General features: G+C 72.6%; 102 protein-coding genes, 1 tRNA gene and 1 pseudogene (2 of these 104 only partly in view). 69 read left to right on the top strand and 35 right to left on the bottom strand.

From position 1 onward, the window contains the following. The 7 genes from ACZ7HT_RS09085 to ACZ7HT_RS09115 all read left to right on the top strand — a co-directional run. Positions 1 to 752 carry the 3' portion of an SRPBCC family protein gene (locus ACZ7HT_RS09085; protein WP_471161873.1) on the top strand. The gene continues 67 nt to the left of window position 1, outside the view, so the window shows 752 of its 819 coding nt (coding positions 68-819); the start codon falls outside the window, past its left edge; its stop codon occupies positions 750 to 752. 139 nt (positions 753 to 891) lie between these two features. Next, positions 892 to 1,677 (top strand): aldose epimerase family protein, encoded by a 786-nt coding sequence (locus ACZ7HT_RS09090; protein WP_471162188.1) that lies wholly within the window; start codon positions 892 to 894, stop codon positions 1,675 to 1,677. 9 nt (positions 1,678 to 1,686) lie between these two features. After that, a complete protein-coding gene (gene pyrE, locus ACZ7HT_RS09095) occupies positions 1,687 to 2,226 on the top strand; it encodes an orotate phosphoribosyltransferase (RefSeq protein WP_366041562.1) in 540 nt (179 codons plus the stop codon). Between the two features lie 242 nt (positions 2,227 to 2,468). Then, a complete protein-coding gene (fbaA, locus tag ACZ7HT_RS09100) occupies positions 2,469 to 3,491 on the top strand; it encodes a class II fructose-bisphosphate aldolase (protein ID WP_471161877.1) in 1,023 nt (340 codons plus the stop codon). Positions 3,492 to 3,591: 100 nt separating this feature from the next. Further along, a complete protein-coding gene (locus tag ACZ7HT_RS09105) occupies positions 3,592 to 4,758 on the top strand; it encodes a MalY/PatB family protein (protein ID WP_471161879.1) in 1,167 nt (388 codons plus the stop codon). 103 nt (positions 4,759 to 4,861) lie between these two features. Continuing rightward, a complete protein-coding gene (locus tag ACZ7HT_RS09110) occupies positions 4,862 to 6,826 on the top strand; it encodes an Ig-like domain repeat protein (RefSeq protein WP_471161882.1) in 1,965 nt (654 codons plus the stop codon). Positions 6,827 to 6,907: 81 nt separating this feature from the next. Next, positions 6,908 to 8,371, top strand: a complete 1,464-nt coding sequence (locus tag ACZ7HT_RS09115; RefSeq protein WP_471161885.1) for an MFS transporter — start codon at positions 6,908 to 6,910, stop codon at positions 8,369 to 8,371. 90 nt (positions 8,372 to 8,461) lie between these two features. Here the strand turns inward: ACZ7HT_RS09115 and ACZ7HT_RS09120 are convergent, their stop codons facing one another. After that, positions 8,462 to 8,881 (bottom strand): DUF3151 domain-containing protein, encoded by a 420-nt coding sequence (locus tag ACZ7HT_RS09120; RefSeq protein ID WP_471161887.1) that lies wholly within the window; start codon positions 8,879 to 8,881, stop codon positions 8,462 to 8,464. A gap of 170 nt (positions 8,882 to 9,051) precedes the next feature. Between ACZ7HT_RS09120 and ACZ7HT_RS09125 the strand changes: the two genes are divergently transcribed. From ACZ7HT_RS09125 to ACZ7HT_RS09160, 8 genes are all read left to right on the top strand, one after another. Continuing rightward, positions 9,052 to 9,840, top strand: a complete 789-nt coding sequence (locus ACZ7HT_RS09125) for a DUF3152 domain-containing protein (protein WP_471161890.1) — start codon at positions 9,052 to 9,054, stop codon at positions 9,838 to 9,840. A 119-nt stretch (positions 9,841 to 9,959) separates the two neighbouring features. Next, positions 9,960 to 10,811, top strand: a complete 852-nt coding sequence (locus ACZ7HT_RS09130; protein ID WP_471161893.1) for a tryptophan 2,3-dioxygenase family protein — start codon at positions 9,960 to 9,962, stop codon at positions 10,809 to 10,811. Continuing rightward, entirely contained in the window at positions 10,804 to 12,012 is a 1,209-nt protein-coding gene (gene kynU / locus ACZ7HT_RS09135) for a kynureninase (RefSeq protein ID WP_471161896.1), read from the top strand. The genes ACZ7HT_RS09130 and kynU overlap by 8 nt, the downstream gene beginning before the upstream one ends. A 105-nt stretch (positions 12,013 to 12,117) precedes the next feature. Next, positions 12,118 to 12,987 carry an alpha/beta hydrolase gene (locus ACZ7HT_RS09140; RefSeq protein WP_471161899.1) on the top strand — a complete coding sequence of 290 codons (870 nt, stop codon included), beginning with the start codon at positions 12,118 to 12,120 and terminating at the stop codon, positions 12,985 to 12,987. A gap of 95 nt (positions 12,988 to 13,082) precedes the next feature. Then, on the top strand, positions 13,083 to 15,293 hold the full coding sequence (locus ACZ7HT_RS09145) for an FG-GAP repeat domain-containing protein (protein WP_471161902.1): 2,211 nt from the start codon (positions 13,083 to 13,085) through the stop codon (positions 15,291 to 15,293). A gap of 105 nt (positions 15,294 to 15,398) precedes the next feature. Further along, the gene (locus tag ACZ7HT_RS09150) at positions 15,399 to 16,724 is read left to right on the top strand and encodes a sensor histidine kinase (protein ID WP_471161905.1); all 1,326 of its coding nucleotides are present in this window, start codon (positions 15,399 to 15,401) and stop codon (positions 16,722 to 16,724) included. Beyond that, positions 16,721 to 17,380, top strand: coding sequence for a response regulator transcription factor (locus ACZ7HT_RS09155; protein WP_352027152.1), 660 nt, complete (start codon positions 16,721 to 16,723; stop codon positions 17,378 to 17,380). The genes ACZ7HT_RS09150 and ACZ7HT_RS09155 overlap by 4 nt, the downstream gene beginning before the upstream one ends. A 129-nt stretch (positions 17,381 to 17,509) precedes the next feature. Continuing rightward, positions 17,510 to 18,706 carry a cytochrome P450 gene (locus tag ACZ7HT_RS09160; protein WP_471161909.1) on the top strand — a complete coding sequence of 399 codons (1,197 nt, stop codon included), beginning with the start codon at positions 17,510 to 17,512 and terminating at the stop codon, positions 18,704 to 18,706. Positions 18,707 to 18,708: 2 nt separating this feature from the next. On the opposite strand, the gene ACZ7HT_RS09165 is transcribed toward ACZ7HT_RS09160, so the two are convergent. Next, complete coding sequence (locus tag ACZ7HT_RS09165; RefSeq protein WP_471161912.1) at positions 18,709 to 19,605, bottom strand: alpha/beta fold hydrolase; 897 nt, start codon at positions 19,603 to 19,605, stop codon at positions 18,709 to 18,711. Positions 19,606 to 19,775: 170 nt separating this feature from the next. Between ACZ7HT_RS09165 and ACZ7HT_RS09170 the strand changes: the two genes are divergently transcribed. Continuing rightward, positions 19,776 to 20,183, top strand: a complete 408-nt coding sequence (locus ACZ7HT_RS09170) for a MarR family winged helix-turn-helix transcriptional regulator (protein ID WP_471162191.1) — start codon at positions 19,776 to 19,778, stop codon at positions 20,181 to 20,183. Positions 20,184 to 20,253: 70 nt separating this feature from the next. Here ACZ7HT_RS09170 and ACZ7HT_RS09175 read toward each other — a convergent pair whose 3' ends face one another. Beyond that, on the bottom strand, positions 20,254 to 21,819 hold the full coding sequence (locus ACZ7HT_RS09175; protein ID WP_471161915.1) for an ABC transporter permease: 1,566 nt from the start codon (positions 21,817 to 21,819) through the stop codon (positions 20,254 to 20,256). Further along, entirely contained in the window at positions 21,816 to 22,718 is a 903-nt protein-coding gene (locus ACZ7HT_RS09180) for an ABC transporter ATP-binding protein (RefSeq protein ID WP_471161918.1), read from the bottom strand. Before ACZ7HT_RS09180 ends, ACZ7HT_RS09175 begins: the two co-directional genes overlap by 4 nt. 75 nt (positions 22,719 to 22,793) lie before the next feature. On the opposite strand from ACZ7HT_RS09180, the gene ACZ7HT_RS09185 reads away from it, so the two are divergent. After that, positions 22,794 to 23,282 (top strand): GbsR/MarR family transcriptional regulator, encoded by a 489-nt coding sequence (locus tag ACZ7HT_RS09185; protein ID WP_471161921.1) that lies wholly within the window; start codon positions 22,794 to 22,796, stop codon positions 23,280 to 23,282. Here the strand turns inward: ACZ7HT_RS09185 and ACZ7HT_RS09190 are convergent. Then, the gene (locus ACZ7HT_RS09190; RefSeq protein ID WP_471161924.1) at positions 23,279 to 24,955 is read right to left on the bottom strand and encodes a hypothetical protein; all 1,677 of its coding nucleotides are present in this window, start codon (positions 24,953 to 24,955) and stop codon (positions 23,279 to 23,281) included. The genes ACZ7HT_RS09185 and ACZ7HT_RS09190 overlap by 4 nt on opposite strands. Before the next feature lie 85 nt (positions 24,956 to 25,040). Then, positions 25,041 to 25,832 carry a diacylglycerol kinase family protein gene (locus ACZ7HT_RS09195; protein WP_471161927.1) on the bottom strand — a complete coding sequence of 264 codons (792 nt, stop codon included), beginning with the start codon at positions 25,830 to 25,832 and terminating at the stop codon, positions 25,041 to 25,043. 143 nt (positions 25,833 to 25,975) lie between these two features. Here ACZ7HT_RS09195 and ACZ7HT_RS09200 point away from each other — a divergent pair, with 143 nt between their 5' ends. Continuing rightward, positions 25,976 to 27,259: an adenylosuccinate synthase gene (locus tag ACZ7HT_RS09200; RefSeq protein WP_471161930.1), complete on the top strand. Its 1,284-nt coding sequence runs from the start codon at positions 25,976 to 25,978 to the stop codon at positions 27,257 to 27,259. Positions 27,260 to 27,336: 77 nt separating this feature from the next. On the opposite strand, the gene ACZ7HT_RS09205 is transcribed toward ACZ7HT_RS09200, so the two are convergent. Further along, a complete protein-coding gene (locus ACZ7HT_RS09205) occupies positions 27,337 to 28,170 on the bottom strand; it encodes an oxidoreductase (RefSeq protein WP_471161933.1) in 834 nt (277 codons plus the stop codon). Positions 28,171 to 28,267: 97 nt separating this feature from the next. Between ACZ7HT_RS09205 and ACZ7HT_RS09210 the strand changes: the two genes are divergently transcribed. Beyond that, on the top strand, positions 28,268 to 29,173 hold the full coding sequence (locus ACZ7HT_RS09210) for a LysR family transcriptional regulator (RefSeq protein WP_471161936.1): 906 nt from the start codon (positions 28,268 to 28,270) through the stop codon (positions 29,171 to 29,173). 74 nt (positions 29,174 to 29,247) lie between these two features. Then, on the top strand, positions 29,248 to 29,913 hold the full coding sequence (locus ACZ7HT_RS09215) for a DUF6232 family protein (RefSeq protein WP_471161939.1): 666 nt from the start codon (positions 29,248 to 29,250) through the stop codon (positions 29,911 to 29,913). Between the two features lie 13 nt (positions 29,914 to 29,926). Here ACZ7HT_RS09215 and ACZ7HT_RS09220 read toward each other — a convergent pair whose 3' ends face one another. Both ACZ7HT_RS09220 and ACZ7HT_RS09225 read right to left on the bottom strand, forming a co-directional pair. After that, complete coding sequence (locus ACZ7HT_RS09220; protein WP_471161942.1) at positions 29,927 to 31,816, bottom strand: serine/threonine-protein kinase; 1,890 nt, start codon at positions 31,814 to 31,816, stop codon at positions 29,927 to 29,929. A gap of 27 nt (positions 31,817 to 31,843) precedes the next feature. Further along, positions 31,844 to 33,370, bottom strand: coding sequence for a substrate-binding domain-containing protein (locus tag ACZ7HT_RS09225; RefSeq protein ID WP_471161944.1), 1,527 nt, complete (start codon positions 33,368 to 33,370; stop codon positions 31,844 to 31,846). 172 nt (positions 33,371 to 33,542) lie between these two features. Between ACZ7HT_RS09225 and ACZ7HT_RS09230 the strand changes: the two genes are divergently transcribed. Then, the gene (locus tag ACZ7HT_RS09230) at positions 33,543 to 34,493 is read left to right on the top strand and encodes an NADP-dependent oxidoreductase (RefSeq protein ID WP_471161946.1); all 951 of its coding nucleotides are present in this window, start codon (positions 33,543 to 33,545) and stop codon (positions 34,491 to 34,493) included. A gap of 104 nt (positions 34,494 to 34,597) precedes the next feature. Then, a complete protein-coding gene (locus tag ACZ7HT_RS09235) occupies positions 34,598 to 35,221 on the top strand; it encodes an FMN-dependent NADH-azoreductase (RefSeq protein ID WP_471161949.1) in 624 nt (207 codons plus the stop codon). Here the strand turns inward: ACZ7HT_RS09235 and ACZ7HT_RS09240 are convergent. Together ACZ7HT_RS09240 and ACZ7HT_RS09245 are read right to left on the bottom strand one after the other, a co-directional pair. Continuing rightward, on the bottom strand, positions 35,206 to 35,397 hold the full coding sequence (locus ACZ7HT_RS09240; protein ID WP_471161951.1) for a DUF397 domain-containing protein: 192 nt from the start codon (positions 35,395 to 35,397) through the stop codon (positions 35,206 to 35,208). The two genes, ACZ7HT_RS09235 and ACZ7HT_RS09240, sit on opposite strands and share 16 nt — an antisense overlap. Then, positions 35,394 to 36,230: a helix-turn-helix domain-containing protein gene (locus ACZ7HT_RS09245; protein ID WP_471161954.1), complete on the bottom strand. Its 837-nt coding sequence runs from the start codon at positions 36,228 to 36,230 to the stop codon at positions 35,394 to 35,396. Before ACZ7HT_RS09245 ends, ACZ7HT_RS09240 begins: the two co-directional genes overlap by 4 nt. A gap of 157 nt (positions 36,231 to 36,387) precedes the next feature. On the opposite strand from ACZ7HT_RS09245, the gene ACZ7HT_RS09250 reads away from it, so the two are divergent. The 5 genes from ACZ7HT_RS09250 (at position 36,388) to ACZ7HT_RS09270 (ending at position 40,121) form a co-directional block, all read left to right on the top strand. Then, positions 36,388 to 36,798 (top strand): hypothetical protein, encoded by a 411-nt coding sequence (locus ACZ7HT_RS09250; RefSeq protein ID WP_471161956.1) that lies wholly within the window; start codon positions 36,388 to 36,390, stop codon positions 36,796 to 36,798. Positions 36,799 to 36,802: 4 nt separating this feature from the next. Further along, a complete protein-coding gene (locus tag ACZ7HT_RS09255; protein WP_471161959.1) occupies positions 36,803 to 37,087 on the top strand; it encodes a hypothetical protein in 285 nt (94 codons plus the stop codon). Positions 37,088 to 37,232: 145 nt separating this feature from the next. Continuing rightward, entirely contained in the window at positions 37,233 to 38,597 is a 1,365-nt protein-coding gene (locus tag ACZ7HT_RS09260) for an aminotransferase class III-fold pyridoxal phosphate-dependent enzyme (protein ID WP_471161962.1), read from the top strand. A gap of 68 nt (positions 38,598 to 38,665) precedes the next feature. Further along, positions 38,666 to 39,361 (top strand): GntR family transcriptional regulator, encoded by a 696-nt coding sequence (locus ACZ7HT_RS09265; RefSeq protein ID WP_471161966.1) that lies wholly within the window; start codon positions 38,666 to 38,668, stop codon positions 39,359 to 39,361. Between the two features lie 112 nt (positions 39,362 to 39,473). After that, complete coding sequence (locus ACZ7HT_RS09270; protein WP_471161969.1) at positions 39,474 to 40,121, top strand: hypothetical protein; 648 nt, start codon at positions 39,474 to 39,476, stop codon at positions 40,119 to 40,121. Between the two features lie 27 nt (positions 40,122 to 40,148). Here the strand turns inward: ACZ7HT_RS09270 and ACZ7HT_RS09275 are convergent, their stop codons facing one another. Continuing rightward, positions 40,149 to 40,853 carry an SLATT domain-containing protein gene (locus tag ACZ7HT_RS09275; RefSeq protein WP_471162194.1) on the bottom strand — a complete coding sequence of 235 codons (705 nt, stop codon included), beginning with the start codon at positions 40,851 to 40,853 and terminating at the stop codon, positions 40,149 to 40,151. A gap of 260 nt (positions 40,854 to 41,113) precedes the next feature. On the opposite strand from ACZ7HT_RS09275, the gene ACZ7HT_RS09280 reads away from it, so the two are divergent. The 3 genes from ACZ7HT_RS09280 to ACZ7HT_RS09290 all read left to right on the top strand — a co-directional run bounded on the left by ACZ7HT_RS09280 (position 41,114) and on the right by ACZ7HT_RS09290 (position 42,851). Next, a complete protein-coding gene (locus ACZ7HT_RS09280; protein ID WP_352027127.1) occupies positions 41,114 to 41,449 on the top strand; it encodes a YbaB/EbfC family nucleoid-associated protein in 336 nt (111 codons plus the stop codon). 92 nt (positions 41,450 to 41,541) lie between these two features. Then, positions 41,542 to 42,141, top strand: a complete 600-nt coding sequence (recR, locus tag ACZ7HT_RS09285) for a recombination mediator RecR (RefSeq protein ID WP_033202382.1) — start codon at positions 41,542 to 41,544, stop codon at positions 42,139 to 42,141. 47 nt (positions 42,142 to 42,188) lie between these two features. Next, positions 42,189 to 42,851, top strand: coding sequence for a DUF5063 domain-containing protein (locus ACZ7HT_RS09290; RefSeq protein ID WP_471161974.1), 663 nt, complete (start codon positions 42,189 to 42,191; stop codon positions 42,849 to 42,851). Here ACZ7HT_RS09290 and ACZ7HT_RS09295 read toward each other — a convergent pair. Beyond that, a complete protein-coding gene (locus ACZ7HT_RS09295) occupies positions 42,841 to 43,251 on the bottom strand; it encodes a hypothetical protein (protein WP_471161977.1) in 411 nt (136 codons plus the stop codon). The genes ACZ7HT_RS09290 and ACZ7HT_RS09295 overlap by 11 nt on opposite strands. 233 nt (positions 43,252 to 43,484) lie before the next feature. Between ACZ7HT_RS09295 and ACZ7HT_RS09300 the strand changes: the two genes are divergently transcribed. From ACZ7HT_RS09300 to ACZ7HT_RS09315, 4 genes are all read left to right on the top strand, one after another. Next, a complete protein-coding gene (locus ACZ7HT_RS09300; protein WP_471161979.1) occupies positions 43,485 to 44,756 on the top strand; it encodes an aspartate kinase in 1,272 nt (423 codons plus the stop codon). 24 nt (positions 44,757 to 44,780) lie between these two features. Beyond that, on the top strand, positions 44,781 to 45,821 hold the full coding sequence (locus ACZ7HT_RS09305) for an aspartate-semialdehyde dehydrogenase (protein WP_471161982.1): 1,041 nt from the start codon (positions 44,781 to 44,783) through the stop codon (positions 45,819 to 45,821). Positions 45,822 to 46,077: 256 nt separating this feature from the next. Then, positions 46,078 to 46,806: a SigE family RNA polymerase sigma factor gene (locus ACZ7HT_RS09310; protein WP_471161984.1), complete on the top strand. Its 729-nt coding sequence runs from the start codon at positions 46,078 to 46,080 to the stop codon at positions 46,804 to 46,806. After that, positions 46,803 to 48,074: a hypothetical protein gene (locus tag ACZ7HT_RS09315; protein WP_471161987.1), complete on the top strand. Its 1,272-nt coding sequence runs from the start codon at positions 46,803 to 46,805 to the stop codon at positions 48,072 to 48,074. Before ACZ7HT_RS09310 ends, ACZ7HT_RS09315 begins: the two co-directional genes overlap by 4 nt. A gap of 134 nt (positions 48,075 to 48,208) precedes the next feature. On the opposite strand, the gene ACZ7HT_RS09320 is transcribed toward ACZ7HT_RS09315, so the two are convergent. Further along, positions 48,209 to 48,949 carry an SURF1 family protein gene (locus tag ACZ7HT_RS09320; RefSeq protein ID WP_471161990.1) on the bottom strand — a complete coding sequence of 247 codons (741 nt, stop codon included), beginning with the start codon at positions 48,947 to 48,949 and terminating at the stop codon, positions 48,209 to 48,211. 129 nt (positions 48,950 to 49,078) lie between these two features. After that, positions 49,079 to 50,899, bottom strand: coding sequence for a S9 family peptidase (locus tag ACZ7HT_RS09325; RefSeq protein ID WP_471161993.1), 1,821 nt, complete (start codon positions 50,897 to 50,899; stop codon positions 49,079 to 49,081). 62 nt (positions 50,900 to 50,961) lie between these two features. On the opposite strand from ACZ7HT_RS09325, the gene ACZ7HT_RS09330 reads away from it, so the two are divergent. After that, positions 50,962 to 51,792 (top strand): class I SAM-dependent methyltransferase, encoded by an 831-nt coding sequence (locus ACZ7HT_RS09330; RefSeq protein ID WP_471161996.1) that lies wholly within the window; start codon positions 50,962 to 50,964, stop codon positions 51,790 to 51,792. Between the two features lie 9 nt (positions 51,793 to 51,801). On the opposite strand, the gene ACZ7HT_RS09335 is transcribed toward ACZ7HT_RS09330, so the two are convergent. Together ACZ7HT_RS09335 and ACZ7HT_RS09340 are read right to left on the bottom strand one after the other, a co-directional pair. After that, positions 51,802 to 52,101: a DUF6191 domain-containing protein gene (locus ACZ7HT_RS09335; protein ID WP_471161999.1), complete on the bottom strand. Its 300-nt coding sequence runs from the start codon at positions 52,099 to 52,101 to the stop codon at positions 51,802 to 51,804. Positions 52,102 to 52,121: 20 nt separating this feature from the next. Next, positions 52,122 to 53,156 carry an Lrp/AsnC family transcriptional regulator gene (locus ACZ7HT_RS09340; protein ID WP_471162002.1) on the bottom strand — a complete coding sequence of 345 codons (1,035 nt, stop codon included), beginning with the start codon at positions 53,154 to 53,156 and terminating at the stop codon, positions 52,122 to 52,124. A gap of 165 nt (positions 53,157 to 53,321) precedes the next feature. Here ACZ7HT_RS09340 and ACZ7HT_RS09345 point away from each other — a divergent pair, with 165 nt between their 5' ends. Next, entirely contained in the window at positions 53,322 to 54,713 is a 1,392-nt protein-coding gene (locus ACZ7HT_RS09345; protein WP_471162005.1) for a tetratricopeptide repeat protein, read from the top strand. Between the two features lie 19 nt (positions 54,714 to 54,732). Here the strand turns inward: ACZ7HT_RS09345 and ACZ7HT_RS09350 are convergent, their stop codons facing one another. Further along, a complete protein-coding gene (locus ACZ7HT_RS09350; protein WP_471162008.1) occupies positions 54,733 to 56,595 on the bottom strand; it encodes an alkyl/aryl-sulfatase in 1,863 nt (620 codons plus the stop codon). Between the two features lie 169 nt (positions 56,596 to 56,764). Between ACZ7HT_RS09350 and ACZ7HT_RS09355 the strand changes: the two genes are divergently transcribed. Beyond that, a complete protein-coding gene (locus tag ACZ7HT_RS09355; protein ID WP_471162010.1) occupies positions 56,765 to 57,046 on the top strand; it encodes a hypothetical protein in 282 nt (93 codons plus the stop codon). 33 nt (positions 57,047 to 57,079) lie between these two features. On the opposite strand, the gene ACZ7HT_RS09360 is transcribed toward ACZ7HT_RS09355, so the two are convergent. Next, positions 57,080 to 58,204 carry a serine/threonine-protein kinase gene (locus ACZ7HT_RS09360; protein WP_471162013.1) on the bottom strand — a complete coding sequence of 375 codons (1,125 nt, stop codon included), beginning with the start codon at positions 58,202 to 58,204 and terminating at the stop codon, positions 57,080 to 57,082. 201 nt (positions 58,205 to 58,405) lie between these two features. On the opposite strand from ACZ7HT_RS09360, the gene ACZ7HT_RS09365 reads away from it, so the two are divergent. Continuing rightward, the gene (locus tag ACZ7HT_RS09365; RefSeq protein ID WP_471162016.1) at positions 58,406 to 59,284 is read left to right on the top strand and encodes a glycosyltransferase family 2 protein; all 879 of its coding nucleotides are present in this window, start codon (positions 58,406 to 58,408) and stop codon (positions 59,282 to 59,284) included. A gap of 127 nt (positions 59,285 to 59,411) precedes the next feature. Here the strand turns inward: ACZ7HT_RS09365 and ACZ7HT_RS09370 are convergent. From ACZ7HT_RS09370 to ACZ7HT_RS09380, 3 genes are all read right to left on the bottom strand, one after another. Further along, positions 59,412 to 59,485, bottom strand: a tRNA-Pro gene (locus ACZ7HT_RS09370). Between the two features lie 38 nt (positions 59,486 to 59,523). Next, positions 59,524 to 60,261 carry a Pr6Pr family membrane protein gene (locus ACZ7HT_RS09375; RefSeq protein WP_471162019.1) on the bottom strand — a complete coding sequence of 246 codons (738 nt, stop codon included), beginning with the start codon at positions 60,259 to 60,261 and terminating at the stop codon, positions 59,524 to 59,526. A 17-nt stretch (positions 60,262 to 60,278) separates the two neighbouring features. Further along, positions 60,279 to 61,217 (bottom strand): metallophosphoesterase, encoded by a 939-nt coding sequence (locus ACZ7HT_RS09380; protein WP_471162021.1) that lies wholly within the window; start codon positions 61,215 to 61,217, stop codon positions 60,279 to 60,281. 74 nt (positions 61,218 to 61,291) lie between these two features. Here ACZ7HT_RS09380 and ACZ7HT_RS09385 point away from each other — a divergent pair, with 74 nt between their 5' ends. Beyond that, entirely contained in the window at positions 61,292 to 61,756 is a 465-nt protein-coding gene (locus tag ACZ7HT_RS09385; protein WP_471162024.1) for a GatB/YqeY domain-containing protein, read from the top strand. 143 nt (positions 61,757 to 61,899) lie between these two features. On the opposite strand, the gene ACZ7HT_RS09390 is transcribed toward ACZ7HT_RS09385, so the two are convergent. Next, complete coding sequence (locus ACZ7HT_RS09390) at positions 61,900 to 64,128, bottom strand: transglycosylase domain-containing protein (protein WP_471162027.1); 2,229 nt, start codon at positions 64,126 to 64,128, stop codon at positions 61,900 to 61,902. 416 nt (positions 64,129 to 64,544) lie between these two features. On the opposite strand from ACZ7HT_RS09390, the gene ACZ7HT_RS09395 reads away from it, so the two are divergent. Next, positions 64,545 to 64,889 (top strand): WhiB family transcriptional regulator, encoded by a 345-nt coding sequence (locus ACZ7HT_RS09395; protein ID WP_015034550.1) that lies wholly within the window; start codon positions 64,545 to 64,547, stop codon positions 64,887 to 64,889. Positions 64,890 to 65,027: 138 nt separating this feature from the next. Here the strand turns inward: ACZ7HT_RS09395 and bagB are convergent, their stop codons facing one another. Beyond that, the gene (bagB, locus tag ACZ7HT_RS09400; protein WP_471162197.1) at positions 65,028 to 66,347 is read right to left on the bottom strand and encodes an ATPase BagB; all 1,320 of its coding nucleotides are present in this window, start codon (positions 66,345 to 66,347) and stop codon (positions 65,028 to 65,030) included. 209 nt (positions 66,348 to 66,556) lie between these two features. After that, positions 66,557 to 67,519: an ATPase BagA gene (gene bagA / locus ACZ7HT_RS09405; protein ID WP_471162030.1), complete on the bottom strand. Its 963-nt coding sequence runs from the start codon at positions 67,517 to 67,519 to the stop codon at positions 66,557 to 66,559. A 133-nt stretch (positions 67,520 to 67,652) separates the two neighbouring features. Here bagA and ACZ7HT_RS09410 point away from each other — a divergent pair, with 133 nt between their 5' ends. From ACZ7HT_RS09410 to ACZ7HT_RS09430, 5 genes are all read left to right on the top strand, one after another. Continuing rightward, on the top strand, positions 67,653 to 67,811 hold the full coding sequence (locus ACZ7HT_RS09410; protein WP_116160244.1) for a DUF4177 domain-containing protein: 159 nt from the start codon (positions 67,653 to 67,655) through the stop codon (positions 67,809 to 67,811). Further along, positions 67,808 to 68,278, top strand: a complete 471-nt coding sequence (locus tag ACZ7HT_RS09415; RefSeq protein WP_471162033.1) for a RidA family protein — start codon at positions 67,808 to 67,810, stop codon at positions 68,276 to 68,278. The genes ACZ7HT_RS09410 and ACZ7HT_RS09415 overlap by 4 nt, the downstream gene beginning before the upstream one ends. A gap of 88 nt (positions 68,279 to 68,366) precedes the next feature. Further along, positions 68,367 to 69,263 carry an NUDIX hydrolase gene (locus tag ACZ7HT_RS09420; RefSeq protein ID WP_471162035.1) on the top strand — a complete coding sequence of 299 codons (897 nt, stop codon included), beginning with the start codon at positions 68,367 to 68,369 and terminating at the stop codon, positions 69,261 to 69,263. Further along, positions 69,260 to 70,093 carry an MBL fold metallo-hydrolase gene (locus tag ACZ7HT_RS09425; protein WP_471162038.1) on the top strand — a complete coding sequence of 278 codons (834 nt, stop codon included), beginning with the start codon at positions 69,260 to 69,262 and terminating at the stop codon, positions 70,091 to 70,093. Before ACZ7HT_RS09420 ends, ACZ7HT_RS09425 begins: the two co-directional genes overlap by 4 nt. A gap of 123 nt (positions 70,094 to 70,216) precedes the next feature. Beyond that, positions 70,217 to 71,101, top strand: a complete 885-nt coding sequence (locus ACZ7HT_RS09430) for a prohibitin family protein (RefSeq protein WP_471162041.1) — start codon at positions 70,217 to 70,219, stop codon at positions 71,099 to 71,101. Between the two features lie 72 nt (positions 71,102 to 71,173). On the opposite strand, the gene ACZ7HT_RS09435 is transcribed toward ACZ7HT_RS09430, so the two are convergent. Continuing rightward, on the bottom strand, positions 71,174 to 71,848 hold the full coding sequence (locus ACZ7HT_RS09435; protein WP_015034542.1) for a Crp/Fnr family transcriptional regulator: 675 nt from the start codon (positions 71,846 to 71,848) through the stop codon (positions 71,174 to 71,176). A gap of 185 nt (positions 71,849 to 72,033) precedes the next feature. On the opposite strand from ACZ7HT_RS09435, the gene nth reads away from it, so the two are divergent. From nth to ACZ7HT_RS09450, 3 genes are all read left to right on the top strand, one after another. Beyond that, the gene (nth, locus tag ACZ7HT_RS09440; protein ID WP_471162044.1) at positions 72,034 to 73,116 is read left to right on the top strand and encodes an endonuclease III; all 1,083 of its coding nucleotides are present in this window, start codon (positions 72,034 to 72,036) and stop codon (positions 73,114 to 73,116) included. 113 nt (positions 73,117 to 73,229) lie between these two features. Further along, positions 73,230 to 73,934 carry an NUDIX hydrolase gene (locus ACZ7HT_RS09445; RefSeq protein WP_471162047.1) on the top strand — a complete coding sequence of 235 codons (705 nt, stop codon included), beginning with the start codon at positions 73,230 to 73,232 and terminating at the stop codon, positions 73,932 to 73,934. 79 nt (positions 73,935 to 74,013) lie between these two features. After that, entirely contained in the window at positions 74,014 to 75,213 is a 1,200-nt protein-coding gene (locus tag ACZ7HT_RS09450) for a MarP family serine protease (RefSeq protein WP_471162050.1), read from the top strand. Between the two features lie 19 nt (positions 75,214 to 75,232). On the opposite strand, the gene ACZ7HT_RS09455 is transcribed toward ACZ7HT_RS09450, so the two are convergent. The 6 genes from ACZ7HT_RS09455 to ACZ7HT_RS09480 form a co-directional block, all read right to left on the bottom strand. Further along, positions 75,233 to 75,424 carry a hypothetical protein gene (locus ACZ7HT_RS09455; RefSeq protein ID WP_471162053.1) on the bottom strand — a complete coding sequence of 64 codons (192 nt, stop codon included), beginning with the start codon at positions 75,422 to 75,424 and terminating at the stop codon, positions 75,233 to 75,235. Between the two features lie 192 nt (positions 75,425 to 75,616). Further along, the gene (locus tag ACZ7HT_RS09460; RefSeq protein WP_471162055.1) at positions 75,617 to 76,552 is read right to left on the bottom strand and encodes an alpha/beta fold hydrolase; all 936 of its coding nucleotides are present in this window, start codon (positions 76,550 to 76,552) and stop codon (positions 75,617 to 75,619) included. Further along, positions 76,549 to 77,034 carry a phage holin family protein gene (locus ACZ7HT_RS09465; protein WP_471162058.1) on the bottom strand — a complete coding sequence of 162 codons (486 nt, stop codon included), beginning with the start codon at positions 77,032 to 77,034 and terminating at the stop codon, positions 76,549 to 76,551. Before ACZ7HT_RS09465 ends, ACZ7HT_RS09460 begins: the two co-directional genes overlap by 4 nt. A 38-nt stretch (positions 77,035 to 77,072) precedes the next feature. Next, a complete protein-coding gene (gene nhaA, locus ACZ7HT_RS09470) occupies positions 77,073 to 78,464 on the bottom strand; it encodes a Na+/H+ antiporter NhaA (RefSeq protein WP_471162061.1) in 1,392 nt (463 codons plus the stop codon). A 242-nt stretch (positions 78,465 to 78,706) separates the two neighbouring features. Then, the gene (gene acs / locus ACZ7HT_RS09475) at positions 78,707 to 80,743 is read right to left on the bottom strand and encodes an acetate--CoA ligase (RefSeq protein ID WP_471162064.1); all 2,037 of its coding nucleotides are present in this window, start codon (positions 80,741 to 80,743) and stop codon (positions 78,707 to 78,709) included. Between the two features lie 136 nt (positions 80,744 to 80,879). Beyond that, positions 80,880 to 83,408 carry a SulP family inorganic anion transporter gene (locus tag ACZ7HT_RS09480; RefSeq protein WP_471162067.1) on the bottom strand — a complete coding sequence of 843 codons (2,529 nt, stop codon included), beginning with the start codon at positions 83,406 to 83,408 and terminating at the stop codon, positions 80,880 to 80,882. 285 nt (positions 83,409 to 83,693) lie between these two features. Between ACZ7HT_RS09480 and ACZ7HT_RS09485 the strand changes: the two genes are divergently transcribed. After that, positions 83,694 to 85,019 carry a polysaccharide deacetylase family protein gene (locus ACZ7HT_RS09485; RefSeq protein ID WP_471162070.1) on the top strand — a complete coding sequence of 442 codons (1,326 nt, stop codon included), beginning with the start codon at positions 83,694 to 83,696 and terminating at the stop codon, positions 85,017 to 85,019. Between the two features lie 20 nt (positions 85,020 to 85,039). On the opposite strand, the gene ACZ7HT_RS09490 is transcribed toward ACZ7HT_RS09485, so the two are convergent. Then, the gene (locus ACZ7HT_RS09490; protein ID WP_471162073.1) at positions 85,040 to 86,026 is read right to left on the bottom strand and encodes an ATP-binding protein; all 987 of its coding nucleotides are present in this window, start codon (positions 86,024 to 86,026) and stop codon (positions 85,040 to 85,042) included. A gap of 102 nt (positions 86,027 to 86,128) precedes the next feature. Between ACZ7HT_RS09490 and ACZ7HT_RS09495 the strand changes: the two genes are divergently transcribed. Further along, positions 86,129 to 86,971: a Fic family protein gene (locus tag ACZ7HT_RS09495; RefSeq protein WP_471162076.1), complete on the top strand. Its 843-nt coding sequence runs from the start codon at positions 86,129 to 86,131 to the stop codon at positions 86,969 to 86,971. Positions 86,972 to 87,467: 496 nt separating this feature from the next. On the opposite strand, the gene ACZ7HT_RS09500 is transcribed toward ACZ7HT_RS09495, so the two are convergent. After that, positions 87,468 to 88,334, bottom strand: a complete 867-nt coding sequence (locus ACZ7HT_RS09500) for an HAD family hydrolase (RefSeq protein WP_471162078.1) — start codon at positions 88,332 to 88,334, stop codon at positions 87,468 to 87,470. A 693-nt stretch (positions 88,335 to 89,027) separates the two neighbouring features. On the opposite strand from ACZ7HT_RS09500, the gene ssd reads away from it, so the two are divergent. The 7 genes and pseudogenes from ssd to ACZ7HT_RS09535 all read left to right on the top strand — a co-directional run. Next, the gene (ssd, locus tag ACZ7HT_RS09505; protein WP_471162200.1) at positions 89,028 to 90,056 is read left to right on the top strand and encodes a septum site-determining protein Ssd; all 1,029 of its coding nucleotides are present in this window, start codon (positions 89,028 to 89,030) and stop codon (positions 90,054 to 90,056) included. Further along, a complete protein-coding gene (locus tag ACZ7HT_RS09510; protein ID WP_471162081.1) occupies positions 90,053 to 91,249 on the top strand; it encodes a TadA family conjugal transfer-associated ATPase in 1,197 nt (398 codons plus the stop codon). The genes ssd and ACZ7HT_RS09510 overlap by 4 nt, the downstream gene beginning before the upstream one ends. Further along, the gene (locus ACZ7HT_RS09515; RefSeq protein ID WP_471162084.1) at positions 91,246 to 92,124 is read left to right on the top strand and encodes a type II secretion system F family protein; all 879 of its coding nucleotides are present in this window, start codon (positions 91,246 to 91,248) and stop codon (positions 92,122 to 92,124) included. Before ACZ7HT_RS09510 ends, ACZ7HT_RS09515 begins: the two co-directional genes overlap by 4 nt. After that, on the top strand, positions 92,124 to 92,900 hold the full coding sequence (locus tag ACZ7HT_RS09520) for a type II secretion system F family protein (RefSeq protein WP_471162087.1): 777 nt from the start codon (positions 92,124 to 92,126) through the stop codon (positions 92,898 to 92,900). Before ACZ7HT_RS09515 ends, ACZ7HT_RS09520 begins: the two co-directional genes overlap by 1 nt. Positions 92,901 to 92,977: 77 nt before the next feature. Continuing rightward, positions 92,978 to 93,295 carry a DUF4244 domain-containing protein gene (locus ACZ7HT_RS09525; protein ID WP_471162090.1) on the top strand — a complete coding sequence of 106 codons (318 nt, stop codon included), beginning with the start codon at positions 92,978 to 92,980 and terminating at the stop codon, positions 93,293 to 93,295. Then, a complete protein-coding gene (locus ACZ7HT_RS09530; RefSeq protein WP_471162093.1) occupies positions 93,282 to 93,638 on the top strand; it encodes a TadE family type IV pilus minor pilin in 357 nt (118 codons plus the stop codon). Before ACZ7HT_RS09525 ends, ACZ7HT_RS09530 begins: the two co-directional genes overlap by 14 nt. Beyond that, a pseudogene (locus ACZ7HT_RS09535) lies at positions 93,635 to 94,048 on the top strand (Rv3654c family TadE-like protein); the annotation flags it as partial. The gene ACZ7HT_RS09530 and the pseudogene ACZ7HT_RS09535, both read left to right, overlap by 4 nt. A gap of 79 nt (positions 94,049 to 94,127) precedes the next feature. On the opposite strand, the gene ACZ7HT_RS09540 reads toward ACZ7HT_RS09535, so the two are convergent. After that, positions 94,128 to 96,698, bottom strand: a complete 2,571-nt coding sequence (locus ACZ7HT_RS09540; RefSeq protein WP_471162095.1) for a DEAD/DEAH box helicase — start codon at positions 96,696 to 96,698, stop codon at positions 94,128 to 94,130. Positions 96,699 to 96,778: 80 nt separating this feature from the next. Between ACZ7HT_RS09540 and ACZ7HT_RS09545 the strand changes: the two genes are divergently transcribed. The 12 genes from ACZ7HT_RS09545 to tmk all read left to right on the top strand — a co-directional run. Further along, positions 96,779 to 97,132 (top strand): STAS domain-containing protein, encoded by a 354-nt coding sequence (locus ACZ7HT_RS09545; RefSeq protein WP_056569340.1) that lies wholly within the window; start codon positions 96,779 to 96,781, stop codon positions 97,130 to 97,132. Between the two features lie 15 nt (positions 97,133 to 97,147). After that, complete coding sequence (locus tag ACZ7HT_RS09550; protein ID WP_471162097.1) at positions 97,148 to 97,606, top strand: ATP-binding protein; 459 nt, start codon at positions 97,148 to 97,150, stop codon at positions 97,604 to 97,606. 277 nt (positions 97,607 to 97,883) lie between these two features. After that, positions 97,884 to 100,202: a sodium-translocating pyrophosphatase gene (locus tag ACZ7HT_RS09555; protein WP_471162100.1), complete on the top strand. Its 2,319-nt coding sequence runs from the start codon at positions 97,884 to 97,886 to the stop codon at positions 100,200 to 100,202. A gap of 161 nt (positions 100,203 to 100,363) precedes the next feature. After that, positions 100,364 to 101,041 carry a small secreted protein gene (locus ACZ7HT_RS09560; protein WP_471162102.1) on the top strand — a complete coding sequence of 226 codons (678 nt, stop codon included), beginning with the start codon at positions 100,364 to 100,366 and terminating at the stop codon, positions 101,039 to 101,041. A gap of 261 nt (positions 101,042 to 101,302) precedes the next feature. After that, positions 101,303 to 102,883 (top strand): DUF7059 domain-containing protein, encoded by a 1,581-nt coding sequence (locus tag ACZ7HT_RS09565; protein ID WP_471162105.1) that lies wholly within the window; start codon positions 101,303 to 101,305, stop codon positions 102,881 to 102,883. Continuing rightward, entirely contained in the window at positions 102,880 to 103,884 is a 1,005-nt protein-coding gene (locus tag ACZ7HT_RS09570) for an ArsR/SmtB family transcription factor (protein ID WP_471162108.1), read from the top strand. The genes ACZ7HT_RS09565 and ACZ7HT_RS09570 overlap by 4 nt, the downstream gene beginning before the upstream one ends. A 119-nt stretch (positions 103,885 to 104,003) precedes the next feature. After that, positions 104,004 to 104,996 (top strand): ABC transporter ATP-binding protein, encoded by a 993-nt coding sequence (locus tag ACZ7HT_RS09575; protein ID WP_471162110.1) that lies wholly within the window; start codon positions 104,004 to 104,006, stop codon positions 104,994 to 104,996. Further along, entirely contained in the window at positions 104,993 to 105,766 is a 774-nt protein-coding gene (locus tag ACZ7HT_RS09580) for an ABC transporter permease (RefSeq protein WP_471162113.1), read from the top strand. The genes ACZ7HT_RS09575 and ACZ7HT_RS09580 overlap by 4 nt, the downstream gene beginning before the upstream one ends. A gap of 14 nt (positions 105,767 to 105,780) precedes the next feature. Further along, positions 105,781 to 106,599, top strand: coding sequence for an ABC transporter permease (locus tag ACZ7HT_RS09585; RefSeq protein ID WP_471162116.1), 819 nt, complete (start codon positions 105,781 to 105,783; stop codon positions 106,597 to 106,599). Positions 106,600 to 106,823: 224 nt separating this feature from the next. After that, positions 106,824 to 107,021: a hypothetical protein gene (locus tag ACZ7HT_RS09590; RefSeq protein WP_359510634.1), complete on the top strand. Its 198-nt coding sequence runs from the start codon at positions 106,824 to 106,826 to the stop codon at positions 107,019 to 107,021. A gap of 282 nt (positions 107,022 to 107,303) precedes the next feature. After that, positions 107,304 to 110,141 carry a type I DNA topoisomerase gene (gene topA / locus ACZ7HT_RS09595; RefSeq protein ID WP_471162119.1) on the top strand — a complete coding sequence of 946 codons (2,838 nt, stop codon included), beginning with the start codon at positions 107,304 to 107,306 and terminating at the stop codon, positions 110,139 to 110,141. 102 nt (positions 110,142 to 110,243) lie between these two features. After that, positions 110,244 to 113,501, top strand: partial view of a dTMP kinase gene (tmk, locus tag ACZ7HT_RS09600; protein WP_471162122.1) — the 5' portion only. The gene runs 81 nt beyond the window's last position; the window shows 3,258 of its 3,339 coding nt (coding positions 1-3,258); the start codon lies at positions 110,244 to 110,246; the stop codon falls past the right edge of the window.

The following is a 113,501-nucleotide window of genomic DNA, read 5'->3' on the forward strand; positions in this document are numbered from 1 at the left end:
GCGTGGCGCGCTGCGTGCCCGGCCTCCAGCGCGACGCCGACGCCGAGGCGGGGCCCCTCACGGGCCGCCTGAAAGTACGGGTCGGCGGCAACACCATCACCTACCGGGGCGCCCTCAGGGTCGTCGAACGGGACGGCGCCATCACCTACGAGGGGCAGGGCGCCGAGGCCCGGGGCAAGGGCTCCGCCGAACTGTCCCTGACCGTCGTCCTCACCCCGGTGGCCGAGGGGACCAGCCTGAGCTTCACCGGCGCCCTCACGGCCGTCGGCCGGCTCGCCGACGCGACGGACGAGGCGCGCTCCACGGCCGGCGCCAAGCTCCTCGACAAGTTCGTGGAGGCCCTGGCCGCGCTGGCGGAGGAGCCCGACGCGGTGTCGGACGAGGTCCCCGAGGAGGCCACCGACGACGACGGGGTCGACGACGGGGTGGAGGAGCCGTCCGCCCGGAGCGCCGTCTTCGACGCGCCCCTGCCGCCCTCCTCCCTCGACCCGCTCCTCGACGAGGACTTCGCCGACACCCCCATCGAGTTCCCCGCCCCGCAGCCCGCCGCCGAGGCCGCCCACGCCCGCCGGACCATGATCGGGCGGAGCGCCGAGGAGGTCGACCACGCCCCGCCGCGCGGCCGGTACGCCCCCGTCCCCGCACCCGAGACGTCCAGCGCCGGCGCCACCCTGCGCTGGATCGCACCCGCCGCGGCCCTCGCGCTCGCCTCGGCCGTCGTCGTCGGCAGGGCCCTGCGCCGCCGCCGCTGAAACGAACTCATCGGGGCCAGGGCCCGTCCGGCGGACCAGGGGCGGCACCGGCCATGGTCCGCCGGAGAGGAGCCAAGGGGGTGTCACGCCGCGAGCCCGGCCTGATCGGCAAGAGATCGCCTAGGGTCAGGACGTGAGCATGCAGACGCGACTGACGGCGGGCGACGCCGAGTTGACCATCAACCCCGACCACGGCGGCCGGATCGAGAGCCTGCGCATCGGCGGCACCGAGCTGCTGCGCCAGGGCGAGCGCTTCGGAAGCTTCCCGATGGTGCCCTGGTGCGGCCGGACCGAGAACGGCCGCTTCCGCAACGGCGTCACCACGCACCAGCTGCCGGTCAACGCCGCCCCGCACGCCATCCACGGCACCGTCCGCGACCGCGCCTGGAAGACCGCCCTCGTCGAGGGGACCACGGCCGTCCTCACCTGCGAGCTCGGCGACCCCTGGCCGTACCGGGGCAGGGTCACCCAGGTCTTCGAGCTGGCCGAGGACTCCCTCACCCTCCGCTTCGGCGTCGAGGCCTACGAGGACTCCTTCCCGGCGCAGGCCGGCTGGCACCCCTGGTTCCTGCGCAACCTGGGCCGGGGCGGTCAGGACGTACGGATCGACTTCACGCCCGCCTGGCAGGAGGAGCGCGGCGAGAACCACCTCCCCACCGGCCGTCGCACCGACCCCCTCCCGGGTCCCTGGGACGACTGCTTCGGCATGCCCGACGGCGTCGACGTCACCCTCACCTGGCCGGAGGAGCTGGAGGTGAAGGTCGCGAGCCGCGCGGCCTGGGTCGTGATCTACGACGAGCAGGAGGAGGCCGTCTGCGTCGAGCCGCAGTCCGGCCCGCCGAACGGCCTCAACACCCATCCGCGCCTGGTCACCCCGATCGACCCCCTGGAGGTCGAGAGCGTCTGGACCTGGCGGCGGCTTTAAGCTCAGGGCATGACTGACGTACGCGCTGAGCTGCTCCAGCAGATCAAGGACAAGGCCGTGGTGCACGGCAAGGTGACCCTCTCCTCGGGTCTGGAAGCCGACTACTACATCGACCTGCGTCGCATCACGCTGGACGGCGAGGCCGCGCCGATGGTCGGTCAGGTCATGCTCGACCTCACGGCCGACCTGGACTTCGACTGCGTCGGCGGCCTCACGCTCGGCGCCGACCCGGTCGCGACCTCGATGCTGCACGCCTCCGCCGCGCGCGGACAGCGTCTCGACGCCTTCGTGGTGCGCAAGGCGCAGAAGGCGCACGGCATGCAGCGCCGTATCGAGGGCACGGACGTGAAGGGCCGTCGCTGCCTCGTGGTCGAGGACACCTCGACCACCGGCGGCTCGCCGCTGACCGCGGTCGAGGCCGTCCGCGAGGCGGGCGGCGAGGTCGTCGCCGTGGCGACGATCGTGGACCGGGGTGCCGCAGGCGCCATTGCCGAGGCGGGTCTGCCGTACCTCACCGGCTACCAGCTGGCCGACCTCGACCTGGCGTGACCGCCGGAGGCCCGGCGTAACCGCCGCGAAGTCGTGACTTAGGTCGTGGACCCCGCCCAGAGCGGTCCTGACCTGGTGTTTTGCCGAAGGGCGGAGTGTTTCACGTGAAACACTCCGCCCTTCGGCATGTCACGCCCGTGGGAGCCCGCACAAGAGTCTGGAAAGATGGGCCGCGACGATGACGTCGCCCCTAGGTCAGGGACAGCAACGCACACACCCCGCACATCACAAGGAGCGGACGAATGCCCATCGCAACCCCCGAGGTCTACAACGAGATGCTCGACCGGGCGAAGGCAGGCAAGTTCGCCTACCCGGCCATCAACGTGACCTCGTCCCAGACCCTGCACGCTGCGCTGCGCGGCTTCGCGGAGGCCGAGAGCGACGGCATCATCCAGATCTCGACCGGCGGTGCCGAGTTCCTGGGCGGTCAGTACAACAAGGACATGGTCACGGGCGCCGTTGCCCTGGCCGAGTTCGCGCACATCGTCGCCGCGAAGTACGACATCACGGTCGCCCTCCACACCGACCACTGCCCGAAGGACAAGCTGGACGGCTACGTCCGTCCGCTGCTCGACATCTCCGCCGAGCGCGTCGCCCGTGGCGAGAACCCGCTGTTCCAGTCGCACATGTGGGACGGCTCCGCCGAGACCCTCGCCGACAACCTGGCCATCGGCCAGGAGCTGCTCGCGAAGGCCGCCGCCGCCAAGATCATCCTTGAGGTCGAGATCACCCCGACCGGCGGCGAGGAGGACGGCGTCAGCCACGAGATCAACGACGAGCTGTACACCACCGTCGACGACGCCATCCGCACCGCCGAGGCCCTCGGCCTGGGCGAGAAGGGCCGCTACCTGCTCGCCGCGTCCTTCGGCAACGTGCACGGCGTCTACAAGCCGGGCAACGTCGTGCTCCGCCCCGAGCTCCTCAAGGACCTCCAGGCGGGCGTCGCCGCGAAGTACGGCAAGGCCGACCCGTTCGACTTCGTCTTCCACGGCGGCTCGGGCTCGACGGCCGAGGAGATCGCCACCGCGCTGGAGAACGGCGTCGTGAAGATGAACCTCGACACCGACACCCAGTACGCCTTCACCCGCCCGGTCGTGGACCACATGTTCCGCAACTACGACGGTGTCCTGAAGGTCGACGGCGAGGTCGGCAAGAAGTCCACCTACGACCCGCGCACCTGGGGCAAGCTGGCCGAGGCCGGCATGGCCGTCCGCGTGACCGAGGCGTGCGCCGCGCTGCGCTCGACCGGCACGAAGCTGAAGTAAGCGCCGCCGAACCAGGCGACGTAGCCGAGCAGGTGTTGTACGAGCGGCCCGGTACCCCCACCCTGGCGTGGGGGTACCGGGCCCTCGTCATAGCGGGAGGGTGACCGTGACGTACGACTTCGACCGGGAGATAGACCGGCGCGGGACCTGGTCGGTCCAGTGGGACGGCATCGCGGACCGCTTCGGCGTCTCCGACCTGCTCCCCTTCACCATCTCCGACATGGACTTCGCCTCCCCGCCGGAGGTCCTCGCGGCCCTGCGCGAGCGCGTCGACCACGGGGTCTTCGGCTACACGGACTGGCGGCTCGGGGAGTTCCGGGAGGCGATCCGCCACTGGTACGCGAGCCGGTACGGCGCCGAGATCGACCCCGCGACGCTGGTGTACGCGCCTTCCGTGCTCTCTCAGCTCTCGCAGCTCCTCCAGATGTGGACCGGCCCCGGCGACGGCGTGGTCGTCCACACCCCCACGTACGACGGCTTCCGCAAGGCCGTCACCGGGCTCGGGCGCGAGCTGCGCGGCGTACCGCTCGGAGACCTCGAAGCCCTCGAACGGGAGCTGGCCCGGCCGGACAGCCGGATGCTGCTGCTCTGCTCCCCGCACAATCCGACCGGCCGGGTGTGGACGGAGGAGGAGCTCACCGTCTTCGACGAGCTGGCCGAGCGGCACGGCGCGGCCGTCGTCAGCGACGAGATCCACGCTGACCTGACCACCGACGGCCACCGGCACATCCCCTGGACCCGGATCGCCGAGCCGGGGCGGGGCCGCCGCTGGGCCCTGGTCACCTCCGGCGCGAAGGCCTTCAACTTCCCGGCCCTCTCCGGCTCGTACGGCATCGTCGGCGACCCCGACGAGCGCGAGGCCTTCGTACGGCGCATGGAGACGGGCGAGGGCCTCGCCTCGCCCGCGGTGCTCTCGCTGACCGCCCACATCGCCGCGTACCGGCACGGCGCGGACTGGTTGGACGAGCTGCGCGGCTATGTGGCGGGCACGATGGACCTGCTCCGCGAGCGGCTGAAGCAACTGCCGGGCGTGGTCTGGGAACCCCCGCAGGCTGGCTACCTGGCCTGGATCGACCTGCGGCCGCTCGGCATCGAGGAGGCCCGGCTCCAGGAGGAGCTGGTGGCGGTGGAGAAGGTCGCGATCATGCCGGGCGGGGTGTACGGAACGCCCGGCTTCGTCCGGTTGAACGTCGGCTGCCCCCGGAGCAAGGCCGAGCGGGGCGTGGACGCGCTGGTCAGGACGGCGGAGCGGCTGCGCCGCGGCTGAGGGGATACCGGGAGGCGAGCTGTCGGTGGCGTGATCTAGTCTGCGCTGACCGAGCCCCGATTCCGCGGGCCGGAGACCATGTTTTCTGGGGGGTCTCTTCATCGTGCGCAAGCGCGCTCTCTCTGCCGCGACCTCGTTCGCGGTCCTGCTCGGTTCGGCGGCGCTCGTCACCACCTCGGTGACCCCGGCCGCGGCCGACGCGATCGTCCCGCTGAACATCGGAACCATCGGCGCCGACATGGTCGTCGACGGCGCCCACCAGCGGCTCTTCTTCGGCGACACGTACAACAACCGGGTCGTCGTCACCGACTTCAGCGGCCGCCAGATCACCACGATCGGCAACCTGCCGTACGTCCGCGACCTGGAGCTGTCCGCCGACTCGTCCACGCTCTACGCGGCCGTGCAGAACGCGGACAAGATCGTCGCCATCGACGCGGCCCAGCAGACCGTCACCGCCGAGTACCCGACCGGCGAGGGCACCAAGCCCTCGACCCTCGCGGTCGCCGGCGACCGGATCTGGTTCGGCTACGGCGAGAACTGGGACTCGGAACTGGGGTCCCTGGACCTGACCACGGAGACGCCGACCGTCTCCCTGGCCCTGACCACGGGCGCCGACTGGTCGAACCCGCCCACCCTCCGCACCGACCCGGCCGCTCCGGACACGCTCGTCGCCGCCGACGGCACCATCAGCAACGGCCCGATCGTCGTGTACGACACGGCGACGGGCACGCCCGTCGTCCGCACGTCCACGCAGCGCCAGGGGTTCGTGAAGGACCTGGAGATCGCCCCCGACGGCAAGAGCGTCGTCGCGGCGGACCGGGACAAGACGCTCACCCGACTCAGCCTCACGGACCTGTCCGAGCAGGAGAGCTTCCCGGTGTCCTCCAGCGCGGAGCAGGTGGCCGTCGCCCCGGACGGCACCGTGGCCGGCGGCACCTGGGACACCTACGACGTCGGCGACGTCTTCGTCTTCTCGGGCGGCTCCAAGACCCCGCCGAGCGTCCGGGACACCCGGGCCTACGTCGCGTACGGCCGGATGGACTGGGCGCCCGACAGCACCCGGCTCTTCGTCCCGGTGCAGGAGCCGGGCCGGTGGGAGTTCTCGCTGCGGATCTTCTCCTCGCCGAAGCTGCACACCGTCGACGTCACGGTGAAGGCCCCGGCCTCCGCGCCGATCAACAAGCCGCTCACCGTCACCGGTTCCGTCGCCTCCACGCTGAAGCTGCCGGCCGGCACCCCGCTGACCGTGACCCGGTTCGACGCGGAGAACCCGGCGGGCAAGGCGCTCGGGAAGCGGACGCTGGCGGCGAACGGCACGTTCTCCTTCCCGGACACCCCGTCCGCGGCCGGGAAGGTCACCTACAAGGTCGCCGTCGTGGCCGACGCCCAGCACGCGTACTCCACGGGCTCGGCCGCCGTGAGCGTCTCGCCCTTCCCGACGTACCTGAAGCTCGACCAGAACCGCCGCACCGTCGACTACGGCACCAACGTCACGTACACCGCCTCGCTCGGCTGGTCGTACCGGAACCGGGTCGTGGAGATCTGGGCCGACCCGTACGGGCCCGAGCCCAAGCGGCTGCTCAAGCGCGGCACGGTCAACTCCGCGGGCAAGCTGTCGGTGACGACCAGGATGACCCGCGACACCTGGGTGACCGCGGACTTCGCCGGTGACACCCGCTCCGGCCGGGCCCACGTCGGGTCCACCGTGTACACCCGGGCCGGTCTGACGACCGCGCTGACCCGGCACTACAAGTGGTCGAAGATCGGCACCATCTGGTACCAGACGTACCACCAGACCTCCGACCCGCTGATCACCGCGTGGAACAACCCGTACCCGGGCCGCAGGACCAAGTACGAGATCCAGGTCTGGTACGCGGGCGCCTGGCGCACCGGCTCCGAGGACTACGTCACGCTGAGCAGCGGCGGCATGGCCTACATCGCGCTCGACGGCGACGGAGCGGCCGGCATCCGCGCCCGGGTCCGCACGGCGTACGTGGACGGCGTGTCCGGAGACGACGTGAACACCACGGTCTACGGCTCCTGGAAGTACTTCAACTTCACCCGCTGACCCGTCGGCCACCACAGCCCCGTCCGCCGTTTCCTCGGATTCCGGTGGGCGGGGCTCCGGCGTTCGCGGGATCATGCAGGCATGGACATCCGGATGAGCTCCGGGACCGGCCGGTGGATCCTGTTCACGACCGTCCTCGGGTCCGGAATGGCGCTGCTCGACTCGACCGTCGTCAACATCGCCCTGCCGCACATCGGCGAGGACCTGGGCGCCGACCTCGGCGCCCTGCAGTGGACGGTCAACGCCTACATGCTGACGCTGGCCGGGCTGATCCTGCTCGGCGGCTCGCTCGGCGACCGGTACGGGCGGCGCCGGGTCTTCGTGATCGGCGTGGCCTGGTTCGCGGCGGCCTCGCTGCTCTGCGGGCTCGCCCCGAACGCCGGGGTGCTCATCGCGGCCCGCGCCCTCCAGGGCGTCGGCGGGGCGCTGCTCACGCCCGGCTCCCTCGCGCTGATCCAGGCGAGCTTCCACCCGGACGACCGGGCGCGGGCCGTCGGGCTCTGGTCGGGCTTCGGCGGTGTCGGCGCGGCGATCGGGCCGTTCGTGGGCGGTTGGCTGGTGGACGGGCCCGGCTGGCGGTGGGTGTTCCTGCTGAACGTGCCGCTCGCCGCCCTCTGCGTGCCGGTCGCCCTCCGCCATGTGCCGGAGTCGCGGGACGAGGCCGCGCACGGCCGCTTCGACGTGCTCGGCGCGTTCCTGGGCGCGGCGGCGCTCGCGCTCGTCACGTACGCGCTGATCGCCGCCGCCTGGTGGGCCGGGGTCGCCGGGGTGGTCGTCGGGGCCGGGTTCGTGGTGGTGGAGCGGCGGCGCGGGGAGCGGGCGATGGTGCCGCCGTCGATCTTCCGGTCGAAGCTGTTCACCGTGGTCAATCTGGTCACCCTGTGCGTGTACGCGGCGTTCGGCGGCTTCTTCTTCCTGGCGGCCCTCCAGCTCCAGGTGGTCGCCGGCTACTCGGCGCTCGGCGCCGGCATGGCCCTGCTGCCGACGACCGTGCTCATGCTGCTGCTCTCGGCGAAGTCAGGGGAGCTGGGGGAGAAGATCGGGCCGCGGATCCCGCTCACGGTGGGGCCGCTGCTGTGCGCCGCCGGGATGCTGCTGATGCTGCGGGTCGGGGAGGACGCCTCGTACGTACGGGACGTGCTGCCCGCGATGCTCGTCCTCGGGCTCGGCATGACGGCCCTGGTCGCCCCGCTGACCGCGACCGTCCTCGCCTCGGTGGACGTCTCCCGGGCGGGCCTCGCGAGCGGCATCAACAACGCGGCCGCCCGCGCGGCCGGCCTGATCGCGGTGGCCGCGCTGCCGCTGCTCGCGGGGATGGGCCCGGAGGCGTACCGCTCGGCGGACGAGTTCGCGGCGACGTTCCGGCGGGCGATGCCGATGCTCGCGGGGATCCTGGTCGTGGGCGCGGCCATCGCCTGGACGACGATGAGGACCCCGGCCGCGGCGGCGGACTGCCACCCGGAGTGCAAGGTCCACTGCGGGGTACAGGCCCCGCCCCTGGACCCGGGGGAGCGGGACGCGACCCCTCGAGTCGAGGGGCCCTGACCCGGCGGAACCCGGCTCGCCTGCCCCGGCGGAACCCGGCTCGCCCGACCCGCGGAACCCGGTTCCCCCGACCCGCGGTGCCGTTCGTCGTTACTTCGACAGTTCGGCGTACGCCTCCGCGCTGCTGTCCTTCAGGAACTGGCCGCAGCGCTCCGCCTCGTCCCGCTCACCGATCGACTCGGCGGCGCGGGCGAGCGCGGCCAGGCAGCGCAGGAAGCCGCGGTTGGCCGCGTGCTCCCAGGGGATCGGGCCGTGGCCCTTCCAGCCCGCGCGGCGCAGCGCGTCGAGACCCCGGTGGTAGCCGGTGCGGGCGTAGGCGTACGACTCGACCACGCGGCCCGCCTCCCACGCCTCGTCGGCGAGCAGGGCCCAGGCCAGGGAGTAGGTGGGGTGCGCGGCGGCGACCTCGACCGGCGGCTTCGACTCCTCGGCGAGCAGGCGGTTCGCCTCCTCGTTCTCCGGCAGGTAGGTCGGGTTCGGCCCGCTCAGCAGGTTCTGGTGAATGTCCATGCGCGCAGTCTGCCACCCGCCGTCCGCCGCCCGGCGGGGAACGGAGGGCGGGTACGATCCCCGGAATCGCAGAACCCAGGGGGGAGTCTGTCGTGGGGAAACGTGCCGTACCCGCAGGACGGCGGGGGTTACGGAAGAAACACAGGCCGGGGACCCGTCTCGTCCTGCCGGTGCTCGCTCTGGTGACGGTCTCGCTCGGCGCCGGAGCCACCCTCGCGCATCTGGAGGGCCAGGCCGGGGACGGGACGACGGCCGCCCCGAGCACCCGGCCCACGACGGCGGAGCCGACACGGACGCGGACACCGACGCCGTCACCGAAGCCGAAGCCGCCGCCGAAGCCGGCTCCCAAGAAGACGCCGAACCCCAAGACCACGCGGAAGAAGACCACCGTCCCGCAGTCCGGCGCCGGTACCTTCACCACCGCCCGCGCCTCCGGCGAGCCCGTCGGCCACAGCGGCGTCCTGCGCCGCTACCGGGTCCAGGTCGAGGACGGCATCGACCTCTCGGCGGGCGACACGGCCGCCGAGATCCAGCGGATCCTGGCCCACCCGCGCAGCTGGGCCGCGCACGGCCGGGGCCGGTTCCAGCTCGTCTCGGAGAACGCCGACTTCGTCATACGGATCGCCACCCCGGACACCGCCGACGCGCTGTGCGCCCGGCAGGGCCTGCGCACCCACGGCGAGCTGAACTGCGAGACCGCCGACGGGGTCGTGGTGAACCTCAAGCGGTGGATGCTCGGCTCGCCGACCTTCGCGGGGGCGCCGGCCGAGTACCGGCACCTGATCATCAACCACGAGGTCGGGCACGAGATCGGCATCCGTTCGCACATGGGCTGCCCGGGCCCTGGCAGGCTCGCGCCCGCGATGATGCAGCAGATCAAAGGCCTGAACGGCTGCCGATCGAACGCTTTTCCGTATGACGAAGAGGGGAGCTACATCACGGGCCCGATCGTGTCATGATGCGCTTGGGACGCGCGCGGAGAAGCACGCCTCCCGAGGGGACCGGAGCTCCCGTGGCGCGGCAGCGCGCACGCGGTGGAGCGGACCGCTACCCGGTAGCACGTATCGAGGAGACAGAAATGTCAGCCTTTCCCGATGCCTCCGGAGCCGGCTCGGTCGTCGACGACCCGAACCTCGACTTCGCGGGCACGACGCCGTACGAGGACTACGTCCAGGCGGACGTCCTCACCCACCTCCAGCACCTGCGCTCGGACGACCCCGGCGAGATGGTCTTCCTGGTCACCACCCAGGTCATGGAGCTGTGGTTCACGGTGATCGTCCACGAGTGGGAGACCGCGAGCCGGGCCCTGCGCGAGGACCGGGTCCCCGTCGCGATGGACGCGCTCAAGCGCTCCGTGCGCGAGCTGGAGGCGCTCAACCAGTCCTGGCGTCCGCTCGCCCAGCTCACCCCGGGCCAGTTCAACGCCTACCGTGCGGCGCTCGGCGAGGGCTCCGGGTTCCAGTCGGCGATGTACCGGCGGATGGAGTTCCTGCTCGGCGAGAAGTCCGCGTCCATGCTGGTCCCGCACCGGGGCGCGCCCCGCGTCCACGCCGAGCTGGAGAAGGCGCTCCAGGAGCCGAGCCTGTACGACGAGGTCCTCGCGTTCCTCGCCCGCCGCGGCCTGCCCGTACCGCAGGAGGTCCTCGGCCGCGACCTGGCGCAGCGGTACGAGCCCTCGCCCGCCGTCGAGGCGGTCTGGGCCGGCATCTACGCGGACGCCGACCAGAGCGGCGAGCTCGTCCGGCTCGGCGAGGCCCTCAGCGACGTCGCCGAACTGATCTGGCGATGGCGCAACGACCACCTGGTGGCGACCCGGCGCGCGATGGGCGCGAAGACCGGCACCGGCGGCTCCGCCGGGGTGGCCTGGCTGGAGAAGCGGGCCCAGAAGAACGTGTTCCCCGAGCTCTGGACGGCCCGCAGCCATGTCTGAGTCGTACGAGTCTTACGCGTCGTACGCGGAGAAGGCCGCGCGTCTCGACGCCGCCGACGAACTGGCCGGGCACCGCGCGAAGTTCGCCCTCGACGAGGAGACCGTCTACCTCGACGGCAACTCGCTGGGCGCCCTTCCCGCGCACGTCCCGGCCCGCATGGCCGACGTCATCGCCCGCGAGTGGGGCGAGCTCCGCATCCGTTCCTGGGACGAGTCCGGCTGGTGGACCGCGCCGGAGCGGATCGGCGACCGCATCGCCCCGATCGTCGGCGCCGCCCCCGGGCAGATCGTGGTGGGCGACTCGACGAGCGTGAACGTCTTCAAGGCGGTCGTCGCCGCCGCCCGGCTGAACGGTGACGAGCGGGACGAGATCCTCGTCGACGCGACGACCTTTCCCACGGACGGGTACATCGCGCAGTCCGCGGCGCGGATGACGGGCCACACCGTCGTGGCCTGCGATCCGGCCGACATGGCGGCCGCGGTGAGCGACCGGACGGCCCTCGCGCTCGTCAACCACGTCGACTACCGCACGGGCCGGCTCCAGGACCTGCCCGGGCTCACCGCCGCGCTCCACGCGGCGGGCGCGCTCGCCGTCTGGGACCTGTGCCACAGCGCGGGCGCCCTGCCCGTCGGCCTGGACGCGCACGGGGTCGACCTGGCCGTCGGCTGCACCTACAAGTACCTGAACGGCGGCCCCGGTTCGCCCGCGTACCTGTATGTCGCCGAGCGGCACCAGGCCGCCTTCGACTCGCCGCTGCCCGGCTGGAACTCGCACGCCGACCCGTTCGGCATGACCCCCGGCTACGAGGCGGCGTCCGGTGCGCTCCGGGGCCGGGTCGGCACGCCCGACATCCTCTCCATGCTGGCGCTCGAAGCGGCCCTCGACGTCTGGGACGGCGTCGCCGTCGAGTCCGTCCGGGCCAAGTCCCTCGCGCTGACGGACTTCTTCCTGGAGTGCGTCGAGGCGTACGTCCCCGAGGGCCGGGTCACCTCCGTGACCCCCGGGCCGGGCGCCGAGCGCGGCAGCCAGGTGGCGCTGCGCTGCGCGGACGCCCCCGCCGTGATGGCGGAGCTGATCAAGCGCGGGGTCGTCGGGGACCTGCGCCGTCCGGACATCCTGCGGTTCGGCTTCACCCCGCTGTACGTGGGCTTCGCGGACGCGGAGCGGGCGGCGCGGACCCTCGCGGAGGTGCTGCGGTAGGCCTGATCATCATCAGATGATCACCTGATCTGCGGGGGTTCCGGTGCTGGTACCGTCCCCGCAGGTCAGGCCAATTCGGCCGCGTACCCGAGAGGTTGGAACAGCATGCCGGACCCCGCCGCGCGCGATGCCGCCGAAGAGGCGTCGGCCTTCTCGCACCCGGCCGTCGCCCCGGACGCCACCGCCGCGTACGGCGACCACCCGGACCAGGTGGTCGACTTCTACGCCCCGCGTGACGGCCGCACCCGGGCCCCGCTCGTCGTCGCCCTGCACGGCGGCGCCTGGCGGGCACCGTACGACCGGCAGCATCTGACCCCGTTCGTGGACTTCCTGGCCCGCCGGGGCTTCGCCGTGGCCAGCGTCGAGTACCGGCGCGGGCCCGGCATCCCCCATCAGGGCGGTACGGCCCCGGTCGCCGGGCGCTGGCCGGAGACCTTCGACGACGTGGCGGCGGCACTCGACGCCCTTCCGGAGCTGGCCTCCGCGCACCTTCCGCAGGCCGACCCGCGGCGGACCGTCCTCACCGGCCATTCGGCGGGCGGTCACCTCGCGCTGTGGGCCGCCGCCCGGCACGTCCTGCCCGCCGGCTCCCCGTGGCGCCTTCCGGACCCGCCGGAGCTGCGCGGGGTCGTCGCGCTCGCCCCGATCTCCCACTTCGGACGGGCGGTGGAGCTCGGGGTGTGCGGCGGAGCGGTCACGGAGCTCCTGGGCGGCGCGGGGTCGTACGAGGAGCGGTCCGCGTCCACGGACCCGTCCGTCCTCCTCCCGACGGGCATCGCGACCACCGTCGTCCAGGGCCGCGAGGACATCGTGGTGCCGTACGCGGTGGCCGAGGCGTACGCGGAGGCGGCGTCGAAGGCGGGCGAGGAGGTCGGCCTGACGCTCCTGGAGGGCATCGGCCACTTCCCGCTGATCGACCCGGCGGCGGACGCGTGCGCGGTGGTGGCGGAGGAGATCGCCCAGCTCGCCTGGTGACCGGAATTCTGGATTCCCGTACAACCCTTCGAAGGGGTCGCGAGTCTGATCGGGCGCGCACCGCCGTGTCCGATCTTCCTCGTGGGGGTTTCACCTTGCAGCTCCGCTCCACCGGCACCCGCCTCGCCGCAGCCGTCACGGCCGTCCTCGCCGTCACGGCCCTCGGCGCCGGCACGCTGGCCACCGCGCCGACGGCCTTCGCGGCGACCTCGGCGGCCGACCAGGCCGCCGAGACCCTTCCCGTCTTCCCCCAGGGCTCCGACCTCGCGGGCGTGGGCGCCACGGGTTTCCTCACCCGCTCCTTCGCCCAGGACGGGACGAGGAACCTGCTCTGGACGCCGAACGACGGCGGGAAGTCCTACCGGATCCAGGCGCCCGAGGGCGGCGGCTACACCCTGGGCGGCGACGTCGTCGTCCTCGGCGACGCCTCCTGGACCGTCGAGATGCGTTCGCTCACCCTGCGGAACATGGCCACGCCGTTCGCCCCGGGCGTCGACATCGACCTGGCCGCGCTGAACGGCACCTACGTCGCCGTGCTGAGCCCGACGAGCGTCCTCGCGCAGATCACGAACGCGGACGGCACGAAGGAACTCCGCGTCGTCACCAAGGACGGCGCCACGACGACCAGCCGCAAGATCTCCGGGCTGCCCGCGGACGCCGGCGACTTCTTCGGCTCGCCGCAGCACGACGGCTCCGTCCTCGTCGGGTACGAGACGGGCCCGGCGGACAAGCGGACCGGCGGCCGGGCCCTGGTCGACGTGGCGGCCGGGACCGTGACGGCGACGTACGCCTCTCCCATGTCCTGGCGCGAGTACGGCGGCCTGGACTTCTCCGCCTCCCATGTGACCTGGTTCGGCTACGAGGCCGGCACCGGCGACTTCATCACCTCCGTCGACCGCAAGACGGGCGAGCAGAAGAAGACCGTCCTGGGCGCCCACACCGCCGAGTGGTACTTCGAGCTCGTGGGTGAGTGGCTGGTCTACGGCAACCCCTCGACCCCCGCCAAGGCCGTCTCCCTCGCCACCGGCCAGATCACCGACCTCGGCGTCACGGCGACGGGCTCGGCCTCGGCGGACGGCAGCGCGGTGCTCCAGGGCAACCGGGCCGCCGACGGCAGCGGTCTGTTCCGCGTCGCGGCCGCCGCGGGCGGCGCCCCGGCCGTCACCAAGCTCGCCGCGACGGGCACGCCGGAGATCTGGGAGCCGGTGTCGATCCAGCAGGTCCACGTCCCCGACACGGCGGAACTCGACAAGACCGGCGGCAAGGTGACCCTGGGCTGGACGCTGTCGCGCGCCGACGCCTCCCTGGACGTCACCCTCACGCACACCGCCACCGGCAAGGAGTTCAAGAAGCACCTGACGGCCCCCACGAGCGGCACCCTGTTCTCCTTCGACTGGGACGGTGTCATCGCCGGCGTGGACGCGCCGAACGGCACGTACGCCGTCGAGGCCGAGGCGACGCCGCTCGACGGGCTCGGCGAGCCCGATTACCAGGGCTGGCTCATGAACGTCGTCCGGACCGCCAACCCGCACGACTACACGAACAACGGCTCCACCGACGTCCTCGCCCGGGACGCCGCCGGCGTGCTGTGGCGCGACGACCTGCGGGACCGCCCGGTGAACGGCCAGGTCAAGCCCGCTCTGCGGACGAAGATCGGCAGCGGCTGGAACACGTACAAGCAGATCGAGTCCGTCGGAAACGCCGGCGGTGCCGCGCCCGGCGACCTGATCGCGGTCGACACGGCCGGCGTGCAGTGGCTCTACCTCGGCAAGGGCGACGGCACGTTCGCCACCCGGGTGAAGGTCGGCACCGGCTGGCAGATCTACAACAAGATCGCCGGCGGCTCGGACCTCGACGGCGACGGCCGCCCCGACCTGGTCGCCACGGACAGCGCCGGCACCCTGTGGTTCTACAAGGGCACGGGCAACTACGCGAAGCCGTACGCGGCCCGCGTCAGCCGCGGCGGCAGCTGGCAGGGCTACAACCAGCTCACCGCCGTCGGAAACATCGCCGGCACGGCCGCCGGGGACCTGATCGCCCGCGACACCTCCGGCGTCCTCTGGCTCTACCAGGGCAACGGCACCGGCGGCTTCTCGCTCCGCGTGCGGATCGGCGGCGGCTGGGGCGCCTTCTCCCAGCTCGTCGGCGCCGGCGACCTCGACAACGACGGCCGCCCTGACCTGATCGCGTACGGCTCCGGCGGCACGTACGTCTACCGCTCGACGGGCGTCGCCACCGCCCCCTTCAGTCGTCAGACGACGTCGCTGTACGCGGGCGAGGGCACCAAGTTCACCAGCGTCCTCTAGGACTGTGAGGTCTGTGAGGACTGTTTCCTAGTCCTCAAGGGGGACCCGGAAGGATCCGCATCCAGCGGGACGACCGGGTCCCCCGCCGCCCGTACATTTTCGGGTGTGACCCAGACACAGTCCCCCGAGACGAGCCGCAGCCCCGAGTTCCGCCTGGTGCAGGTGGCGCTCGGCGGGCTGCGCCAGGAACTCTTCCACGACGCCTTCGCCTACCGGCCGCTCCCGCGCATGGACGTGAACAGCGGCCCGACACGGTTCCTGCCGGGGCGGATACGGGTGTACGCCGGTCTGCTGCCGCACGCGGTCGTCGCCTTCGCGGCGTTCATCGTCTTCGTCGTCGGAATGGAGCGCTACAGCGGCGCCATCGGCCCCATCGGGCTCGTCACCTCCCTCGCGCCGGCCGTGATCGTGCTGCTGACCCTGGTCCGGCCGGTCCTCGCCTTCTGGGCCTCGCTCGGCACGACGCCGTTCATCGGGTACATCGCCGGCTTCATCACCGGCTGGCCCTGGGCGGCCAACTCGTTCGCCGCACATCTCACAGTCCTCGCCGTGGTCGCCGCCCGCAGCCGGCCCCGTACCGCCGTGTGGATGTGGATCGGGACGGCGGGTTACGCGGTCTTCGCCGAGACGTTCCTCGGGATGGGCAGCGGCAGCGACGCCCTCCCGATGCTGTTCGTCGCCGCGCTCGTCCTCCTCACCGTCACCGTCTTCCAGGTCCGCCGCCAGGCGACCCGCGAGGTCACCGCCCAGCAGACCGTCACCGCGCAGGAGCGCTCGAAGCGGACCCTCCTGGAAGAGCGGACGACCATCGCGCGGGAACTGCACGACGTCGTCGCCCACCACATGTCGGTGGTCGCGATCCAGGCGGAGGCCGCGCCCTACCGGGTGGAGAACCCGCCGCCGGAGCTGGAGCAGGCCTTCCTCACGATCCGCGAGAACGCCGTCGCCGCGCTGACCGAGCTGCGCCGCATCCTCGGGGTCGTCCGCGCCGAGGACTACGAGGCGCCCGACGCCCCACAGCCGACCCTCGCCGATCTGGACGCGCTCGTCGGCAACGTCCGCGAGGCCGGGCTCGACGTGGAGAAGACGGTGACCGGCGCGGTGCGCGAGCTGCCCCAGGGCGTGGAGCTCTCCGCGTACCGGATCGTCCAGGAGGCCCTGTCGAACGTGCTCCGGCACGCGCCGGGCGCGGCGGCGAAGGTCGAGGTCAGCTACGTCCTCGGGGGTCTCGGCCTGCGGGTCGCCAACGGCCCGGCGCGCGGTCTCGTGAAGCCCTCCCCGGGCGCCGGGCACGGCATCACCGGTATGCGGGAGCGTGTGACGATGCTGGGCGGGGAGATGACCGCCGAGGCCACCGACGACGGTGGATACGAGGTGACGGCCTTCGTCCCCGTGAGCCGTGAGGACATCCGTGAGGAGGCCGGACAGTGATCCGCGTACTGATCGTCGACGACCAGATGATGGTCCGCGAGGGCTTCTCCGTGCTGCTCGGCGCGATGCCGGACATCGAGGTCGTCGGCGAGGCCGTCAACGGCCGGGAGGCGATCGCCCAGGTCGCCGCCCTCCGCCCCGACGTGGTCCTCATGGACATCCGGATGCCCGAGCTGAACGGCATCGAGGCCACCCGGGAGATCGTCGCCGCCGACGCGGACGCGAAGGTGCTGGTCCTGACCACCTTCGACCTCGACGAGTACGTGTACCAGGCGCTGCGCGCCGGGGCCTCGGGCTTCCTCCTCAAGGACGCCTCGGCCCGGCAGCTCGCGGACGGCGTCCGGGTGGTCGCGGCCGGCGAGGCGCTGCTCGCGCCGACCGTCACCAAGCGGCTGATCACCGAGTTCGCGAAGGCGCCGAGCGCCACGCGCCCGCCCGCGATGGCGCAGATCGGGGAGCTGACCGAGCGGGAGACGGAGGTCCTCGTCCTCATCGCGCAGGGCCTGTCGAACGCCGAGATCGCCGACCACCTCGTCGTCGCCGAGTCGACGATCAAGACCCACGTCAGCCGGATCCTGGTGAAACTGGGCCTGCGCGACCGCACCCAGGCGGCGGTCTTCGCCTACGAGGCGGGCCTGGTGCGGGTCGGCGGCTGAGGCGGCCGGGGCGGCCGGGGTGGCCGGGGTGGCCGGGGCGGCCAAGGTCGCTGGGGCGGCTGGGGCGGCTGGGGCGGCTGGGGTGCCGGTTCGGGGGCGTTGTCCGGGGGCCGGGGGTAGCGTCCGTCCATGGACGCTGTTGACGCTGTGTACGACCCCTGGTCGCCGGAGTTCGTCGCCGATCCCTATCCCGCCTACGCCCAGCTGCGCGCCGCCGGCCGCGCGCACTGGCACGGCCCCACCCGCCAGTGGCTGATCCCGCACTACGAGGACGTGTCGGCGCTGCTCCGTGACCGGCGCCTCGGCCGCACGTACACCCACCGCTTCACGCACGAGGAGTTCGGGCGGACGGCTCCGGACGCCGCGTACGAGCCGTTCCACACGCTCAACGACCACGGGCTGCTCGACCTGGAGGCGGCCGACCACACCCGGATCCGGCGGCTCGTCTCGAAGGCGTTCACGTCGAGGACGGTGGAGGACCTGGCGCCGACCGTACGGCGCCTGGCCGCCGACTTCGTCGGGGGACTGGTCGCGGACGGCGGCGGCGACCTCCTGGCACGGGTCGCCGGGCCCCTGCCCGTCGCGGTGATCGCCGAGATGCTCGGCATCCCCGCGGAGGACGAGGAGCGGGGGCGGCTGCGGCCCTGGTCGGCGGCGATCTGCGGGATGTTCGAGCTGAATCCCTCGGAGGAGACGGCGCGGCGGGCGGTCGCGGCCTCGGTCGAGTTCTCGGACTATCTGCGGGAGCTGATCGCGCGGCGGCGGAAGAGTCCGGGTGAAGACCTGATCTCCTCCCTGGTCGCGGTGGAGGAGCTGACGGAACAGGAGATGATCTCCACCTGCGTCCTGCTCCTGAACGCGGGCCACGAGGCCACCGTGAACACCACGGTCAACGGCTGGTGGACGCTGCTGCGGGAGGGCGTCCGTCCGGATCCCGAAAAGTTGTCCACAGCTGTGGAAGAACTTCTGCGCTACGACACCCCGCTCCAGATGTTCGAGCGCTGGGTCCTCGACGACATCGAGCTCGGCGGCGTCACCCTCCCGCGCGGCTCCGAGGTCGCCCTCCTCTTCGGCTCCGCCAACCGCGACCCCGCCCGCTTCGGCCCCACCGCCGACGTCCTCGACCTCGAACGGGCCGACAACCCGCACATCACCTTCGGCGCCGGCATCCACTACTGCCTCGGCGCCCCGCTCGCCCGCCTCGAACTGCACGCCGTCTTCCGCGAGCTGCTGCGGCAGGCGCCGGGTCTGAGGCTCGCGGCGGAACCGGTGTGGAAGCCCGGGTACGTCATCCGGGGCTTCGAGGAGCTGCTCGTCGAGGTGTGAGGTCATGACGCCTCCGCCAGGACCTGGCGGAGGCGGGCCGCGTACGCCTCCGGGTGGCTGGTGTTGCCGTTGTGCCCGCCGGGGAACTCCACCAGCTCCTCGCCGACGAGCTCGGCCAGGGAGACCGCGCACAGGTAGTCGAAGACGGTGCGCGGGGTGGTCCGGCCGGTGGCGGGGACGATGCGCGTGCCGGCGCGCGCCGCCGAGGCGGGGTCCGGTGCGGTGGCGTCCAGTGCGGCGGGGTCCAGCGTGTCGTGGACGATCGCGGTGAAGTCGTGGCGGATGAAGTGGTCGAAGTTGGCGACGCGCAGGGCGTTCATCGGCTGGGGGGTCAGGCCCGGCTCGGCGTCGGTGCCGGCCGGGTCTATGCCCAGGGTCCGGGCGATCTCCGGCAACGTGACGGAGAGGCCTTCCCGGCCGTACAGCTCCTGGAGGGCGGTGAGCTCCCGCTCGTGGTGGGCGCGCTCCCGCGCGGGCAGCAGGCGCGGGGCGACGGGCTCGTGGGCGACGAGCGTGCGGATCAGTCCCGGGTGGCGCACGACGGTGTGCAGCCCGACGGCGGCTCCCATGCTGCAGCCGAGCATCAGGGCGGGCGTGTCGGTGAGGGCGGTGAGCAGGCGGTGGACGTCGTCGGCGTGCTCGACCAGCGTCGCCCCCCGCTCCGGGGCGTCGAGCCGGCTGCGCGAGAGGCCGCGACGGTCGTAGGTGATCACGCGGTAGGAGTCGGTGAGCCGGCGGACGAGGTCGGTGCTCCGGTCGGCGTCGCCCTCGCCGCTCTGCGAGATCAGCAGCGTCGGGCCGGTGCCCTGGACCTGGTAGTGCAGGACCGCCCCGGGAACGTCGAGCGTGCCGGCGGTCGCGGTCGCGGTCGCGGTTGCGTTCGTGGTCGTCGTGGTCATGGTGCTCCCCCTTCGTGTGCGGCGGGCGTCGCGCCCTCCGTCTTCCTTCCCTAGACGTTATTCCATCCAACTCGATACATCAACATCGATACATCAAGATGGATGAATCGAATCGGATGTAGTTTGAGGGGGTGAATGGAGCCGAACTGTTCCTGCTGGGCCGTGTCCTGATGAAGCTCGGTGAGGAGTCGCTGCCCGAGCCCCCCGGCGGCGAGGGCCGGTACGCCGGCAGCGCGCGCCTCGTGCTGATCGTCGCCGGCGACATCGCCGCCCACCCCGACAGCGCCGTCGGCGAGATCGCCGCGCGGACCGGGCTGCCGCAGAGTCAGGTGTCCACGGCCGTGGCCCGGTTGAAGGAGGCCGGTTCGGTGGTGGCCGTGCCGGACCCCGCCGACCGGCGCCGGGTGCTCGTGCGCCCGGCCGCGGAGGCGTCCGCGCGCGTGGCGGAGGTGCGGGCCACCCGGATCGAAGGCGCGCTCGCCGCGGCCCTGGGATCCGACGACCCGCAGCGCCTCCGTGAGGTCACGGAGGCGCTGGAGGTGCTGGCCCGCACGCTCATGCCCGCGTCGCGCGCCTGAGCCGTACCTCGCGGGCCTGAGCCGTACCCCGCGCGCCTGAGCCGTCCGGCGCGGGGCCGTACAAGGGCTCTCAGCTCAGCACGTCCCGCCGCCGCAGCCCCGCAAGCCCCGCCGCCGTCAGGGCCGCCGCCAGGGCCGTCAGGGCGAGGACCGGGGTCCAGGCGATGTCCGGGCCCGGCAGCTTCGGCAGGTGGCCGAAGGGGGAGACGTCCAGGACGGCCTGCGGCAGGCCGAGCGCCGGGCCGATCCAGCCGAGGGCCAGGCAGAGGCCGGCCACGCCCCACGCGGCGGTCGCGGCCTTCGGGACGGCGCCCCAGAGCAGGACCGTGAGCCCGGCGAGCGTCCACACGGCAGGGAGCTGGACGAGCGCGGCGCCCAGGACCGGGCCGAGCCCGTGCCCGTACGAGAGGGCGAGGCCGAGACCGGCGAGGACCAGGATCAGGGCCGCGCCGGCGAAGGCGATGACCAGGTGACCGGCGGCCCAGCGGAGCCTTCCGAGGGCGCCCGCGAGGAGCGGTTCGGCCCGGCCGGAGGTCTCCTCGCCGTGCGGCCGCAGCACGGACCCGACCGCGTACAGCGCGGCCAGCATCCCGAACAGGGAGACCATGGTGGCGAGGAAGGCGTCGGTCAGCGCGCTCTGGCCGCCCATCCGCTCGAAGATCTCCCGGGCCCGTTCGTTGTCGCCGACGATGTCCGCCGCGCCCTCGACCATCCCGCCGAAGACGAGCCCGCCGAGCAGGAAGCCGAGCGACCAGCCGAGGAGCGTGCCGCGCTGGAGCCGCCAGGCGAGCGCCCCGGCCGTCGCGAGCCGCCCCCGGGCCGGGCCGGGCCGGGTCGCGAGGAAGCTCGCGCCGACGTCCCGGCGGGCGGTGAGTCCGTACGCGAGCAATGCCTGCACGACGACCGCTCCGACGATCAGGAGCAGCACCCACCAGCGCTCGCCGGCGAAGGCGCGGACGTGTTCGGCCCAGCCGATCGGGGAGACCCAGGTCAGGACCGAGTCCCCTCCCGCCGTACCCGCGTCACCCGCCGCGCGCAGGGCGAAGGCCAGGCCCAGGACGGCCGCCGTCAGGCCCTTCGCGAGCCGGGCGCTCTCCGTGACCTGGGCGGCCAGCGCGGCCGTGGTCGCGAAGACCATGCCGGTGCCGCCGATCGCCAGACCGAGCGCGAGCGCCCCGGCCGCGCCCTGTCCGGCGAGGCCGGCGGTGACGACGAGGGCGATGGCGGCATTCATCACGAGCGCGGCGAGGAGTGCCGCCGTGAGCGGGGCCCGGCGGCCCACCGCCCCGGCGGACAGCATCTCCTGGCGGCCCGTCTCCTCCTCCTCGCGGGTGTGCCGGACGACCACGATCAGGCTCGCGACGGCGGCGAGGACCGCGCCGAAGGTGCCGAAGCGCCAGGCGACGAGCCCGCCGAGGGAGTCGCCGAAGACGGGTCCGTACATCGCGCGCATCGAGCTGTTGGCGGCCATGGAGGCGGCGACCTCGGCCCGCTCGGCGGCCGTGCCGTACAGCCCCTCCAGGGAGCCGGCGCCGCTCGCGACCATGCCTCCGGTGACGAGCGCCCACACGGGGAGCATCAGCCGGTCGCGGCGCAGCGCGAGCCGGGTGAGGACGCCGGTGCCGGTCATCGTCATCGGGAGGCCGCCTCGTCCGTGTAGTGCCGGAGGAAGAGCTCCTCCAGGGTGGGCGGGGTGGAGGTCAGGGAGCGGACGCCGGACGTGGTCAGGGAGCGGAGGACGGCGTCGAGCTTGTCGGTGTCCACCTGGAACGTCACGCGGCTTCCCTGCGCGTCGAAGCCGTGGACGCCGGGCAGGTGGGCGAGGCCGTTGGGCGGTCCGGCGAGTTCGGCGGTGACGCTGGTACGGGTCAGGTGGCGCAGCTCCGCGAGCGAACCCGACTCCACCGTCCGGCCCTTGCGGACGATGCTGACCCGGTCGCAGAGCGCCTCGACCTCGCTGAGGATGTGGGAGGACAACAGCACCGTCCGGCCCTGCCGGCGGGCCTCCTCCACACAGCTCTGGAAGACCTCCTCCATCAGCGGGTCGAGGCCGCTGGTCGGCTCGTCGAGGACGAGCAGGTCGACGTCGGCGGCGAAGGCGGCGACCAGGGCGACCTTCTGCCGGTTGCCCTTGGAGTAGGTGCGGCCCTTCTTGGTCGGGTCGAGCTCGAAGCGCTCGATCAGCTCGGCGCGCCGGGCCCTGTCGAGTCCCCCGTTCCCGCGGAGCCGTCCGTACAGGTCGATGACCTCGCCGCCGGACAGGTTGCGCCAGAGCGTCACGTCGCCGGGGACGTACGCGATCCGGCGGTGCAGCTCGACGGCGTCCCGCCAGGGGTCGCCGCCGAGCAGCTGGGCGGCGCCGGAGTCGGGCCGCAGCAGGCCCAGGAGGACCCGGATGGTGGTCGACTTGCCGGCGCCGTTGGGGCCGAGGAAACCGTGGACCTCGCCGGTCTCGACGGTGAGGTCGAGGCCGTCGAGGGCGTGGGTGCGCCCGAAGGACTTGTGGAGTCCGACGACGCTGATTGCCTTCGTCATGCTTCAGAACGTACGCTCATTTCACAAACTTGTGAAGTTAAGGAAGCGCATGAATCCGCGCTTAGAGTGGGGAACATGACGACGCCCAAGGAAACGACCGGGGAAGAGGCGGTCTCCCGCTTCGTCGAGCGCTTCGCCGCCGAGATGACCGCCGCCGGCATGCAGCGCATGGCGAGCCGCGTCTTCGCCGCGCTCCTCGCCTCCGAGACGGCCTCCATGACCTCGGCCGAGCTGGCCGAGCAGCTGCGGATCAGCCCGGCCGCCGTCTCCGGCGCGATCCGCTACCTCGCCCAGGTCAGCATGGTCAGCCGCGAGCGCGACCCCGGCACCCGCCGCGAGCGGTACGTCCTCCACAACGAGCTCTGGTACGAGACCTTCACCCGCCGCGACCAGACCCTCACCCGCTGGGAGAAGGTCCTCGACGAGGGCGCCGCGACCCTCGGGACGGACAGCGCGGCGGGCCGCCGCGTCGCGGAGACGGCCGAGTTCTTCGCCTTCCTGCACGGCGAGATGGCCGGGATCATGGACCGCTGGCGCGCCCACAAGGAGGCGAGTGCCCCCTAGGTCTCCAGCGGCGGGGCGAGCCGGTCCAGGAACGCGGCGAACTCCGGCCGCCCGTCGTCCCGCACGTACGGTCCCGCCGGCCACAGGGGCCGTCCCCCGATCCACGGCACCACGAACGGCGTACGGCCGTCGGAGGTGAAGTCCTGCCAGCCGTGGAGGCGGATGGAGCCCACCGGCAGGGCCGGAAGCCCGCGGCGCGGCTCCTTCCGCGGGCCGGGCGGGATCAGCGGGAGCACCCCGTCGGGCCGGGCGTGCAGGCCGCCGTACCCCGGGAACGTCACCAGGACGGGCGCGCCGCCGTGGGGGTCGTACAGCAGGACGTACCGGCAGAGGCGGGGCGGGTAGGCGGTCGCGGCCCGGGCCATCACCCGTACGGCGGGCAGGCCGGTGGTCAGCAGCCGGTAGCAGGAGTGCACGAGCGCGCCGAGGGCCAGCACGCCGACGGCGCCCAGCTTCAGGGCGTCCTCCTTCGGCGGGCCGGTCAGCGCGAGGGCGCCGATGACGGCGCAGAAGACGAGCGCGACCAGCACCCGCGTCACCCCGGCGACGTCCCGCAGGCTCCGCACCCGCCACCACGGCACCACGCTCACGTCCGCCTCGGGGCGGGGCGCCTTGGCCTGGGGTACGGCCTGCCGCCGAGCGTGCGAGGCGAGCACGGCGTAGGTCGGCAGGTCGAGCCGTACGGGACGGGGGCCCAGGGGGACACCGTCCGCGGTGACGGGCGCCGGGCCTTGGAGGGGCGCCGGGCCGTGGGTGGGTGCTGGGCCTTGGAGGGGCGCCGGGTCGTGGACGGGCGTCGGGCCGTGGGTGGGCGTCGGTTCGTGGACGGTTCCCGGGTCGTGGGTGGGTGCTGGGCCTTGGAGGGGCGTCGGTTCGTGGACGGGTGCCGGGGCGTGGGTGGGTGCCGGACCGTGGACGGGCGTCGGGCCGTGGGTGGGCGCCGGACCCTGGACGGGCCCCGGGTCTTGGACGGGCCCCGGGTCGTGGACGGGCCCCGGGGCCTGGACGGGTGCCGGTTCGTGGACGAGCCCCGGGTCCTGGTCCGGAGCCAGGCCTTGCGCGGGTACCGGGGTCCGGGCCGGCTCCGCCGCCGGCTCCTGCGGCTGCCTCGGCGCCGCCCGCCGCATCAGCCCCGCCGCCTCCGCCTGCGCGACGATCCGCCGCCGTACGCGCTCGCCGCGCAGCGGCTTCGCCCAGATCAGCGCCCCGCCGCCGGGCGGCGTGACGACCCCGCCCACGCGCGGGTCGCCGCACCACCACAGCACGCCGTCAGGCCCGGGCCGCACCAGCTCGTACCGCTGCCGCGTCGCGATCACCGTCAGCGGCCACGCCTCGGTGCCGTCCGGGGTGCGCAGGACGAGGGTCGTCGCGTGCCCGCTGCGGACGGCCGCCACGGCGGGGTGCGCCGACCAGACGCCCGCCCCGAGGGTCCGCCGCATCCGCCAGGCGTTGAAGCGTGAGCCGATGCCGAAGCCCAACGCGAGGATCCCGGGCACGAGGAGCCAGGAGGCCGCGTCGGAGGCCCATGTGTCCGCGACCAGCACCCCGGCGCCGGCGGCGAGTACGAGCGTCACGACTCCCGCGACGATCAGCCCGCCGGCTCTTCGCCGGTACCGCTCCAGCTCCGCCGCCGTCGCGTCGACGTCCAGCGCAGACGCCTTCGCAGACGTCACCGCCGACGCCGCCGCCGACGTCATCCCACCCGTCATCGCACGTCCCCCACCCGAACCCCGCCCACCTGGTCAATGTCCCTTGACCCTAGGCGGCATCCAGGGGCAGCGTCAGCCCCCAGGCCCCCGCCCGTACCGTCCACGTCCGCCGTCGCACCGGCCCCGCGAGGCGCCCGTCGGCGCGGTAGCGGAAGTCGGGGCCCGAGACGGTGAGGCTGCGGGCGCTCGTGTGCCGTACCGGGGCCGCGAGCGGGCGGACGGTCACCTCGGCCGCACCGCCCGCCGAGCGGACCGACAGGCCCTCCAGGAGCGTGTCGACGTCGGCGAGGAGCACCCCGTCGGCCTCGACGCGCAGCCGGGTCGCGGCCGCGGGCGCAGGGCGGACCAGCGTACGGACGAGGGAGCGGCAGGTCCCCCAGACGGACGGCGCGGCGGAGACCGCGACGGGCGCGCCCGGCACCAGGAGGTCGCCGAGGACGACGCCGTCGCTGTCGTCGACGAGCAGGTCGAGGCGGCGCACGGCACCGTGCAGGACCGCGCGCGCCGCCGCCGGCGTGGAGCCCGGCACGCCGAGCGCGTGGGCCACTTCCAGGGCGTCCGGGGGGCCGATGGGGACGAGCGAGAGGGCCCCCTCGGCGAGCTCCCGCTCGCGGTGCAGCAGGGCCACCGTGCGCAGCAGCGCGCGGTCGTCGCCGAGGACGACGGGGCGCCGGGAGCCGCGCCGGGCCAGGGCCCGGGAGAATTCCTCGGGACCGTCCGGCAGGCAGATCTTCGCTTCCGCGCCCGCGGACAGGACATCCTTCGCGATCCGTACGGACTCGCCGTCACTTCGGCGGGCGACCGGGTCGACGATGACCAGCAGCTGGTCGTGATCCGACACCTCGGTCCTTCCTCGGGTAGCATCTTTGTGCAAGAGCCCCTTGCGCTATTGCGCCAGGGGCTTCGTCTATTCCGGGGCACACCGGTGAGGCGGCGTACGCCCCCTGACCTTGGACATGCCCCGCCCGGAAGGGGTGTACGCCTGTGCCCGCACTTGTGCTGCTCGGTGCTCAGTGGGGTGACGAGGGCAAGGGAAAGGCCACCGACCTCCTCGGTGGATCCGTGGACTACGTGGTGCGTTACCAGGGCGGCAACAATGCCGGCCACACGGTCGTCGTCGGCGACCAGAAGTACGCGCTGCATCTCCTCCCTTCCGGAATCCTCTCCCCGGGGTGCACCCCGGTGATCGGAAACGGCGTCGTCGTCGACCCGGCGGTCCTGCTCTCCGAGCTGAGCGGACTGAACGAGCGCGGCGTCGACACGTCGAAGCTCCTGATCAGCGGCAACGCCCACCTGATCACCCCGTACAACGTCACCCTCGACAAGGTGACGGAACGGTTCCTCGGCAAGCGCAAGATCGGCACCACGGGCCGCGGCATCGGCCCGACCTACGCCGACAAGATCAACCGCGTCGGCATCCGGGTCCAGGACCTGTACGACGAGTCGATCCTCACCCAGAAGGTCGAGGCGGCGCTCGAGGGCAAGAACCAGCTGCTCGCGAAGCTGTACAACCGCCGCGCCATCGACGTGGCGCAGATCGTCGAGGAGATGCTCCAGTACGCGGAGCAGATCAAGCCGTTCGTCGCGGACACCACCCTGATCCTGAACAAGGCGCTCGACGAGGACAAGGTCGTCCTGTTCGAGGGCGGCCAGGGCACCCTGCTCGACGTCGACCACGGCACGTACCCCTTCGTCACCTCCTCGAACCCGACCGCGGGCGGCGCCTGCACGGGCGCGGGCGTGGGTCCGACGAAGATCAGCCGCGTCATCGGCATCCTCAAGGCGTACACGACCCGCGTCGGCGCCGGCCCGTTCCCGACGGAGCTGTTCGACGAGGACGGCGAGGCGCTGCGCCGCATCGGTGGCGAGCGCGGTGTCACCACCGGCCGTGACCGCCGCTGCGGCTGGTTCGACGCGGTCATCGCCCGCTACGCGACCCGCGTGAACGGCCTGACGGACTTCTTCCTCACCAAGCTCGACGTGCTGACGGGCTGGGAGCAGATCCCGGTCTGCGTCGCGTACGAGATCGACGGCAAGCGCGTCGAGGAGCTGCCCTACTCGCAGACCGACTTCCACCACGCGAAGCCGATCTACGAGATGCTCCCCGGCTGGTCCGAGGACATCACCAAGGCCAAGACCTTCGCGGACCTCCCGAAGAACGCCCAGGCCTACGTGAAGGCCCTGGAGGAGATGTCGGGCGCCCCGATCTCCGCGATCGGCGTCGGCCCCGGCCGCACGGAGACGATCGAGATCAACTCCTTCCTGTAGGCCTGTAGGCCTGTAGGACGGCGTACGAAAGGGCCCGCACCCCGGTTCACCGGGGCGCGGGCCCTTTCGCGTGTCCGTCAGCCGTCCAGCTTCGTGTCCCGCCCCACCTTGTCCCAGGTGGTCAGGTCCGTGCGGACCTGGTCCAGGTGGGCGTGGATCGCGTCGAGGGAGTCGTCGCCGAGGGCGAGGCGGAGGGGGGTCTCGTCGGCGGCGAGGGCCGTGAGGACGGCGGCCGCGGCCTTCGCCGGGTCGCCGGCCTGGGTGCCGGCGCCGGTCTCGACGTAGGCGCGGGTGGCGCCGACCGTGCCGGTGTAGTCGGCGACGGTGTCGGCGCTGAAGCTCTTGCCGCCGCCGAAGAGGCTCGTGCGGAAGGCGCCGGGCTCGACGATCAGGACCTTGATGCCGAGCGGGCCGACCTCGGCGGCGAGCGCCTCGGACATGCCCTCCAGGGCGAACTTCGTCGCGCTGTAGGCGCCGAAGCCGGCCATCGACATCTGGCCGCCGACACTGCTGAGCTGCACGATCGCACCGGAGCGGCGGGCCCGCATGTGGGGCAGGACGGCGCGGGTGAGGGCGGCGGGGCCGAAGACGTGGACGTCGAAGAGGGAGCGCAGGTCCTCGTCGGAGGTCTCCTCGACCGAGCCGACGTGCGTGCGGCCCGCGTTGTTGACGAGGACGTCGACGCGGCCGTGGCGCTCGACGAGCGCGGTGACGACCCGGTCGACGGCGGCCGTGTCGGTGACGTCAAGGGCGACCGGGTCGACCTGGTCGGGGTGGGCGGCGACCAGGTCGTCCAGGGTCTCGGTGCGTCGGGCCGCGGCGACGACGACGTCGCCCGCGGCGATCGCGGCCTCGGCGAAGGCGCGCCCGAAGCCGCTGTTCGCGCCGGTGATCAGCCAGACCTTGCTCATGTTCGTGTTCCCCCTGCTGTCGCAGTCTCTCGCTGTCCTGTCCCAACAAGCTTGGGACGGCGTGGCGTTGTCCGTCCAAGATCCAGCGTGATAGCCCATGGTTATGGACGTGCACGGGCGGGATCTTCGGTACTTCCTCGCGGTCGCCGAGGAGCTCCACTTCACGCGGGCCGCCGAGCGGCTCTACGTCTCGCAGCCCGCGCTCAGCAAGCAGGTCCGCGCCCTGGAGCGGCAGCTCGGCGCGCCCCTCTTCGACCGGGACCGGCAGGGCGTCGCCCTCACCCCCGTCGGTACGGCCCTGCTGCCGCACGCGCGGGCCGTGCTCGCCGCCTGGGAGGACGGCGAGGCGGCGGTGCGCCGGGCAAGGGCGACCGCCGACGGCACCCTGGTCGTCGGGATGAGCACCAGCCCCGGCCGCGGCGGGCTGCTGCCCGCGATCCGGTCCCGGTTCACCGAGGCGCACCCGGAGGCCCGGCTCCGGCTGCGCCAGGTGGGCTGGGAGGACCCGACGGCCGGGCTCGTGGACGGCACCAGCGATGTGGCCTTCGTGTGGCTGCCGCTCACCGGGGCGGACCGTTTCCGCTGGGTCGTCGTCGCCGTCGAGCCCCGGCTCGTCGCCCTCCCCGAGGCCCATCCGCTGGCCGCCCGGAACAGCCTCGACTTCTCCGAACTCCTCGACGAGCCCTTCCTCGCCCTCCCCGCCACCGGTCCCGAACTCCGCGACCACTGGCTGGCCGTGGCCGCCCGGGGCGGCCGCCCACCGGTCGTCGGCGCCGAGATCGCCAGCGCCGACGAGACGTACGAGGCGCTGGTCGACGGCCTCGGCATCTGCCTGGTCGCCGCCGGGAACGCGCCGCTCCTCACCCGCGGCGGCGTCGTCACCCGCCCCGTCCGCGGCGTCACCCCGAGCCGCTTCGCCCTCGCCTGGCGCGCGGCCGACCCCCGCCCCCTGGTCCACGACTACGCCCGCGCGGTGTCCGAAGTCGTCTCCCGCGAGGCCTGAACTCCCCTTGTGGGGCGGATGGTTCGGCTGCGTAATGAGGGGCACGTCACAGCGGATCCATCTCGGGGGGACGCATGGGAACGAACGAAACACCGCCGCCGAGGCCGACACGGCCGCCGAATGCGGCGTCGCCGCCGAGGCCGTGGCAGGAGCCGGAGCGGGCGCTCGCCGCCCCGGCGGCCTCGGCCGCCGTGCCGCCCCGGCAGGGTCTCGTCATCAGCAAGCGGCTGCTCTGGGTGCACGGAGGCGCCTATCCGCTGGAGAACATCGTCCGCGTCTACACCTTCGTGCTCCGGCCCCGGCGCGGGGAGGCGTTCATCCGCTTCCTGAAGCGGGGCGGGATGGCGCTCGCCCTCCTCCTGCTCCTGATCTACGCCGCGGAGTCGTCGCCGAGCTCGTTCGGATGGAGCAGCAGCGGCACCGGCGGCCTCCTGGGGTTCGTCCCGGTCCTGATCCTGGCCATGCTGATCTACTTCTTCGCCGACATGGTCTCCGTGGTCTTCGCCCGGTCCCACAACGCCCTCGCCATCGAGACGAACGGACGCTCCACGGCCCTGGTGACCGGGGAGCCCGACTATCTGAACCGGCTCGTCCGCCAGATCGCCGAGGCGATCGACCAGCCGGACGCCGAGTTCCAGGCGTCGGTGGGGACGCTGATGATCTCCAACTACGGCAACTACTTCTTCGGGGACGCCGTGAACATGTACGGCGGCAGCGGCAACACGGGGGTGGCGAGGTGAGGGGCGGGGGCGGTCAGGACCGGTAGTACTCGTTCGGTTCGCCGTCGAGCATCGGGTAGATGAGGAGCCGGTCCTTGCCCTTCAGCTTGTCGACCACCATGAAGCGGGAGAGGCCCTCCTGGCATTCGCGGTCCCAGGCGGTCGTGTCCCGCTGGCTGGGGCCGAGGACCAGCAGGTCGCCGGCGCCTCCGAGGACGGCCGTGGTGCCGCAGGACCAGTCCTCGGAGGTGTTGACGCCGTCGATGGTGCGGGGGTAGCCGTCGATGACGCTGATCACGGGTGCGCCGACCGGGCCCTGGGTGATCGTCACCTCCGAGGTGAAGCGGCCGTCGTCGGCGCCGTACATCTCCGGCGCGGGGATGCGCGACCAGTGGCCGAGGAAGCGGGCCGGGACGACCGCCGGGCCGCTCCGGGCCTTGCGGAGGGTGGTCTTCACGGTGCCCGAGGTCCACTCCAGGACCTCGGGGGAGCGCAGGGTGAGGGTCTGGCGGGCCGCGGGCGTGCAGCCCGTGGCGGGGACGCTCGTGGTCACGGCGGACTCGCCGTAGACGACCTTGTCCTCGTCGGCCGAGACGAGCCGCGAGCGGCCCATGCACAGCCGGTTCTCGGCGACCTGGACGTAGATGCCGCTCTTGGAGCCCGCGGCGCCCTGGGTGATCTCGATCCGGGTGGTCTCCCGGGGGGACTCGGGCGAGCCCTGGAGGACGCCTTCCCAGGCGCCGAGGAAGGCGGCGGGGACGATCCCGTGGGGACGGCCGCCCGTACCCTTCCCGCCGCCGCTTTCGCCCTTGGGCCAGTACGCGTACGCGACGGTGGCCGCCGCCGCGACGGCGAGGCCCGTGACGGCGGCGAGGAGTGCGGTACGGCCCCGGCGCGGGCGCGCGGCGGGCGCGGAAGGCTCGGTGTCGGCGGCCCTGGAAGGACCCGTCCCCGAAGGCCCCGTCCCCGAAGGCCCCGTCCCCGAAGCCCCGGTGTCGGCGGTCCGTGCGGGAGCCTTTCCGGCGAGCCCCGCCCCCTCCGCCTCGAGCAGCTGCGCCGCATGCCGCCCCAGCCGGGCCAGTACGTCCGCCGGGAGCCACGGATCCGCGACCGGGAGGGTCTCGACGATCTCGGTCGCCGTGGGACGGGCGGCCGGGTCCTTGGCGAGGCAGGCCCGGATGAGTCCGGCGAGCTCGGCCGGAAGGTCCGTCAGGTCGGGCTCGTCGTGGGCGATGCGGAACATCGTGGCGTGGACGCCGCTGTCCGCCGTACCGAAGGGAGCGCGGCCGGTCGCGGCGTACACGAGCACGGAACCGAGGCAGAAGACGTCCGACGCGGGGCCGACGTCGTCGCCGCGGACCTGCTCGGGCGACATGTACCCGGGGGAGCCGACGACCGCACCGGTGGTGGTCAGGTTGCCGCCGTCGGCGACGGTGTCGACGGCGCGGGCGATGCCGAAGTCGATGATCCGGGGCCCGTCGACGGTGAGGAGCACGTTGGACGGCTTGAGGTCGCGGTGGACGAGTCCGGCGGCGTGGATGTGGTCGAGGGAGCGGGCGAGCCCGGAGGCCAGGGCCCGTACGGTCGCGGGCGGCAGCGGCCCGAACTCGTCGCCGACGACGGTACGCAGCGAGGGCCCGGGTACGTATCCGATGGCGACCCACGGCGAGTCCGCGGTGGTGTCGGAGCCGAGGACGGGTGCGGTGCCGGTGCCGCCGACCCGTTCGAGCGCGGCGACCTCGCGGGCGAACCGGCGCCGGAACTCGTCCTGGGCGGCCAGCTCCGCGTGCACGACCTTGACCGCGACGGTCCGCCCGCCGGCCGAGCGCGCGAGGAACACCCGGCCCATGCCGCCGACCCCGAGGCGGCCGATCAGACGGAACGGCCCGACGCTGACCGGATCTTGCGGGTTCAATGGCTCCACGTCGCCAGAGCATGCCAGACGGCCACGTCAGCCGTCTGCGCAGACCTTCAGCCCCTTCGGCGTCGCGCAGGGCAGGTGCCCGTGCGCGCTGATGACGTCCTGGCCGCGCCCCGACCTGAGGTAGGTGAGGAAGCTGGAGGTCAGGGAGTCGGCCGCCGGCAGGCCCCAGGTGTAGGCGTACTCGATCTCCCGGTACGGATAGCTGGAGCCGCCGAGCTCCTCCGCGACGGGCCGCCGCCCGTCGACGGCCACCCGGTGCAGGCCCTTGCGCCCTTCGGTGGCGCGGAGTTCGGAATAGCCGAGGGCGCCGGGGAGCTTGGCGACGGTGCCGAGGACCTGTTCGGTGGAGTCGAGTTCGCAGCGGACGACCTTCGACTCGGGGTCGTCGGAGGTCCGGCAGTCCTGGGAGGAGTTGGCGGGTTCGTTGCGGTCGAGGACCCGGCGCTGGAAGACCTGCCGGGTGCCGGAGTTGGCGTCGCGGCTGACGAGGAGGACCGGCTGGTCGACGCCGGGGACGAGCTGCCCCCAGTTGCGGATCTCGCCCCGGTAGATGCCGCGGACCTCGTCGAGGGTGAGGTCGTCGAGGGGGATCCCGTCGTTCACGACGAGGGTGAAGAGGGAGACGGCGATCATGTTCTCCCGCAGTTCGGGGAAGCCGCCGGGCTTGCGCCCGTCGGAGAGGGCGATGAGCGCGCCCTTGTCCTTCCCGGCCTGGGCGAGCTCCCGGATCCCGGCGGTGGAGCCGTGCACGTCCACGGTCACCGTGGAGCCCTCGCAGTCCTCCTCGTACTGCTTGGCCGCCGCCCGCAGCGCGGGGGCGAAGGCGGTGGAGCCGGTGACGGTGAGGGTGCCCCGGGCGCAGCCGATGGGCGGCGGGGTCTGCTCGCGGACGATGATCGCGGCCAGGACCATGACGCAGGCGGTGAGGACGACGGTGACGTTCCGCGCGGTGGGGCTGAACCTGGCGGGTTTCTCGTCCGGCGTGGTGCTGCGGTTGCGCCGGATGGTGCCGCCGTGGAGGCTTCCGTCGATCTTGATGTCGCGGTCGGCGACGCCGCCGGACAGCTGGACGAGCAGCTTGTAGTACTGCCCGCGTTCGAGGGCCACCTTGGGGACGAGGACGGCGTTCGCGTTCCGGCCGAGCTTGGGGGTGCGCTCCAGGTCGTCCCGTACGGACTCCCAGCCGGCCGGGATGGTGGCGACGACGCCCTGGACGGTCCGCTCGCCGAAGGTGATCTTCAGGCCGTGGGGTTCGGTGGCAGCGCCGTAGTCGTCGGAGCTGATGTCGAGCTCGCGGTCGTTCTCGATGCGGAGGAGGACGAGCGTGGATCCGTTCTCGGGCGGGGTGATGCCGACGACCTGGCCCTCCCGCACGGTCATGACCTCGCTGTCCTGGTTCTCCTCGCGGTGCAGCGGGGTGTTCAGCTGCACGCGGTAGCCGAGCCGCTTGCGCTGCGGCGAGAACCGGTCGATCCAGACGACGGCGAAGGTGACCAGGACACCGATGAGGGCCGTCCCCACGGCGATGAGGTTCTCGGGCGTTATCCACTGCATGGCCGGGACGGTACGGACGCCTGTGCGAGGGCGGGGGCGGCGTAGCGGGCGGCCACCTGGACTTCGCCCTTCGTTCAGAGACCTCCGCCCGGGTGGACCGACAGAGGTTGCCGGGGGTGTTCGCGCGTGGGTGTAATGGCCACGAGGGGGCCTTCGGTGTGAGGAGAACCCCATGCGCCACATGCGTGTCGTCGAAGTGACCGAATACGGAGGACCCGAGGTCCTCAGGATGGCGCGCCGCCCCAGGCCGGAGGCCGGGGCCGTCCCGGGCAAGGTACGGGTGGCCCTGAAGGCGGCCGGAGTGAACCAGGCCGACCTGCGGATCCGCGCCGGCCGGTACGCCGACGCGGTCGGCGACCTCACGCCCCCGTTCGTCCTGGGGACGGACTTCGCGGGCAGACTGCTCGACCCCGCGGAGGGGATGGCGGCCGACACCCGGGTGGCCGGCTTCGTGCCCTGGTTCGAGATGTTGACGGGCGACGGCACGTACGCGGAGATCATCTGGGCCGACCCGGAGTGGCTGGCCCCGATCCCGGACGACGTGGACTTCACGGTGGCCGCGTCCCTGCCGCTGGCTTCGGGCACCGCGCAGCAGGGCCTCGAACAGCTCGACCTGCCGGAGGGCGCGACCCTCCTCGTGACCGGCGCGAGCGCGGTGGTGGGCCGCCTCGCGGTCCAGTACGCCCATGCCGCCGGCGTCCGGGTCGTGGCCGTCGCCCACGAGGGTGACGAGCCCGAACTGCGGGTCCTCGGCGCGGACCACGTCGTCGCCCGCGGCCTCCCCGAGGACGTGGTCGCGAAGGTCCGCGCGGCCGAGCCGGACGGCGTGGACGCGGTCTTCGACGGGGCGCTCGTCGGCGCCGAGCTGCTCCGCGTGGTCAAGGACGGCGGCGTGTTCGCCGCGCTCGCCCCCGACCGGGTGCCGGTCGCCGAGCGGGACATCCGCGTCGTGACCGTACGGGCCGTGCCGGACGCCACCCGCCTGGCGGAGAGCCTGCAGAAGGTGGCCGACCGGGAGCTGATCACCCGGGTGGCGGACGTCATGCCCCTGGAGGAGGTCGCGGAGGCGCACCGCCGGGCGGAGGCGGGACACCGGCCGGGCCGGATCATCCTGATGATCTGAGCGAGTGAACTGGGTCACAGGGGCGAGAAAAGGGCTGGACCTCAACTTTGGTTGAGGAAACAGGATCTCTCTCACCAGCCCCTGCGACTCAGGAGACGATCCCCATGGCCACGCTGCTCCACATCGACACGTCCTTCAGCGGCGAGAACTCCCACTCCCGCGCCGTCACCGCCGCCTTCCGCGCGGCCTGGGAGGCGGAGCACCCCGACGGGACGGTGATCTACCGCGACCTCGCGGCGGAACCGATCCCGCACCTGGAGGCGGCCGCCTACTACGCCGACAGCGACGCGCCCGCGTTCGACCTGCGCAGGCAGCTGATCGAGGAGGCCGAGCAGGCGGACGTGATCCTGCTCGGCGCGCCGATGTACAACTACACGATCCCGTCCACGCTGAAGGCCTGGCTCGACCACGTCTTCCTCGTGGGCCGCACCTCGATCACCGAGAACCCCTCGCTCGCCGGCAAGCGGGCCGTCGTCGTCGCCAGCCGGGGCGGCTCCTATCGCGAGGGCACGCCGATGCACGGCAACGACTACGTCGAGAGCTACCTGCGGCTGACCCTCGGCGAGGTCTTCGGCCTGGACGTCACCTTCATCGTCCCGGAACTGACCCTGGCGCCGCACGTCCCGACGATGGCCGGGCTCGTCCCGCTGTACGAGGCCTCCGCCGCCGAGTCGCGCGCGACGGCGGAGTCCCTCGCGAAGGAACTGGCGGTTCAGCTGGCCGCGTAGCCGAGGAAGGCACTCCAGGAGGACGGCTCCACGGTGAGGGTGGGGCCGTCGGGGACCTTGGAGTCGCGGAGGTGGACGGCGGTGCCTTCGGGCCGGTGGTGGTGGGCGACCTCGACGCAGTTGCCACCGCTGCTGTCGCTGTAGCTGGACTTGAACCAGTGCAGGGTCTCGCTCATCTCCGTACTCCCGCCAACTCCTCGATGACGCCCAGCGACCTGCGCGGATCCAGGGCCTGTGCCCGGATCTTCGCATACTGCTGCAGGTGCCCACTGACCTTCGCCCGGTCAGTGATCAGCAGGCTTTCCCTCTGGATCTCCAGGTAGGTCACGCGGTCATGGGCCGGGGTCTCGATGATGTTCAGATCACCACGATCGCCCGAGTACTCACCCCCCAACCCCGCATCAAGCGGCAGCACCTGCAGGTTCACGTTCCTCCTCCGCGCGCACTCCGCCAAGTACACCAACTGCTCGCGCATGACCTCCTCGTCACCGATCACTCGCCTCAGCACCGACTCGTCGAGGATCAGCTCGATCTGGCACACCGGCTTCCGGTCGAAAAGCGCCTTCCGTGACATGCGAGCGATGACGAGCTCCTCGACCCGCTCCGGGGTCGGCTCCGGGTGGCCGCCCGCGATCAACGCCCGTGCGTACGCCTCCGTTTGGAACAAGCCATGAACGACATGGGTTGCGTACAGCCACAGCGCCACCGCCTTCTGCTCGATCGGCGCGTACCCACGGAACTGCTCCGGAAGCTTCTCCAGGCGTACGAGTTCTCGCATCTCCTCGAAGATGCCCGTGCCGCCGCCCAGGACGCGTTCGAGCTGGACCAGCATGTCGTCGCTCACCGGGTGGATGAGCCGTTCCATCGCGCTGATCGCCGCGCCCGTAAAGCCCATCTGAGTGCCCTCGTACTCCTGTGTCCAGCCCTTCTTCTGGCGCAATCGCTTCGCCACGGCGGCCGCCATACGGGCCGCAGGGCCGACCGTTTCCTTGTTTTCCGCTCGTGCCATTCATGCTCCCCATTCGGACTCAACCGATCTCAACCGGTCTCAACTGCTCCCCGCCGAATTCGACTGCATGCGGGGCGCGTTGACGCAGGTCAAGGGGTTGCCGACGCGCCCGCTTCAGTCGTGGAAAACGCTAGCGCCGACGCGGGAACATGGTCTCGTGAATGCAGAGAATCGGGAAGTGAAGGTGGATTGGATTCCTGTTTCCGGATTCCAACTCCGTAAGGCGGGCGTACAATTCGACGCCGTTCGTGTGGACGGTGACGAAGGGCGGCGACTCGCCGACTGGATGGAGGCGCTGACCGGGGGAGACCCGGGGCCCGTCGTCATCGAGGCGAACGGCCGGCGGGGGGTGTATTTCCTCGTCCCGCCCGGCACCACGGCGCACAGGTCCTGGCCGCGCGGGGTGACCCGCTTCAACGCGGGTCCGGCGCACGTCAGTTACGTCCCGGTCCCGGCCCTCACCGGCCGCACCTGGCCGCTGGCCTGGCGGTTCCCGCCCACGTGCCCCGGCCGTTTCGTCCATCCGCTGCTGCTGCGGAGCGCGGTGTCGGAGCTGCTCGCTGGCTAGGCTGGTGGGGGACCCCCGGGACACGGGCGGCGGCCGAGTGAGCCGGCGCTGGGAGTACGACCCGGATGAGGAGTACGTCGTCGGCGGCGTGCCGCCCGCCTTAGTCGTCGAGGTGGAGAAACGGGCCGACGAGCTGGTGCGGGCTGCCGAGGCCTTCTACCTGGACGGCTCTGCGTTCCAGGGCGAGGGCCCGAAGGGGAACGACGCGTTCGTTCCCGGAGGCATGTTCAGCTGCCTCGTCCTGCCCCGGCACGAGTGCGTCTGTCTCCGGCAGCTCACTTACTGGTGAGCGGTCCGCAGGGCGTCCCGGGTGGATGGAGGCCGCTCAAGGGCACGGGGCACCGGCCGGACCGGCAACGTGTCGGGTCCGTCGCGGTCTCGGTGGACAAGATGGCCATGGCCCGTCCCACCTGCGGTTCCTTACCCTCGACCGCATGACCCCTCATGTCATCGAACCCGATCCCCAGGCCGGGGCCGCCGTCAAGGCCGCCGACCGCGCGCACGTGTTCCACTCCTGGTCCGCCCAGGGCCTGATCGACCCGCTCGCCGTGGCCGGCGCGGAGGGTTCGTACTTCTGGGACTACGACGGCAACCGCTACCTCGACTTCACCAGCGGCCTCGTCTACACGAACATCGGCTACCAGCACCCGAAGGTCGTCGCCGCGATCCAGGAGCAGGCCGCGAAGCTCACCACCTTCGCGCCCGCCTTCGCGATCGACGTGCGCTCCGAGGCCGCGCGCCTGATCGCCGAGCGCACCCCGGGCGACCTGGACAAGATCTTCTTCACCAACGGCGGCGCCGAGGCCGTCGAGAACGCCGTCCGCATGGCCCGGCTGCACACCGGCCGTACGAAGGTGCTCTCCGCCTACCGCTCGTACCACGGCGCCACGTCCACCGCGATCAACCTGACCGGCGACCCGCGCCGCTGGCCCTCCGACACGGCCTCCGCGGGCGTCGTGCACTTCTGGGCGCCGTTCCTCTACCGCTCGCCCTTCTACTCCGCCACCGAGGCGGAGGAGTGCCAGCGCGCCCTGCAGCACCTTGAGGACACCATCGCCTTCGAGGGCCCGGCGACGATCGCCGCGATCATCCTGGAGACCGTGCCCGGCACCGCCGGCATCATGACCCCGCCGCCCGGCTACCTGGCCGGCGTCCGCGAGATCTGCGACAAGTACGGCATCGTCTTCGTCCTGGACGAGGTCATGGCCGGCTTCGGCCGCACCGGCAAGTGGTTCGCCGCCGAGCACTTCGACGTCGTGCCCGACCTGATGACCTTCGCCAAGGGCGTGAACTCCGGCTACGTGCCGCTCGGCGGTGTCGCCATCAACGCCGAGATCGCCGCCACCTTCGACAAGCGCCCCTACCCCGGCGGCCTGACCTACTCCGGTCACCCGCTGGCCTGCGCCGCCGCCGTCGCCACCATCAACGTGATGGCCGACGAGAAGGTCGTCGAGAACGCCGCCCACATCGGCGAGACCGTCCTCGGCCCCGGCCTGCGCGAGCTCGCCGAGCGCCACCCGTCGGTCGGCGAGGTCCGCGGCATGGGCGTCTTCTGGGCGCTCGAACTCGTGAAGAACCGCGAGACCCGCGAGCCGCTCGTCCCGTACAACGCCGCCGGCGAGGCCGCCGCGCCGACGGCCGCCTTCGGCGCCGCGGCGAAGAAGAACGGCCTGTGGCCCTTCATCAACATGAACCGCACCCACGCCGTTCCCGCCTGCAACGTCTCCGAGGCCGAGGCCAAGGAGGGCCTGGCGGCCCTCGACGCGGCCCTCTCGGTCGCCGACGAGCACACCGCCTAGCCGCGGTACCGGGAGGTTCCCTCCGTCTGGATTAGGGTGTCCGGAACCGGACGGAGGGGACCGACCACATGCCCGCGAGCGGAGCTGTCACACGCAACACCTTGCGACAGCAGATCGCGGACGCGCTGCGTGACGAAGTGCTCGCAGGCCGTCTCGAACCGGGCCAGGAGTTCACGGTCAAGCAGATCGCCGAGCAGTACGGCGTCTCCGCGACGCCCGTGCGCGAAGCCCTCGTCGACCTCTGCGCGCAGGGCCTCCTCGACTCCGACCAGCACCGCGGCTTCCGCGTCCACCAGTACTCGATCGACGACTACCGGGGCATGGTCGAGGCCCGGATGCTCGTCGTCGACGGCATCTTCCGCCGCCACACGCCGCAGACCCCGCCCGCGGAGCCCGACGTGTCGTACGGCGTGGCGCTCGTCTCGATACGGCGCCGCGGCGAGGCCGCAGCCCGCGCCGCCCGCGCCGGGGACCTCGACATCCTCATCGGCTACGACATCCGCTACTGGCGCGAGCTGGGCCGCCTGGTCTCCGCCAACGACTACATCGCCGACTTCCTGCACCGGCTCCGCGTCCAGGCCTGGGTCTTCTCCGTGCCCTACCTGCGCTCCGAGCGGGACGTCCTCGGCTGGCTGTGGAACGGACACGTGGACCTGGTCGACGCGATCACCCGCGGCGACGCGGACGAGGCCGTCGCGCTCGTACGGGCCTACAACGCGCATTCGCTTGAGTGGGCCGACCGTCTGGAGGCGCGGGCCCGCTGAGCCCCCACCGGGTTGAGGTGCCGCCTCCTGGGGCAGGTCATCGGCGGGTGGGCGTCGTCGGCCGAGCCGACTACCCTGGCCGTCCCTGCAACTGACGGAGAGCGAGCCTCCCTTGGCCTGTGACCTGTGGCTGGTCCCCCTCGTCGACGTGCTGTGCCACAGCCCCGACAATCCCTTCGCCGAAGAGATAGCCGCCTACGACGCCGTGCTGACCGCCTCCGGCATGCCGACCGTCCCGGTCTACGCGTACATGCCGGGGCTCTCCGGCGACGTCGCCCCGGTCGCCGGCTTCGACTACGAGGCCCTGCACTTCCTGCGCCGCGCCTACCTGCTCCAGATGTGCGGACTGCCGGTCGAGCCCGTCGGCGAGCTCGGCGGGGACTACGAGCAGCTCCTGGAGATGTTCGAGGCGACCGCCCAGCAGTCCCACCTGGTCTGGCACTACGACCACGCCGGCGCGTACGTGCCGGTGGAGTTCCCGGTGCCGCTCGCCAACGACGAGCTCCTCGAAGGCGGCGGCCCGCTCGGCTCCTCGTACGGGCTGCTGCGCGAGCTGGAGTTCGTGGCACCGGCCATCGGCATCGACCCGGCGAACCCGCCCGCGGCCCCGCTGCCGCCGGAGCGGCCCACCACCCTGGAGGAGCCCGCGGAGGTGCCGTACGACGGCCACCCCTTCGCCCGGGAGCGGCACGTCTGGCTGGGGCTGCACGCGGCGGCGACCCGGAGCCTCGCCCAGGGGTCGATGATCATCCTGAGCTGACGGCGTCCTGTGCCCCCGGACCGGCCCTCAGCGGGTCTCCGGGGGCCGCTGGCGCGGCATGTTCGGCCGGGTGCCCGGCGGCAGCGGGAAGCGGCCGGACGGATGGGCCGTCTCCGGACGCGCCGGTACGACCCCGACCGACTGGAGCGCCAGCGGCGCCGGGCCCGAGCGGAACTCGACCATCCAGTCGGCGGTCTCCGCCCGTACCAGCTCCGTCACGTCCTCCGAGAAGCGGCGCAGCACGCCCAGACAGCGCTCGGCCGCCTCGCTTGCCGTGCCCTCCGTCGGGCCCAGGACCTCCCGGACGCTCTCCGAGGCCCAGTCGAACTGGAGCGCCTGCAGCCGGCGCTGCACGGCCTGCGCCGTCGCCACGTCCCTTATCCAGCCGGACGTCAGCCCGAAGTACCGGTCGCAGGCCAGGCAGGCGGCACCGAGCAGCAGCGACAGATAGCCCCAGCCGGCCGTGCCGGCGGCGACGCCGGTCAGGTCGAGCAGCGGGAGCGCGGCACCCGCGATCACCCCCACGGCCGTGCCGATCCGCAGGATCCGGGCGGCCCGGCGCTTCCAGACGCGGTCGGAGAGGTACCACTCGGCGGTGCGCAGGGCGTTCGCCTCGACCCAGCGGTACAGCTCGTCGAGCCGTTCGGCCGGCTCGCCCCAGTCGCCCAGGGGGAACGGCGTACCGGTCAGATCGCGGGTGACGTCTCCTCCGGGGGGCCCCGGCGGCTGCATCTCCGGCTGCTGGCTCACCGGGGGACTCCTCTGTTCAGCTCAGTGCTCATGTCCTTCTGTGACGTGCGGTGCACGTGGTGCCTGCCCTTCCTACCGCCGAATGGTGGGCGATGGGCCCGGAATCCCAGGATTTCCGCCCGCAAGAGGGTGTTGATCAGGTAGAGGAGCCCGCAGTTTCTCACTCGAAAGAGTTGCGTCGGCGCCCCGGTCGGCGACCACGTAGGCTCGGGATACCGACCTGTCGAACCTGAGGAGTGACCGTGATCCCCGGTGGTGGCCAGCCCAACATGCAGCAGCTTCTCCAGCAGGCCCAGAAGATGCAGCAGGACCTCGCCCGGGCCCAGGAGGAGCTCGCCGCGACCCTGGTCGACGGTCAGGCGGGCGGCGGCCTGGTCAAGGCCACGGTCACCGGCTCCGGCGAGCTGCGCGGCCTGGAGATCGACCCCAAGGCGGTCGACCCCGAGGACACCGAGACGCTCGCCGACCTGATCGTCGCCGCCGTCCAGGCCGCCAACGAGAACGCGCAGCAGCTCCAGCAGGCCAAGCTCGGCCCGCTCGCCCAGGGCATGGGCGGCATGCCTGGCCTGGGCTTCTGAGCTCTTCCTCCGGGCCCTGCTCCTGAGCCCCTTCTAAGGCTCGCTTCCAGCCACTACCGTAAGAATCAAGCACTCCCGAGAGAGGCGTTCCGTTGTACGAAGGCGTGGTTCAGGACCTCATCGACGAACTGGGCAGGCTGCCCGGCGTCGGTCCCAAGAGCGCGCAGCGGATCGCCTTCCACGTCCTCCAGGCGGAGCCCACGGACGTCCGGCGCCTCGCGCACGCCCTCCTGGAGGTCAAGGAGAAGGTCAGGTTCTGCGCGGTCTGCGGGAACGTGGCACAGCAGGAGCAGTGCAACATCTGCCGCGACCCGCGCCGCGACCTCACCGTCATCTGCGTGGTCGAGGAGCCCAAGGACGTCGTGGCGATCGAGCGGACCCGCGAGTTCCGCGGCCGGTACCACGTCCTCGGCGGCGCGATCAGCCCCATCGAGGGTGTCGGTCCCGACGACCTGCGCATCCGCGAGCTGCTCGCCCGGCTCGCCGACGGCGCCGTCACCGAGCTGATCCTCGCGACCGACCCCAACCTGGAGGGCGAGGCCACCGCGACGTACCTGGCGCGGATGATCAAGCCCATGGGGCTCAAGGTGACCCGGCTCGCCAGCGGACTCCCCGTCGGCGGCGACCTGGAGTACGCCGACGAGGTGACCCTCGGCCGTGCCTTCGAGGGACGGAGGCTGCTAGATGTATGACGACAGGGCCGGCGCGCTCGCCCGCGCGCTCTCAGGGAGGCTGCTCGATGTCTGATCCCACACTGCACTCCGTCACGCAGGACCCGGACGACTTCGCGGTCCAGATCGCCGACTCGATCGAGAGCTTCATCGTCGCGACGACCGAGGTCGCCAAGGGCGACGAGCCGGACAGCGCCGTGCCCTTCCTGCTCCTGGAGCTCTCCCAGCTGCTCCTCGCGGGCGGCCGGCTCGGTGCGCACGCGGACATCGTCCCCGACGAGCGGTACGAGCCGGACACGGGCCCGGAGCCGGACGTCGACGAGCTCCGCGAGCGGTTCGCGGTGATGCTGGAGCCGGTCGACGTCTTCTCCGAGGTCTTCGACCCGTACGAGCCGCGCAAGGCGCCGGTCCCGGCCCGGATCTCCGACAACCTCGCCGACATCGTCACCGACCTGCGCCACGGCCTCGCCCACTACCGCGCGGGCCGCACCAGCGAGGCGCTGTGGTGGTGGCAGTTCTCGTACTTCTCCAACTGGGGCCCCACCGCCTCGGCCACGCTGCGCGCCCTCCAGTCCCTCGTCGCCCACGTCCGCCTCGACCAGCCGCTGGCCGAGCTCGACGGCCTGGACACGGACGAGGACCTCACCGAGGACGACCTGGCGGAGGAGGCGGGCCGCGTGATGCTGGAGGAGATCGCGACCCCGCTGGGCCTGCGGTCCCTCAAGAAGTAGCGCCTTCGATCATCCGTACGAGGTGGCTGATGTCCTTCTCGTACGTGAACTCGCGCAGCAGCGTTCCCCAGCCGCCGTGGGGGGCGCGCTGCCACACGAAGGTGTAGAGGACGGGCAGACCGTCCTTCACCCGGTGCACGACGATCGAGCCGTACGCGCCGTACGTGCTGGTGGTGAGGAACGTCGCGTCGTCGACGGACTCCCCGACGCTCACGCCCCGCTCCTTCAGCGCGCGGAAGCGGCTCATGAACATGTCCTTCGTGAGGGTCAGGGTCAGGCCCTCCTCGTCGCAGCGGACGTTCTCGAAGGCGGGGTCGTACAGGGCGTCCAGCGCCTCGACGTCCATCGCGAGGCCGGCGTCCAGGTAGGTGCGCATCCGGTCCACCAGGGTCTGGTCCATGATCGGCTCCTCTGCTCTGTTCCTGCTCGGTCGATGTCCTCACCGTGGCGGAGGCCGCCGACAGATCACCGACCGATCACCGACCGGCGGCCGACGCTCACCGACGGGCGCGGCGTGATCATTCCCTGAGCGCCACGTCTCACCATCCGATATCACACGGGCGTTTCCGGGTCCCTCGATAGACTGAGCCGATCGCAGCGCCGGCTGCGGCACAGACTGAGCGAGGAGCGCACGTGGGCCTTGTCGTGCAGAAGTACGGAGGCTCCTCCGTTGCCGATGCCGAAGGCATCAAGCGCGTCGCCAAGCGGATCGTGGACACCAAGAAGGACGGCCATCAGGTCGTCGTCGTGGTCTCCGCGATGGGCGACACGACGGACGAGCTGATCGATCTCGCCGAGCAGGTATCCCCGATCCCTGCCGGACGTGAGTTCGACATGCTGCTGACCGCCGGAGAGCGGATCTCCATGGCCCTGCTGGCCATGGCGATCAAAAACCTGGGCCACGAGGCCCAGTCGTTCACCGGTAGCCAGGCAGGCGTCATCACCGACTCGGTCCACAACAAAGCGCGCATCATCGATGTCACGCCGGGCCGGATCCGTACCGCCCTCGACGAGGGCAACATCGCCATCGTCGCCGGATTCCAGGGCGTGTCCCAGGACAAGAAGGACATCACCACGCTGGGCCGTGGCGGTTCCGACACCACCGCCGTGGCGCTCGCCGCGGCGCTCGACGCCGAGGTCTGCGAGATCTACACCGACGTCGACGGTGTGTTCACGGCCGACCCGCGCGTCGTGAAGAAGGCGAAGAAGATCGACTGGATCTCCTTCGAGGACATGCTGGAGCTCGCCGCCTCCGGCTCCAAGGTGCTGCTGCACCGCTGCGTCGAGTACGCACGCCGTTACAACATCCCGATCCACGTCCGCTCGTCCTTCTCGGGGCTGCAGGGCACGTGGGTCAGCAACGAACCGACAGGGGACCTGAAGGTGGAGCAGGCCATCATCTCCGGTGTCGCGCACGACACCTCCGAGGCCAAGATCACGGTCGTCGGCGTGCCGGACAAGCCGGGCGAGGCCGCGGCCATCTTCCGTGCCGTCGCGGACGCCGAGATCAACATCGACATGATCGTGCAGAACGTGTCCGCGGCCGCCACGGGCCTCACGGACATCTCCTTCACCCTCCCCAAGGCCGAGGGCCGCAAGGCCATCGACGAGCTGGAGAGGGCGAAGACCGCGATCGGCTTCGACTCGCTGCGCTACGACGACCAGATCGGCAAGATCTCCCTGGTCGGCGCGGGCATGAAGACGAACCCGGGCGTCACCGCCGACTTCTTCAAGGCGCTGTCCGACGCGGGCGTGAACATCGAGCTCATCTCGACCTCCGAGATCCGCATCTCGGTCGTCACCCGCGCCGACGACGTCAACGAGGCCGTGCGCGCCGTCCACACCGCCTTCGGCCTGGACAGCGACTCGGACGAGGCCGTCGTCTACGGAGGCACCGGACGATGACCCCCCAAGCCGACGCTCGCGGTCGTGGGAGCGACCGGGGCGGTCGGCTCGGTGATGCTCCAGATGCTCACGCACCACGCGGACGTCTGGGGCGAGATCCGCCTTCTCGCCTCCCCCCGCTCGGCGGGCCGCAAGGCCCTCCTGCGGGGGGAGGAGTGCGAGATCCTCGCGCTGAGCGAGGAGGCCTTCGAGGGCGTCGACCTGGCCCTCTTCCTCGTGCCCGAGACCGTCGCCGCCCAGTGGGCGCCGATCGCCGTCTCCCGGGGCGCCGTCGTCGTGGACACCTCCGCCGCCTACCGCGGCGACCCCGACGTGCCGCTCGTCGTCCCCGAGCTCAACGGCCACGCCGCGCGGGTGCGCCCCCGGGGCATCGTCGCGGGACCCGGCTCCACCACCCTCGCGCTGATCGTCGCCGTGGGCTCCCTGCACGCCGAGTTCGGCCTCGCCGAACTGGTCGTCACCGCCCAGCAGGCCGCCAGCGGCGCCGGCGCCGGACAGGCGGGCGTCGACGCGCTCCGCGCCCAGCTCGGCCTGGTGGCCGCCGCCGGCGACCTGGGCACCCATCCCGGAGACGTACGCCGCGCCGTCGGCGAGAACACCGGCCCCTTCCCCGGCCCCCTCGCGCTCAACGTGCTGCCCTGGTCCGGCGCCCCCGGCGCCGACGGCGCCTCCTCCGAGGAGGACCACGTCCGCGACGAGACCCGCCGGATCCTCGGCCTGCCCGCCCTCCGGATCGCCGCCACCTGCGTACGCGTCCCCGTCGTCACCGGGCACTCCGTCTCCGTGCACGCCCGCTTCGAGCGGCCCGTCCCCCTCGGCCGCGCCCACGAGGTCCTCGCCACCGCCCCCGGCGTCGTGGTCTGCGACGACCCGGCCGCGGGCGACTTCCCCACCCCCGCCGACGTCGTCGGCACCGACCCCGCCTGGGTCGGCCGGATCCGCCGCTCCCTCGACGACGAGCGCGCCCTCGACTTCTTCGTCTGCGCCGACAACCTGCGCAAGGGCGCCGCCCTGAACGCCCTTCAGATCGCGGAATCCCTTGTCACGGATTTGTGTGATCTGTGAACGACCTGTGAGCAAAAAGGCGTCAGATATCACTTGAACTGCGGCGATGCCGTGTTCGACGATGCACTTCCCCCGTACTGCAACCAGAGGTGGGGCGGGGCGCGTCTCTGCGTGCACCCACGACCACCGTGTGGCGCGGGACACGCGGAAAGCGGGGCATCGGGGGAGAACGGTTACGCATGAGGACGAACAACCCGCCGTCGAAAAAGGCGGCGTACGCGTACAACCCTCTCCGGGTGAAGCGTGTCCAACAGGCGTGGCAGAGGTACTCGACATCACGACCATCGCCCCGCTGCGCGGCGCGGGCATGGCGGTGCTCCCCGTGCGGAGCGGCGCCGTCGTCCCCGTGCGCGGCTCCGCGGTCCGTCCGCTCCGGCGCCCGCGCGCACTCGGCGGCATGCCGGTGATCGCCCCCGTGCCCACCGGAGCCCGCACCGGCGGCGTCGACGGCATCCCGTCGCCCCGCAGGAGCATCGAGGCCGGACCGGCCTCCGGCACCACCGTCGACCACCTGACCGAGACCTACCGCGCCCACTACCGGTCGCTGCTCGGTCTCGCCGCGCTGCTCCTCGACGACACGGCCTCCTGCGAGGACGTCGTCCAGGAGGCCTTCATCCGCGTCCACTCGGCGCGCAAGCGGGTGCGCGAGCCCGAGAAGACCCTCGCCTACCTGCGCCAGACCGTGGTGAACCTCTCCCGGTCCGCGCTGCGCCGCCGCATCCTCGGCCTGAAGCTGCTGTCCAAGCCGATGCCGGACATGGCCAGCGCCGAGGAGGGGGCGTACGAGCAGCTGGAGCGCGAGGACCTGATCAGGGCCATGCGCGGACTCCAGCGACGCCAGCGCGAGGTGCTCGCCCTGCGGTACTTCTCCGACATGACCGAGGTCCAGGTCGCCGAGACGCTCGGCATATCCCTGGGTTCGGTGAAGGCGTACGGTTCGCGGGGCATCGCGGCGCTGCGCGTCGCGATGGGAGCGACGACATGACCGAGGTACCCGGCGGGGACGGCGTGGCCCACGAGAACCGTGACGGCGACGAGGTCCCCGCGCAGAGGCATGCGCCCGGAACGGCACGAGAGGACGACTCCTCCGCCTCCGCCTCCGCCTCCTCCGCTGCGGAGAAGCCTGATGCCCTGGATGAACGTGACGAGCTGAGTGGACAGCGCATGGTGAAGATCGAGCCCGGGCCCGGCGAGGGCGACGACGAGCTCGCGCTGCGGCGGCTCTTCCAGGACGCCGTGGGCGACCTGGAGCCCTCCCTCGGCTCGCTGGAGCACCTGCGCCGGGCCGTGCCCGCGCGGCGCGCCCGCAAGCGGCAGGCCATCGTCGGCGCCGCCGCCGCCGCCGTCCTCATCGGCACGGCCGTCCCCGCCTTCGTGCACGTCGCCGCCTCGGGCGGCATCTCCGACCCCAACGCGGCGAACGCCGCCCACGGCGAGCAGTCCCAGGGCGGCACCGGCACCGCGACCGGCGTCGAGGGCGGCCAGAGCTCCAAGGGCCCCGCGAGCAGCGTCTCGCCCAGCCCCGACCCCTCCGACAGCGCCTCCGGCAAGCCGCAGAGTCCCGGGCCCGGGGCCACCGGCAGCGGCGGCCCGCAGCAGTCGGCGGGCGGCGGCCCCGGCTCCACCCCACGGTGCTCCGCCGGCCAGCTTGCCGTCGCCCAGTCGGGCGCCGGCGGGATGGAGAGCGACGGCAAGGTGCACGGCACCTTCCGCATCGCCAACGTCTCCGGCTCGGACTGCGTGGTGGACGGCGCGGGCATCGTCTCCTTCGAGGCCCGCGGCGCGGCCGACCCGGGCAGCATCTCGGTCGTCCGGCACACCTCCGGCGACGGCAGCGGACTGCCCGACCCCTCGCAGGAGTCGTTCGCGCTCGTCCTGAAGCCGAACGGCAGCTACGAGGTGAAGTTCGCCTGGGTGCCGAGCGAGACCTGCCCGACGACCAGCACCCCGACGCCCACGCCGACCACCCCGACCGACCCGCCGGTCACCCCGACCCCGACGCCGACCCCGACGCCCACGCCGACGGACGACCCGACGAGCGGGGCGGGCGGCACCGAGACCGGCGGAGGCGCCGGCACGGAAGCGGGCACGGGCTCGGGCGCGGCGCCCCAGCTGCTCCTCGACGGCGGCCAGGCGGACGGCAGCATCGTCGTCACCCACACCGGGGAGTCGGGCGGCCCCACGGCCTCCACCGTCGTCACGAACGCCTGCGCCGGCACGATCTACCGCACGGGCGTCCTCCCGGGCTCCTGACCGTGCGCCGGCCTGGGGGCGGTCTGCCTGTGGGCGGGGAGGGGAAGCCCTCCGGGCCGAGTCCTCCGCCGCCGAGCCCTACAGGCCCAGCCCTGCGAGGACCGTCCTACGAGGACCGTCCTACGAGGTCCGTCCTACAGGCCGAGCGCCTCGTCGCGGGAGGCCTCCGCCTCGCGGCGGACGAGGCGGAACCACATGAAGACGACGAAGCCCGCGAAGACGAACCACTCCGCCGTGTAGCCGAGGTTCTGGAAGGCCTTCGCGTCCAGGCCCGTGCCCGCCGCGGCCGCGGCCGGGACCGGCGTGAGCCCGGCGGGGGAGTCCGCCAGGGTGATCCACGCGTCGTACACGTCGTCCGTGACCACGTTCACCAGGGACGCCGCGCTGATCATGCCGAGCTGGCCCTCGGGCAGCCCGCCCGCCGTGCGGACGCCCTTCGTGCCCGGGTTCTCCGAGGCCTGGAGCGCGCCCACCACCGTCACCTCGCCGGACGGCGGGGCGGGCGCCTTCGCGCCCGCGGGGAGCCAGCCGCGGACCACCGGCAGCGACCGGCCGCCGTCCGTCTTCAGCAGCGTCAGGACATACGAACCGGTGCGGCCGTCCAGCTCGCGGTCCGGCACGAGGAACTGCTCCCCGAACCGGCCGCGCGCCTGCGCCGAGCGGCCCGAGGTCTCCTTGTCCACCGGCAGCAGGGAGGCCAGCGGCTCGGCCTTCCGCGCGCTCGCGGGAGGCCGCTCCTCGGCCTCCCGGTGGGAGGCGACGCGGTCCTCGAACTTGCCGAGCTGCCAGGTCCCCATGAACACGCAGAACGGGATCGCGAGGAGGACGAAGACGTTGATCCCCCACCAGCGGGGCGTTCTCAGGAACCGGTACACGCCCCCACGGTACGCAAGCGGCCCCAGGCCCCCGCAGCCCGGGTCCCCGCGTCCCGCCCCGGCCGGCCGGGCTCACCTCAGGCCCCCGCAGTCCAGGTCCCCGCGTCCCGCCCCGGCCCGGGCTCGCCGTCAGGCCTGGGCGCCCCCCAGGTGTCTCGCCGTGAAGTCCAGGTCCAGGGAGACCTGCTTGATCCGCTCCTCCACCACCAGCGAGCCGTGGCCCGCGTCGTACCGGTACACCTCGTGGACCGCGCCCCGGGCCGCCAGCCGGTCGACGTAGTTGTCGATCTGCCGGATCGGGCAGCGCGGGTCGTTGACGCCGGCCGTCACGTGCACCGGGGCCTTCACCGCGTCCACGTACGTCAGCGGCGACGAGGCCGCGTACCGCTCGGGCACCTCCTCCGGGGAGCCCCCCAGGAGCGTCCGGTCCATCGCCTTGAGGGCCTCCATCTCGTCCTCGTACGCCGTGACGTAGTCCGCGACGGGCACGGCCGCGAGACCGACCGCCCAGTCGTCCGGCTGGGTGCCCAGACCGAGCAGCGTCAGGTAGCCGCCCCAGGAGCCGCCGGAGAGGACCAGGCGCGCCGGGTCCGCGAGGCCGCTGTCCACCGCCCAGGCGCGGACCGCCGCGATGTCCTCCAGCTCGATCAGACCGACCCGGTGCTTCAGCGCGTCGGTCCACTCCCGGCCGTAGCCCGTGGAGCCCCGGTAGTTGACCCGCACCACCGCGTACCCGTGGTCCACCCAGGCCGCCGGGCCCGACGCGAAGGCGTCGCTGTCGTGCCAGGTGGGGCCGCCGTGCACCTCGAAGACCGTCGGGAAGGGACCCTCGCCCTCCGCCGGGCGCTGCACGAGCGCGTGGACCCGGCCGCCGGGGCCGTCCACCCACACGTCCTGCACGGGCACCGACGGCGGCGCCTTCGGGCCGGGCGGGTCGAGCACGACACCGCCGGCCGTGGAGCGCACCACCGGCGGCTCGGCGGCCGAGGACCACAGGTACTCCACGGAGCCGTCCGGCCGGGCCGTCGCGCTCGACACCGAACCGGCCGGGGTCTCCACCCGCACCAGGGCGCCGGTCGCGATCTCGTACCGCCACAGCTCGCTGCGGGCCTCGAAGCCGTGCACGATCAGCAGCCCCGAACCGTCCGGGTACCACTCGGCCGACACGTCGCCCGGCAGGTCGAGCCGCAGGTCGGTCTCGGTGCCCGTCGCCACGTCCCACAGCATCGGCTCCCAGCGGCCGCGCCGCTGGTGCCCGACGAGCAGCCGGGTGTCCCCGGCCAGCGGGGCGAAGCCGAGGACCGTGAGCCCCAGCTCCTCCGTGCCGCCCTTGGTGTCGTCGAGCTCGGCCACCACGCCCGCGTCCGAGGCACGCAGCACGCGCAGCGCCGAGTGCATCGCGTCGCCGTGCTCGGTGTGCTCGATCGCGATCAGCGAGCCGTCGTGGGACAGGTCGCCGACGCCGGCCGACTCGCGGTGCCGGTAGATCTCGACGGGGGCGGCGGCCCCGGGCCGTACGAGATGGACCGTCGAGCCGTCCTCGTCCGTGGAGCGGCCCACCACGAGCGTGCCCTCCCGGCCGATGGCGAGCCCGGCCGGATAGGAGGGGGCGAGGCCGGGCACGGCCGGCTCGTCCGCGCCGCCCTCGAACGGCTGGCGCATCCACACCCCGAACTCGTCCCCGTCGGTGTCCGCGAACCACCAGATCGAGGCGCCGTCCGGCGACAGCGTGCCGTCCGTCGTGCCGTTCGGCCGGTCCGTGACCTGCCGCTGCCCGCCGCTCGCCCGGTCCCAGGCGTACAGCTCGTACGTCCCGGTCGCGTTGGACACGAAGAGTGAGCGGTCCGGGGCCTCCTCGGCCCACTCGGGCAGGGAGACGCGAGGTGCCCGGAAGCGCTGCTCCCAGACGGGGGTGTCGCTGTGCTTGCTCTCGGTAGTCATGGCATCCATCATGCTCCGCGCCGCCGACAATCGGGTCGCGTCGTCCGCAGCCTGTGGATAACCTCGCCGGCATGTACTCTCCGACGCCCGAGGACTGGCACGAGGCCAACCGCGCGAAGTGGGACGAGCGCGTCCCGATCCACGTCGCCAGCGCGTTCTACGACCTCGACACCTTCCGCGCGGGCAAGGACGCCCTGCGGGACTTCGAGCTCGCGGAGGTCGGCGACGTCACCGGCCGCTCGCTGCTCCACCTCCAGTGCCACATCGGCCTGGACACCCTCTCCTGGGCCCGGCACGGCGCCTCCCGCGTCGTCGGCCTCGACTTCTCCGAGCCGGCCGTCGAGACCGCCCGCTCGCTCGCCGCCGACCTGGGCCTGTCGCAGGACCGTGCCGCCTTCGTCGCCGCCGACGTGTACGACGCCGCGGAGGCCGTCCCCGACGGCTCGTACGACATCGTCTACACCGGCGGCGGCGCGCTGTGCTGGCTGCCGGACATCGAGCGCTGGGCGGAGACCGCCGCCTCCCTCGTCGCCCCGGGCGGCTTCCTCTACGTCTCCGAGTTCCATCCGCTGACCGACTCGCTCGACGACGAGACCGGCAGCCGGGTCGTGCACGACTACTTCGTCCGCGATCCGTGGGTGGACACCCACCCGGGGACGTACGCCGACCTCGACGCGGTCACCGTCCACAACCGCAGCGTGGAGTGGGTGCACCCGGTCGGCGAGGTCGTCACGGCACTCGCGAAGGCGGGCCTGCGCATCGAGTTCCTGCACGAGCACGACGCCTCGCTCTTCCCCCGCTACGGCGCCCTCCAGCGGCACGCGGACGGCTACTACCGCTTCCCCGCGGACCGCCCCCGCGTCCCCCTGATGTACTCGGTCAAGGCGTCCCGCCCGGCCTGACGGCGAGGGTCAAGGCATCCCGCCCGGCCTGATCCTGATGACGGCCCGCCCGCCGCCGAGGTCCACCGTCGAGTGGCGCGGCGGGGCGCCGTCCTCCTCGTCGTCGCGCAGCACCAGGGCGCTCTGCCGCTCCTTGAGCTCGTTCTGCTTGCCCTGCGAGAAGGTGGCGTGCAGCTGCTCGAAGCCGGTCGAGGAGACCGTCCCGGTCCGCTTGCCGCGTCCGGTCATGCGGAGGAACTGGTCGGCGAAGGCGATCACGGTCAGCAGGATCACCAGACCGGGCAGCGTCACGAACACGGCGAACCCCATGCCCTCCATCACAACACGCTTCACGCGGGCGCGTCAGGACGTATGTGATGGGTTCTTCGGCCGTCCGGGCCGAGGACCTGCGCGCCGATCTTGTGGGTGCGCAGCGCCACGGCGGTGCCCGTGATCCGCAGCGCCGGCGAGGCCCGTACCAGCGCCGCCGTCACGTCGTGGAGCTCCTCGACCGTACGCAGCCACATGGCGAGGGCCAGGTTGTTCGGGCCGGTGACGGAGGTGACCACACGGGTCTGGCGCAGCCGGGTCAGCGAGGCCACCGACTCGGCCACCTCAAGGGGCGGTACGCACGCGGTGACGAGCGCCCACACCGGCCGCCCGGAGAACCGCGGGGCCGGCAGGCAGTGGTGGTGGACGGCGCCGGCCGCGGCCAGGGCGTCCAGCCTGCGGCGCACCGTCGACTCGCTGGTGCCGCACCGCCGGGCCAGTTCGGCGGCGCTGCGCCGGGCGTCCCCCGCCAGCTCCGCGACGATCCGCTGGTCGAGTTCCGTGACGGGCGGGTACGCGCGCGCGGGGGCCCGGCCCCGCCGGTCGGCGCCGGTGATCTCGCCGAGGTGCTGCGCCTGCGCAGGGGTGAGCTGCTCGATCCGCGAGCGGTACGGGCGGTTGTGCAGCTGGGTGACGACCTGGGTGCGGGCCCTGAGCACCCCGGGGAGCCGCCGCACCCGCCCGGCGAGGTAGCCGTCGAGGGCGTACAGGTCGGGGCAGTTGACGAGCAGCACCAGATCGGCGTCGCCGGTCACCTGGTGGACGCCGAGGGTGTACGGGTCGCCGGAGACCTCGGTCGCGGTGGCCTCGGCGGCTCCGGCGAAGCACTCCAGCTCGACCCAGGCGTACAGAGTGGCTCCCGTGCCGCGCCGGGCGGCGAGCAGCGAACTCCAGGCGTACCCGCCGGTGGTGAGGGTCTCCCAGCGCCGGGCGAGGGTGTCCGGGCTCACGTCGAGCACGCCGGCGAGCTGGGTCCAGCTGGCGCGCGGGGCGATCTGCAGTGCGTGGATCAGCGCCAGATCCACCTCCCCGAGGACGGATTCCCTGGTATGCATGTGCCTCCTTGGTCGATCCCGGGGAAACCCTGGGTGCGGGCACGGGAAGGGCCCAGGATGTGGACCAGGGCAAAGGCATTCAAGCCGCGACGCCGTCCGATTTCCATCAGATCCGTCCTATGTCACAGGAGAAGGGCGGAGAAGCGACCCGGGGGCTGGAAGTACATGTGGGCAGCGGAACCACCGGAGACCCAGCGTCTGTGGGGTGAACACGTCGGCCTTGACCACGTCGCCGCGGCCGAGCGGGGCTACGAGGGCTGCGGCCCGGCCGAACAGCTCCTGTGGGAGCGGCTGTCCGTCTTCGAGGGCGCCTTCGGCCGGGAGGCCGTCCGCGAGGTCTGCGCCTCCGGGTCGCTGCCCGCCGGGGAGATCCAGGCGGTCTTCGACCGGCTCGCGCCGCTCGCCCTGCTCCCCGTCGACGACCTGTTCGACGGCGAGGACGGGCTGCCCCGCTACTGGATGCCGCACCCGATGCGGGCCGTCGGCGCCCGCCGGCTCACCGCGCGCGGCGACCGCTGGGCCGTCCTGCTGCACCACCGCAGGTGGTGCGTGAAGGTGGCCCGGCGGGCCGCCGACTGGTGGCAGCGGGGCCGCCAGCTCGACGCCCGTGACCTGGCCCTGCGCGAACTCCCGGACCTGGCGGCCGCCATGGACCCGACGACCGCGCCGCTCTCGCCGAGCGCCGAGGCCGAGACGTCCGTCGAGATCGCGGTCGCCCTGTGGTTCCTGTGGGTGTCCTGCGGGCGGATCGCCGAGGGCCGCTCCCGGCTGCGGCACGCCCTCAGCCTGCACCCGGGACCGCCGTCCGCCCGCGGCCTGTGGCTCGCGGCCTTCCTGGAGCTGGAGTCGGGCCGCCCCGAGGACGCCGACCCGCTCCTCGCCCAGGCCTGGGCGGCGGCCGTACGGGACGGCGACGAGCGCTGCCTGTCGCTCCTCGCCCATCTGCGCGGCGCGACCGCCCTCTACCAGGGGCGTACGCGCGCGGCGGCGGGCGAGTTCCGGGAGGCCCTCGACCTGATGGAGGAGCACCCGGAGTTCGGGCCGAGCCGGCAGGCCTGCTGGGTCGGGCTCGCGCTCTCCCTGTGCCGCTCCGACCCGGAGGGCGCGCAGGAGGCGCTGGACGAGGCGGACACGGACCGCGAGAGCCGGCGGGCCTGGGTGGGCCGGGACCTGTGCGCCGACGCCTGGGCGTACCACGTACGGGCCGAACTGGGCGCCTGGGACGGAGATCGGGAGCGTGCCGCGGAGTACGCCCGGCGGGCCCTGCGGGTGCATCTGCGGCTCGGTTCCGCCGTGGGCGCGGCCTGCGCGGCGGAACTCCTCGCCCAGATGCGGGCGATGGACGGGCAGCACGACGCGGCGGCCCATCTCCTGGGCGCGGTCGACCTGTTGCGGACCTCGGTCTTCGACGCCTCGTACCGGCCCTCGGAGTACTGCGTGGCCACGCGCGCGCGTGGCGAGGAGGCCCTCGGGGCGCTCCTCGCCGACCCGGAACTGCGCAGCGCCTACGAGGAGGGCGCGCGACGGGGCCTGTTCGCGCTGTCGTGCGAGGTGTAGAGGCTCGGGGCGGCCGGGGTCACGGCGTGACGATCGGGAAGTGGGCGTCGGGCTTCGTCACGTACGAGAAGAGGCGGGCGAGCAGCGCCGGATCGCCCTCGACGCCGATGCCGAGCTCCTGGACGCCCTTCCCGGCGAGGAGTCCGAGGAGCTGGAGCTTCCCGAGGGTGAGGGTGAGCCCGGCGGGCGTCCGGGGCTCGGCGACGACCCGGTGGGTGAGGGCGCCGTTGTGGAGGGTGAGGCGGTGGCGCTCGCCCGCGTCGGTGGGCGCGCCCTTGAGGTTGGGCGCGCCCGTGTCGGTCAGGACGAGGTCGATCGTCAGGTCGTCGTCCCAGGCGCGCGGCCCGTCGATCCGGATGGCGATCGAGTCGATCAGCATGGGGACGGTGAGGGCCATCGCCATCTCGGGGTTGGTCATGTCGACCATCTCGCCGGTGACGCCCTGGCGGAGCTCCTGGGCGCCGCGCAGGTAGACGTTCCGCCAGGTGGCGTTCTCGGCGCCGCGCCCGAGCTTCTCGTACACCCCGGCGAGGGCCTCCTTCGCCTCCGTGTTCCCGGGGTCGGCGAAGACCACGTGGCCGAGCAGGGTCGCCGCGAAGCGCGGGTCCCCGTCCTCGGCGTAGGCGCGGGCCTTCCGGACGGCCTCGGCGGGGCCGCCGGCCACGTCCACGTACCGCCGCGCGAGCTCCACCGGCGGGTGCTCCCACAGATGGGCCGGGTTGCCGTCGTACCAGCCGAGGTACCGCTGGTAGACCGCCTTGCTGTTGTGGCTGAGCGAGCCGTAGTAGCCGCGGGCGTGCCAGGTCTTCTCCAGGGCGGGCGGCAGCTCGATCCGCTCGGCGATCTCGGTGCCCGTCCAGCCCTCGTTGAGGAGCCGCAGCGTCTGGTCGTGCAGGTACGCGTAGAGGTCGCGCTGTTCGGCCAGGAACCGCACCACGTTGTCATGGCCCCAGGTCGGCCAGTGGTGGGAGGCGAAGCCGACGTCGTACTGCCCGTGGAAGTACTCGATCGCCTCGTCCAGGTAGTGCGCCCAGATCCGGGCGTCGCGGACGACCGCGCCGCGCAGGGTGAGCACGTTGTGCATGTTGTGCGTGGCGTTCTCCGCCAGGCACAGGGCGCGCAGGTCGGGGAAGAGGAAGTTCATCTCGGCCGGGGCCTCGGTGCCCGGCGTCAGCTGGAAGACGATCCGGACGCCGTCGACCGTCTCCTGCTGCCCGGTCTCCGTGATGTCCACGGTCGGCGGGATCAGGCTGATGGTGCCGGTGGAGGTGGCCTGGCCGAGGCCCACCCCGATCTGGCCGTCCGGGGCCTTCGGGAGGCCGACGCCGTACATGTAGCTCGCCCGGCGGGTCATCGCGTTCCCCGCGTACACGTTCTCGCTGACCGCGTGCTCCAGGAACCCGGCGGGCGCGAGGATCGGCACGCCCTCCTCGGTGGCGTCCGGGAGGACGCCTCGGACGCCGCCGAAGTGGTCGCCGTGCGAGTGGGTGTAGATCACGCCGGTGACCGGCCGTTCGCCGCGGTGCTCGCGGTAGAGCGCGAGCGCGGCGGCCGCCGTCTCCACGGAGATCAGCGGGTCGATGACGATCACCCCGCGCTCGCCCTCGACGAGGGTCATGTTGGAGATGTCGAGGCCGCGGACCTGGTAGACGCCCCCGGTGACCTCGTAGAGGCCCTGGCGGGCGGACAGCTGCCCCTGCCGCCACAGGCTGGGGTGCGCGGTGTCCGGGCACTCCGCCTTGAGGAAGGCGTACGCGTCGTTGTCCCAGATCACGCGGCCGTCCCCGGCCCTCACCACACCGGGGACCAGTGCGCCGAGGAAGCCCCGGTCGGCATTCTCGACGTCGGTCGTGTCGTCGAAGGAGGGCAGGGTGTCGCTCATGTGCCAGGTGCTCCGTTCCGCGCGGGCGGGGTCGGCGTACCGGACCATCTGAACACCGGGGTCCCAGGGCCGCACGCCGGAGCGGCGGGGGTGCCGGACCGTGCCTACGCTGGAGGTACGCGTCCCGCTCGGGCGGCACGTGTCCTTCGCGGCGGGACGGAGGTGGCCCATGAGGTCACGCCATCACTTCCACATCGACCACCTCGGGCACTCGGTCTCCGCGACCGTCCAGACCGGGCACACGCCGGTGGTCGAGGTCCTCGTCGACGGCAAGTCGACCGGCTACGCGACGGGCCGGGACGACCGGCCGGTCACCGTCACGATCGAGCTGCCGACCGACCCGCCGACGCCGGCGACCGTCCGCGCGACCCCGGGGCCCGGCGTACCGCGCTGCCTGCTGCTCATGGCCGAGGACGAGGAGCCGCACGTGATGGCACCGAGGCTGTACTGAGCGGTGCGGACCCCCCCCTAGGACAACCAGGCCCTACGACAGCCAGGCCATCCCGATGATCAGGAAGACCACGAAGGCGATGGCCCCGGCCACGGCCGCCGTCTTGCGCGGGCGGCGCCGGGAGAGCTCCGCGAGCGCGCCGCCGCTGCTCGCCGGGGCCTGACGCCGCCGGGTGGACGGCGCGGGCCGGGGCACCGGCGGCCGGTTCATCGGCGGCGGGGTGGGCGCGGGCGTGTGCACCGGCGCGGGCATGGGCATGGGGGCGGCCCCAGTGGGCTGATGGGGCGCGTGAGGCGCATGGGGCGGACCGGCTACGGGGGTGGGCGCGACCCCGGGGTATCCGGCCGTCCCGCGCCAGGCGCCGGACGAGAACCAGTCCGCGATCGCCTGCGCCGGAGGCCGCTGCTCCGGCTGCTTGGCGAGCAGGCTCAGCAGGTACGTCTCGAAGTCGGGCGGCAGCGCGGCCCCGAGCCGACTCGGCGGCACCGGCGGGGTGTCGATGTGCTGGTACAGCAGGGCCGTCGCGGTGTCCGCGCGGAACGGCGGCCGTCCGGTGAGCAGTTGGTAGAGCACGCAGCCCAGCGAGTACACGTCGGAGGCGGGCGACGCGGGCTGCCCGAGGGCCCGCTCGGGCGCGAGGTACAGCCCGGTGCCCACGATCTGACCCGTCGTCGTGAGCGCGGCCGAGGGGTCGTCGACGAAGCGCGCGATGCCGAAGTCGGCCAGCTTGACCGTCCCTTCGCCGTCGACGAGCAGGTTCCCCGGCTTGATGTCCCGGTGCACGACGCCCTGCCGGTGCGCGGCCGCGAGCCCGGCGGCGGCGTGCGCGGCGACGACCGCGGCCCGCTCGGCGGGCAGGACCAGCGGGGTGGAGGGGCTCCCCTGGAGGCTGTCCCCCTCCACCAACTCCATGACCAGGAACAGCTTTCCGTCCCACGTGCCGAAGTCGAAGACGCCCACCACGTGCGGGTGACTCAGCCGCGCGGCGGTCTGCGCCTCCAGGCGGAAGCGGTCGGCGGCCGACGGGTCGGCAACCTGGGCCAGCATCAGCTTCACGGCCACGGGCCGGCCGAGGACCTCGTCGGTGGCCTGCCACACCTCACCCATGCCGCCCCGGCCGATACACACATGAAGCCGATATCGGTCCGCGACCAGCACCTGGAGACCACCCTTTCGACGATCGATCAACCTGACGGAAGAGAACCAGCGTAGAGCCGCCGGCCTCCGCCCCTCGCCGCGCTCCCCCCGTCCGCGCCCCCGAGCGGTGCACGACACCCGTGGTCCGGGTGAACGGCAGGTGTCCCCAGGCGGTTAGCATCGCGGCGTTCGGTGGACCTGGGTGATGAGACGGAGTGGGCTGTGGCGCGACCGCGTGTAGGTGTGGCGGTACTGACGATGGGCACGCGCCCCGCCGAGCTGCGGGCGCTGCTCGACGCCGTGGCGGGGCAGGACGAGCCCGCCGCGCGGATCGTCGTCGTCGGCAACGGCACCGGGTCGCTCCCGGCGCTGCCGGAGGGCGTGACCGGGGTCGAACTCCCCGAGAACCGGGGCGTCTCGGGCGGGCGGAACGTCGCGATCGAGACGCTGCGCTCCTTCGGCGACGTCGACATCGTGGTGGACCTCGACGACGACGGCCTGCTCGTCGACACGGACGTCTTCCGCCGCCTCGCGGACCTGTACGACGGGGACCCGGCGCTCGGCGTCGTGTCGTTCCGCATCGCCGACGAGACCGGCGAGACGCAGCGCCGGCACATCCCGCGCCTGGGCGCGAAGGACCCGCTGCGGGGCGGCGAGGTCACCACCTTCCTGGGCGGCGGCCACGGCCTGTCGATGCGGATGCTCGACGAGATCGGCGGCTGGCCGGAGGACTTCTTCTTCACCCATGAGGAGACCGACCTCGCCTGGCGCGCCATGGACGCGGGCTGGAAGGTCATCTACGAGCCGAAGCTGCTGCTCCAGCACCCGAAGACCAGCCCGGCCCGGCACGCCGTCTACTACCGGATGACCGCCCGCAACCGCGTCTGGCTGGCCAAGCGCAACCTGCCGGCCCTCCTCGTCCCCGTCTACCTGGGCGTGTGGACCCTCCTGACCCTGGCCCGCACCCGCTCCCTGCCGGGCCTCGGCGCCTGGTTCGCCGGCTTCGCCGAGGGCGTTCGCCGCTCCTGCGGCCCCCGCGCCCCGATGCGCTGGACCACGGTCCTCCGCATGACCCGCCTGGGCCGCCCTCCGGTGATCTAGGGACTTCTCCCCTGGGGGCGACCGGTCACGCGCCGGGAGCCCCCAGGGGGCTCCCGGCAGGCTCCCGGAAACGCCTCAGGGGCCCGACCCGCTTTCGCGGATCAGGCCCCTGAGGGTCTTACGGCTGTCGGGGTGGCGGGATTTGAACCCACGACCTCTTCGTCCCGAACGAAGCGCGCTGCCAAGCTGCGCTACACCCCGATGTCGCTGGTTTGTTCTTCACGTCCCGGCGACATCGCTTACTTTAGCCCACGCGCGCGCTCAGACGAAATCCGGTATTCGCGGGGCCTCGGCGCGGGGCGGATGCGGTCCAGGCCGACGAGGCCGAGGCCGAGGACGGAGAAGGCCGCGCCGAGCACGACGGCGTTGACCAGGACGCCTCCGTAGCCGTGGACGGTGACGTCGAGGAACGGGTACGTGTAGCGGGTGGGCGCGTCGGGGGAGAGCAGCGCGCCGCGGACCAGGGCGAAGGCGAAGTAGAGGCCCGGGGCCGCCAGCCACTGGGCGGCGTGGCGCCACCGGAGGGCGCCGGGCGCCGTGAGCAGCAGGAAGTCCAGCGCTGTGCCGATCGGGGTCACGGTGTGCAGGAGCTGGTTGGAGAGGGCCTTCGCGCCGCTCAGGCGGGCGATCTCGGCGGCGGCGTTGAACTCGCTCGCCTCGTTGTCGAGGACCAGGTGGAAGACGAGGCCGACCACGGCGATGCAGAGCAGGGTCCCGCCGGTCCACAGCGCGGGCAGCGGCGGGCGGCGGGTCCAGGCCCGGACGGCGCCCAGGCCGAGGACGACGGCGACGAGGATGTTCGTCCAGACGGTGAAGAAGCTCAGGACGACGAGCACGTTCCCGTACGCGCACTCGATGACCAGGCCCGTCGCCGCGGACGCGGCGATCAGGCCCCGGAAGACCGCCGCCCAGGGGCGGCGGCCGACGGGGGCTATGACGGCGGAGGCCGGCACGGCCGCGGAAGGGGGCGTGAGCATCCCCCCACCGTAAGTGGTCAGGCACGCGCCGTCAGGGTGAGCAGGGTGACCTCGGGCGGGCAGGCGAAGCGGACGGGCGTGAACCGGTTGGTGCCGCAGCCCGCCGAGACGTGGAGGTACGAGGTGCGGTCCTCCACCGTGTGCGTGGAGAGGCCCTTCACCCGGTCCGTGTCCAGGTCGCAGTTGGTGACGAGCGCCCCGTAGAAGGGGACGCACAGCTGGCCGCCGTGGGTGTGCCCGGCGAGGAGCAGCTCGTACCCGTCGGCCGTGAAGGCGTCGAGCACCCGCAGGTACGGGGCGTGCACGACGCCCAGCGTGAAGTCGGCGTCCGTGTCGGGGCCGCCGGCGACCCGCTCGTACCGGTCGCGCTTGATGTGCGGGTCGTCCAGGCCGGTGAAGGCGAGGTCGGCCTGCGGCAGCTTCAGCCGGCCGCGGGTGTTGGTGAGGTTGATCCAGCCGGCCGCGTCGAAACCGTCCCGGAGGTCCTCCCACGGGTTGTGGACGGCGCCGACCACCGGCGGGTTGCCGTTGAGGCCGTGCTTGCCCTGCACCTTCTCCAGGAGGTAGCGGGCGGGGTTGCGCAGCCGGGGCCCGTAGTAGTCGTTGGAGCCGAAGACGTACACGCCCGGGAACTCCATCAGCGGCCCGAGCGCGTCGAGGACCTCCGGCACGGCCTCCGTGTCGGAGAGGTTGTCGCCGGTGTTGACGACGAGGTCCGGGCGGAGCCCCGCGAGGGACTGCAGCCAGGCGCGCTTCTTGCCCTGGCCGCTCACCATGTGGATGTCCGAGACCTGGAGGATCCGCAGGTCGCGCATGCCGCGCGGGAGGACCGGGACCGTCACCCGGCGGAGCCGGAAGGAGCGGGCCTCGATGCCGGCCGCGTAGACGATTCCGGCCGCCGCCGTCGCCGTGAGGCCTGCCGTGATCTTCAGGGGGATGCCGTACCGTGCGCGCATCCCCTTATCGTCGCAGACCCGCCGGGCCGAAATGCGCGGGCGGTCCGGGTGGCGCACCTGCCACACTTGACCCCATGACCACGCTCAAGGCGAAGCTCCAGGACGACCTCAACGCCGCGATCCGGGAGCGCGACGAACTGCGCTCCTCGACCCTGCGGCTCACCATCACCGCGATCACGAAGGAGGAGGTCGCGGGCACGACGAAGCGCGAACTCTCCGACGACGAGGTGCAGAAGGTGATCGCGAAGGAGGCGAAGAAGCGCCGCGAGGCCGCGGACGCCTTCGCCAAGGGCGGTCGCCCCGAGTCCGCCGAGCGGGAGAAGGCCGAGGGCCTCCTCCTCGACGCGTACCTGCCGAAGCAGCTCAGCGACGAGGAGCTCGACGGCATCGTCGCGGCGGCCGTCGAGGAGGCGAAGGCGGCGGGCGCCGAGGGGCCGCGTGCCATGGGCGCCGTCATGAAGATCGTGAACCCGAAGGTGGCCGGCCGGGCCGATGGCGGCCGCGTCGCCGCCGCGGTGAAGAAGCTGCTCGCGGGCTGATCCGCGGAGTCCGTACGCCGCGGAGTCCGTACGCCGCGGAGTCCGTACCCCGCTGAGCACGTGCTCCGCGGCGTATGTACGAGGAAGGGCGCCCCACCTCAGGTGGGGCGCCCTTCCTCGTATCACCGCGTCAGTTCACCGCGTCAGTGGTTTCCGCGGGGCTTGTTGCGTCCGCCCGGGAACAGGTCCGTCGGGAAGGTGAATCCGGGGCTCGGCGTGGTGTCGCCGGGCTTGGCGTCGCCGGGCTTCTTGGGCTTGTTCGGGCCCTCGTCGCCTTCCTTCTCCTCGTCCTTGGGCTTCTCGGCCCGCGGCACGGGGACGGTGACGAAGCCCGGCGTCTGGCCGGCGTCCAGGGCGCCCGTCATCGCGATCTTCCAGATCGGGCCGGGCAGGCAGCCACCGCAGACCTTGTCGTAGTACTCGCCGCCGATGGTGATGTCGTACATCGACTTCTTCTCGCCGACGTCGTCACCGACCCAGACGGCGGTGGACAGGTTCGGGGTGTAGCCGACGAACCAGGCGTCCTTGCGGTCGTTGGTCGTACCGGTCTTGCCCGCGTTGTCGCGGTCGCTCAGGCCGGCCCGGGTACCGGTGCCGTCCTCGACGACGCCCTTCAGCATCTGGTTGATGGTGTCGGCGGTCCGGTCGCTCATGGCCCGCGTGCACTTGGTCTGCGGCACGTTCAGCTTGTCGCCGTTGGCGGTCTTGATCGACTCGATGGCGACCGGGGTGCAGTAGATGCCGCGGTTGGCGAAGGTCGAGTAGACGGCCGCCATGTCGAGCGGGGTGCTCTCGGCGCTGCCGAGGGTGGCGGACGGGATCTGCTTGAGGGGCTTGCCCAGCTCGCGCTCGTAGCCGACGTTCTTCGCCATCGTCAGCGTCTCGCACAGACCGGCCATCTGCTCCAGCTTGGCGAAGTACGTGTTGATGGACTTGCCGAGGGCGCTGGTCATGTCGAAGACGCCCTTCTCCGACTTGGTCTCGTTGTTCACCTCCCAGTTCGCGTAACCGGCCGGCTTGCCGTCGCAGCGCGTGTAGTCGCTCTCGTTCATGTTGATCTGCGCCGGGTCGTTGAAGCTCGTCGCCGGGCTGATGCCCTTCTCGAGCGCCGCCGCCGCCGTGATCGGCTTGAACGTCGAGCCGACCTGGAAGCCGTACGTCGTGCCGCCCATCTTGCTGCCGACGGCGAGGTTGAGCGTCGTCTGGTGCTGCTTCTGGTCCAGGCCGTACGGGCGGGACTGGCCCATCGACAGGATGCGGCCGGTCTTGGGCTGGACCTGCACCACGGAGGCGGCGACCGGGTCGTCCTTGTTGACCTTCGCGATGGCGGCCTCGTTGGCGGCGGCCTGCGCGCGCGGGTCGAGCGTGGTCCTGATGGTGAGACCACCCAGGTTCCACAGCTTCGACCGCTCCTCGGAGGTCTTGCCGAAGACCGGGTCGCTGAGGATCGTCTTGCGGACGTAGTCGCAGAAGAAGCCGGCGCCGTCGACGGCGGTGATGCAGCCGTTCTTCGGCGTCTTGACCTTCAGCTTGATCGGCTTGGCCTTGGCGGCGTCCGCCTCGGCCTGGCTGATGTCCTTCACGTCGGCCATCCGCTGGAGGACCGTGTTGCGGCGCTTGGTCGCTTCCTGGATGTCGTTGATGGGGTCGTAGCGGCTCGGCGACTGCACGAGACCGGCCATCATCGCCGCCTCGCCCAGGTCCAGGTCGGCGGCGTGCTTGGAGAAGTACCGCTGGGAGGCGGCCTCGATGCCGTAGGCCTGCTGCCCGAAGAACGTGATGTTGAGGTAGTTCTCCAGGATCTTCTTCTTGCCCAGCTCCTCCTCGACCTGGATCGCGAACTTCAGCTCGCGGACCTTGCGGCCGATGGTCTGCTGGGTGGCCTGCGCGACCTTCTCGGGGTCGTCACCGGCCTCCTCGACGAAGACGTTCTTCACGTACTGCTGGGTCAGCGTGGAGGCGCCCTGCGAGACCCCGCCCGACTGCGCGTTCCGGTTGATGGCGCGCAGCACGCCCTTGAGGTCGATCGCCCCGTGCTCGTAGAAGCGACCGTCCTCGATCGCGACGATCGCCTTCTGCATGTACGGGGAGATCTTGTCGATCGGCACGACCTTCCGGTCCCGCGAGTACACCGTGGCGATCAGGCCGCCCTCGGCGTCCAGGATCGTGGTGCGCTGACTCAGCGGTGGGGTCTTCAGGTTGGAGGGGATCTCGTCGAACCCCTCGACCGTGCCCTTCGCTGCCAGCCCGAGTGCACCGGCCGCGGGCAGGGCGATGCCCGCCAGCACGGCTCCGGCGAGCACACTGACACCGAGGAACTTGGCGGCCTGCTGGGTCCCGGTCAGACCACCGCCCGAGCGCTTCTTTGCCATGGGGGCAGCCTACGTTCTCATTCGCCGGACACACGTATATGCCTTGGCCTAAGCTGCTCCCAACTGTCACAGCAGTGTGGTCTCGCATCAAGACCCGGGTGTGACATCGGCATGAAAATCCGTGACCCCGAAACACGGGAACCTCATGTCCGATTCCTGTACATGTGTCACGCGGTGTCTGGAATAGGCCCGTCGAGGAAGGGCATGTCCGAGCGGTATGTCCATTACGGCACGTATGTCCTTCGATCACTCCCCTGGGTGATCTGACGCGCACGCATAGTCCGTTCGGACCATTCAAGATTGGGCCCGAAGGGGGTGTTGCGCTGTGCCCACCTTCCGTAACGTCCCAACTGGCAGCGGTGAATATGCCGCTGCCGCCGTGGGGGAGCCTCGATTCGGGAGAGGACGGCGCCGGTATGGGCTGGGTAGCTGACTGGAGTGCGCAGGCGGCCTGCCGCACTACCGATCCGGATGAACTTTTCGTGCAGGGAGCGGCGCAGAACAGGGCAAAGGCGGTGTGTACCGGATGTCCGGTGCGGACCGAGTGCCTCGCCGACGCCCTCGACAACCGCGTGGAGTTCGGCGTGTGGGGCGGCATGACGGAGCGCGAGCGCCGCGCCCTGCTGCGCCGCAGGCCGACCGTCACCTCGTGGCGCCGGCTCCTGGAGACCGCGCGGACGGAGTACGAGCGGGGAGCGGGCCTGCTGCCCGTGGCGATCGAGGACGACGCGACGTACGAGGCGTACGCGGCGGTCGGTTAGGACCGGTCGAGCAACCGTCGGCTAGGAAGCCGGTCGGTGAGGAACCGGTCGGTGAGGAACCGGTCGGTTTGGAAGCCGGTCGGTGAGGAACCGGTCGGCTGGGAAACCGCTCGGCGCCGAGGCGCTCAGCGAGCAGGCTCAGGCCGAGGGCGTCCGCCCCGCCGTGAGCCGGTCACCGATGGCCCGCAGCCCGGCGAGGTCGTGCACATCGCCGGGCAGGGCGGCCACTTCGGTCACCGCCACCTCCGGGTGGAGCGCGGTGAAGCGGTCACGGGTGCGCTGCTCACGCGCGAGCACCCGCATGCGCTCGGCATGCAGGCGCAGGAGTCCCGCGGTGAGATGACGTACGTCCACGTCTGGTGTTTCCTGTGCCGGTTCGGCTGTGGGGGCAGCCTCGGGTACGGGATGTGCGGCGGCGGTGGCGAGATCGTTCGGCTCGGGCACTGTCTCGGGCTCGTGTCCGGACTCGTGCTCCGACTCGGGCTCGGTGGCCGGGGAGCCACCCCCTCCAGCCTTCCCGCCCCCCTGATCCACAATGCGCCCCTCGTCAAGATTTTCCGCAGCGGCCCGCGCCCGCTCGGCCGACAGCCGGGCGGCGCCGCTGCCGTGGACGCGGTTGAGGACGAGACCGGCCAGCGGCATCTCCTCGGCGGCCAGCCGCTCCACGAAGTACGCGGCCTCGCGCAGCGCGTCCCGCTCCGGCGTGGCGACCACGAGGAAGGCCGTGCCCGGAGCCTGGAGCAGTCGGTACGTGGCGTCCGCACGGGTCCGGAAGCCGCCGAACATCGTGTCCATCGCCGCGACGAACGTCTGCACGTCCTTGAGGAACTGACCCCCGAGCAGCTTCCCCAGGGTCCCCGTCATCATCGACATACCGACGTTGAGGAACTTCATCCCGGCCCGGCCGCCGACCTTGGCCGGGGCCATGAGCAGCTTGATGAACTTCCCGTCGAGGAAGGACCCGAGCCGCTTCGGCGCGTCCAGGAAGTCGAGGGCCGACCGGGACGGCGGAGTGTCGACGACGATGAGGTCCCACTCGTCGCGGGCCCGGAGCTGGCCCAGCTTCTCCATCGCCATGTACTCCTGCGTACCGGCGAATCCGGCCGACAGGGACTGGTAGAAGGGGTTCTCCAGGATCGCCCGCGCCCGCTCCGGCTCCGCGTGCGCCTCGACGATCTCGTCGAAGGTCCGCTTCATGTCCAGCATCATGGCGTGCAGTTCGCCGCCGTCGGAGCCCTTGATGCCGTCGACCTTGCGGGGCGTGTTGTCGAGGGAGTCGATGCCCATGGACTGGGCGAGCCGGCGCGCCGGGTCGATGGTGAGGACCACGACCCGCCGTCCGCGCTCCGCCGCCCGCACGCCGAGCGCCGCCGCCGTGGTCGTCTTGCCGACCCCGCCTGCCCCGCAGCACACGATGATGCGGGTTCCCCGGTCGTCGAGCAGCGGATCGAGCTCCAGGAGCGGAGGGCGGTCGAGCCCGGGTGCCTCGGCCCCGCCTTCGCTCGCGGCGCCGGGTCCGCCCTGCGGGGCGGACCGGTTCGCGGCGTCGGGGCCGTCTGCCGCAGCGGGCCCGGTCACTGCGTCGGGACCGTCCGCCGCGTCCGGCCCCGCCACGGCGTCGGGCTCCGCCACGGCGTCGGAGCCGTCCGCGGCGCCAGCCTTCTCCGTCACGCGCCCACCCCTTGCTTCCGCAGTTCCTTCGCCAGCCGGTAGAGCCCGGCGATGTCCGCCCCGTCCCCCAGGAAGGGGAGTTCGTACGAGGGGACGCCGACGCCGTCCAGGACCGCGCGCTGCGTCCGCTCCAGCTCCACCCGCCGCGCGTGCTCGGACGCCTCGTCGAGGAGCGGCTCGACCAGGCGCGTGCCGCCCGTGACGCCGGCGGCGGCCAGGGTCCGCGCGATCGCGTCCCGGTGGTCGCCGGAGGCGGCCCGTACCGCCGCCTCGTCGAGGACGTGCGGGCGCACCATGTTCACCACGACCCGCCCCACCGGCAGCTCCGCGGCCCTCAGCTCCGCGATGCCGTCCGCGGTCTCCTGGACCGGCATCTCCTCCAGGAGGGTCACCAGGTGCACCGCCGTCTCGGGGGACTTGAGGACCCGCATGACGGCCTGCGCCTGGTTGTGTATCGGGCCGATCCTCGCCAGGCCCGCGACCTCGTCGTTCACGTTGAGGAAGCGGGTGATGCGGCCGGTCGGCGGCGCGTCCATGACCACGTGGTCATAGGTGGGGCGGCCGTCCTTCTCGCGCCGCCGCACCGCCTCGCACGCCTTGCCGGTCAGCAGCACGTCCCGGACGCCCGGCGCTATCGTCGTCGCGAAGTCGATCGCGCCGAGCTTCTTCAGGGCCCGCCCCGCACTGCCCAGTTTGTAGAACATCTGGAGGTAGTCGAGGAGCGCGCGCTCGGCGTCGATCGCCAGCGCGTACACCTCTCCGCCGCCCGGGGCGACGGCGATCTTGCGCTCCTCGTACGGAAGGGCTTCCGTCTCGAAGACCTGTGCGATGCCCTGCCTGCCTTCGACCTCGACGAGGAGGGTCCGCTTCCCCTCCGTCGCGAGGGCGAGGGCGAGGGCGGCGGCGACCGTCGTCTTACCGGTACCGCCCTTGCCGCTGACGACCTGGAGCCTGCTCACGCTGTCGAGCCTAACCACTGGCGGCCGCGTGCAATCAGCGGACCGCCCCGGAGAAGCCACCTAGGGGCTGCCTCGGGGTGCTTCGGGGCCCACCTCGGCGGACAGCCAGGCGGCAGCGGATACAGTCGGCCCCATGACCAAGTGGGAGTACGTCACGGTGCCGCTTCTGGTGCACGCGACCAAGCAGATTCTGGACACCTGGGGCGAGGACGGCTGGGAGCTCGTCCAGGTCGTGCCCGGGCCGAACAACCCCGAGCAGCTCGTGGCCTACCTGAAGCGGGCCAAGGCGTGAGCGGGGCCGTCGAGGCGCGGATCGCCGAGCTCGGCCTGACCCTGCCCGAGGTCGTGCCGCCCCTCGCCTCCTACCAGCCGGCCGTGCAGTCCGGCGTGTACGTCTACACCTCGGGCCAGCTCCCGATGGTGGCGGGCAAGCTTCCGCTGACCGGCAAGGTCGGCGCCGAGGTCACGCCGGAGGAGGCCAAGAACCTGGCCGCCACCTGCGCCCTCAACGCGCTCGCGGCCGTGAAGTCGGTCGCCGGTGACCTCGACCGCATCAAGCGCGTCGTGAAGGTCGTCGGCTTCGTCGCCTCCGCCGCCGACTTCACGGGTCAGCCCGGCGTCATCAACGGCGCCAGCGAGCTGCTCGGCGAGATCCTCGGCGACAAGGGCGTGCACGCGCGCAGCGCCGTCGGCGTGGCCGTGCTGCCGCTCGACGCGCCGGTCGAGGTCGAGGTCCAGGTCGAGCTCGTCGAGGCCTGACATCCCGAACGGATGCGGAGAGCCGGTTTTCCACAGGTGTGGGAAACCGGCTCTCGTGCATTCCGATGCTTGCGCATAGCATCCGGCCATGTCGAATGGTCAGTCGAAGCAGGCGAAGCAGGCGAACGGGCAGTGGTACCCGGCGGAATGGCCCGACCGCATCCGTGCCCTCGCCGCCGGTGAGCTCACCCCCGTGACGCCCCGGCGCGCCGCCACCGTGCTGCTCCTGCGGGACGGGGCCGCCGGACCCGACGTCCACATGCTGCGCCGCCGCACCTCGATGGCCTTCGCGGGCGGTGCGTACGCCTACCCCGGCGGCGGCGTCGACCCGCGCGACGAGCAGCCGGTGCGCTGGGCGGGCCCGTCCCTGGAGGCCTGGGCGGCCCGGCTCGGCCTCGACGACCCGGCGCAGGCCCAGGCCGTGGTCTGTGCCGCCGTGCGCGAGACGTTCGAGGAGGCGGGCGTGCTGCTCGCCGGGGAGACCGAGGACGGCGTCGTCGGCGACACGACCGGCGAGGACTGGGAGCGGGACCGGCAGGCGCTCGTCGCCCGGGAGCTGCCCTTCGCCGACTTCCTCGACCGGCGCGGCCTCGTCCTGCGCTCGGACCTGCTGGGCGCGTGGGCCCGCTGGATCACCCCGGAGTTCGAGCAGCGCCGGTACGACACCTGGTTCTTCGTGGCGGCGCTCCCGGCCGGGCAGCGCACCCGGGACGTCTCCGGGGAGGCGGACCGCACGGTCTGGATCCGCCCGGCGGAGGCCGCCGGCGGCTACGACCGGGGCGAGCTGATGATGATGCCGCCGACGATCTCGACCCTGCGCAGCCTGGAGGCGTACGGGACGGCCGCCGAGGCGCTGGAGGCGGCGGGGGAGCAGGACATGGCCCCCGTCCTCGCACAGGCGCGTCTGGAGGGCGACGAGCTGGTCCTGAGCTGGCCGGGGCACGAGGAGTTCACCAAGGTCATCCCCGCCGGGGGTGAGCGATGAGTGACGCCGCCGCCCTGCCCGGCCAGCCGCGCGGCCTCGTGGAGTCCGGGCCCGCGACCGCCCGCGCCGTGAACGTCCTCGCGCCGAACCCGTCCGCGATGACCCTCGACGGCACCAACACCTGGCTGCTCTCCGAGCCCGGCTCCGGCCTTGCCGTCGTCGTCGACCCGGGGCCGCTCGACGAGGGCCATCTGCGCCATGTGATCGACGCCGCCGAGAAGCTCGGCAAGCGGGTCGCGCTGACCCTGCTGACGCACGGCCACCCGGACCACGCGGAGGGCGCGGGCCGTTTCGCGGAGCTGACCGGGACGGCCGTGCGGGCCCTCGATCCCGCGCTTCGGCTCGGCGACGAGGGGCTCGGCGCCGGGGACGTGGTGACCGTCGGCGGCCTGGAGCTGCGGGTCGTCCCGACGCCCGGCCACACCTCGGACTCGCTCTCGTTCCACCTGCCGGCCGACCGGGCGGTGCTGACGGGCGACACGATCCTGGGGCGCGGGACGACGATGGTCGCGCACCCGGACGGGCGGCTCGGGGACTACCTGGACTCGCTGCGGCGGCTGCGCTCGCTGACCGTCGACGACGGGGTGCACACGGTCCTGCCGGGGCACGGGCCGGTCCTGGAGGACGCGCAGGGGGCCGTGGAGTTCTACCTGGCACACCGGGCGAGCCGGCTGGCCCAGGTCGAGACGGCGGTCGAGGCCGGGCACCGGACGGCGGCGGAGGTCGTCGCCCATGTGTACGCGGACGTGGACCGCTCCCTGTGGCCGGCGGCCGAGCTGTCCGTACGGGCACAGCTGGAGTACCTGAGGGAGCGCGGCGGCCTGACCTGATCCACGGGGGCCCCGGGTGCGGTGCCGGGGCCGGGGCTTGTGACGCGGGACCCGGAACCGCTCGGGCTTTCCCCGTGTCTTACGCTCCGCTTATATCTGGCCGTAGCTTCGGGGGGATCGCCCGTGTTCGTCTTCGCCATCCTGCTGTTCATAGCCGCAGTGGTGCTCTTCTTCGTCGGCCGTTCCAACGACTCCAAGGGGCTGAAGTTCGGCGCCCTCGGCGCGCTCCTGGCCGGCCTCTTCTCGCTGGCCGTGAGCATGACCTACGTGATCAGCGCGTACGAGGTCGGCGTGCCGGTCGCCTTCGGCAAGGTGGGCCAGCCGATGACCTCGGGCATGCACGTGAAGTCGCCGTTCACGGACGTCACGACCTTCTCGACCCGCCCGGTCGACCTCAACCTCTCCGACAAGGACGTGGTCGAGGTCCGCTCCTCGCAGGGCGGTGTCATGTACGTCGAGCTGACGGTGAAGTGGTCCGTCGACCAGGCCAAGGCCGTCGAGCTCTACAAGCTCGCGGGCAGCGAGGACGCCATCCAGCAGCGGCTGGTCTACCCGGACAGCCGTGAGATCGTCCGCAACGTCTTCGCCCGCCACACCAGCGAGGAGGGGTACGCCTCCGACCGCGAGGGCATCAACGCCGAGATCGGCACCCTGATCAAGGAGCGCCTGGCCCCGCGCGGCATCGACGTGACCACGGTCAACCTGCGCAACGTGAAGCCCTCGGACGCCCTCCAGGGCCAGATCGACCGCAAGATCCAGCAGGAGCAGGCCACCGAGCGGGCCATCGAGGCTTCCCGTACCGCCAAGGCCGAGTCCGACCGCCGTCGCATCGAGGCGGAGGGCATCGCCCGCGCCAACAAGATCCTCAACGACTCGCTGACGGACAAGGTCCTGATGAACCAGTGCATCGACGCGTACAAGGAGGCCGCGGCGAAGAACCCGGTCTACGCGGTGCCCTGCGGGAGCGGCGGCTCCGCCCCGGTGATCGTGGACGGCACGAAGCGCTGACCGTCCGCCAGGACGCGGAAAGGCCGCCCAGGTCCTCGGACCGGGGCGGCCTTTCCGTGCGTACGGAGGTGCTTACCGCGAGCGCTTCGCGAGGCGCTCCACGTCGAGCAGGATCACGGCGCGGGCCTCCAGGCGCAGCCAGCCGCGCTGGGCGAAGTCGGCGAGCGCCTTGTTGACCGTCTCGCGGGAGGCGCCGACCAGCTGGGCCAGCTCTTCCTGGGTGAGGTCGTGGACGACGTGGATGCCCTCCTCCGACTGCACGCCGAAGCGGCGCGACAGGTCGAGGAGCGCGCGGGCGACACGGCCCGGGACGTCGGAGAAGACCAGGTCGGACATCTGGTCGTTGGTCTTGCGGAGGCGGCGGGCGACGGCGCGCAGCAGCGCGGTGGCCACCTCGGGGCGGGCGTTCAGCCAGGGCTGGAGGTCGCCGTGGCCCAGACCGAGCAGCTTGACCTCGGTCAGCGCGGTCGCCGTGGCGGTGCGCGGGCCCGGGTCGAAGAGGGACAGCTCGCCGATGAGCTCGCCGGGGCCGAGGACGGCCAGCATGTTCTCGCGGCCGTCGGGGGACGTGCGGTGCAGCTTCACCTTGCCCTCGGTGACCACGTACAGGCGGTCACCGGGGTCGCCCTCGTGGAAGAGCGCGTCGCCACGGGCGAGCGTCGCCTCACTCATCGAGGCGCGCAGCTCGGCAGCTTGCTCGTCATCGAGCGCCGCGAAGAGCGGGGCGCGCCGCAGAACGTCGTCCACGAGTTCTCTCCTACTGTCGACCTGCTCAAAGGACCTGGATCCCATGATGCCGGACGCACAAAACAGTGCGATCAATCACAACAAGTTTGACGTACTGAGTCGCTCGTCCGTACGTCAGGGGCCCGATTGGGCTCTGATCGGCCACGCCCGGGGCGGATGTCGACGGCGGCGCCTAGGCTGGCCGGGTGTCCAACTCGCCGGTGAGAGCGCAGGCCAAGGGGGCTGAAAGAGTGTCGGGCGAAGGTAATTCCGCTGTGGGCGAACACGGCGTGTCGAAACGGGCAAAAGGTGCAAAAGGGAAGGCTGTGAGGCCTGTGAAGACCCCCGCGCCGACCGACCCCGCCACGCCCACGAAGCCCGCCCGCGCCGCGAAGGCCGCAGAGCCCGGTAAGCCCGCCCGGCCCGCGAAGGCCGCAGCGCCCGCCCGCGCCGCCAAGCCGGCCGCCCCCGCGAAGCCCGCCCGCGCCGCCAAGCCCGCCGAGCCCGAGTCGCGGCTCGCGATGGTGCGCCGGGCGCGCCGGATCAACCGGGAGCTGGCCGAGGTCTACCCGTACGCCCATCCGGAGCTCGACTTCCGCAACCCCTTCGAGCTGCTCGTCGCCACGGTCCTCTCGGCGCAGACCACCGACCTGCGGGTCAACCAGACCACCCCGGCCCTCTTCGCGAAGTACCCCACGCCCGAGGACCTCGCCGCGGCCGTGCCCGAGGAGGTCGAGGAGCTGATCCGGCCGACCGGCTTCTTCCGCGCCAAGACCAAGTCGATCATGGGCCTGGCCGCCGCCCTCAGGGACGACTTCGACGGGCAGGTCCCCGGCCGCCTGGAGGACCTCGTCAAGCTCCCCGGCGTCGGCCGCAAGACCGCCTTCGTCGTCCTCGGGAACGCCTTCGGGGTCCCGGGCATCACCGTCGACACCCACTTCATGCGCCTCGCCCGGCGCTGGCGGTGGACCGAGTCCGACGACCCGGTGAAGATCGAGGCCGAGGTCGCCACGATCTTCCCGAAGAGCGAGTGGACGATGCTCTCGCACCGGGTGATCTTCCACGGCCGCCGGATCTGCCACGCCCGCAAGCCCGCGTGCGGCGCCTGCCCGATCGCCCACCTCTGCCCGGCGTACGGCGAGGGCGAGACCGACCCCGAGAAGGCGAGGAAGCTGCTCAAGTACGAGATGGGCGGCTTCCCCGGCCAGCGGCTCAACCCGCCGCCCGGCTACCCGGGCCGCCCGGCGCCCCCACTGGGCGGCGGAGCGGCACCCGGCGGCGAGGCCTGAACACGCCGAGTGAACGCACGCGCAGAGTGAACACGCCGAGCGAACACGCCGAGTGCACCCGCCGCCGGGAACGAACCCGTCCATCGATCGCGTTGACAACCACGGGGGTGCCCATGACGCGCACTGACGAAGAGATCCACGGGCCCGGCACGGCCGGGCTGCTCAGCAGGGACGGGCTGCCCGACTGGCTCGGGCCCGTCGACCGGGCCGCCCGCACGGTCAGGCCCGAGCAGCTGAGCAGATTCCTGCCGCCCGAGAGCGGCGCCGGCCGCCAGTCCGCCGTCCTCGTCCTCTTCGGCGAGGGCGAGCGCGGGCCCGAGCTGCTGCTCATGGAGCGCTCCGGCAGCCTCCGCTCGCACGCCGGGCAGCCCTCCTTCCCCGGCGGCGCCCTCGACCCCGAGGACGGCGACCCGGCGGACGGCGGCCTGCTGCGCGCCGCCCTGCGCGAGGCCCAGGAGGAGACCGGCCTCGACCCGGAGGGCGTGCAGCTCTTCGGCGTGCTCCCCCAGCTCTACATTCCGGTCAGCGGCTTCGTCGTCACCCCCGTCCTCGGCTGGTGGCGCGACCCCAGCCCGGTCGGCGTCGTCGACCCCGGCGAGACCGCCCGCGTCTTCACCGTCCCCGTGGCGGATCTCACGGACCCCGCGAACCGCGCGACCTCCGTCCACCCGCTCGGCCACGAAGGCCCCGCGTTCCTCGTCGCATCCGCTCTGGTCTGGGGTTTCACGGCCGGCGTCATCGACAAGCTGCTCCACTTCGCCGGCTGGGAGCGCCCCTGGGACCGGTCCAAGAAGGTCCCGCTCGACTGGCGGTCATGACAGGCTGACCTTCGGGCGGACCGGCCTTCGGGCCGACTGACCCCGGGCGACCGGAAACGAATCTGCGAGGCTATTGACGGTGAACGTGCTGGACATCTTGTTGCTGCTCGCCGCCGTGTGGTTCGCGATCATCGGTTACCGCCAGGGATTCGTCGTCGGCATCCTCTCGGTGATCGGCTTCCTCGGCGGCGGTCTCGTCGCCGTTCTGCTGCTGCCGATCCTCTGGGACCAGCTGACCGACAACAGCGAGGTCTCGACCACGGCCACCGTCGTGTTCGTGATGATCGTCATCGTCAGCGCCTCCGTCGGCCAGGCCTTCACCACCCACCTCGGCAACAAGCTGCGCCGCCACATCACCTGGTCGCCGGCCCGCGCCCTGGACGCCACCGGCGGCGCCCTCGTCAACGTCGTCGCGATGCTGCTCGTCGCCTGGCTGATCGGCTCCGCCCTCGCCCGTACCTCACTGCCCACCCTGGGCAAGGAGGTGCGGAACTCCAAGGTGCTGCTCGGCGTGGAGCAGGTGATGCCGGATCAGGCCTCCGGCTGGTTCGACGACTTCAGCTCCACCCTGGCCCGCAGCGGCTTCCCCCAGGTGTTCAGCCCCTTCGCGAACGAGCCGATCACCCCGGTCACCCCGCCCGACCCGGCGCTCGCCCACAGCCCCGTGGCCGCCCGCGCGCAGCGCTCCATCGTGAAGGTCGTCGGCACCGCGCAGAGCTGCGGCAAGGTCCTCGAAGGCACCGGCTTCGTCTTCGCCGACCGCCGCATCATGACCAACGCGCACGTCGTCGGCGGCGTCGACGAGCCGACCGTCCAGATAGGCGGCGAGGGCAAGCTCTACGACGCCAAGGTCGTCCTCTACGACTGGCAGCGCGACATCGCCGTCCTGGACGTGCCGGGCCTGCGGGCCACGCCGCTGGCCTTCACCGACGAGGACGCCCGCAGCGGCGACGACGCGATCGTCGCCGGATTCCCGGAGAACGGCTCGTACGACGTGCGCTCGGCCCGTGTGCGCGGCCGCATCAGCGCCAAGGGCCCCGACATCTACCACCGCGGCGATGTGCGCAGGGACGTGTACTCGCTGTACGCGACGGTCCGCCAGGGCAACTCCGGCGGTCCGCTCCTCACCGAGGAAGGCGAGGTGTACGGCGTGATCTTCGCCCGCTCCCTTGACGACGCGAACACCGGATACGCCCTGACGGCCGACGAGATCCGTGAGGACATCGAGCGCGGCCGGACCGCCGACCAGCAGGTCGACACCCAGACCTGCGCCCTGTGACCCCCGGCTCTACGGAGCGCTACGCGGTGTCTCTGGGATGCCGGAGCCGGGCCGAGACCCAGCGGGCCCGGCGGCGCAGGATGCGCGAGATCCCCACCCCTTGCGCCGCGTGGCCCGGGTCCCCGGGGCCACCCCTCTCGCGGGAGCCCGGCCCCGTGGCCGAGCGGCGGTCGCGTGCTGTCGTGTCACCGTAGTCGTGCGTCCAGCCCATACTTCGACGTCTGCCCGGGGGCCAAGGTCGGTAACCGCCCCGGGGCCCGCCAATTGGAGTATGCGCGGGGCACATGGCCGTTCGACGCAAGCCTGTACGCCGGTTCCGTGCAATGCCTGTACGCCGGGCCGTGCAATGCCTGTACGCCGGTGCCGTGCAAGCTCGCACGCCGAAGCCGTCCCTGAAAGGGGCTCAGCGGTCGGGCTCGGGGTCCTTCAGCCAGTTGACGAGCTCCGCGGTGAAGGCCACCGGGTCCTCCTCGTGCGGGAAGTGCCCGAGGCCGTCGAAGAGCCGCCAGCGGTACGGCGCCTCCACGTACTCGCCGGACCCCGCGGCGCTGCGGGTCCGCATCACCGGGTCGAGGGAGCCGTGCAGATGGAGCGTCGGCACCCGGACCGGCCGCTTCATGCGCCGGTTGAACTGGATGCCGTCCGGGCGGGCCAGTGACCGCACCATCCAGCGGTACGGCTCGATCGAGCAGTGCGCCGTCGACGGGACGCACATCGCCCGCCGGTACACCTCGACGGCCTCCTCGTCGACCGGCTTCGGACCCGACCAGTCCCGGATCAGCTCGCCCACGAGCGCGCCGTCGTCCGCGACGAGCTGACGCTCCGGCAGCCACGGCCGCTGGAAGCCCCACACGTGCGAACCGGCCCGCGACTGGGCGAAGTCGGAGAGCATCGCCGAGCGCCAGCGGCGCGGGTGCGGCATCGAGGAGACCACGAGCCGGCGCACCAGCTTCGGCCGCATGACGGCGGCCGTCCAGGCGAGGTAGCCGCCCAGGTCGTGCCCGACGAGCGCCGCGTCCGGCTCGCCCAGGGAGCGGATGACCCCGGTGATGTCGAGGGCCAGGTTGGCGGGGTCGTAACCCCGCGGCGTACGGTCGCTGCCGCCGACCCCGCGCAGGTCCATCGCGACCGCCCGGAATCCGGCCTCGGCGAGGGCGGGCAGCTGGTGGCGCCAGGTCCACCAGAACTGCGGGAAGCCGTGCAGGAGCAGCACCAGCGGGCCGTCGCCCATCTCGGCGATGTGGAAGCGGGCGCCGTTGGCGGCCACGTCACGGTGCGTCCACGGCCCGTCGAGCCGTACGGGCCCGCCGTTGCCGCTGCTGCTCTCGGGGAGGGTCATACGGACGAGCGTGCCACAGTGGAGGCCTTGTCAAGGGCCGGCCGCTGCGCCGGACGGGGGTGCGGCTTCGCGTTCTGCATGATCGCCGCGGTCTGCTTGGCGGAGGCGATGGACTTCTCCGGCGGCTTGACCTTCTTGAACTTGGTGTACGCGATCAGGCCGAGCAGGCCCGCGACCAGCACGTTGAAGGCGAAGGACAGCAGGAAGCACCAGACGAGGTTCCAGCCCCCGTTGCCGTTGTGCCCGCCGGTCCAGGTGTTGATGGCGTACGCGAGCGCGAAGCTCAGCATCGGCAGCGAGAAGAGCAGCACCACGGCGGCCGCGATGCCCGCCGCGCTGCCGATCGCGCCACGCTTGACGTCCTGTCGGATCTCGGCCTTGGCCAGGGCGATCTCGTCGTGCACCAGCGCGGACATCTCGGCGGTCGCCGAGGCGACCAGCTGACCGAGGCTGCGCTCGGTGCCGTCGAACGGGTCGCTCATCGCTGCTCCCTCTCCTTGTGTCTACGGTCCGACTCAGATCATGCCGGACGGTCGGCCCCGTCGCGCGATGCCCCCGCCAGTTGGGCGCGCTGCCGGTGCTCCGCGGCCTTCCGCTCGTAGATCTCGGCCATCCGCAGGTGGTACTCCGGGTTGTCCTCCTCGTAGATGTCGGGGATGCCGTCCTCGTCCTCGTCGCGCTCCTCGTCGGCGCAGAGCGCCTGGTACGTGCGGACCCGCAGCTTCAGCAGGACGGAGGCGAGGACGGCCGCGGTGAGCGAGCCGATCAGGACGGCGGCCTTCACCTCGTCGGTGAGGACGTCGTCCCCGGCGAAGGCCAGCTCGCCGATGAGCAGCGAGACGGTGAAGCCGATCCCGGCGAGGGTGGCGACGGCGAACACGTCCGGCCAGGCCAGGTCCGGATTGAGCTCCGCCCGGGTGAAGCGGGCGGCGAGCCAGGTGCCGCCGAAGATGCCGATCGTCTTGCCGACGACGAGACCGAGGACCACGCCGAGGGTGACCGGCTGGGTGAAGACGTCGTGGATCGCGCCGCCGGAGATGCTGACCCCGGCGGAGAACAGCGCGAAGAGCGGGACGGCGAGCCCGGCCGAGAGCGGCCGGACCAGGTGCTCGATGTGCTCGCCGGGGGAGTGCTCCTCGCCCTCGCGGGTGGTGCAGCGCAGCATCAGGCCCATGGCGACGCCGGCGATGGTGGCGTGGACGCCGCTGTTGTACATCAGGCCCCAGATGACCAGGGCCAGCGGCACGTACACGTACCAGCCGCGGACTTCCTTGCGGAGCAGCACCCAGAAGACGACGAGTCCGGCGAGGGCGCCGCCGAGCGCGGCGAAGTTCAGGTCGCTGGTGAAGAAGATCGCGATGATCAGGATCGCGAACAGGTCGTCGACGACGGCGAGGGTCAGCAGGAAGGCGCGCAGCGCGGACGGCAGCGAGGTGCCGATGACGGCGAGGACGGCGAGCGCGAAGGCGATGTCGGTCGCGGTGGGCACGGCCCAGCCGTCCAGGGAGCCGCCGCCGACGGTGTTGACCAGGGTGTAGACGAGGGCGGGGGCCGCCATCCCGCAGAGCGCGGCGACGACCGGGAGCATGGCGGCCTTGGGGTCGCGCAGCTCGCCCGCGACGAGTTCGCGCTTGAGCTCGATGCCGGCGACGAAGAAGAAGACCGCCAGGAGGCCGTCGGCCGCCCAGTGCTGGATCGACAGGTCGAGGCCGAGGGCGGCGGGGCCTATGTGGAAGTCGCTGGCGGTCTCGTAGCTCGCGCTCAGCGGGGAGTTCGCCCAGACGAGCGCGGCGACGGCGGCGAGGAGCAGCAGGACGCCGCCGACGGTCTCGGTGCGCAGCGCGTCGGCGATGTAGCGCCGCTCGGGCAGCGAGAGACGGCCGAGGAACTTGCGGTCGTTGGGCACGGACACGTGGGAGACCTCCGTCGGGCGGGCAGGGCGAAGCACATGCCGACCAGACTTCCCGGCGCACCTGGGTCTTTCTATCGCGTTCCTGACGCGATCCTTACTTTACCTAACGAGCCCCGGTCGTGTCCGGCGAGATTCACTTTATGGAGGTTCGGGGCTTTCGTCCCCTTGGGGGGCGGGCACGGGCGGGCATGGAAAACGCCCGCCCCGAGCGGCTCGGGGCGGGCGTTCGCGCTGGTTGCGGGTCAGTCCTCGCTGGACGCGGCCGGCAGCTGGGTCTGGATGAGCGACATGACCGAGGAGTCGGTCAGGGTGGTGACGTCACCCAGCTCGCGGTTCTCCGCGACGTCGCGCAGCAGACGGCGCATGATCTTGCCCGAGCGGGTCTTCGGGAGCTCCGCCACCGGCAGGATCCGCTTCGGCTTGGCGATCGGGCCGAGGGTCGCGCCCACGTGGTTGCGCAGTTCGGCGACGAGGTTCTCCGCCGCGTCAGCGGATGATGTCACCGTCTCGCTGGCCGTGCCGCGCAGGATGACGAAGGCGACGATCGCCTGACCGGTCGTCTCGTCGGCGGCGCCGACGACGGCCGCCTCGGCGACGGACGGGTGCGAGACGAGGGCCGACTCGACCTCGGTCGTCGAGATGTTGTGACCCGAGACGAGCATGACGTCGTCGACCCGGCCGAGCAGCCAGATGTCGCCGTCCTCGTCCTTCTTGGCGCCGTCACCGGCGAAGTACTTGCCCTCGAAGCGGGACCAGTACGTGTCGATGTAGCGCTGGTCGTCGCCCCAGATGGTGCGGAGCATCGCGGGCCACGGCTCGGTGAGGACCAGGTAACCGCCGCCGCCGTTCGGGACCTCGTTCGCCTCGTCGTCGACGACGGTGGCGGAGATGCCCGGCAGCGGGCGCTGGGCGGAGCCCGGCTTGGTCTCGGTGACGCCCGGCAGCGGCGAGATCATCATCGCGCCGGTCTCGGTCTGCCACCAGGTGTCCACGATCGGGGTCTTGTTCGCGCCGATGTGCTCGCGGTACCAGATCCAGGCCTCGGGGTTGATCGGCTCGCCGACGGAGCCGAGCACGCGGAGGCTGGACAGGTCGAACTTCGCGGGGATGTCGTCTCCCCACTTCATGAACGTGCGGATCGCGGTGGGCGCCGTGTAGAGGATCGTGACGCCGTACTTCTGCACGATCTCCCAGAACCGCCCCTGGTGCGGGGTGTCCGGCGTGCCCTCGTACATGACCTGCGTCGCGCCGTTGGCCAGCGGGCCGTAGACGATGTACGAGTGCCCGGTGACCCAGCCGATGTCGGCGGTGCACCAGAAGACGTCGCTCTCCGGCTTGAGGTCGAAGACGGCGTGATGGGTGTACGCGGCCTGGGTGAGGTAGCCGCCGGAGGTGTGCAGGATGCCCTTCGGCTTCCCCGTGGTGCCCGAGGTGTACAGGATGAAGAGCGGGTGCTCGGCCGGGAACGCCTCCGGGGTGTGCTCGGCGGACTGGCGGGCGACGATGTCGTCCCACCAGACGTCCCGGCCCTCGGTGAAGGCGGTGTCCTGGCCCGTACGGCGGACCACGAGGACGTGCTCGACCTGCGGGCACTTGGCGACGGCCTCGTCGATGGCCGGCTTGAGGGCGCTCGGCTTGCCGCGGCGGTAGCCGCCGTCGGCGGTGACGATCACCTTGGCGTCGGCGTCCTGGATGCGGGAGGCGACGGCGTCGGCCGAGAAGCCGCCGAAGACCACCGAGTGGGCGGCGCCGACACGGGCGCAGGCCAGCATCGTGATGGCCGCCTCGGGGATCATCGGCAGGTAGACGGCGACCCGGTCGCCCTTGCGGACGCCCAGCTCGGTGAGGGCGTTGGCGGCCCGGGAGACCTCGTCCTTGAGCTCGGCGTAGGTGATCGCGCGGCTGTCGCCGGGCTCGCCCTCGAAGTGGATGGCGACCCGGTCGCCGTGGCCGGCCTCGACGTGCCGGTCGACGCAGTTGTACGCCACGTTCAGCTCGCCGTCCGCGAACCACTTGGCGAACGGCGGGTTCGACCAGTCGAGGGTCTCGGTCGGCTCGGTGGCCCAGCTGAGCCTCCTGGCCTGCTCGGCCCAGAAGCCCAGCCTGTCCGCCTTGGCCTGCTCGTACGCCTCCGCCGTCACATTGGCGTCCGCGGCCAGCTCGGTGGGCGGCGCGAACCGCCGCTCTTCCTTGAGCAGGTTGGCCAAGGATTCGTTGCTCACGACATCTCCCTTTCCCAGGGCGTCCTCTGTGCGTATGTGTCCCGCGTCATAGCTCATCAGTCAGAGGCCCGGGTGACAAGACCATCCAGGGAATTGGTTTAGACCTGTGAGCGGATTGACGTGCGGTGGCCCCTTCGTCCCGAGCGGTGGGAGAAGGGGCCACACAGTCTCACGGCCGGGCGGACCGAAAGGTTCAGGACGCGCGCGCGGCTTCGAGGCGGCCGGGCGCTGCCAGGAGGTCGGGCGCTTCGAGGTGGTCGGTCGCCTTGAGGTGGTCGGGCGCTTCGAGGTGGTCGGTCGCCTTGAGGTGGTCGGGCGCTTCGAGGTGGGCCGCCGCCTTGAGGTGGTCGGGCGCCTCGAGGTGGTCCGTCGGCAGCACCTGGGTGAAGACGTCGTCGTAGCTGTGCACCTCGTCCGTCCCGGAGAGCAGATACGCCTGCGCCTCGCCGACGTGGAAGTACACGCCGTGCAGCGTGAGCGTGCCCTCGGCCAGCCGGCGCGCCACCGACTCGTACGCCCGCAGGTGCTCCAGCTGCTGGACCACATTGGTCAGGCAGAGCTGCTCGACCGCGTCGGCCGGAAGGCGCCCGGAGATCCGGGCCCAGGCGTGGCGCCGGCTCGCCATCCGCTCCAGGCTGGGCCGGCCGTGGCGCAGCCAGCGGCGGAGCGGGGTCGGCGGGTCGTCCGGACTGCCGCCGAGCAGGGCCTGCATCGCGCCGCACCCGGAGTGGCCGCAGACGGTGATCGACGCGACCCGCAGCACCTCCACCGCGTACTCGATCGCCGCCGCCACCGAGTCGTCCCCGCTCTCCTCGCCGGGCAGCGGGACGAGATTGCCGACGTTGCGCACGGTGAAGAGGTCGCCGGGGCCGCTGGAGGTGATCATGCTGGTGACGAGACGGGAGTCGGCGCAGGTCAGGAAGAGCTGCGAGGGCCGCTGCCCCTCCCGGGCGAGCCGCGCGAGCTCGTCCCGCACGAGCGGCGCGGTGTTCCGCTGGAACTTGCCGATGCCGCTCGCCAGGTGCAGCCCCGTCGTCGGTCTGGCCTCGGAGGGCGAATCGGTGGGCGTCTCGGCGGTCCGCTCCCCGCACTGGTGGTTGTGCCAGGGCGTCCAGGGACGGCAGCAGGGGTGCGAGGCGGAGGCGGTGACCGGCGCGGGCTCGGCGATCCGGACACCGGAGGGCCCGGTCGTCTCGACCGTCCCGCCGTGCGCCAGGTGCCCCGCGGTCCAGTCGCTCAGCGTCTCGTAGGCGGCGTGGTCCATGAAGGACCCGTCGAGCTCGACCACCACGTCGGAGCCCTGCGGCAGCTGGTGCAGGGCCCGGCTGAGCCGGGGCACGGCGAGGAAGGTCAGCTGGCCCCGGACGCGCAGCAGTTGGCGGCCGTCCCGCTCCTCGCGGGTGATCCGGGTGCGGGCCAGCCGGTGCAGGGCGACCGCGATGGCCACGGCGATGCCGAGGGCGACGCCCTCCAGGATGCCGACGAGGACGACGCCGGCCAGCGTCACCGCGTAGACGACGACCTCGCGGTGTCGTGTGACCGTACGGATGTGGGTGATGCTCACCATCTGGATGCCGACCACCATGACGAGGGCGGCGAGCGCGGGCAGCGGGACCAGGTCGAGGGCGGGCACGAGCAGCAGGGCCGCGAGCACGATCCACAGGCCGTGCAGCATCGTCGAGGCGCGACTCACCGCGCCCGCCGACACGTTGGCGACGCTGCGGACCGCGACCCCGGCGACCGGGAGCCCGCCGAGCATCCCGGACAGCACGTTGGCCGCGCCCTGGCCGGCTAGCTCGCGGTCGAGTGCGGAGCGGGGGACGCTCCGGGTCTGGTCCGCTCCCGCGGTGGCGCGCCCGGCGGCGCGTGCCGCGACCAGCTTGTCGACCGCGACGGCCGAGAGGAGCGACTGCACGCTGGTGACGAGGGTGATCGTGAGGACGCCGGCCGCGATGCCGAGGACCGGGCCCTCGGGCAGGCCGGGCAGGGCGTGACTGCTCCAGGACGGCAGGTCCACCCGGGGCACGGCGAGTCCGGCGAGGGTGGCCGCGGCCGTCGCCCCGGCCACCGCGACGAGCGCGGCCGGGGCCTTCCGTACGAGCCGCCCCACACGGCCCGGCAGCCGGGGCCAGCCGAGCAGTACGGCCACGGTGAGGGCGCTGATGGCGAGCGCGGCCGGGTGCGCGTGCGCCAACTGGGCGGGCAGGCCCAGGGCGTTGGCGACGGCGGAGCTCTGCGGGGTGCCGCCGAGCACGATGTGGAGCTGGGCGAGGGCGATGGTGACGCCGATGCCGGCCAGCATGCCGTGCACGATCGCGGGCGAGACGGCGAGCGCCGAACGGGCCACGCGCAGGGCGGACAGGGCGAGTTGGGTGAGGCCGGCGAGGACGGTGACGGCGCAGGTGGTGCGCCAGCCGTACCGGTGGATGAGCTCGGCGGTCACGACGGTGAGTCCGGCGGCGGGGCCGCTCACCTGGAGCGGAGAGCCGCCGAACCGGCCGGCGACGAGGCCGCCGACGGCGGCGGCCACCAGGCCGGACTGGAGCGGGGCTCCGGTGGCGAGTGCGATGCCGAGCGAGAGTGGCAGCGCGATCAGGAAGACGGCGACGGATGCGGAGAGGTCGGCGCCGGCGACGCGGAAACGGCGGGGCCCGTCCGGCGGGCTGTGGGGCCGCTGGATCCGGGGTCGGTTGGTCGTGCGGGCAGGGGTGCAGAGGGTCATTCCCGTCTCCTCCGGGGCAGCGCGGTCGCGGCTCGTGCGGGGTGCAGCGGCGGGATTTCCGGCGAGATCCTCCGGAGTGTTCGAGTGGAGGATCAACGCTCAGTAAATGGATCGTAATGGAGAGTAAAGACTGCGGCATTATTTTCGGGGCAAACAGGGCAATGATTCACCGGATCCGGTGACAGAACGCGCGCATGTTGCCTGTCGTTGTCGGCCCCTGGTCCTCGCGGTGCGACGTTTACGCCGCTTGTACGGAAATCCGAGGATCTGAGGAGAGGTGCGCGGATGTCAGACGCCCGCAGAACGACCACCGTCCGGAGGAAGGCGCTCGCCGTCGGCGCCCTCACCCTCGCTCTCGCCACCGGCCTCGCCGGCTGCTCGGGCTCCGGCGGCACCGCCACGAAGGGCGCGCCGGGCGCGGGTGCGGGCGTCGGCGCCGGCGGGAAGAAGGGACCGGCCGCGGCCCCGCAGACACCCCGGCTGATCGGCGACGGCTCGACCGCCTTCACCGGCGCGCAGCCCCACCAGCCGGTCTGGCACCGGCTCAAGCCCGGCGAGACCCCGCCGCAGTTCGTGGTCTTCTCGTGGGACGGCGCCGGCGAGGACAGCCAGAAGCTGTTCTCCCACTTCCGCGCCGTCGGCAAGAAGTACGACGCCGCCATGACGTACTTCCTCAGCGGCGTGTACCTGCTGCCGGAGGACAAGCGGGAGCTCTACGACCCGCCGCAGCACAACGCCGGCAGCTCCGACATCGGCTTCAACGACGTCGAGGGCATCCGCGCCACCGTCCGCGAACTGCGCGGCGCGTGGCAGGAGGGCAACGAGATCGGCACCCACTTCAACGGCCACTTCTGCGGGAAGGACGGCGGCGTCGGCAACTGGTCGGTCGACGAGTGGAAGAGCGAGATCAACCAGGCCAAGTCCTTCGTCAAGCACTGGAAGACCAACGCCGGCCTGCGCGCCGAGCAGCCGCTGCCCTTCGACTACGACAAGGAGCTCGTCGGCGCCCGCACCCCCTGCCTCGAGGGCCGGACGAACTTCGTCCAGGCTGCGGCGCAGATGGGCTTCCGCTACGACACCAGCGGCGTCAACGACCAGATCTGGCCCAAGAAGGACCTGGGCCTGTGGGACCTGTCGATGCAGCTCGTGCCGGTCCCGGGCCGCGCCTTCCAGACCCTGTCCATGGACTACAACTTCCTGGTGAACCAGTCGGGTACGACCCAGGGCGACCCCTCCCAGCACCGCTACTGGGGCGACCAGATGCGCGACGGCCTGGTGCAGGCCTTCGAGCGCTCCTACCGGGGCAACCGCGCGCCGCTGATCATCGGCAACCACTTCGAGTCCTGGAACGGCGGCACGTACATGCGGGCCGTCGAGGAGACCATCGCCACCGTCTGCGTGCAGAAGGACGTCAAGTGCGTGTCCTTCCGCCAGCTCGCCGACTGGCTCGACGCCCAGGACCCGGACGTCATCGCCAAGATGCGCACCCTGAAGGTCGGCGAGGCCCCGGCGGCCGGCTGGAAGGCCTTCCTGACCCCCGAGCCGGCCACCCCGGCGGGCGCCCCGGCAGGCGCCGGAGCGAAGGGCATCAAGCCGGCTGAACGCCGCTGAGCCCTTCGAGCCAGGGCGTGTCAGGCGGGCTGAACGGCGCTGAGCCCTTCGGTCAGTACGAAATCGGGGTCGACCTGTGCCGCCAGGTCGGCCCCGGTCTTGGCGTTGCCCCAGCTCTCCGCGTTGCGCAGGTGGAAGTGGACCATCTGGCGCGTGTAGCGCTCCCAGTCGCGGTGGGCGTACGAGTCGTCCGCCGCGTCCTGGAGGGCCTGGAGCGACATGCGGTTCTCCGCCTCCAGGAGCTCGAAGCGGGGCGGGCGGCCCTTCTCCATCGCGCGGACCCAGTCCGAGTGGCCCACCGTCACGAGCAGGTCCTCCCCGACCTCCTCGCGCAGGAAGTCCAGGTCGTCCTGACCCTGCACCTTGTTGCCGACGACCTTGAGCGCCACGCCGAAGTCCCGCGCGTACTCCTTGTACTGGCGGTAGACCGAGACGCCCTTGCGGGTCGGCTCGGCGACCAGGAAGGTCATGTCGAAGCGGGTGAAGAGACCGGACGCGAAGGAGTCCGAACCCGCCGTCATGTCGACGACCACGTACTCGTCGGCCCCGTCGACCAGGTGGTTGAGGCAGAGCTCCACCGCGCCGACCTTGGAGTGGTAGCAGGAGACCCCGAGGTCCGACTCGGTGAAGGGCCCGGTCGCCATCAGCCGGATCTCGCCGTCGTCGAGCGGGACCGGACGCGCGCACGCCTCGTACACCGGGTTGTCCTCGCGCACCCGCAGCAGCCGCGAACCCTCCCCGGGCGGCGTCGTCTTGATCATCGTGTCGGCGGAGGCGATCCGTGGATTGCTGCCCCGCAGGTACTTCTTGATGAGCGGCAGATGCGCGCCCATCGCGGGCAGCGCGGCGGCCTCCGCCTCGGGCAGGCCGAGCGCGGCGCCCAGGTGCTGGTTGATGTCGGCGTCGACGGCGACGACCGGCGCTTCGTTGGCGGCGAGGTGGCGGATGAAGAGCGAGGACAGCGTGGTCTTGCCGCTGCCGCCCTTCCCCACGAAAGCGATCTTCATGTTCACCTAGGGTAGCGGCACGATCGCGGCCCGTGGTCAAGCTGCGTGAAGAAGACCACTCCAACGTGGGGCGGGCCCCCGGGGCGCGTAGCCTCCCTACTTATGAGTACGCACGCCTCTGACCCCTTGGCCGCCCTCGGCTCCCTGCCGGGCGTCGCCGAAGCGGTGGACTCCGTACGCAAGGCCGTCGACCGGGTCTACGGCCACCGCGTGATGCGCCGCCGCAGCAACGAGATCTCCTCCGAGGCGGCCCTGCGCGGCGCGCGCGGCTCGGCCGCCCTGTCCGGGGCCGACTGGGCCCTGGAAGAGGTCCGCCGGCGCACCGACTTCAGCGCCGATGCCGAGGCCCGCACCGTCGGTGCCGCCCTGCGCCTCGGCGCCGAGGCCGGGCAGCTGCTCTCCATCTGGCGCCAGTCGCCGCTGCGCGTGCTCGCCCGGCTGCACCTGGTCGCCGCCGGCGACATCGGCGCCCCGGCCGGCACCGGTGTGGCCGACTCCGTGGGCCGTCCCCGCCTGGACGGCGAGACGGTCGACGAACCCCTGATCGAAGCCCCGCTGCCGACGCCCGCCGAGGTCGCGGGCCGGCTCGACGGCCTCGCCGAGCTGATCGTCGCGGGCAGCGAGGCCCCGGCGCTCGTGACCGCCTCCGTGGTGCACGGCGAGCTGCTCGCGCTGCGCCCCTTCACCTCGTACAACGGCCTGGTCGCGCGGGCGGCGGAGCGGATCGCGCTGGTCGGCAGCGGACTCGACCCGAAGGCCATCTGTTCGGCCGAGGTCGGCCACGCGGAACAGGGGCAGGCCGCCTACCTGGCCGCCTTCGAGGGGTACCTGTCGGGCACCCCGGAGGGCGTGGGCGGCTGGATCGCCCACTGCGGCCGCTCGGTCGCACTGGGCGTCCGCGAGTCGACGGCCGTCTGCGAGGCCCTCCAGCGCGGCGCCGCCTGAGGCTCCGACGATTCGCCGGCGGCACGTGAGGCGGGACTTCACGCGCCGGGGCGCAGCCCCACATGCCGGGACGCAGCCGCACATGCCGGGGCGTGGCCTCACGCGTCGGGGTGTGGCCTCGCGGTCGGGGTGCGGTCCTGGGGCAAGGCGGGTCCGGTCCGGAAATGCGGCGGGGCCGGGGCGAATACGGCGTGGCCGGGGCCGGAAATGGGTTGCGGCGGCACCAGTCCTGGTACCGCCGCTGGCACGTCCACCCAGTTACCAAGCGTCCTCGATATGTGCCCATCAGGCCGGGTTCTTTGCCCATGGCCTGGTGCGGCTGGCCCGTAATCGACGGGTCGACGTCGCGTGGGTGCCCGGTTTCGGTGCTAGGTCCGTGGGGCCTTCATGCTCAACAGGTGATCCTCTCGGATGTCCTCGGTCTCGCGGGCCTGATTCCTTTCTACTCCTGTCCGGGTGGAAGCGAAAGTGGTGGATCCGCTTCTCCGTCGATTGCTCAAATCCGGGCAAAGTCGCCGGCGAGCCGCTGGGTGCGGGCGGCCTGCCGGCGCCGGCTCGCGTACCAGACGAGTCCGGCCCCGACGGCTGCCGCTCCCACCGCCGCCGCGGCGAGGAGCGTGGGGCGGGGCGGCATCCGGAATTCGGGCAGCCGCTGCTTGAGGCGCACCGGCTTGTCGAAGGCGAGAACCGGCCACTCCCGTGCCACGGCCTCACGGCGCAGCGTCCGGTCGGGGTTGACCGCGTACGGGTGACCGACGGCGTCCAGCATGGGGATGTCGGTCGCCGAGTCGCTGTACGCGTAGCACCGCGAGAGGTCGTAGCCCTCCGACTCCGCGAGCTCCCGGACCGCCTCCGCCTTCGTCGGCCCGTAGGCGTAGTACTCCACCTCTCCGGTGAAGCACCCGTCCTCGCCGACCACCATCCGGGTGGCGACGACCCGGTCGGCACCGAGCATCTCCCCGATCGGCTCGACCACCTCGGCACCGGAGGTGGAGACGATCACGACGTCGCGGCCGGCGGCGTGGTGTTCCTCGATGAGGGAGGCGGCCTCGTCGTAGATGATCGGGTCGATCAGATCGTGAAGAGTCTCGGCGACGAGCTCCTTCACCTGGGCGACGTTCCAGCCTTTGCAGAGCGCGGAAAGATATTCACGCATCCGCTCCATCTGGTCGTGATCGGCTCCGCCCGCCAGGAAGACGAACTGGATGTAGGCCGTCCGCAGGGCGGCGCGGCGGCTGATCAGTCCGCCCCGGTAGAAGGACTTGCTGAAGGTCAGCGTCGATGACTTCGCAATGACCGTCTTGTCCAGGTCAAAGAAGGCGGCTGTGCGCGGCAAGGAGTGGTTTTCCACAAGCCCGAGCATAGGTGCCCGCCATTCGGCGTACGCTGGGGCGCGTGGGTTTGCCTGAGAAGGCTCTCGGGTACACCATGGAAGTCACGGATCGTTCGCGACCGTGCTAACCCGGTCCGGCTCCTCCCCCCCCGAGTCGGCCGGAGAGACGACCCCCGCTCTCCCCCCCGGCGGGGGTCGTCGCATGTCCGGAGCCATTTCGGCCCTGTGTGCCATCGCTTGCTCCCTTCCTTCCGTTCATCGGTCATGAGTGGACCGTAGCCCCGCCCGGCTCTCGATCCATCACTCACAGTAATCGGCAGACTGCGTTCCGGACAGTCCCCATGGGAGTGGCGAAGTTATTCACAGCCCCCCGCTTATCCACAGTTTTTCGGTGAGATCGGCACGATTTCCGGGACGGCCCCACGGTGATTCCTGTCGCGAAGTTCGCGGACACGAGGAATCACGAGAGGGGTGTGCGTCGTGGAGACATCCAGCACTTCCGGGACCAGGGGTACGACACGAGGCTCGGCGCCGTGGGGGCCGGAGCCATGGAGGGGAGGGGCGCGGAGGACCGGGCCACGGGCGGTCGGCGCGCCGCGGGCGGACGGGCTGGGCGTGGCCGGACCGAGCGCGGACGGGCCGGGGGCGGACGGGCCGGGGGCGGACGAGACGGGGGCGGAGGGAGCGCGGACGGGCGGGCCGCGGCGGGCCGGGCCGCTGATCGTGACCGAGGACCTCGGGTTGCTCGACGACCTCCTGCGGCTGTGCGCGGCCGCCGGTGTCGAGCCCGAGGTGCACCACCGGGTGCCGGAGCGGCGGGCGAACTGGACCGATCCGCCCCTCGTCCTGGTCGGTGACGACGTCGCGGCCCGCTGCCGGGGAGCGGTCCGCAGGCCCGGGACCCTCCTCGTCGGGCGTGACCGGGACGATCCGGGGCTGTGGCGGCTGGCCGTCGAGATCGGCGCGGAGAGCGTGCTGAGCCTCCCGGGCGCCGAGAGCCTCCTCGTCGACCGCCTCGCCGACGCGGCCGAGGGGGTGGGCAGGGCGGCGCTGACCGTCGGCGTCGTCGGCGGCAGGGGCGGTGCGGGGGCCTCCACACTCGCCTGCGGTCTCGCGCTGGCCGCCGCGCGGGCCGGTCACCGCACGCTGCTGGTGGACGGCGACCCGCTGGGCGGAGGGCTCGACGTGTTGCTCGGCGGCGAGCGCGAGGAGGGCAGGCGCTGGCCCGACTTCGCCGCTTCGAAGGGCCGCCTGGCCGGCGGCGCGCTGGAGGAGTCCCTGCCGTCGGTGCGCGGGGTCCGGCTGCTCAGCTGGGGCCGGGACGCGGCGGCGCCGGTGCCGCCCGAGGCCGTGCGGTCCGTGCTCGCCGCCGCGCGGCGCCGGGGCGGGGCCGTCGTGGTCGACCTGCCGCGCGGGACCGACCCGTCGGTCACCGAGGCCCTGGCCCAGCTCGACCTCGGACTGCTCGTCGTCCCAGGGGAGTTGAGGGCCGTCGCGGCCGCCCACCGGGTGGTCTCGGCGATCGGCCCGGTCGTCCGCGACCTGCGCGCCGTGGTCCGTGGTCCGTACGCGGCGGGGCTCGACGAGCGGTGGGTCGCCGACGCGCTGCGGCTGCCGCTCGCCGGTGAACTCCCCTACGACCCGGGGATCGTGGCCGACCAGGACGCGGGAGTACCGCCGGGCGCCGAGCCCCGGGGCCCCCTCGGCCGGTTCTGCACCGCCTTCTGGCAGCACGCCGGGGGTGAGGCATGACCGGGGCGGGGGTTGCCGCCTGGGGCGCGGTCGCCGGAGCGGAGGGTGCGGGGCTGCTCGACGCCGTGCGGCAGCGGCTCGCGGCGAGCGGGGCCGAGCCCACCCCGGCGCGCGTGGCGGCGGCGCTGCGGGCCCAGGGGCGGCTGCTCGGCGACGCGGAAGTGCTCGGCGCGGCCGAGGCGTTGAGGTGCGAGTTGATCGGCACCGGTCCGCTGGAGCCGTTGCTCGCCGATCCGGCGGTCACCGACGTCCTGGTCTCCGCGCCCGACGAGGTGTGGGTGGACCGGGGCACCGGTCTCGAACGGGCCCCGGTGTCCTTCCCCGACGCGGCAGCCGTCCGCCGCCTCGCGCAACGGCTCGCGGCGGTGGCCGGGCGCAGGCTCGACGACGCCCGGCCCTGGGTCGACGCCCGGCTCCCCGACGGCACCCGGATGCACGCGGTGCTGCCGCCGGTCGCCGTCGGCTCGACCTGCCTGTCGTTGCGCGTGGTCCGCCCGCGCGCCTTCTCCCTGGAGGAGCTGGTCGCGGCCGGCACCGTGCCGCCGGGCGGCGCCCCGATCCTTCGGGCCCTGATCGACGCCCGCGTGTCGTACCTCGTCAGCGGCGGCACCGGGACGGGCAAGACCACGCTCCTCGCCTCGCTCCTGGGGCTCGTGGGGGAGCGGGAGCGGATCGTGCTCGCCGAGGACTCGGCGGAGCTGAGGCCGGACCACCCGCACGTCGTGCGCCTGGAGGCCCGGCCCGCGAACCAGGAGGGGGCCGGGCTCGTGACCCTGCGGGACCTGGTCCGCCAGGCGCTGCGGATGCGCCCCGACCGGCTGGTGGTCGGCGAGGTCAGGGGTGCCGAGGCGGTGGACCTGCTGGCCGCCCTGAACACCGGCCATGACGGCGGCTCCGGAACGGTCCACGCCAATACGGCGGCGGACGTCCCGGCGCGCCTCGAAGCCCTGGGCACGGCGGCCGGGCTGGACCGGGCCGCCCTGCACAGCCAGCTGGGCGCGGGCCTGTCCGTCGTACTGCACGTCGTACGGGACCGGGACGGGCGTCGGCGGATCGCCGAGGCGCACGTCCTGGAGCGGGAAAGGGACGGTCTGGTCCGGACGGTTCCGGCGCTGCGGTGGGGCCCGGCCGGGTTCGAGAGGGAGCGGGGCTGGGAGCGGCTGAGGTCGCTGATCGGAGGAGGAACGCGGTGACGGGGGAACTGGTGCCGGTACGAAGCGCGGCACACGGGGCGGCGGCGCTCTGCGCGGTGCTCGCCCTGTGGTGGACGGCCGAGCGGCGGCGCGGTGCGGGCCGGGCGCGGGCCCTGCTCGCGGGCGGCGTTTCCGGCGGGCTGGGCGGCCGGGAGTGGTCGGCGGTCGCCGCGCGGTGGTGGGCCGTGTTGCGGGGGCGGCGTGCGTGGCTGTGCCTGCCGGCGGCGGGAGTTCTCGCCCTGCTCGGCGAGTCACCGCTGCCGCTGGTGGCGGGGGCACTCGCGGTGCCCCTCGTGGGACGGCGGCTGCGTGCCTCCGGGCGGAGGAAGGAACAGGAGGCGCGGGCCGAGCGGGTGGTGGCCCTGTGCGGGGCGGTCGTCGGCGAGTTGAGGGCCGGATGGCAGCCCGCGCAGGCGCTGTCCTTCGCGGCCCGGGAGACGGGCGCGCTCGGTGCCGCCGAGGCGCCGGTCCTCGCGGCGGCCCGGTTCGGCGGCGACGTGCCGGAGGCGCTGCGGCGGGCGGCCCGGCAGGACGGCGCCGACGGGCTCGCGGGCATGGCGGCCTGTTGGCAGGTGGCCGTGGACGGCGGCGCGGGTCTGGCCGACGGGCTCGACCGGCTGGAGGCCGCCCTCCGGGACCACCGCGATCAGCGCGAGCGCCTGCGGGCCGAACTGGCCGGCGCCTGGGCCACGGTGACGGTCCTCGCGCTGCTCCCGGCGGCCGGACTCGCCCTCGGTGCCGCCCTGGGCGCACACCCGCTGAGGGTGCTGCTGCACACACCGGCCGGCCTGGGCTGTCTGGCCGTGGGCGGGGCACTGGAGGCGGCCGGGCTGTGGTGGGCCGCGCGGATCGTACGGGGAGGGGAGCGGGCGTGATGCACCATGTGCCGGCCGGCGTTCGAGAGACGGGCCTCCCGCTCCTGGCCGCGGTCCTCTGCGCGCAGACCGTCCTGGAGGTGCTGCGCGGTCTGTGGGCGCGTCGGATGCGGCGGCGGGCGGGTTCCCTCCTCGCGGGCGCGGAACCGCGCCCTCGGAAGGACCGTGGAGGGGTGCCGCCGTGGATGGGGCGCTGGTTGCCGCCCCTGGTGGGCGTCGGCGTCGGCTGGGTGCTGTTCGGCGGCCTGGGCGGGCTGTGCGTCGGGGCCCTGGTCGCCGCCGGAATGAGACGGCGGGCGGCACGGCGGGTCTCGGAGCCGACCGGCGACGAGAAGGAGGCGGTGCGTCATCTTCCGCTCGCGGCAGATCTGTTGGCGGCCTGCGCCGCCTCCGGAGCCGGGCCTGGTGAGGCGGCGGAGGCGGTGGGCCGGTCTCTGGGCGGCCCGCTCGGCGAACGCCTGACCCGTACGGCCGCCGAGCTGCGGCTGGGCGGCGAACCGGCCGAGGTGTGGGGGAGGTTCGGCGCGATACCGGGCGCCGAAGGGCTGGCCCGCTGCATGGAGCGGGCCGGTTCCTCGGGAGCGCCGGCGGCGGAGGCCGTCGCCCGGCACGCGACCGCCCTGCGCGCGGCCCGCGCCCGAGCGGCGGCGGCCGGGGCGCGCCGGGCACAAGTCCTGATCAGCGCACCGGTGGGGCTCTGCTTCCTGCCCGCCTTCCTGGCGGTGGGCGTGGCCCCGGTGGTGATCGGCCTCGCGGCGGGGCTGCTGGACGGATGAGACGGACGAACGCGACGACAGGGCCCGGCAGGGCACGAGACGACGAGAGGCGACGAGAAATGACGAGGCACGGCGACATGACGGAGCACGGCGACATGACGGAGCACGGCGAGATGGCAGAGCACGGGGAGATGGCGGAGCACGGCGAGGTACCTCGGGACGAGGTGGGAAGGGATGTGGTGGGCGATGGGGCTGCCCGCGTGAGGGCGGCCGCTTGGTGGCGAGCGCGGCGGGTGGCGGCGCGCCGGGACGCGGGGATGACCACGTCCGAGTACGCGGTGGGGACGATCGCCGCGGCGGCGTTCGCCGCGGTGCTCTACAAGATCGTGACCAGCGGGGCGGTCTCGGGGGCGCTGGAGTCGGTGATCGGGAAGGCACTCGATGCGCCGTTCTGACCGGGGATTCGTGACGGTGGAGGCGGCGATGGTCCTGCCCGTCCTCGCGCTGTTCACGGTGACGCTGCTCTGGGCGCTGGCCGCGGCCGCGGCGCAGATCCGGTGCGTGGACGCGGCACGGGCGGGGGCCAGGGCGGCGGCCCGTTCGGAGCCGGTGGCCTCCGCCGAGGCGGCCGCCCGGGCCGCCGCGCCCGAGGGGGCCTGGGTGTCGGTGGCGAGGGAGGGCGAGCTGTGGCGCGTGACGGTGGAGGCGTCGGCCCCGGGCCCCCGGGGCATGGGAGTCACCCTGAGAGCCGACGCATCGGCCCTCGCGGAGGACACGCTGGGCGGGAGCACGCCATGACGGGCGGCGAGCGCGGGGTGGTCCCCGCCCGGGGTGCGGGTGTCGGGCGCCGGCGGCCCCGCGGCCCCGGTGACGACCGGCGTGGCGTCCCCGGGCGGGGCGCGGGTGGGGATCGGGGGTTCGCGACGGTGTGGGGGGCGATCGCGGCGTGTGTGGTGTGTGTGGTGTTCGGGGCGGTGCTTGCGCTTGGGCAGGCGGTGGCCGCCCGGCACCGGGCCGGCGGGGCAGCCGACCTCGCCGCCCTTGCCGCCGCGGACCGGGCCCTGTGGGGCGAGGCCGAGGCGTGCGCCGCCGCCTCGCGGGTGGCCGTCGCGCAGGGAGCGGAGCTGGCGGGTTGTGCCGTGCGGGGCGGGGTCGCCGAAGTGACCGCGCGGGTCGTGCGCGGCCCGTACCGGCCGGAGGTCAGGTCGCGGGCGGGTCCTCCGGGGCGGCCTCCGGCACCGGAGGGATCCCTTGCTCCGGAGGGATCCCTTGCACTGGAGGGGGCCCTTACTCGGGAGTGGGCTCCGTTGTCGGGCGGGGTTCCGGGGCAGGAGGGGTTTCCGTCGCCGGGCGGGGTGTCGGCTCCGGGCGGGGCTCCATGGTCGGACTCGGTTCCAGGTCCGGAGGGGTTTGCGGGGACTGCTTCAGGAGTTCCGTGAGGAGGCGGACCGCGCCGCGTTTGTGGAGCGGATCGTTGCCGTTGCCGCACTTGGGGGACTGGATGCAGGAGGGGCAGCCCGCCTCGCACTCGCAGGAGGCGATGGCCTCCCGGGTGGCCGTCAGCCAGGCGCGGGCGGTGTGGAAGGCGCGCTCGGCGAATCCCGCGCCGCCCGGGTGCCCGTCGTACACGAAGACGGTGGGCAGCAGGGTGTCGGGATGGAGCGGTACGGAGACGCCGCCGATGTCCCAGCGGTCGCAGGTGGCGAAGAGCGGCAGCATCCCGATGGAGGCGTGCTCGGCGGCGTGCAGGGCGCCGCCGAGGATCTCCGGGTTGATCCGGGCGGCGTCGAGCTGGTCCTCGGTGACCGTCCACCACACCGCGCGGGTGCGCAGGGTGCGGGGCGGCAGGTCGAGCTTGGTCTCGCCGAGCACCTCGCCGGTGATCAGGCGGCGGCGGAGGAAGGAGACGACCTGGTTGGTGACCTCGACGGAGCCGTAGCAGAGGCGGCCGGCTCCCCAGGGGATCTCGGTGTCGGTTTCGAGGACGGCGATGGAGGTGGTGTCGCGGGCGGTGGTGGAGTACGGCGGGACGGCCTCCTCGACGAGGGCGACGGAGTCCTTGAGGTCGAGCTCCCGCACCAGATAGGTGCGGCCCTGGTGGAGGTGGACGGCGCCTTCGTGGACGGCGGTGTGGGAGGCGGCCTCGTCGACCGTGCCGAGGAGGCGGCCGGTGCCGGCCTCGACGATCCGGACGGGGCTGCCGCCGCCGCCCCGGATGTCGGTGAGGTCGGCGGCCCGCTCGCGGCGGGTCCAGTACCAGCCGGTGGAGCGGCGGCGCAGCAGACCGGCACCCTCCAGCTGGGGCAGCAGGCCGGGGGCGGCCGGGCCGAAGAGGGCCAGGTCCGGCTCGGTCAGTGGGAGCTCCGCCGCGGCGGCGCACAGATGGGGGGCGAGGACGTAGGGGTTGTCGGGGTCCAGGACGGTCGTCTCGACCGGCTGCTCGAAGATCGCCTCCGGGTGGTGGACGAGGAAGGTGTCCAGCGGGTCGTCGCGGGCGACCAGGATCGCGAGGGCGCCCTCGCCCGAGCGGCCGGCGCGGCCCGCCTGCTGCCACAGCGAGGCCCGGGTGCCCGGGTAGCCGGCGATCAGGACGGCGTCCAGGCCGGAGACGTCCACGCCCAGCTCCAGGGCGGTCGTGGCGGCCAGGCCGAGGAGCTCGCCGGAGTGCAGGGCCCGCTCCAGGGCGCGGCGCTCCTCGGGCAGGTAGCCGCCCCGGTAGGCGGCGACGCGGCGGGCGAGTGCCCGGTCGGTCTCGGCCAGCCGTTCCTGGGCGATCACCGAGATCAGCTCTGCGCCGCGCCGGGAGCGGACGAAGGCGACCGAGCGGACGCCCTGCCGGGTCAGGTCGGTCAGCAGGTCCGCGGTCTCGGCGGTCGCGGTGCGGCGCACGGGCGCGCCGCGCTCGCCGTGCAGCTCGGTCAGCGGCGGCTCCCAGAGGGCGAAGACAAGCTCGCCGCGCGGGGAGGCGTCGTCGGAGACCTCGGTGACCGGCAGGCCGGTGAGGCGGCCGGCGGCCAGGGCCGGTTCGGCGGAGGTGGCCGAGGCGAGGAGGAAGACGGGTTCGGAGCCGTACCGGGCGCAGACGCGGCGCAGACGGCGCAGCACCTGGGCGACGTGGGAGCCGAAGACGCCCCGGTAGGTGTGGCACTCGTCGATCACGACGTAGCGCAGGGAGCGCAGGAAGGAGGACCACCTGGGGTGGGAGGGGAGTATGCCCATATGGAGCATGTCGGGGTTGGTCAGTACGTAGTTCGCGTACTGGCGGACCCACTCGCGTTCCTCGACCGGCGTGTCGCCGTCGTAGACGGCGGGGCGGATCCGGTTGCCGAGCGGGGCGGCCAGTTCCCGCACGGCGCGCCGCTGGTCGGCTGCGAGGGCCTTGGTGGGCGCCAGGTAGAGGGCGGTGGTGCCGCGGCCGTTCGGGGCCTCCGAGCCGTCCAGGAGGGTGCTGAGGACCGGGGCGAGGTAGGCGAGCGACTTGCCCGAGGCGGTCCCCGTGGCGATCACCACGGATTCGCCGTCCAGGGCGTGCTCGGCGGCCTCCGCCTGGTGCGCCCAGGGGTGCTCGATCCCGGCCGCCTCGATCGCCGCGATCACCTCCGGACGGATGCGGTGCGGCCAGACGGCATGGCGGCCCTCCCGGGCGGGCATGTGCTCCGTATGAGTGATGCGCGCGGCCCGGCTCTCGCCCGAGGAGAGCCGGTCGAGGATCGTGCCGGGAGAGGGGCGGCTGCCCGTTTCCCCGGCCGGACGACGGGGGCGGTGATTCTTGGCCATCGGCACCGAGTGTGTCACTGCCATGACGGACAATGCTTCCAAGGCGTCGTGCATGGCTGCTGGTAAGTGATTGAATGCCATTGCGGCTGGCGTTCCGTTCCTCGGCTCCGCCCCGGAGACCCGAGGGGACGATCGCCCGATAGCAAGGTGCTGGAGGATCCGTGGACCTGTCCCTGTCGACTCGCAATGTGACCGGCGCTGGTGGTGACCGTACGGTCGTCGAGGTCGGTGGCGAGATTGATGTGTATACCGCGCCCAAGCTGCGCGAGCAGTTGGTCGAGTTGGTGAACGACGGCAGCTACCACCTGGTCGTCGACATGGAGGGCGTGGACTTCCTCGACTCCACCGGCCTCGGTGTGCTTGTCGGCGGCCTGAAGCGCGTTCGCGCGCACGAGGGCTCGCTGCGTCTGGTCTGCAACCAGGAGCGCATTCTCAAGATTTTCCGGATCACGGGTCTCACCAAGGTGTTCCCGATCCACACTTCGGTCGACGAGGCCGTCAACGCCGTCGACTGAGCCCAGGGGGTTCGCATGGCCACCGTTGAACTCCGCTTCAGCGCTCAGCCGGAGCACGTCCGCACGGCCCGTCTGGTGGCGGCTGCGGTCGCGCGCCGGGCGGGCGTGGACGAGGCGGTCCTCGACGAGGTGCGTCTCGCTGTGGGTGAGGCGTGTTCCCGTGCGGTCGGGCTGCATCGCAGCAACGACGTCATGACCCCCATCCGGGTCGTCCTGACCGAGGAGGAGAAGACGTTCTCCATCGAGGTGGGCGACGAGGTGCCGGGTGCGGGGGTGGCGGCGGCCGATGCCGCCGGTGTCCCCGGCGCGCGGGCCGCGGCCCCGGCCGAGGACTTCGACGACGCCGACGGCGAGGACGAGATGGGGCTCGCGGTGATCCGCGGGCTGGTCGACGACGTCGAGGTGAGCGCCGGCGAGGACGGCGGCACCATCCGGATGACGTGGCCGGTGAGCTCGGCGGACGTCCTGTCCTGACCCGTACGGGCACATGGCGGACGTCCTGTCCTGACCCCGTACGGGCCCACGGCGGACGTCCTGCCCTGATCCGTACAGGTATACGACGGACGTCCTCCTGACCCGTACGGGCACACGGCGGACGTTCCGTCCTGACCCGTGCCCGTGCCCGTACACGTACACGTACGAAGGAAAGAGGCCCTGCATCGTGCAGGGCCTCTTTCCTTTTTCCGGTGTCCTCGCCCACGAAGGGGCGCATCCCCGTATGTGTCGTTTCGTCTCCCTATGATCCGTCCCCATGTACCTCACAACGCTCGCCGCCGCGGTGCTCACGAGCGGGAACCGGACGATCGTGATCGTCGTCGCGGCCGTCGCCCTTGCCGCGCTGATCGTCGCGCGGCTCCTCGTACGCCAGGTGCTCGCGGCCGGTGAGGGCACCGAGAGGATGCGGGCGATCGCGGCCGCCGTGCAGGAGGGCGCCAATGCCTACCTCGCGCGGCAGCTGCGGACCCTCGCCGTCTTCGCGGCCGCCGTGTTCTTCCTGCTGATGCTGCTGCCCGCCGACAACTGGTCGCAGCGTGCCGGACGTTCCCTGTTCTTCCTGGTCGGGGCGTTGTTCTCGGCGCTCACCGGCTACCTCGGCATGCGGCTCGCCGTACGGGCCAACGTACGGGTCGCCGCCGCGGCCAGGGAGGCCACGCCCGCGCCGGGCGAACCCGAGAGGGACCTGAACGAGGTCGCGCACCGGGCGATGCGGATCGCGTTCCGTACGGGCGGGGTCGTCGGCATGTGCACGGTCGGCCTCGGACTGCTCGGGGCCGCCTGCGTCGTCCTCGTCTACGCCGCCGACGCGCCCAAGGTCCTGGAGGGATTCGGGCTCGGCGCCGCGCTCATCGCCATGTTCATGCGAGTGGGCGGCGGCATCTTCACCAAGGCCGCCGACGTCGGCGCCGACCTCGTCGGCAAGGTCGAGAAAGGCATCCCCGAGGACGACCCGCGCAACGCCGCCACCATCGCCGACAACGTGGGCGACAACGTCGGCGACTGCGCCGGCATGGCCGCCGACCTCTTCGAGTCGTACGCCGTGACCCTGGTCGCCGCGCTGATCCTGGGCAAGGCGGCCTTCGGCGACCACGGCCTCGCGTTCCCCCTGATGGTGCCCGCGATCGGCGTGGTCACCGCGGTGATCGGCATCCTCACGGTCGCCCCGCGGCGCGCCGACCGCGGCGGGATGAGCGCGATCAACCGCGGATTCCTGGTCTCGGCGGTCATCTCGCTGGCGCTCGTCGCCGTCGCCGCCTTCGTGTACCTGCCGTCCTCGTACGCCGAGCTCGAAGGCGTCACCGAACCGGGCATCCACCGCCACGCCGGCGACCCGCGGGTGCTCGCCCTGGTCGCGGTGGCCCTCGGCATCGTCCTCGCCGCGCTCATCCAGCAGCTCACCGGCTACTTCACCGAGACGAGCCGGCGGCCGGTCCGGGACATCGGCAGGTCCTCGCTCACCGGCCCCGCGACCGTCGTCCTCGCGGGCGTGGCGCTCGGCATGGAGTCCGCCGTCTACACGGCCCTGCTGATCGGGCTCACCGTCTACGGGGCGTTCCTGCTCGGCGGCGCCTCGATCATGCTGGCGCTGTTCGCGGTGGCCCTCGCCGGGACCGGACTGCTCACCACCGTCGGGGTGATCGTCGCCATGGACACCTTCGGCCCGGTCGCCGACAACGCCCAGGGCATCGCGGAGATGTCCGGGGACGTCACGGGGGCGGGCGCGCAGGTTCTCACCGACCTGGACGCCGTCGGCAACACCACGAAGGCCATCACCAAGGGCATCGCCATCGCCACGGCCGTCCTGGCGGCCTCGGCGCTGTTCGGCTCGTACCGCGACGCCATCGCGACCTCGGTCGCCGACGTCGGGGAGTTCGGGGTGAGGCTGAGCGAGGTGACGCTCTCGATGGACATCTCGCAGCCCAACAACCTCTTCGGACTGATCCTCGGCGCGGCCGTCGTCTTCCTCTTCTCGGGACTCGCGATCAACGCCGTGTCCCGGTCGGCCGGATCGGTCGTCTACGAGGTGCGGCGGCAGTTCCGCGAACACCCCGGGATCATGGACTTCACCGAGAAGCCGGAGTACGGGCGGGTCGTCGACATCTGCACCAAGGACGCGCTGCGCGAACTCACCACGCCCGGGCTGCTCGCGGTGATGGCCCCGATCGCCGTCGGCTTCTCGCTCGGCGTCGGCGCGCTCGGCGCGTACCTCGCCGGGGCGATCGGTACGGGTGCGCTGATGGCGGTCTTCCTCGCCAACTCCGGTGGCGCCTGGGACAACGCGAAGAAGCTGGTCGAGGACGGGAACCACGGCGGCAAGGGCAGCGAGGCGCACGAGGCGACCGTGATCGGGGACACCGTCGGCGACCCGTTCAAGGACACGGCGGGTCCGGCGATCAACCCCCTCCTGAAGGTGATGAACCTGGTCGCGCTCCTCATCGCCCCGGCGGTCGTGCGGTTCAGCTACGGCGGCGACGCGAGCCCCGGGCTGCGGGCGGCGGTCGCCGGGGTCGCGCTCCTCGTCGTGGTCGGCGCGGTCCGGGCCTCCAAGAGGCGGTCCGTGGAGGTGTCCTGACGTGGCGTCCGTCTCAATTCCGGATGTTTACGAGGTGGTCGTGAGGTTCATCCCTTGGTTCAAAAGGCTTCAATAGGGGATGAATCCGTCGCCCGGAAGGTGGAAGGAGACCGTTCGGCGTGTATGTTCCGGGGCCGAGAGCCTTGGAAGGGACCGATCCGTTGAACAAGAAGCTTGCGGCCGCACTGTCCGGCGGCGCGGTACTGGTGCTCGCGCTGTCCGGTTGCAGCAGTGACGAGGGCGACAAGGTGGGTGACTGGGCGAAGACCTTCTGCGACCAGGCCAAGCCCCAGATCCAGAAGCGGGCCGACGCCCACCAGATCATCATCTCGACCGCTGCCGACAGCAAGCCGGCCGAGATCAAGGCCGCCGACTCGCAGGCGTTCCAGGACATCGCGAACGCCGACCGCGCCCTCGCCAAGGCCGTCGAGGCCGCCGGGGCCCCGCCCGTCGCGAACGGCGAGACGGTCAAGCAGGACGCGATCAAGGAGCTCAACGCCACCGCGCTGGCCTACGAGGGGCTCAAGAAGCAGGTCGACGCGCTGGACGCGACGAACCAGCAGAAGTTCGCGGACGGCCTCCAGGGCGTCGCCGACGGCCTGACCAAGATCGAGAAGATGGACCAGAACGCCCTGTCCAAGCTGGAGGACGGCGAGCTGGGCCAGGCGATGGCCAAGCAGCCCGGCTGCCAGAAGCCCACGGCCTCGGTCCCGCCGAAGACCTCCGCCTCCCCGAACGCCGGCGGCACCTCCGACTCCGACGCGGACTCCGGGTCCTCGAAGCCGACGAAGACGCCGTCCGCCACGCCGAGCAAGAAGGCGACGGCCGCCAAGAGCTAGTAGCGCCCCGGGCCCGATCGACCCGAGGCACTGTTCCTCGGGCCGATCGGGCCGATCGGGCCGGCGATGCCGGGCCGAATCGGTCCGGCGGCGGCGATCCGGTCCGGTGGTGGTGGCGATCCGTCCGGTGGTGGTGATGCGGCCCGGTGGTGGCCGCGATTCGGCTCGGCGGCGGCGATTCGGCCCGGCGCCGGGCCGCGATCGGCCGTGTGCCGCCGGGTCGGCCGCCCGGATGTCGGTGGCGGCCGTCACAATGGAGCGGTGAGTACGACCAGCCTGCCTTCCCGCCTCCCGGTGCCCGCGCACGCCACCCGTCTGCGCGAGGCCCTGCTCGCCGCCGACTTCACCGCCGACGGCCTGCTCGACCTGCTCGGCGCCCCGGCCTACGCGGCGCTCGCCCGCAGCGAGACCGTGCCCGCACTGCGCGCCACCCGTGGCGACTCCCCGCTGGAGACCCTCGTCCGGCTCTTCCTGCTCCAGGAGCCCGTCCCGGCCGACCGGGCCGCCGCCGCGCTCCCGCTCGACGAGGCCCTCGCCGACGGCTGGGTGGTCGGCGAGGACGGCACCGTGCTCGCCACGGTCGACGTCCGGCCGTACGGCGGACCGGACGGCGAGGACTGGTTCATCGTCTCCGACCTGGGCTGCGCCGTCGGCGGCGCCGGCGGCAGCGGCAAGAACGGCCGCCAGGCAGACGCAGCGGTCGTCCTCGGCGTCGGCGGTGCCTCCACCACCCTCGCCGGCATCACGGTCCGTACGCCGGTCTCCTCCGCGCTCGACCTCGGCACCGGCTCCGGCATCCAGGCGCTGCACGCCGCCCAGCACGCCACCCTGGTCACCGCCACCGACCTCAACCCGCGCGCCCTGGACTTCACCCGGCTCACCCTCGCCCTCTCCGGGGCCCGGGAGGCCGAGCTGCTGACCGGCTCGCTGTACGAGCCCGTCGACGGCGACACGTACGACCTGATCGTCTCCAACCCGCCGTTCGTGATCTCCCCCGGCGCCGGACTCACCTACCGGGACGGCGGGATGAGCGGCGACGACCTGTGCCGCTCGCTCGTGCAGCAGGCCGGGGAGCGGCTCAACGACGGCGGGTACGCCCAGTTCCTCGCCAACTGGCAGCACGTCGAGGGCGAGGAGTGGCAGGAGCGGCTCCGGTCCTGGGTGCCGCGCGGCTGCGACGCCTGGATCGTGCAGCGCGAGATCCAGGACATCACCCAGTACACGGAGCTCTGGCTGCGGGACAGCGGCGACCACCGCGGCGACCCGGACGCCTACCGCGCGGCGTACGACCGCTGGCTCGACGAGTTCGAGGCGAGCAAGACCCGCGCGATCGGCTTCGGCTGGATCACCATCCGGCGCAGCCAGGCCGTGGCCTCCGGCGCCGTCGAGCCCTCGATCGTCCTGGAGGAGTGGCCGCACCCCGTCGAGCAGCCCCTCGGCCCCACCGTCCTCGCCCACTTCGAGCGCCAGGACTACCTGCGCCGCCACGACGACGCCGCGCTCCTCGCCGACCGGTTCACGCTCGCGCCCGAGGTGGTGCAGGAGCAGGTCGGGATGCCGGGCGCCGAGGACCCGGAGCACGTGGTGCTCCGGCAGAACCGTGGCATGCGCCGCGCCACCAAGGTCGACCACGTCGGCGCCGGGTTCGCCGGAGTGTGCGACGGCACGCTCAGCGCCGGCCGCATCCTCGACGCGATCGGGCAGCTCATGGGCGAGGACCCGGTCATGCTGCGGGACCGCACCCCGCAGGCGATCCGGCTGCTCGTCGAGGAGGGCTTCCTGATCCCCGACTCCCTGCTCCCCGGCTCCACGCCGCCGGCGGCCGAAGGGAGCGGTGCTTGATACGGATCGAGCTGGACGAGGCCTCGCTCGGGGCGACCCGGATCGCGATCAGTCCGCTGCGCGACGCGTTCTGCTCGATGCATCTCGCGCAGCCCCACCGGCACCCCTCCTGGCCCTACCAGGAGTGGGTCGGGCAGGCGCGCGAGGTGTGGCGCGAGGACGACCGGCTCCGCCCGCTGTGGGACCTGTTCGTCAGGGAGCGGCGCGAGGTCTCCGACTTCCTGCTGCCCCGGCCCTTCGGCACGGTCCACGTCCACGAGGAGCTCGCCGCGCTCCGGGCCACCGACCCGGAGTTCGTCCGCGCCCAGGCGGCCGTCTGCTACCCGGACCTGCTCGACGCGCCCTTCCTCCAGCCCTACCTGAAGGACCCGGAGGCCGCCTGCGCGGCGCTCGCCGACGCGTACGCCGCGTACTGGGAGGGCGCGATCGAGCCGTACTGGCCGACGATGCGCCGGCTCGTCGAGGACGAAGTGCTCGTCCGGGCCAGGACGTTCGCGACCGAGGGCGTCGACGCGCTGTTCGCGGGCCTGGAGACCCGGGGACGGTGGCAGCCGCCCGTAATCGAACTGACCAAGCACATCGACGCCGAGTACGCGCCCGGCGAGCGGCGCCTCGTCCTCGTGCCGCTGGTCTTCGCCGAGGGCTGCCGGCTCTACTCCACCGACGACCCCGAGGTCTTCGCCCTCAGCTTCCAGGCCCGGGGCGCCGGAGCCCTGCGCGAACCGGCCGAGCCCGCCGCCGAGGACCGGCTCGGGCTGATGCTCGGCCGGGGCCGGGCCGCGGTCCTGCGCGAGCTGGGCGGGCCGCTGACCACGGCCGGACTCGCCGACCGGCTCGGGCTCGCACCCAGCACGGTCTCCGAGCACCTCTCCGTGCTCGCGGAAGCCGGCGTCGTGACCCGCCACCGCGTCGGGCGCTCGGTGTACTACCAGCTGACGGACACGGGCCGTTCCCTGCTCGCCCTGCTCGCCGGGGAGGACGTCCTCACGGCCGTCGCCTGAGGAATCGGCGCCGCGGGCTGACGATTCGGGGCCGTGGCCTGAGCCCGGTGTGCGGGCGACGATTCGGGGCCTCCCGAATCGATGGCCCGGCCCTTTCTCCGGCTCCTACCGTCCGGCGCATGCTCGCAATCGAGGCGGACGCGCTGCGCCGCACCTACACCAGCAGGACCGGGTGGCCGAGGTCCCGGCGGACCGAGACCGAGGCCGTGCGCGGGGTCACCTTCGAGGTGGCGCCCGGGGAGCTGTTCGGCCTGCTCGGGCCCAACGGCGCCGGCAAGACCACCACCATCAAGATGCTCAACACCCTGCTCCTGCCGACCTCCGGCACCGCCCGGGTGTTCGGCCACGACGTGGCCCGCGACCCCGTCGCCGTACGCCGCAGGATCGGGTACGTCTTCGGCGGCGACCGCGGCCTGTACGACCGGCTCTCCGCCCTCGACAACCTCCGCTACTTCGCCGAGCTGTACGGCGTCCCCGCCCGCGACCAGAAGCGGCGCATCGCCGAACTCCTCGACCTCGTCGGCCTGGTGGGCCGCGAGAAGGAGCGCGTCGAGGGGTACTCGCGCGGCATGCGCCAGCGCCTCCACATCGCCCGCGGGCTGCTCCACCGCCCCGACGTCCTCTTCCTCGACGAGCCGTCCATCGGCGTCGACCCCGTCGCCGCCCGCGACCTGCGCCGTACGGTCGCCGACCTGGCCGCCGCCGGCACCACCGTCCTCCTCACCACCCACTACATGGCCGAGGCCGACGAACTCTGCGACCGGATCGCCGTCATCGCGGGCGGCCGCATCCGCGCCCTCGGCACGCCCGCCAGCCTCAAGTCCCTCGTACGGGAAAGGGACGTGCTGGAGATCGAGGCGTACGGCGTGGACGAGGAGCGGCTCGACCGGGTACGGCGCGTGCCCGGCGTCCGGGGCGTGTCGACCGAGGACCGGGGCGCCCTGCAGACCGTCACCGTGCAGACCGGACGCGGCGCCTCCGACCTGCACGGACCCGTACTCGCCGCACTCGACGGCGTACGGATCGGCCGGGTCACGAGCCGCGAACCGTCCCTGGAGGACGCCTACATCGCGATCGTCGGTGCGACCGACGCCGAGGGGGTTCCCGCGTGACGCGCCTTCCTCGGCTGATCCTCGTCGGGGTGCGCACCCACGTCTCGTACATGTCGCGCTCCCCCATCGAGGTCACCTTCGCCGTCCTCGTCCCGCTCGTCTACGCGACCCTCGCCGTCTACCTGTTCCGCGCCGCCGGCGACCCGGACCGGCTGCTCACCGCCTCCGTCGGCGCCGGACTCATGGGCATCTGGGGCTCGGTGCTCTTCGGCTCGGGCGGCGCCGTGCAGAACCAGCGCTGGCTCGGCACCCTGGAGACCCTCGTCGTCGCGCCGACGCCGCTCGCGCTCGTCCTCCTCCCCATCACCCTCGCGACCGCCGTCATCGGCACGTACGCGATGGGCGCCACCGTCCTGTGGGGCGTCCTGCTCTTCGACGTGCCGCTCGACTTCGCGCACCCGCTGCTCTTCCTCGTCGCCGTCCCGGTCTGCGTGCTCTCCCTCGGTATGACGGGGCTGCTGCTCGCCGCCACGTTCGTCCTGCTCCGCAACGCCAACGCCCTCGCCAATCCGCTCGACACCCCCGTCTGGCTGCTGTCCGGCCTGCTCGTGCCCATCACCGTGCTGCCCGCCTGGACCCACCCGATCTCCTGGGCGCTGCCCATGACCTGGGGCGCCCGGGCCGTGCACGCCGCGACCTCCGGCGGGGACGTGCTCACACCCCTGCTCACCGCCGTCGCGCTCGGCGCCGGCTACGCCCTCGCCGCCGTCCTCGTCCTCGGGCGGGTGGAACGCCGGGCACGTGCCGCCGCCACCCTCGCCCTCACCTGAAAGGCCACCGTCGGATGTTCCGCTTCCGGTGCCGGCTCCTCGGCTTCCGCTTCCACGCCTCCTCCCGGCTGCTCGTGGTCGGCGGGGCGATCTCCTACCGGGCGCTCTTCAACTGGACCACCCCGCCGATGTTCATCGGAACGCTCCTGGTCGGACCGCTCCTCCAGGTTTTCTTCTTCGTCTTCCTGGGCAGGGAACTGGATGTCGCCGACGATCGTTTCCACCTTGTCGGCAACGCCGTTCTCGCAGCTTCCGCCTCCTGCGTGTACGGCGGCACGATGGCCGTCGCCAACGAGCGCCGGTACGGCACCCTCGGGGCCGTCCTGCTCTCGCCCCGCCGCCGCGTCCCCCTGTGGCTCGGGCGAGCCCTCCCGTACGTCCTCAACGGGCTGTTCGTCAGTGCCTTCGTGCTCACCGCCGCCGCGCTCGTCCTCGGGCTGCCCGTGCCCACCGGGTCGCTGCCCGGGCTCGGTCTGGTGCTGCTCGTCGCGGCGGGCGCCTGCTCGGCCTTCGGGCTCGCGCTCGGGGCGCTCGGGCTGCGCTTCCGGGACGTGTTCCTGGTGTCGAACGTGGCCGCCTCGGTGCTGCTGCTCCTGACCGGCGCCGCCGTGCCCCGGGAGACGCTGCCGGAGTGGATGCGGGCCGCCGGCGAGCTGCTGCCGCTCACGCACGCGGCGGACGCGGCGCGCGGGCTGACCGCCGGTGCCGGTCTGGACGGTCATCTGCTCGGGGCCGAGCTCGCGGTCGGCGCCGGATGGGGGCTGCTCGCGGTCGTCCTCCTCGCCGTCTTCGAGCGGGGGAGCCGACGCCGGGCGACGCTCGACGTGATGTGAAGCAGAGGAACGGGCGACGCTCGACGTGAATTGAGACAGAAGAACGGGCGACGCTCGACGTGATGTGACAGAGGAAGGAGGAGCGGGTCACTACCGGCCATCTTCGTGAACCCGTACCCGTACGGCCCGCGTCGTTCACCCGGAGTTCGCGCCTTCGATGCCCGGGGGTGTCAGCCTCGGCGGCGAGAGGCGAACACCGCACGTGAACGGAACGGGGTACGGGCATGGAGAGCGGGCCGGCGATCTTCGCGGGGACGGCGTTCACGCTGTTCGGAGGCGCGCTGCTGCTGTGGACCACCGTGCGGGCGCTGCACGGCCAGCCCGTGGCGCACGGGGTCGCCCCGCGCACCGCCGTCGCGCTGACGAGCCTCTCGGGCGCCGCCTTCCTCCTCCTCGGCGTCTGGTGCTTCGGCCGTCTCTGAGTCCGGCTCCCCGTCCGGCCCCGCACCCTTCCCGGGTTCCGCTCCCGGATCGTTTGTGATCTCTCCGACATGTCCCCCACCGCGCCGGTCCGGGAGTCCGGGCGGCAGGAATGCCAGGACTCGGGTTACCGTTCGAGTGGCCGTTGCGGGCTTTCGCCGTTTGACACGGGGGCGGGTTGTACCGTCACACTCCGCAGCGACGGGAGCGTCACCGTCCGTGCGCTGCCGTGCGTGCCAGTGCCGTACGTGCCAGAGAGTGTCGATCCGGAGAGAAGAGCGAAGTTGTCCCCGACCAGCGAGACCGCACACGGCGGCCGCCGACTCGTCATCGTCGAGTCGCCTGCCAAGGCGAAGACGATCAAGGGCTACCTCGGCCCCGGCTACGTCGTCGAGGCGAGCGTCGGGCACATCCGCGACCTCCCCTCCGGTGCCGCCGAGGTGCCGGAGAAGTACACCGGCGAGGTGCGCCGCCTCGGAGTCGACGTCGAGCATGACTTCCAGCCCATCTACGTCGTCAACGCCGACAAGAAGGCGCAGGTCAGGAAGCTCAAGGAGCTGCTCGCCGAGTCCGACGAACTCTTCCTCGCCACCGATGAGGACCGCGAGGGCGAGGCCATCGCGTGGCACCTCCAGGAAGTCCTGAAGCCCAAGGTCCCGGTCCACCGGATGGTCTTCCACGAGATCACCAAGGACGCGATCCGCGAGGCCGTCGCCAACCCGCGCGAGCTGAACCAGCGCATGGTCGACGCCCAGGAGACCCGCCGCATCCTCGACCGGCTGTACGGCTACGAGGTCTCGCCGGTCCTGTGGAAGAAGGTCATGCCGCGGCTGTCCGCCGGCCGCGTGCAGTCCGTCGCCACCCGTCTCGTCGTCGAGCGGGAGCGCGAGCGCATCGCCTTCCGCTCCGCCGAGTACTGGGACCTCACCGGCACCTTCGGCACCGGCCGCACCGGTGACGCCTCCGACCCGTCCTCGCTGGTCGCGCGCCTCGCGACGGTCGACGGCAAGCGGGTCGCGCAGGGCCGCGACTTCGGCGCCGACGGGCAGCTGAAGACCGCGAACGTGCTCCACCTGGACGAGACGAACGCGCGGGCGCTTGCCGCCGCGCTCGCCGACACGGCGTTCTCCGTCCGCTCGGTCGAGTCGAAGCCGTACCGCCGCTCCCCGTACGCCCCCTTCCGGACCACGACCCTCCAGCAGGAGGCGAGCCGCAAGCTGGGCTTCGGTGCGAAGGCGACCATGCAGGTGGCGCAGAAGCTGTACGAGAACGGCTTCATCACCTACATGCGTACGGACTCCACGATCCTCTCCGACACCGCCGTCGCGGCGGCCCGGGCGCAGGTCACGCAGCTGTACGGCGCCGACTACCTGCCGGAGAAGCCGCGCGTCTACGCGGGCAAGGTCAAGAACGCGCAGGAGGCGCACGAGGCGATCCGGCCTTCGGGTGATCGTTTCCGCACTCCGGCCGAGACCGGCCTCACGGGCGACCAGTTCAAGCTGTACGAGCTGATCTGGAAGCGGACCGTCGCCTCCCAGATGAAGGACGCGACCGGTAACTCGGTCACCGTGAAGATCGGCGGCACCGCCGCCGACGGCCGGGACGCCGAGTTCAGCGCGTCCGGCAAGACGATCACCTTCCACGGCTTCATGAAGGCGTACGTGGAGGGGGCGGACGACCCGAACGCCGAGCTCGACGACCGCGAGCGGCGCCTGCCGCAGGTCGCCCAGGGCGACGCGCTGACCGCCGACGAGATCACGGCGGACGGCCACGCGACCAAGCCGCCGGCCCGCTACACCGAGGCCTCGCTGGTCAAGGAGCTGGAAGAGCGCGAGATCGGCCGCCCGTCGACGTACGCCTCGATCATCGGCACCATCCTCGACCGCGGCTACGTCTTCAAGAAGGGCACGGCGCTCGTCCCGTCCTTCCTGAGCTTCGCCGTCGTCAACCTCCTGGAGAAGCACTTCGGGCGGCTCGTCGACTACGACTTCACCGCCAGGATGGAGGACGACCTCGACCGCATCGCGCGCGGCGAGGCCCAGTCCGTCCCATGGCTCAAGCGTTTCTACTTCGGTGAGGGCGAGTCCGGCGGCGGCGCGGCGGACGCCGGGAACGGCGACGGCGACCACCTCGGCGGCCTCAAGGAGCTCGTCACCGACCTCGGCGCGATCGACGCGCGCGAGATCTCCTCCTTCCCCGTCGGCAACGGCATCGTGCTCCGCGTCGGCCGCTACGGCCCGTACGTCGAGCGCGGCGAGAAGGAGCAGGAGGGCCACCAGCGGGCCGACGTGCCCGACGACCTCGCGCCCGACGAGCTGACCGTCGAGCTCGCCGAGGAGCTGCTCGCCAAGCCGAGCGGTGACTTCGAGCTGGGCACCGACCCGGTCAGCGGCCACGAGATCGTCGCCAAGGACGGCCGCTACGGCCCGTACGTGACGGAGATCCTGCCCGAGGGCACCCCGAAGACCGGCAAGAACGCGGTGAAGCCGCGCACGGCCTCCCTCTTCAAGTCGATGAGCCTCGACACCGTCACCCTGGAGGACGCGCTCCGGCTGATGTCCCTGCCGCGGGTCGTCGGTGCGGACGCCGAGGGCGTCGAGATCACCGCGCAGAACGGCCGCTACGGCCCGTACCTGAAGAAGGGCACGGACTCGCGGTCGCTCACGGACGAGGAGCAGCTCTTCACGATCACGCTCGAAGAGGCCCTCGCGATCTACGCCCAGCCGAAGCAGCGTGGCCGCGCCGCGGCCAAGCCCCCGCTGAAGGAGCTCGGCACGGACCCCGTCAGCGAGAAGCCCGTGGTCGTCAAGGACGGGCGCTTCGGCCCGTACGTGACGGACGGCGAGACCAACGCCACCCTGCGGACCGACGACAGCGTGGAGACGATCACGCCGGAGCGCGGTTACGAGCTCCTCGCGGAGAAGCGCGCCAAGGGACCGGCGAAGAAGGCCGCCAAGAAGGCCCCGGCGAAGAAGGCCGCGGCGAAGAAGACGGCCACGAAGACGGCGGCGAAGAAGACCACGGCCGCGAAGAAGACCGCCGCGAAGAAGACGACGACGGCGAAGACGGCCACGGCGAAGAAGACCGCCGCCAAGAAGACGGCGGCGGCCAAGCCGGAGTAGCCCCGAAGGGGCTTGGAGGAGGGCGGGAGCGGTGCTCCCGCCCTCCCACGTTTGTTCGGGCGCGGGCCGCGGGGAGCAAGGCCGTCCGGATAGGGTGGACGGATGACGCGAGCAGAGCAGCCAGACCGCCTGGGCGATTCCGACACGGCACTCGTCGCGGATTCCCGGGAGCGCGCCGTACGCGCCCTCTTGCGCCATCAGCCGCTGCGCCGGCTGTGGAGCGCCCACCTGGTCGGCAGCACCGGTGACGCGCTCGCCCTCCTCGTCCTCGTGCTCCTCGGCTATCAGGCGGCCGTCGCCGAGGGCGCGCTCGGGGGCGGCTACCGGGGAGCCGCGTTCGCCGTGGCCGCCGTCGTCGCCGCCCGCCTGCTCGCCTCGGTCCTCTTCGGGGCCGTGCTCCTCGGGCCGCTGACCGCGCTCACCGGGCCGTCGGGCCCGCTCGACCGGCGCTGGACCATGATCGGAGCCGACGGGCTGCGGATCGCGCTGCTCGTCATCGCCCCGCTGTGGATCTCCTGGGTCCCGGACAGCGCCCTCTGGTACCTGCTGGGCACCGTCTTCGTCACCGGTGCGGCCGAACGCCTCTGGACCATCGGCCGGGAGGGTGCCGCGCCCGCGCTGCTGCCCGCCCCGCCCCTCGAGGGCGCCGCCGTACGGCCGCTGCCCGACCACCTCGGCGCGCTGCGCCGGCTGTCCCAGCGGACCGGCTTCCTCGCCGTCCCCGCCGCGGCCGCCGTGCTGCTCGTCGCCACCCTCGTCGGGAACCTGCTCGGTGCCGGCATCGACTGGTTCACGCTGCACCAGGCGGCGCTCGGCTCGTACGTCGCCGCCGGACTGTTCGCCGCGTCCGTCACCGTCCTGTACGCGATGGCGCTGCCCGGCGGGGCGACGCCCCGGCCCCGCTCGCCCCTGGAGGGCCTGCGCCGGCCGAAGACCGGCACCGAGGAGGGCAAGGGCCGCACCGGCGCCCTGCCGCTGCTCGTCCTCGCCTCCGCCACCGTCGCCGGGGCCATCGCCGCGGCCGCGTCCCTCGCCGTGCTCCACGCCTACGACCTGGGCGGCGGGCCCGTCACGTACGCCCTGCTCATCCTGGCGCTGAGCGGCGCCACCGCCGTCGGCATCCGCACCGCGGGCTCCGTCCTGCCGGTGCTGTCCCGCCGCCGGCTGCTCGCCCTCGCCATCACCGTCACCGGCGTCGCGCTGATCGCGATGGGTCTGGTCCCGGACACGGCGACCGTGCTGTTCCTCGCCGTCCTCGCCGGGTACGCGGCCGGGGTCGCCGCCAACACCGGCCACACCCTGATCGACCAGGAGACCGAGGAACCCCGCCGGGCCAGGACCACCGAGCACCTCCAGGCCACCGCCCGCGTCGCCATGGGCATCGGCGCGCTCGCCGCCCCGCTGCTCGCCGCCGCGATCGGTCCGCACCGGCTCGCGTCCGGCGAGTTCGTCTTCGCGCACGGCGGCGCCGCCTTCACGCTCGCCCTCGTCGGCGCCCTGCTGCTCCCGGTCGCCGCGCTCGTCCTCGCGAAGACCGACGACCGGGCGGGCGTCCCGCTCCGCCGCGACCTGCGCGACGCGCTGCGCGGCTCCGACCCGGTCCAGGCGCCCTCCCCGACCGGCTTCTTCATCGCCCTGGAGGGCGGCGACGGCGCCGGGAAGTCCACGCAGGTCCAGGCGCTCGCCGAGTGGATCCGCGCCAAGGGCCACGAGGTCGTCGTCACCCGCGAGCCGGGTGCCACCCCGATCGGCAAGCGGCTCCGCTCGATCCTCCTCGACGTGTCGTCGGCGGGGCTCTCGAACCGCGCCGAGGCCCTGCTGTACGCGGCCGACCGCGCCGAGCACGTCGACTCCCTGGTCCGCCCGGCCCTGGAGCGGGGCGCGATCGTCCTCTCCGACCGGTACATCGACTCGTCCGTGGCCTACCAGGGCGCGGGCCGCGACCTGTCCCCGACGGAGATCGCCCGCATCTCGCGCTGGGCGACCGACGGTCTCGTCCCGCACCTGACCGTCGTCCTCGACGTCTCCCCGGAGACCGCGAGGGAACGGTTCACCGAGGCGCCCGACCGGCTCGAGTCCGAGCCGCCGGAGTTCCACGCGCGCGTACGGGCCGGATTCCTCGCCCTCGCGGCCGCCGACCCCAGCCGCTACCTCGTCGTCGACGCCGGCCAGGAGCCCGAGGCCGTCACCACCGTCGTACGCCACCGGCTCGACCGGATGCTGCCGCTCTCCGAGGCCGAGGTGAAGGCCGCGGAGGAGGCCCGCCGGAAGGCCGAGGAGGAGGCCCGGCGCCTGGCGGAGGAAGAGGCCGCCCGCAAGGCCGAGGAGGAGCGCCTGGAGCGCGAGCGGCAGGAACAGCTCGCCAAGCTCCGCGCCGAGGAGGAGGAGCGCAAGCGGCGCGAGGAGGAGGAGGCGCGCCGCCTGGAGGCCGAACGGAAGGCCGAGGAAGCCCGCCGGAAGGCCGAGGAGGAGCGCCTCGCGGCCGAGGAGGAGGCCCGGCGCGCCGCCGCCGAGGAGAAGGCCCGCAAGGAGGAAGAGGAGCGGCTCCGCAAGGAGGCCGAGGAGGAGGCCCGGCTGCGGGCCGAGGCCGAGGAGCGCCGCCTGGAGAAGCAGCGCAAGGCCGAGGAGGCCCTGCTGCGCGCCGAGGAGGCCCGCCGGATGGCCGAGGCCGCCGCGGCAGCGAAGGCCGCGGAGGAGGCGGCGGCGAAGGCCGCCGCCGAGAAGCTCGCCGCCGAGGCCGCAGCCAAGGCCGCGGCGGAGCGTGCGGCCGCCGAGCGCGCCGCGGCGGAACTCGCCGCCGCGCAGCGTGCCGAGGCGGCGAAGGCGTCCCGCGAGAAGGCCGCCCGGGAACGCGAGGCCGCGGAGAAGGCCGCCGCGGAGCGGACGGCGGCGGCGGAGCGGGCCGCTGCGGAGCGGGCGGTGGCTGCCGAGAAGGCCGCCGCCGAGCGGGCCGCCAGGGCTACGGAGGTGTCGGCGAACGAGGTCACCGTGCCGACCCCGATCGTGAAGCCGGACGCGCCGACCGTCTCGCCGGACGAGGTCACCGTCGAGACGCCGGTCGTGCGCCCGGAGGCCGACGAGACCGCCGTCCTGCCGCAGGTCGGGGATCCGCGGGGCGTGGACGAGACCGCCGTGCTGCCGCAGATCCGGGATCCGCGGGGTGTGGACGAGACCGCCGTGCTGCCTCCCGTACGGGACCGGGCGTCCGACCCCGCCGACCGGGTGCCGCCGGGCATCTTCCGCGACGAGCGCGACGAGCACACCGCGCCTTCCGGGGCGAACGACCGGACCCGGGAGCTGCCCCAGCTCGACGAGAACGGCCGGCCGCGCCGCCGCTCCGACTGGGCGGAGGAGACCCCG

The sequence above is a fragment of the Streptomyces sp. NPDC037410 genome, assembly GCF_055602235.1.

Coding starts and splice junctions, on each gene's coding strand:
- ACZ7HT_RS09265 (WP_471161966.1), top strand. CDS start 38,666: ATGCCCGCGAGCGGAGCTGTCACACGCAACACCTTGCGACAGCAGATC.
- ACZ7HT_RS09215 (WP_471161939.1), top strand. CDS start 29,248: ATGGGAACGAACGAAACACCGCCGCCGAGGCCGACACGGCCGCCGAAT.
- ACZ7HT_RS09425 (WP_471162038.1), top strand. CDS start 69,260: ATGAGTGACGCCGCCGCCCTGCCCGGCCAGCCGCGCGGCCTCGTGGAG.
- ACZ7HT_RS09350 (WP_471162008.1), bottom strand. CDS start 56,595: ATGAGCGACACCCTGCCCTCCTTCGACGACACGACCGACGTCGAGAAT.
- fbaA (WP_471161877.1), top strand. CDS start 2,469: ATGCCCATCGCAACCCCCGAGGTCTACAACGAGATGCTCGACCGGGCG.
- ACZ7HT_RS09500 (WP_471162078.1), bottom strand. CDS start 88,334: ATGCTCGGGCTTGTGGAAAACCACTCCTTGCCGCGCACAGCCGCCTTC.
- ACZ7HT_RS09390 (WP_471162027.1), bottom strand. CDS start 64,128: ATGGCAAAGAAGCGCTCGGGCGGTGGTCTGACCGGGACCCAGCAGGCC.
- ACZ7HT_RS09140 (WP_471161899.1), top strand. CDS start 12,118: ATGCCGGACCCCGCCGCGCGCGATGCCGCCGAAGAGGCGTCGGCCTTC.
- ACZ7HT_RS09585 (WP_471162116.1), top strand. CDS start 105,781: ATGTTCCGCTTCCGGTGCCGGCTCCTCGGCTTCCGCTTCCACGCCTCC.
- ACZ7HT_RS09555 (WP_471162100.1), top strand. CDS start 97,884: ATGTACCTCACAACGCTCGCCGCCGCGGTGCTCACGAGCGGGAACCGG.
- ACZ7HT_RS09335 (WP_471161999.1), bottom strand. CDS start 52,101: ATGGGGTTCGCCGTGTTCGTGACGCTGCCCGGTCTGGTGATCCTGCTG.
- ACZ7HT_RS09325 (WP_471161993.1), bottom strand. CDS start 50,899: ATGGATGCCATGACTACCGAGAGCAAGCACAGCGACACCCCCGTCTGG.
- ACZ7HT_RS09480 (WP_471162067.1), bottom strand. CDS start 83,408: ATGACCCTCTGCACCCCTGCCCGCACGACCAACCGACCCCGGATCCAG.
- ACZ7HT_RS09510 (WP_471162081.1), top strand. CDS start 90,053: ATGACCGGGGCGGGGGTTGCCGCCTGGGGCGCGGTCGCCGGAGCGGAG.
- ACZ7HT_RS09165 (WP_471161912.1), bottom strand. CDS start 19,605: ATGACCACGACGACCACGAACGCAACCGCGACCGCGACCGCGACCGCC.
- ACZ7HT_RS09525 (WP_471162090.1), top strand. CDS start 92,978: ATGACGGAGCACGGCGACATGACGGAGCACGGCGAGATGGCAGAGCAC.
- ACZ7HT_RS09445 (WP_471162047.1), top strand. CDS start 73,230: ATGACGCGCACTGACGAAGAGATCCACGGGCCCGGCACGGCCGGGCTG.
- ACZ7HT_RS09485 (WP_471162070.1), top strand. CDS start 83,694: ATGTCAGACGCCCGCAGAACGACCACCGTCCGGAGGAAGGCGCTCGCC.
- ACZ7HT_RS09290 (WP_471161974.1), top strand. CDS start 42,189: ATGTCTGATCCCACACTGCACTCCGTCACGCAGGACCCGGACGACTTC.
- ACZ7HT_RS09120 (WP_471161887.1), bottom strand. CDS start 8,881: ATGGACATTCACCAGAACCTGCTGAGCGGGCCGAACCCGACCTACCTG.
- ACZ7HT_RS09590 (WP_359510634.1), top strand. CDS start 106,824: ATGGAGAGCGGGCCGGCGATCTTCGCGGGGACGGCGTTCACGCTGTTC.
- ACZ7HT_RS09205 (WP_471161933.1), bottom strand. CDS start 28,170: ATGAGCAAGGTCTGGCTGATCACCGGCGCGAACAGCGGCTTCGGGCGC.
- ACZ7HT_RS09225 (WP_471161944.1), bottom strand. CDS start 33,370: ATGCAGTGGATAACGCCCGAGAACCTCATCGCCGTGGGGACGGCCCTC.
- pyrE (WP_366041562.1), top strand. CDS start 1,687: ATGACTGACGTACGCGCTGAGCTGCTCCAGCAGATCAAGGACAAGGCC.
- ACZ7HT_RS09355 (WP_471162010.1), top strand. CDS start 56,765: ATGAGGTCACGCCATCACTTCCACATCGACCACCTCGGGCACTCGGTC.
- ACZ7HT_RS09175 (WP_471161915.1), bottom strand. CDS start 21,819: ATGACGATGACCGGCACCGGCGTCCTCACCCGGCTCGCGCTGCGCCGC.
- ACZ7HT_RS09275 (WP_471162194.1), bottom strand. CDS start 40,853: ATGCAGCCGCCGGGGCCCCCCGGAGGAGACGTCACCCGCGATCTGACC.
- ACZ7HT_RS09330 (WP_471161996.1), top strand. CDS start 50,962: ATGTACTCTCCGACGCCCGAGGACTGGCACGAGGCCAACCGCGCGAAG.
- ACZ7HT_RS09090 (WP_471162188.1), top strand. CDS start 892: ATGCAGACGCGACTGACGGCGGGCGACGCCGAGTTGACCATCAACCCC.
- ACZ7HT_RS09260 (WP_471161962.1), top strand. CDS start 37,233: ATGACCCCTCATGTCATCGAACCCGATCCCCAGGCCGGGGCCGCCGTC.
- ACZ7HT_RS09210 (WP_471161936.1), top strand. CDS start 28,268: ATGGTTATGGACGTGCACGGGCGGGATCTTCGGTACTTCCTCGCGGTC.
- ACZ7HT_RS09495 (WP_471162076.1), top strand. CDS start 86,129: ATGAGTACGCACGCCTCTGACCCCTTGGCCGCCCTCGGCTCCCTGCCG.
- ACZ7HT_RS09160 (WP_471161909.1), top strand. CDS start 17,510: ATGGACGCTGTTGACGCTGTGTACGACCCCTGGTCGCCGGAGTTCGTC.
- acs (WP_471162064.1), bottom strand. CDS start 80,743: ATGAGCTATGACGCGGGACACATACGCACAGAGGACGCCCTGGGAAAG.
- ACZ7HT_RS09520 (WP_471162087.1), top strand. CDS start 92,124: ATGCACCATGTGCCGGCCGGCGTTCGAGAGACGGGCCTCCCGCTCCTG.
- ACZ7HT_RS09375 (WP_471162019.1), bottom strand. CDS start 60,261: ATGCTCACGCCCCCTTCCGCGGCCGTGCCGGCCTCCGCCGTCATAGCC.
- ACZ7HT_RS09395 (WP_015034550.1), top strand. CDS start 64,545: ATGGGCTGGGTAGCTGACTGGAGTGCGCAGGCGGCCTGCCGCACTACC.
- ACZ7HT_RS09345 (WP_471162005.1), top strand. CDS start 53,322: ATGTGGGCAGCGGAACCACCGGAGACCCAGCGTCTGTGGGGTGAACAC.
- ACZ7HT_RS09575 (WP_471162110.1), top strand. CDS start 104,004: ATGCTCGCAATCGAGGCGGACGCGCTGCGCCGCACCTACACCAGCAGG.
- ACZ7HT_RS09185 (WP_471161921.1), top strand. CDS start 22,794: ATGACGACGCCCAAGGAAACGACCGGGGAAGAGGCGGTCTCCCGCTTC.
- ACZ7HT_RS09410 (WP_116160244.1), top strand. CDS start 67,653: ATGACCAAGTGGGAGTACGTCACGGTGCCGCTTCTGGTGCACGCGACC.
- ACZ7HT_RS09340 (WP_471162002.1), bottom strand. CDS start 53,156: ATGCATACCAGGGAATCCGTCCTCGGGGAGGTGGATCTGGCGCTGATC.
- ACZ7HT_RS09465 (WP_471162058.1), bottom strand. CDS start 77,034: ATGAGCGACCCGTTCGACGGCACCGAGCGCAGCCTCGGTCAGCTGGTC.
- ACZ7HT_RS09180 (WP_471161918.1), bottom strand. CDS start 22,718: ATGACGAAGGCAATCAGCGTCGTCGGACTCCACAAGTCCTTCGGGCGC.
- ACZ7HT_RS09170 (WP_471162191.1), top strand. CDS start 19,776: ATGAAGCTCGGTGAGGAGTCGCTGCCCGAGCCCCCCGGCGGCGAGGGC.
- ACZ7HT_RS09315 (WP_471161987.1), top strand. CDS start 46,803: ATGACCGAGGTACCCGGCGGGGACGGCGTGGCCCACGAGAACCGTGAC.
- ACZ7HT_RS09295 (WP_471161977.1), bottom strand. CDS start 43,251: ATGGACCAGACCCTGGTGGACCGGATGCGCACCTACCTGGACGCCGGC.
- ACZ7HT_RS09235 (WP_471161949.1), top strand. CDS start 34,598: ATGGCCACGCTGCTCCACATCGACACGTCCTTCAGCGGCGAGAACTCC.
- ACZ7HT_RS09130 (WP_471161893.1), top strand. CDS start 9,960: ATGTCAGCCTTTCCCGATGCCTCCGGAGCCGGCTCGGTCGTCGACGAC.
- ACZ7HT_RS09385 (WP_471162024.1), top strand. CDS start 61,292: ATGACCACGCTCAAGGCGAAGCTCCAGGACGACCTCAACGCCGCGATC.
- kynU (WP_471161896.1), top strand. CDS start 10,804: ATGTCTGAGTCGTACGAGTCTTACGCGTCGTACGCGGAGAAGGCCGCG.
- ACZ7HT_RS09530 (WP_471162093.1), top strand. CDS start 93,282: ATGCGCCGTTCTGACCGGGGATTCGTGACGGTGGAGGCGGCGATGGTC.
- ACZ7HT_RS09240 (WP_471161951.1), bottom strand. CDS start 35,397: ATGAGCGAGACCCTGCACTGGTTCAAGTCCAGCTACAGCGACAGCAGC.
- ACZ7HT_RS09245 (WP_471161954.1), bottom strand. CDS start 36,230: ATGGCACGAGCGGAAAACAAGGAAACGGTCGGCCCTGCGGCCCGTATG.
- ACZ7HT_RS09460 (WP_471162055.1), bottom strand. CDS start 76,552: ATGACCCTCCCCGAGAGCAGCAGCGGCAACGGCGGGCCCGTACGGCTC.
- ACZ7HT_RS09420 (WP_471162035.1), top strand. CDS start 68,367: ATGTCGAATGGTCAGTCGAAGCAGGCGAAGCAGGCGAACGGGCAGTGG.
- ACZ7HT_RS09455 (WP_471162053.1), bottom strand. CDS start 75,424: ATGGGCTGGACGCACGACTACGGTGACACGACAGCACGCGACCGCCGC.
- ACZ7HT_RS09115 (WP_471161885.1), top strand. CDS start 6,908: ATGGACATCCGGATGAGCTCCGGGACCGGCCGGTGGATCCTGTTCACG.
- ACZ7HT_RS09550 (WP_471162097.1), top strand. CDS start 97,148: ATGGCCACCGTTGAACTCCGCTTCAGCGCTCAGCCGGAGCACGTCCGC.
- ACZ7HT_RS09540 (WP_471162095.1), bottom strand. CDS start 96,698: ATGGCATTCAATCACTTACCAGCAGCCATGCACGACGCCTTGGAAGCA.
- ACZ7HT_RS09490 (WP_471162073.1), bottom strand. CDS start 86,026: ATGAAGATCGCTTTCGTGGGGAAGGGCGGCAGCGGCAAGACCACGCTG.
- ACZ7HT_RS09380 (WP_471162021.1), bottom strand. CDS start 61,217: ATGCGCGCACGGTACGGCATCCCCCTGAAGATCACGGCAGGCCTCACG.
- ACZ7HT_RS09230 (WP_471161946.1), top strand. CDS start 33,543: ATGCGCCACATGCGTGTCGTCGAAGTGACCGAATACGGAGGACCCGAG.